Raw genomic sequence first — 115343 nt, 5'->3', positions numbered from 1 at the left:
CGTATGGAAGTGCTTTTTGTTGGCTCCGTTGCCGTCGATCCGATACGGAGTGAACTCTTCCGGTTCCTCTCCGGCGAACATGAGCGCGGCGTTCGGTCGCTGATCAGGTGCCGGCAGACGCGCCTGGACCGTCTCGACCAGTTCATCGCGGATCGAGCGGATCGCCTCGAAGCGTGCCCGTTCCTGGACCACCTCGGCGACTTTCTCGAAGGCTTCGTACAGGGTGTAGTACCGGTAGTCGTGCCAGTCGTCAGTCCGCCGGAAGATGAGGTTGCCGAGAAACGGCGCGACGTTCTCCCGAACTTCCGTGAGATCCGACTGGTCCCATGCGCCGAGCCAATCGGTCAGTGCGTGGGGGTCGATGAGGTGCAGGTCGGCCTCCATCTCGTAGAACGGTTCCTTCGAGACGCCGTCGTTCCAGAGCTGTGTCAGCCCGTCAAGGTCGATTGACACTCCGTCGAGTTCCTCGTAGTGAAGCGTCTTGTACCGGCCCCGGTACCAGATCGACTGCGCCGCGTCGCCGTGCCCGAGCGCGACCAGCATATCGATGTAGTCCGCGGTAAACGGGGCGATGGTCTCGGGAACTGCCTCGAACTCGACGGCACCGACCGGCTCCATGGTCACCGAATACGACGCATCCGAAGTCGCTGTCTCGGTGGTCCCGGTTACGGGGGTTTCGCGATCTCTATCGCCCGAACAGCCGGCGAGGAATCCACCACCGAAGAGTGCGCCGCCACCTTTTACGATGTCTCTCCGAGTCGGTCGCACCGCTTTCTCCAGGTCGCTCATTCGAAATCACCCGTGACGATATCGGCGACCTGCTGGCGGTCGAACAGTTCGGTGTCGGAAGTTACCTCCCCGAAGATATCGGGATAGAGTTGTTGGGCCGCCCGCTCGGTCAAAAAGAGGTTATGGATCGGGCCTTGCCGGAGGTAGCCGCCGCGGTACACGCGTCCGTTCTGTACCGCGGTCAGTTGGCTCCCGACGGTGTGGTCCTGCATGAACTGGAGGACGGTGTCGCGGAACTCGGTCGCCGACTTTCGCTCGTGTCCGCGGACGAGAATGACCTCCGGATCGACCTCCAACAGCGTCTCGTAGTCATACTCCCCGCGGTTAGTCGTACTGAGGTTCTCGATGTCGGTCCCGGCAAGCGCGTCAGTCACGCCGAGATCACGCCACTGCTTCTTGCTCGTTCCGTTGTCGCTGAGTCGATAGGGAGAGAACGACTCCGGTTCGTTCGTGCCCTCGAACGTGAGTAACACTTCCGGGCGCTCTTCGGCCGGCGGGAGCTGACTCTGCAGTTCCGCGATGTAGTCGTCGTGGACCTGTTTGAACGCCTCGTATCGCTCCCGTTCCTGGAAGACTTCTGCGACCTTTTCGAAGGCCTCGTACAGGGTGTAGTACCGGTAGTCGTGCCACTCGTCGGATCGGCGGAAGATCATGTTCCCCACGAACGGGGCGACGTTCGCCGCGATTTCGTCGACATCTGACTGGGACCAGTCGAACCAGTTGATGAGCATCCCCGGATCATAGAGGTGTACGTCGCTGTCCAGTTCGTAAAACTCCTCTTTCGTTCGGACCTCCGGATGTGCATCTACCGTCTCCTGATCGACGGTTACTCCGGGAAGCTCATCGTAGACGTACGTGTAGTAGCGGTCCGCCCCGCCGAGCCCTGTGAGCCCGTCAGCCTGCCCGAGGGCCACACCCATATCGGCGTAACTGCCGCCGTAGGGGAGCCACCGATCCGGGACCGTTTGGAACGTGACCTCGCCGACGGGTTCCATCGTGACGGTGTACGAGGCTTCTTCAGTTGTCGTCGGGGTCCCAGTCGTCTCGTCGGTCTGGGTAGCGGTGGACTCTGTGGCAGCGTCGCCGGTACAGCCGGCGAGTAAACCGCCGCCGATGATTGCGCCGCTGCCCTTGATGTAGTCTCTGCGTGTCGGTCCCTCGGACGTCGTCCTTTCAGTGTCGGCCATTATATCTCTCCCTTGATTACGTCAGCAAGCCGCTGGCGGTCGAACAGCTGTTCCTCCTCGGGGATCTCCGGTAACGGCTCGCCGTCGACGTAGCCCGGCCACTCGCCGAACTGGTCCGGGTACAGTTGCTTTGCGGTCATCTCCGTCTGGAACAGGTTCAGGATCGGACCCTGGCGACGCGCCCCCTGAGCGTATATCTGCCCCTCTTGGACAGCAGTGACCTCTCTGGTCACCTCGTTGTCCTCCAGTTCCGACCGAATATCGTTGAGGTTCTGGGAGCCTGTCATTGGCCCGAGGACGAGCAAAACATCCGGATCAGCTTCGAGCAGCAGCTCGGAGTCGAGCGTGATGTTCCGTCCGTCGTCGCCGTAGCCGTCACCGACGGCGTCGGCTAACGCATCGGTCGCTCCTAGCGGGCGGGTGTGTGCAGCGTAGTAGCCCGGGTGATTCATCTTGTAGCCCCAAATTCGCTCGTCAGATGTCGAAAATAGGACCAGTGCCGCGCTCGGTCGCTCACTCTCCGTGGGGAGGCCCGCTCTGATAGTCTGCATCATCGATTCGCGGACAGCAGTGAGTGCCTCGTACCGTTCGCCTTCCTGAAACACCTGCGCGATTTTTCCGAAGATCTCCCAGAGCGTGTAGTATTCGTACCCATCGGTCCAGCCTGACGGCGGTTCTTGGTGGGTGCCACTGAGTGTGTTCCCGAACCACGGACCGACGTTCGAACGTATCTCCCGGAGGCTACTGTCGTCCCATCCCTCGGCTGTCGCAACTTTCGCCGGGTCCGCAATATGGACATCACTATCGAGTTCATACAGTCTCTCTTTTGTCGGTGGCCAGGAGGAGTACAGCCCCTCCCAATCCACTGAAACGCCGTCGAGACGGTGCAGGAATTTCTGATACAACGACTGATGGTATTCGGGCGCGTGCATCGCGTTGATCGCGTCGCCTCGCCCGAGTGCGACTAGCATGTCTACGTGGTGGCCCAGTATCGTGAACACGTCCTGGGGAACCGCTTCGAACTCGACAGTTCCCATCGGCGACATTATGACCGAGTATCCCTCATCTTCGGTCGTCGGTTCGTCTGTCGGGCGCGACCCGTCTCCCGCGTTCGTTTTGGTCGATGTCGGCTCGGCGTCGGACTGCCCCTCACAACCGGCGAGCAAGCTTCCGCCGACGACTGCCCCGCCATACTTCATGTACTCTCGTCGCGTCGGTGTCTCGTGATTCATGTCATCGCTAGGCATAATTATTAGGCCTGCCTAAAATTATTTAACTGCTTCGGATTTTAGGCGTGCCTGAAAACGTGTATCCGGCGGCGGTTCGACCGGCTATCGGCTAGTGGCGTCCGCACGAAATCAGACCGGACACGTCGTCTCGCGGAAGTAGGTTGGCCTCCTCGGCGCTGTTTGGAGCCACGACAGCGGTTGAGGTAACGTACAAAAGTAAAGTGCCTTTGTTGCGGACACACACGTATGGCTGACGAGGAAATCGACGACGTGGACAGGGCGATTCTGTACGCGCTACAGGAGGATGCCCGGAACATGTCGTCCGGTGATATGGCGGAGCGAACCGATACTTCGGGCAGCACCGTCCGCAAGCGAATCAACCGTCTCGAATCAAGCGGTATAATCAAAGGGTACAGCGCTGACGTCGACTACCAGCAGGCGGGCTATCCACTCCGGATGTTGCTCTACTGCACTGCGGCGATCCCCGAACGAGGCGAGTTGATCCCTGAGATCCTGGAGATAGACGGTGTCGTCTCGGTACAGGAACTCGTCACCGGTGAACAGAACCTTCTCGTGACGGTTGTCGGTGAGTCGGATAGCGATATCACGCCCGTCGCGCAATCGCTTCTCGATTTGGGCCTGACGGTGGCCGACGAAGTACTCGTCCGGAGCCACGAGACGACGCCTTTCGGCAAGTTCGATTCCGGGGACAGAGCTTAACTGACGACGCGTTCCCTGTCTCGTAGATGTGGGCCAATCGACAGTGTGTGCGGGACTATCCAATCGAATAGGCGGGCAGGGTGACCGATACGATTGTGATAACAAACTGGTTCTTTAGCTCAGTCCGCCGAACGATCCGGTAATCTTTCTTCTTCCAACAGCGAAGCAGTTCCGAAGATCGGAGCCACGCACGTGTAAGTGGAAATTCGGTTCTTATATCTCCGGATACAGTCCGTGAGGTTCCGTGTCTAATCTCCAGGCAACGTTCCCACCACAGTTGTCTCTTTCAAAATCATAATGTTCTATAATACACTATTTTAGGAACAAATTGGTAGTATAGAAGGATTTAATAACCAGTCCGTTCGCAATAGAGATGAAGACAACCAGAATTGGTCAATCACTTCCGTGATTGCCGTTCTGGGTCACGAACAACGATGTCAGGACGCAACTCACCGACGACGGTTGGATCACTCCCGGACACGACGGTGGAATCGCCGCTCGTGCCCGTCGCACTCACATGGCTCGTGTGGTCGATGTTTGCCGCGAGCGTCGCTGTGCTTGCCGTCCGACTCCGGACCGGGTTCGGATGGGAGATCCCAGGTGTGATCGCCATCGACGGGCTGACTGTCCTGATGTGGGTGGTCGTCGCCTTCTTCAGCGGTATCGTTCACAGCTACTCGCGCCGCTACATGGCGGGTAGTTCTCTCAAAACGCCCTTTTTCGCCACCGTATTCGGATTCACAGTGGTCGTGATGGGGCTGGTCGCGGCTGACCACTTCGCCCTGTTCGGGGCGCTGTGGCTGGCGATGGGGCTGCTGATGGCCAAACTCATCGGTATCGTCAGTGGCTGGGACCAAGCACAGGCGGCCGCGGGGGTCGCCGGCAAGTACTTCCTCGCCAGCAGCGCGCTCCTCGCCGTCGCGCTAACGGCGCTGTGGTGGGCGACCGATGCGACCACGATATCCGGGATTACGGCGAGTGCCGACACAGTTGCTGGCCCGGTGTGGCTGGTCGCCGCCGGCGCGCTCGTGCTTGCGGCGATGATCCAGTCCGCCTTGATCCCGTTCCACGGCTGGCTCCTCTCTTCGATGACCGCGCCGACGCCCGCCTCGGCGCTGATGCATGCCGGGTTCGTCAACGCGGGCGGCATCCTGCTGACTCGCTTCGCGCCGGTCATCACCGTCGACCCCGCGCTCATGCTTGCAATCGTCGCCGTCGGCGGTGCCAGCGCCATCGGCGGGAAACTCCTGAAGTCGGTCCAGACGGATATCAAGGGGAAACTCGGCTGTTCGACGGTCGGTCAGATGGGCTTCATGATCATGCAGGCCGGCCTCGGCTTCTTCGGGGCCGCGATCACGCATCTCATCCTGCACGGCTTCTACAAGGCCTACCAGTTCCTCAGCGCTGGTGGACAGGTCGAACACACTGCCCCGAGTGAGGGGACGCCGCACACGGTCGGGACGACGACCACCGTCCTCGGTATCGTCGTCACGCTGCTGACCGGCCTCGCCGGCGGCGCACTGTTTGCGGTCCTGACAGGGAAAGGGACGAAGGTCGACAGCGGTCTCCTACTGACCTTCTTTGTGGTATTCACGACGCTGCACGCGGCACGCAGTGCCGTACAACACACCTCGCTTCCGACGGCGGCCCGCTACGGGGCTGTCCCGGTAGTCTTCTTCCCGGCAATCGCTATCTACGGCGCGGTCTATACGGGCGTCTCCGGGCTCATGCCCGTCAGTCCGGCAACGACCGAACTGACCCTGTTGCACGGCATCATCGCCGTCGTCTTCGTCGGCATCTACCTCGGTATCGAGACCGGGGTTCACGAGCGCAGCCAGCGCCTCTACGTGGCGCTGCTGAACGCTGGGCAACCGGCAGCCGACACTGTGCTGACCGCTACGGAGGACTACAATGAGTACTGAACCCACCATTCACGACAGCATCGACACCGCAGCGACCACCGTCGCCTCCTGCTGGCCCATCCACTCGTTCGTGACGGCAAACCCCCTCGCGGGGTTCGAAGACCAGCCATTTAGCGAGGCAGTCACGCAGGCAGCCGACCTGCTTGGCGGCCGTGGCTACCCCAGTGCCGAGACGTTCCGTGCGGCGCTACAGCGTGGTCAGATAGACCCGGAGATTCTCGATGCGGAGCTCTCCGAGCTCGGCTACGAGGACGACCCAGAGGTCCTGCTCGATCACATGGCCAACGCGACCGACGCGACGGACGGTGACTCGGACCCCGCGACGGACCGCGTCGACCAGGTGCTGAGCAAATGGTTGTCGGCGTTCCTCGATGAAGGGAGCGCCCACTGGTCGATGCCGAACCGCGAAGCGGGGTTTTACACCGCCTTCCGCGGAGTGGCCGAGCACGACGGCGAGATCCCCGACGAAGGGATCGTTGCCGACCTACCCGAGACACCGGCTGAGACCATCGAAACGGTACTTGCGCCGTACTCGGAGAGCCAGTGGGTGCCGATTTTCGAGGAGCAACTGGCTGCTCTCCCGGGCTGGACGGGACTCATCAAGCAGCGCGCCGACGACGGGGGGGAATGGCAGTCAACCTACCCGATTTCGCTCGCGGGGTACCTCGCGGCGCGTCTGGCTCTGCTCGATGCCGTCGGTGCTGACATCGCCCCCGCGAACGACAGCATCGACCCGGACCCGGCCGCCGAACTCGCCGGAGCGTTCCTGCGTGCCTGGGAGGCGACCTACCGCGGCGACCTCGTTGCGACCGTCGCCGCAGAGAGTCAGTCGCTCGCCGACAGCGACTCGTCGGGCCGCCCGGACGCCCAGTTGGTCTTCTGTATCGACACCCGCTCGGAGATCATCCGCTGCCACATCGAGGATGCGGGCGACTACGAGACCCATGGGTACGCTGGTTTCTTCGGGATTCCGATGGAGTACCAGGGATACGATGCCGACGTATCTGTCGATGCCTGTCCGCCGATTCTCGACCCGCAGCACCACGTCACCGCCGTGCCGACCGACGACGACACCCGGGAGCGCCATGACCGCTTGTCAGGCATCCGTGAGACGGCCGACGAAATCATCGAGACGCTGGAGGCCAACGCCGCCACGGCCTACGGCTACGTCGAGACTGCCGGGGGCGGGTACGGCCTCGCGCTCGCGGCTCGCACACTCGTCCCCGGGCGCGTGTCTGCCCTGTTCGACGCGGCCGACGACTCGGTCCCTGACGAACACGAGTTCTGTGAGCCGCTCGTCCACCACCAGCACACCTACGCCGGTGATCTGCCGGTGGGGATGACTACCGACGAGAAGGTCGAGTACGCCGCCACGGCGTTCGACCTCATGGGCTGGGAGACGTTCAGCCGCCTCGTCGTCTTCACCGGGCACGCCAGCGAGACGACCAACAACCCCTACGATTCGAGCCTGGACTGTGGTGCCTGTGCCGGCAACCCTGGCGGCCCCAACGCCCGCGTGCTGGCGAAGATCTGTAACGACACCGAAGTCAGGTCCGCGCTCCGCGACCGCGGTTTCGAAATCCCCGACGACACTGTCTTCCTCGCCGCCGAACACAACACGACGACCGACGAGGTGAAACTGTACGACAGCGACGTGCCCGCGAGCCACGCCGACGACCTGGCGCAACTGCGCGCCGACCTCGCCACCGCCCGCGAGGACGCGGCCGCCGAACGTGCCGCATCGATGCGTTCCGACAGCGTGTCGGGGGTCAGCGAGACGGAGCGCCGCGCCGCCGACTGGGCCGAGACCCGCCCCGAATGGGGCTTAGCTGGCAACGCCGGCTTCGTCGTCGGGCCCCGTGAACTGACGAGCGGCGTCCACCTCGACGGCCGCGCGTTCCTCCACTCCTACGACTGGTCGACTGACCCCGACGGCGATGCACTGGCGGCGATACTCACCGGCCCCATGGTCGTCACGCAGTGGATCAACACCCAGTACTACTTCTCGACGGTCGACAACGCCGTCTACGGGAGCGGGTCGAAGGTTACCCACAACCCCGTCGGCAACGTCGGCGTCTATCAGGGCAACGGCGGTGACCTGATGACCGGCCTGCCGCTGCAGTCGCTCATGGCTGCCGACGACGATCCATACCACCAGCCGCTCCGCCTCTCGACGGTCATCCACGCGCCGGTCGACCGCGTCAAGGATGTCCTCGCTGACCATGCGGAACTGGCGGACCTACTCGACAACAACTGGCTCTCGCTGACAGTCGTCGACCCCACGCAGGACCACCGCGCCTTCGAGTACGAGCGCGACCTGGAGTGGTCGCCCGCGTCTGCGGTGTCCGACGCTGAATCAGTGGAACCGGTCGCACCCGCGGCCGCAGACGACTAAGCTGGTCCGAACAGGTGGTATCCGGAATCGCTGTCACGCTAACTCTTTGCAGCTATATAATGAGTTTTCAAAATAGAAACCACTGAGAAAAATCCTGCCTACGTCAAATATATTTAATTAGAGAATTGCACCCCCATATATAGTAATTTAAAGTACTAACAATACAAACTGGAACTTTCGAGTGAATATTTACTGGCATAATCCATATTTCTGATATTATTCTACAGCGTTCCGTTTACGTTCCACGCCAATAGAGAGTTAGCGCGGTGTGAGGCCGACACCGTCTGCGAGCAACTCGTGGGATCGGAGCGCGTCATCGTGATCGCCGACGACGTGCTGGATCATCACTTCGTCGACTTCGACTCGATCAGCCAGTTGGTCGAGAAGGCCGCTGAGCGTGTCCGGGCTGCCGGAGATCGCGCGCGGCCACTCACCGGGGTCCAGCGTGGCAGGCGTCGGTTCGGGAACCGTCCCGAGTTCGTCGATAGCTTCCTCGACCGATGGAGTCGTGCCGACGACCCCCCGCTCCATTCGTTTGAACGACGCTTCGGCCACGGCGCGGAGCCGCGCCGCCGCTTCGTCGGTCTCGCCACAGACCGCGTTCACCGCGACCATTCCCTGTGGCTCGTCGACGCCGCCGGCCAACTCCGAGGATTCGAAGCGGTTCCGGTACTCCTTGAACGAACGGGTGGCCAACCCCGGTCGAATGAACGCGGCGAAACAGTAGCGCAGGCCGAGTTCGCCGGCCAGCGCGGCGCTCGACGGACTCGACCCGAGAACCCACGGCACAGGTGTCTCCGCATCTGAACGGGGAATTTCCAGGTCACTGTACGCGTGTCCGTCCGGGTAGCTGTCGTAGAGGTGCGAAACGACGGCTTCGATTTTTTCGGCGTGGTCTTCGTCGGGGTTTCGGACGCGGCGATCCGTCCCGAGCGCGCGGTCCGCGGCCGGAGACCCGTTTGCCCGTCCAAGCCCCGCGTCTATTCGTCCGGGAGCAAGTCCGTCGAGGGAGCCGAACAGCTCCGCGACTTTGAACGGGCTGTAGTGGTTGAGGAGGACCGCCCCCGATCCGAGCCGGATCGAGTCGGTTTCGGCGGCGAGGTTTCCGAGCAGCACCTCGGGTGTTGTCCCTGCAAGCGTCTCTCCCATCCCGTGGTGTTCCGCCACCCAGAACCGGGAATAGCCCAGTCGCTCGGCCTGTTTGGCCGCATCGACAGTGTTCGCATACGCAGCAGTCGCAGTTCCGTCATCCGGTACCGGAGAGAGATCGACGACAGACAGGTCCATATCCGCTCACAACGGTTGCGGGGTATAACGGTTGGGCTACTAACAGTGCATGGGTATCTCACTCGGGCACGCCACTCTGATAGGTCATCTCACCAAGCATACCTGAAGTATTTCGAAATTTATAGATATTCAAAAATATACTATTAGTAGAACATTATATTTCGCTAAATGGCTGTACAGGTGAGGTGTGCCGTTCGGAGAGTGTTTTCGGGCACGCTGATTCCATAGAAGACCAAATTATCGGTTTCAAACACCTCCAGACCATGCTTTCATGTAGCTAACCGCTTAATGGCTGATTCAGAGTTACGGCAGAAATCGTGTATACACCGAAGCTTACTGAGACTATTCCAACTATAGAATTATATCTGTATATCTGTCATATGGGGACTTCGTGTCGATCTCTGGCTTTCCGTATAGCGACGGTCACGAATCGAGTGATATCATGCCCTTGACGACCGTCGGCTCCATCGCTCGCCGGAAGGCGTCGTCGATGTCTTCGAGTCCGGATTCGAAGTCGATTATCCCTTCGACGTCGACTTCGCCGTCGGCCAACAGGTCGACAGCCGCATCGTAGGTGTTCTTGTACCGGAACGAACCGTGGACATCGACTTCGTTGTCGATGAGTTCCAGCACGTCGATCGGGACCTCCGCTTCGCTGGCGAGTCCGACCAGCACGACCGTGCCGCCCCGACGGACCACGTCAATCGTCGATTGGATCGACGGCTCCGCGCCGGAGGCTTCGACGACGACATCGGCACCGACTCCGTCAGTGTACTCGGCGACCGCCCCGTCGAGATCCGTCTCGGTAACGTTGACAGTCAGGTCCGCTCCACGCTCTTCAGCGAACGCCAGCTTTTCGTCGACCACGTCGGTCATGATTACGTCCGTCGCGCCCGCTGCGCGCGCGGCCTCCAGTACCATCAGCCCGATAGGGCCTGCTCCGGTTATCAGCACCGTATCGCCGGTTCCGACGCTACCACGGCGACAGGCGTGAATCCCGACCGAAAGGGGTTCGCACAGCGCCCCCTCGGCGGTGGAAACGGACTCCGGGAGCGTGTAGGCGAAGTCGGCCGGCCACGAGACGTACTCCGTGAACGCGCCGTCATGCGGCGGCGTCGCCATGAACCGAACCGATTCACAGAGGTGGTAGTCGCCGCGCTTGCAGTGGGCACAGCGCCGGCAGGGAACGCCGGGTTCGAGCGCGACGCGGTCGCCCGGTTCGTGATCAGTAACGTTCTCGCCGACTTCGACGACCTCACCGGCGCTCTCGTGTCCGAGGACGAGCGGGTCTTCGACGACGTAGTCGCCGATACGACCGTGTTCGTAGTAGTGGACGTCGGAGCCACAGATACCCACGTCGCGCACGGCAACGAGTACGTCGTCCGGGCCGGGCGACGGTCTGGGACGATCCTCCAGTTCGAACTCAGTCGGCTCTGTCAAGACAGCGGTTCGCATACCTGTGGGCACGGAACAGAGCCATAAAAATACACAGGGTGGGCCGCCCCTTTCGGTCGCCGTGTCCAGCTACCACTCCGCGACGCTCCCGTCCTCGTGGTGCCAGACCGGATTGTACCAGTTGACCTGAGTCTGTGCCAGTTCGCGGATGAGGCCTTCGTCGATATCGATACCGAGTCCGGGGCCGGTCGGTCGCTTGACGTAGCCGTCCTCGAACTGGAACGTCTCCGGGTCCTCCAGCACCTTGAGCCGCTGGCTCGTCGTCGGATCGTGCAGGTCGAGGTCCTGTTCGTGTAACACGACGTTCTGTGCGCAGAACCCGACCTGCAGGCTCGCCGCGAACGCGATGGGGCCGAGCGGGCAGTGCGGAACGACGGCCACGTCGAACGCTTCCGCCATCGACGCGACCTTGCGCATCTCGCTGATGCCACCGACGTGGGTCACGTCGGGCTGGATAATCGACACCGCGTCATCGACGAGGAGTCGCTTGAAGTCATAGCGCGAGTAGAACCGTTCGCCAGTCGCTATCGGGACAGTCGTCCGCTCGGCGATACTGGCAAACGAGTCGTCGTGTTCGGGGAGCAACGGCTGGTCGATGAACATCAGATCGAACTGTTCGAGGCGCTCGACGAGATCGGCGGCCATCGGTTTCGAGACGCGGCCGTGGAAGTCGACACCGACGAGGGCGTCGTCACCGACTGCGTCACGGATCGCCGCGACACGCTCAACCGCATGCTCGACGGCATTCGGCGTCTCAATCGGCCGAAACTCCCTGGCGAAGTTGAACTTGAACGCTCTGTAGCCGCGTTCCCGGTCCTCTCGTGCGGCGACAGCCACGTCTTCGGGATCATCGCCACCGAGCCACTGGTAGACGAGCAGCTTATCGCGGACGTGCCCGCCGAGGAGTTCGTGGACCGGTGCGCCGTAATGTCGCCCTTTGATGTCCCAGAGCGCGTGATCGATGCCCGCGAGCGCGCTCATGAGTATCGGCCCGCCCCGGAAGTAACCGCTCTGATAGAGCTTTCGCCAGTGGTACTCGGTTCGGAGCGGGTCGGCCCCGAGGAGGTACGCCTCGATGAGTTCGGTAACTGCAGCCCGAACCGTCTCCAGCCGACCCTGAACAATCGGCTCGCCCCACCCGACGATCCCCTCGTCAGTTTCCAGCTTCAGGAGCAACCACCGCGGCGGCACGGCGAACAGTTCGAAGTCGGTGATTTGCATGGCTATGTTATCTGCGAGGGAGTACTTGTAATGACTGGCTCCGACTACTGGACCACAGGAGACCGTGACAGAGAGAGGCGTACATTTATGCTGGAGGCTACCGGAGCACCAAGCGTACGCATGAGTGTACTTGACAGTTTCTCCCTCGACGGAGAGACAGCTATCGTCACCGGTGCGGCACAGGGCCTCGGCAAACAGATGGCGACCGGCCTCACCGAGATGGGGGCCGACGTGGCTATCGCGGACGTGAACATCGACAAGGCCTCCCAGACGGCTGAGGAACTCGACGGCGAGACGGACGTCATCGCAACGGAGGTCGACGTGACAGACGAGGCCTCGGTGGAGGCGATGGTCGAGGACGTGACCGACCGCCTGGGGCCGATTGACGTGCTCGTCAACAACGCCGGTATCGTCGAGAACTCCCCGGCGGAGGAGACGAGCATCGAATCCTGGCGGCGTGTGGTGTCGGTCAACCTCGACGGCGTCTTCCTCTGTGCCAAGCACGTCGGCCAACAGATGCTCGACCGGGGCGAGGGACGCATCGTCAACATCTCCTCGATGTCGGGGTTCGACGTGAACGTCCCGCAGAAACAGGCCAGCTACAACACGACGAAAGCCGGTGTCAGGATGTTGACCCAGTCCCTGGCTGTGGAATGGGGCGACCGGGGCGTCCGCGTCAACGCCATAGCACCCGGCTACATGCGAACCGAACTCGTCGACGAGGTGCTCGAAGAGAACCCCGATATGGAGGAGACGTGGGTGGAGAACACGCCGATGGGGCGGCTCGGCCGACCAGAAGAGCTGAAAGAACTCGTCGTCTACCTCGCGTCGGACGCGTCGTCGTACATGACGGGGTCGACCGTCGTGATGGACGGCGGCTACACCTCGCGGTGAGCGTCAGTCCGCGGACGACGAATCGTCGGTCAGTGCAGCCAGTCGGTCTTTTGTGTCGGCCCACTCGCCACCAGCCTGTGGCTCGTACGTCGCCGTCTCGAAGGCCGATTCAACTAATTCCCGTCCGCTCTCGATATCCGGGATTGTGCCGGCGGCGACGGCCTGCGTGAGGACGTTGCCGACAGCCGTCGCCTCGACTGGGCCAGTCGATACCGGGCGGTCGGTGGCGTCGGCCAGTAGCTGACAGAACAGTTCGTTTCTCACACCGCCGCCACCAAGCACGATACGCGCCGGAGGCTCCTCGACGACTGCCGCGAGCGCGTCGAGTTCCAGCGCCGTTTTCGCCGCCAGGCTGTCGAGGAGACAGCGGACGATGCCGCCCTGCCCCGTCGGGACGGGCTGGTCCGTTCGGCGGCAGTAGGCCCGGATCTGCTCGGGCATCGGCTCGTCGATGCCGAACGTCTCGGCGTCCGTATCGACGAGTGTGGCCCGCGACGGGGCCTCTTCGGCGGCCGACAGCAGCGTCTCGTACTCGACCGATTCACCCGCCTCGCGCCACGCTTCGCGGCATTCTTCGAGCATGAAGAAGCCGTTGATGTTCTTCAGGAGCCGGACGGTCCCGTCGACACCGAGTTCGTTCGAGACCGCTTGCTCGAAGGCGTCGTCTGTCCGCACTGGTGTATCGCGCTCGACGCCGAGAACGAACCACGACCCGGTGTTGAGGAACGCAGCGTCCTCGACCAGCGGGAGCCCGGCGACAGCCGCCGCCGTGTCGTGGCTCGCCGGCGTCACTATTTCCGGCGGCGAAGACAGCCCCGAGACGGCGGTCTCGTCGACGGTCCCAAGACGCTGGCCGGCTTCGGACAGGTCCGGGAGGAGATCCGTCGGGACCGATAGCTCGTCGAGCAGGTCGGTGGCCCACGCTCGACGCTCCGGGTCCACCATCTGCGTCGTCGAGGCTATCGTTATCTCGCCTGCAGGCTGTCCCCCTATCCGTGCAGAGAGCAGCTGTGGCATCATGAGCAAGCCGTCGCTCGCTTTGAGAAGGTCGGGCTCGCGCTCGGCGATGGTGTGGAGCTGCCACAGCGTGTTCGGCGTGTTCCAGTTCGTGATGCCGGTCGCGTCGAACAGCCGCCGCTTTCCGACGGCCTCGAACACCCGCTCGCGTGTGGCCGTCGAGTCGGGGTCGCGGTAGGAGACTGGATCCCGGAGCAGTTCGCCGTCGGCCATGAGCCCGAAATCAAGCCCCCACGTGTCGATACCGACCGTATCGAGGCGGTCTGCGTTGTCGTCGGCCGCACGGATGCCGTCCCCGATGTGGTCAACTAGCGCGTCGACGTCCCAGACGTACCGACCGTCCCGTTCGACGGGTCGATTGTCGAACCGATGTACTTCCCGGACGGTGAACGAGGTCTCGGTCACTTCGCCGAGAAACACCGTTCCGCCGCTCGCACCGATGTCGATAGCGACGTGGTTCATCGGTCAATCGGGAGAGTCACTGCCCGTAGCTGTCGAGCTTGTCGGCCAGCCGGTCGATCTCCTCGTCCGGGAGGATCTCCGGCTCGCCGATAGCCCGGGCCTGGTGGTGGATGCGGGCACAGTACTCGACCATCAGCGCGACCGTGTAGGCGTCGTCAAGCGTTTCGTCGGCCGTCAGTACGCCGTGGTTGCGCAACAGCGTGGCGTTGAACGACTCGCCCAGCGCGTCGACGGCGGCCTCGCCGAGCTTCTCGGTCGCGTGCGTTTCGTATTCGGCGACTGGGACCTCCGTCCCGGTGAACGAGAGGAGGTAGTGGGAGGCGGGAATCGCCTCCCCGAGCGAGGCGAACGTCGTGGCGTATGGCGAGTGGGTGTGGACGACGCCGCCGACCGCGGGTCGTTCGCGGTAGACCGCCAGATGCATCGGCAGTTCCGTCGACGGTTCGACGTCGCCCTCGACGACAGTGCCGTCCATCCGTGCAACGGGAACGTCTTCGGGTTCGATTTCCCCGTAGGGGATTCCCGACGGGCTGATCGCGATGTGATTCTCGTCGAGTCGGGCACTGAGGTTTCCGCCAGTCCCGGTGGTCAGATCGTCTTCGAGCAGGCTCCGGCCGTACTCGCAGATAGCGGTACGCGTCTCGTAGTGTGCGATGTCTTGGTCTGTCATGTGTCGTGTGTAGATAACGGTCGGTCGTAGCGGGTGAGAGGACGACGGGTATCGCCGTCACTCGGCGGGCTTTATTTGTTCTTCGAGCGCCATCTCTGCATCGTCGCCGAGTTGGCGCTGGTGGATCGTCTCGCCGCTGGCGGGGTCGAACAGGTGTACGTCCCGGTCCGGAATCTCGACGTAGACGTGCTGGCCCTCGCTGATGGGGCGCTGGCCGTCCGTCTCGACGATGAAGGTCTGCTCGTGGCTCTGTGACCGCGCCCGCAGGTAGACGTAAGAGATGCTCCCCATCGGTTCGACGACGTCGACAACAGCCTCGAACTCGTGGCCCGAGTTCGCCCGGTCGTGGAGCGTCATGTCCTCCGGTCGGATCCCGAGGACGAGATCGTTGCGGCTCCCGACTGCAGACTGCATCCGCTCAGTCAGGTCGAAATCGAAGCCGTCCGCTCGGAGCGTTCCGCCCTCGACAGCCCCTTCGAAGAAGTTCATCGACGGCGAGCCGAGGAAGCCGGCGACGAACTGGTTGGCCGGCCGGTAGAAGCACTCCAGCGGCGTCCCGACCTGCTGAAGTTCCCCGTAGTTGAGAACGACGAGCCGGTCGCCCATCGTCATCGCTTCCGTCTGATCGTGAGTGACGTACAGCGTCGTCACGTCGAGGTCGTTCTGGAGCCGGTTGATCTCGGTGCGCATCTCCGCCCGGAGCTTCGCGTCCAGGTTCGACAGCGGCTCGTCCATCAGGAACACGTTCGGGTCCCGGACGATGGCTCGACCGAGCGCAACACGCTGTTGCTGCCCGCCGGAGAGTTCACCGGGCTTGTCGTCCAACAGCATATCGATGTCCATCATCTCCGCGGCGGACGTAACGGCTTCCTCGATCTCTTCGGAAGACATGTCCGTGGACATCTTCAGGCCGAAGGACATGTTCTCCTCGACGGTCATGTTGGGGTACAGCGCGTAGTTCTGGAACACCATCGCGATGTCCCGAGCGCGCGGGCCGAGCTGATTGACGACGTCCTCGCCGATGCGGATATCGCCTTCCGTCTGGGTTTCGAGTCCCGCGACGATGCGCATGAGCGTCGATTTCCCGCTCCCGGACGGCCCGACGAAGACGATGAACTCGCCGTCGCGGATGTCCAGGGAGACGTCGTCGACCGCAACGATCGATTCCTCGTCGTCTCCGAACCGTTTCGTGACGTCGTCGATTGTGATCTTTGCCATTATTCTGCCTCCGATGTGCAGCTAATTGAAACTGCCGCCGCAGGGGTGTGGTTTGCGAGCGATTCCTGTCGTCGAGTGGTCGTCGTGCTCATTCTTTGATCACCACACCGAAGCTGAGTCCGGCGGCGAGATACTTGTTGACCGCGATGAGGAAGACCACGACCGGGACGATCATCGCCGTCGAGGCGGCCGCCAGCATCCCCCACTCGATGGAGCGCGAGCCGATGAACGAGTAGACGAACAGCGTCACCGGCACGGCCTCGAAGCTCGTCAGCACGAGCCCGAACAGCAGCTCTATCCACGCGAAGATGAAACTGATAATGGCCACTGAGAAGATGCCCGGCTTGGCCGCCGGCAGGACCACTTTCCGGATGCCCTGGAACTGGGTCGCGCCATCGACGCGGGCCGCCTCCTCCAAGGTCTCGGGAATCCCGTCGAAGAACGCCTTCATCACCCAGACCACGAGCGAGAGGTTGATACTCACGTACATCAGGATCATCCCGATCCGCGTGTCGAACAGATTGAGCTCCCGGAAGATGATGAAGAACGGCAGCACGACGGCGATGGGCGGAAGCATCCGTGAGGAGAGAATCCACACGAGGACGTCCCGCTCCATGGGGATGTCGTACCGCGAAAGCACGTACGCAGCCGGTACGCCGATCAACAGCACGAGCACGACCGACGCCGACACCATAAACAGGCTGTTGGCGAACGCCCCGACGAACCCGGAGTCCTGGATCAGCTGGATGTAGTTGTAGACGGTCGGCAGGAAGATCCAGTCCGGCGGCAGCGAGTTCGCCGTTCCGGGTGGTTTCAGCGACATCGAAGCGAGCCAGTATAGTGGGAACAGCACGATGAACGACCACGTCAGCAGGATGGTGTGGCGAACCACCGTGACGAGGGTTTCGCGCGTGTCCTTGTCGAGTCGCTGTGTGGCGGTCGCGGAATCGCCATCCGTCGTCGCCATCAGTCCCACACCCCCTCGAAGCCGATCTTTGCGATGACGATGTTCGCGATAGCGATGACAAAGACGAGATAGGCGACAGCGATCGCCGCCGCCACCCCGATCTGGTTGTTGATGAACATCTGCTCGTAAATGTTGATACTCACCAACTGGGTCGCTGTCCCGGGACCGCCGCCCGTGAGCCCGTACACAACGCCGAACGTGCGGAACAGGTCGATCATCCGAATGAGCGTCGCGACGAACACGACCGGCTTCATGTAGGGAATGATGACGTGGACGTAGCGCCGCCACATCGGCGCACCATCGACCCGCGAGGCCTCGATAAGCGTCTTCGGCACCGACGAGAGCCCGGCGTAGAAGATGATGAACATGAACGGCGTCCAGTTCCACGTATCCAGCAGAATCACCGTCAACAGCGGGAACTCAGAGAGGAAGTTCGGCGCTGCGAACGGCGTTCCGGTGTTTATCATGTACGGGATGATACCGATCTCGGTGTTCAGCATGATCCGACCGATGGTCGCAAGCGAGACCGGCGCGACGGCCATCGGAATGATGAACAACACCCGATAGAACGACTTTGCCCGGTCGGAGCCCACGCCGGCGACGAGTGCGGCAAGGATGAATCCGAGGGCCGTTTCGAGAGCCAGTGCGCTGGCGACGACAGTGATCGTGATGACGAAGGAGTGGATCGCGCCGCCACGGGTAAACGCCGTCTGGAAGTTGCGCAGTCCGACGAACTCAGCGTCGAAGACGTTCAGCGTCGGCTCCGCGATCAGGCTAAGATACAGGTCGTAGGCACCGGGGAAGAAGGTGATCATCACCATCACCGCCACCATCGGTGCCATGAACCAGTACGGGAGATAGTCGTTCCACAGGTCCCGGAGCCTGGCGAAGGTCGATTTGGGTGCCGTTTCCGTTTGCGTTGGTGTACTCATTGGTGAGATGTGTTGTGGCTCAGGTATGGCTCAGGTTTAACTGCTGTAGATATCTTCGGCCGTCGTTGCCGCCTGTGTCATCGCTTCCGAGGCGGACTTCTGCCCGGTGATGGCGCGCTGCAGTTCCTCGGAGTACTGCTGGCCCCACTCGGGGTACTTGCGGTCGAACGGGTCCGGCGCTGCCGCCTGTAGGGATTCGAGCGTGACCTGTGCGAAGTTCTCGCCGACGCGCGAGCGGAACTCGTCGTTCTCCCAGACGGACTGGCGCACCGAGAACGCGGCGTCGCCCTCGACGTGCATCCAGGTGTTGGTCGGCTGTGAGGACGCCCAGACCATGAACAGGAACGCCTGCTCGGAGTTCTGTGCGTTCTTGGACGTGGAGATCTGCCAGTTGAACGCGTTGGGCGAGAACTGGCCGTCTTCCGGACTCGGCACCTTCGCGATACCGACGGTATCCGCGACCGAGGAGTCAGAGCCGGTGAGTCCGGGCCAGAACAGGTTCGCGTCGGAGACGATGTGGCCGGCGCGGCCCTCCTGCATCGTCGAGAGCACGTCCGACCAGGTCTGGGACGAGGCCCCTTCCGGACCGTAGTCCTGTAGCAGGCTGACGTACCACTCGGCCGCGTCGATGACGCCGTCGGAATCGAGTCCGGAATCGTCCGGGAAGCTGTCCCATAGTTCGGCACCGTTCTGTCGCAGGAACGTGTTCAGGATGTAGATGTTCATCCCGTACCCCTTGTCGCCACGGCCGACAGTACCGACGACATCGGACTCGTTCTCGTGGATGGTCTGGGCGTTTTCGCGGAACTGTTCCAGCGTTTCCGCGACCTCCAGCCCGTGTTTCTCGTAGAGGTCCTTGCGGTAGAACTGCGTCTGGACCTCCACAGTAATCGGCATTCCGGTCCAGGTGTCGCTGTACCCGCCACCGTGGGCCTGCCACCGCGACGCCTCGAAGAGATCGTCAGTGTTGTACCAGTCTTCGTCGAAGAGGCTGTCGTCGTCGAAGAACGGATCGAGCGGCTGGATCCAGCCCTCTTCGCGGAACTGATTGACGACCTGATCCATGTAGAAAACGTCGAACTGCCCGGCACCGGTGCTGACATCCGTCTGGCGCTTGGTCCGGAACTGCTGTTCGGGCAGGACGTTCCAGACGACCTCGATCCCGGTCAGCTCTTCGAAGACCGGGACCGCGGGCTTGATCGCGTCGACCCACGGGTGCTGGACGGCACCGATGTTGATCGACGAACCTTCGAACTGCCGCCAGTCGATATCGGCGTCTTCGTACTCGCTCAGCGGAATCGCGAGGTCACCGTCGTTTCCGTCGGTATTGGTTCCGCCGTCACTGCCGTCACTGCCACCTGAGCCGTCACCGCCGCTTCCGTCTGAGCCATCGCCGCCTCGTGTACAGCCAGCGAGACCGCCGAGTAGTCCCACACCTGTCGCTTTCAGAAACTTCCGCCTGTTGGAGTCTGTCATGCCAGTTTGCCTCGTCACTACCGAATTACCGATGCATAATAAAGGTAATCATCTGTAACGTAGAATATACATCGTGCTCCGCGGAGAACCGCGGAGAGCAACGATGAGAAGGCCAACAAGCCCCTTTTCAGCCAACTACGGGAGGCCGTGGCAAGATTTTAATACGCGGTCCGAAAACACGGATAGTACGGATCGCTGCCGAGTCCGCTGTCTATCCAACCGAATCGGACGACGGTGTCGGTGACAGCGGGCAACGGGCACAACCCACTCATGACCCGAGCCACACCAACTCACGACCGAGGTACTGTTGCAGTGACGACCGCAATCCGACCCAGGGAGGACGACTGATGCGCGCCAGTACGCTGATCGATGTCGGCGAAATCACCGTCGAAGAGCGTGATCGACCAGTCCCGGCAGACGACGAGGTTCTCGTGGAGGTCGGTGCCTGCAGCGTCTGCATGACCGACTATCACATGTACCACGGCACCTTCGCCGCCGAAACACCGCTTGTCCTGGGCCACGAAGGGGCCGGGACAGTCGCGGAAGTCGGGTCGGCTGTCGACAACTTCACCGTCGGTGACCGCGTCGCGATCAACCCCACGGTGCCCTGTAACGCCTGTTCGTACTGCAAGAAGGGAGACACGCACCTCTGTGAGAACAACACGAGTATCGGCGGTGCCGGTGACACCATCCTCGACGGGGCCTTCGCCGAGTACGTCCGCGTCCCGGCGATCAACGTCGAGGACATCGGCGGGATGTCCTTCGAACGGGCTGCGCTCGCCGAACCGCTGGCCTGCTGTGTCCACGGCGTCGAAGAGGCCGATATCAAACCGGGCGATAGTGTCGGCATCATCGGCGCTGGCCCGATCGGCCTGCTACTCCTGCAGGCGTTCCGCAACGCGGGCGCTGCCCCGATTGTCGTCTCTGAACTCGATGACGAACGGCGAGCACTGGCTGCCGACCTCGGCGCGGATGCCGTCATCGACCCCAACGAGGAAGACCCAGAGAAAGCGATTCCCGAAGCGGCCGGGGGTCCAGTCGACGTCGGCGCTGAAGCCATCGGGCTCGTCCCGACAATCGAGCAGGCCAACGCCGTGACCGCACCTGGTGGGTCGACGCTCATTTTCGGCGTTCCTGACCAGGATTCGACAATGGAGATCAGTCCGTTCGACGTCTTTTTCGACGAGGTCGACTACCGCGGGTCGTTCTCGCTGACGACCGAGGACTTCGAGCGAGCGATCACGCTGCTCCGACACGACCGCATCGACGCCGAGACGCTCATCACGGAACGAATCGGGCTTGATGACCTCCCGACAGCGTTCGACCGGATGGGTAACGCTGAGGGGCTGAAGAAAGTAGTCATCCCAGGGAACGCCGAGTAAGCGGGTACGACCGCCTCGATACCGACTCCGGAAACGCGGTCGTCGTAGCGCTGGACCACGGCAGCGGTATGGGAGCAATAGACGGATTCGAGGACCCACAGGCCACGCTCGATGCGATGCTTGCAGGCGACCCCGACGGCGTGCCCTTCGGTCCGTACTTCGCCGGGCAATTCGCCGATACGTTCGCCACGGCGTCGACAGACATCCTACCTCCCCGCTTCGAGACTGGCGCGGAGTCTGTCGCAAACGCCTGCCGGATCGGGTGGGTGCTCTGGGCCGATACTCTCAAAGCACCGTACACCGGTGACCGCGATTCGTTCGGGCCCATTGTCCGGAACGGTCCGGTTCCGGTACTGATTCTCGGTGGTCCGTCGTCGGAGTCTGTCCAAGCGATGCTCAACGACGTTGTCGGTGCGATAACCGCCGGAGCCCGTGGTATCGTGCTGGGGCGGAGCGTCTGGCAGATCGACGATCCAGCCGCTGTCGGGTCTGCACGCCGTCGGGTCGTCCACGATTCCGACGCGCCTGAAGCGGTCTGGTCGGCCTGAAACGGGTGTTTTCTACACGTTGGCGAAATAGCTTCGAGCGTAGCAGCCACGTTCTTGAGAGAAGAACGTATAAATTTCGACGATCAGACACCGGAGCAATCCAGTTTAATCTAATAAATGATGTAGGAATTCGAGTGTTACAAGTTCACATGGTCGTATCTGTTCTGCTGTAGTGAACAGACTTTTTACCCGGTGGGTCGAAACGGAGTACAATGACTGACGAACCACAGTATGCGGTTGAAGCGACCCAGACCTCGGTAGCGATTCTAGAAGCGCTTGTCGACGCGACCGGGCCTGTCGGCGTCACAGAACTTGCGGATATCGTCGAGGTTTCCAAGAGCGTCGCCCACAACCACCTCTCGACGCTGCGTGCGGCCGGATACGTTGTCAAGCGCGCAGAGAAATACGAGGCGTCGCTCCGCCCACTGGCCCTCGGTGAGCGGACGCGCGAGGGCCTCAGTTTCTATCAGGCGGCGAAACAGCAACTGGAGAATCTCGCGGCGGCAACGGGGGAAACAGCGACGCTGTTCGTTCTCGAAGAAACGGCCGGTGTTCCGGTGTCGATCTCCGAACCCGAAGACGGCTGGTCAGTCCCGTTCCACGCAGGCGAACGGTTGCCACTCCACGTCAACGCCATGGGAAAGGCACTGCTGTCGTCGCTCCCGAGTGATCGCGTCGAATCGATTCTCAACGAAACGGAGCTCGTTGCACCCACCGACGCGACCATCGTCGATCCAGACGAGCTCACCGAGGAACTGCGCCGAATCCGCGACGACGGTGTCGCGTTCTGCAGAGGAGAACAGTATGAAGGGATAATCGGCGTTGCCGCCCCGCTCCCCGATGTCAATGGTGATCGGGTCGCTGCGCTGGGGGTTTGTGGCCCTGTTGACCGATTGAACGGCCGATATCTCAGGGAAGACATCACCGGGCAAGTCCTCAGCACGACGAAATCCATCCAGGTCAACCTCACGGCGAATTGAAATGAGTGGCCGTCAAAACGGAAATAGATAACAGATGTACTTCTGTTATCTAAAACGGTTTCCCGAGGATCTCGGCTGGTGCAGGAACTGGCGGTGGTCACCTGCTCTTGAACCGACGGTCCCAATGCGAAGAACGGTAGTCGGCAGTGGTATGCGGGCCGCTCGTGGGTCAGTCGGATTAGTAGAACTGGGCGTGTGAGAGAAGCACCGGCGGTTTACCGTGGATCAGCGATAGCAGACACAAAGAATTCGACCGCAAGTGCGAACGATCAGGTAGCGAACGTCGCCGACTAAGTCGTCTGTATTGACCGTGGCAGCACAGTCTCACAGGACGACGTTTCATTCGTGGTCTCCGGGGCCTGTTCGGTCGGCGAACACAGTCGACACCGATTTCCACGGGACCGTGCCAGTGTCGGTTTCATAGCTGCGACAACGAAGGGGAAAAAGGAGACGGATTCTCAGACCTACCTGCAGCGGCCGTGAGATATTTCTGAGTCCCACTCTCAGTATGGACCTCAGGTGTTGAAATAAAACGACCGCATCTATCTAATTATAGAAATAACTCTAAAGCAATAGGTGTGGAGGTATTATAGGGAAATAAACTCCTATTTTATCGAAATAATGAGTGCTTCTACTCTAGAATGATCGTAAAATAACTATTCTGGAAACAATAACCGCGAAATTGGTTGTAGAATGTGGTGAATTGCGAGAAATAAATCCAAATAAGAAGATACGTAGCCAAGTGAGCCTTCTCGTCCGTGTCGGCGCTACCCCCAGCAGCGATCAACACGGCGCCGACACCCAGCGGATACAGGGAGTGACCGAAACCGACGACGCGATCTGACCCTCCTCAACGCTGGGTAGCAACGAGCCGATGTGTTTTATCAGACCCTCCCGTACGATGGGTATGCGCGAACTCGCCTTCGCCCTCGAATACGAGCCGGGTTCTAACAGGGTGGCCGACGCTCTGGCTGAGCATCCCGAGGCCCGCGTGCGCTCGCTCTCGCTGCATGCCACCGCTGACCGTCTCTGGCGGGTCGACCACGCCACCGGAACCCCCGATGCGCTCGACGCCATAGCGGACGCCTTTCTCTCTAACGACTACTACACTAACTGTCTCACCACCGAGGATTGCGGTGCCACCCAGACCACTCGCGTCCTCGACCGTACCGACGACACGCTTGTCCTCTACTCCGACTGGGAGCGGACGCCCGCCTGTGCCTCGGTTCCCCACATCGCTCACGATCACCTCGGCGAGGGCGTGCTGTTCGAGACGCGTCACGAGAGCCGTCACTACACGTGGCGGCTCATCCACTCCGGCGAGGGTGACGTGGCCGCGTTCTTCGACGCCCTCGCGGCGGCCGTCGGGGCAAGCGCCCGGATGGAGATACTGCGAACTGCGAACACGACGGCGTCGATGACTGAATCCGACGGGACACGGGATGACCTGTCGCCGGAGCAAGAGGCCGCGCTCCGGGCCGCCGTCGAGCACGGCTATTACGAATCGCCCCGAGAGATCGATGTCGGCGACCTGGCCGAGCATCTCGATGTCCCACGGTCGACGCTCACCTACAGACTGCGTCGGGCGGAGGAATACCTAGCGAAACAACACGTCACAGGCGAGCGAGTGACAGAAGAGCCGTCGGCGTCACGCTAACACTCGATTTGGAATATTCCAACCAAGGCTTATCGAACTACCACCCCTATTACCGGTAATGACAGAGAATCCGGATGCAGCAGGGCAGGCTGGTGAGCAGGGACGGAGGCTGACTGCACGCCTTGCAGTTCCCGAGATGGATTGCCCCTCCTGCGCCCAGAAGGTCGACAAGAGCCTCCAGCGCGTCGACGGCGTTGTCGACACGACGCTCCAGCCGACCACCGGTACGGCCACCGTCACGTACGACCCTGATAGCAGCAGCGAGTCCGACGTGGTCACGGCGATCGAGGCCGCTGGCTACGAGGTCGTCGGAGGTTCGGACTCCGACGGCGATGGGAGCACAGAACCGGGCGAAGGTGCCGACATCGCCCCGCCCTCAGAAGTCTGGACGAGTCCCCGCGCGATGAAAACGTGGGTCGGCGCGGCGCTGGTCACGCTCGGCCTCCTCTTCGAGTTTCTCCTGACGGCACAGAACGTCGCGGTGGCGAGCGTGCTCGGTTATCCGCTGAGCGTCGCCGACGTGCTGTTTTTGGGGGCAGTCGCTGCCAGCGGCGTCCCCGTCGTCCGCAGCGGCTACTACTCCGCGAAGAACCGGAGTCTGGATATCGACCTGCTGATGGGGACGGCCATCATCGCCGCGACCGGTATCGGCTACTTCGTCGAGGCCGCGACGCTTGCCGTCCTGTTCAGCATCGCCGAGTTGCTCGAAGACTACGCCATGGACAGGGCACGGGACTCCCTACGTGAGCTGATGGAGCTGTCACCCGACGAGGCCACCGTCGTGCGCGACGGCGAGGAAGTGACAGTACCAGCCGACGAAGTGGCAGTCGGCGAGACCGTGGTAGTTCGCCCCGGCGACAAGATCCCGCTCGACGGCACGGTCGTCGAGGGCGAGAGCGCGGTCGACCAGTCACCGATCACCGGCGAGAGCGTCCCCGTCGACAAGACCAGCGGCGACGAAGTGTACGCCGGCGCAATCAACGAGGAGGGGTACCTCGAAGTGGCGGTCACGTCGACGGCGGGCGACTCGACGCTCTCGCGCATCATCGAGATGGTGCAGGGCGCGCAGGCGAAAAAGACCGACACCGAACAGTTCGTCGACCGGTTCTCGGGCTACTACACGCCGGTCGTCGTCGTGCTGGCGATCCTGACCGCCGCCATTCCGCCACTGATCATCGCCGACCCCGTGACGGTGGCCGTGGCCGGGTACGGCGTCAGCTTCGCCGGCGACTGGCAGACGTGGTTCATCCGCGGGCTCACGCTGCTGGTGATCGCGTGCCCCTGTGCCTTCGTCATCTCGACGCCCGTCTCAGTGGTCTCGGGCATCACCAGCGCCGCGAAAAACGGCGTTCTCATCAAGGGCGGCAACTATCTCGAGGCGATGGGCGAGGTCGACGCCGTCGCCGTCGACAAGACGGGCACGCTCACGAAGGGGGAACTCGCCGTCACAGACGTCGTTCCTGCCGGCGACACCGACGCGGCGACGCTCCTCAGTCACGCTGCTGGACTGGAGCGCCGCAGCGAGCATCCGATCGCCGCGGCAATTCTCGCTCGCGCTGACGAAGCGGGTGTGGACGAGCTGCCCGGTCTGACGGGCTTCGAGAGCCTCACCGGGAAGGGCATCCGCGGGGAGATCGACGGCGAGACGTACTACGCTGGCAAGCCAGCGCTCTTCGAGGAGTTGGGCTTTGACCTCTCTCGGGCTCGTCACGAGACAGACGGTGTCCCCGGGAGCGGCGCGAGCGGGGGCTCGGCAGACCGTCGGTCTGACGGTGGCGTCGTGCCCGAAGAGACAGCTGTGTCCGACGCCGGGGCGTTCGCCGAGGACGCGCTTGCTGCGCTGGAGCGGGAGGGCAAGACGGTCGTCATCGTCGGCACGGACTCTGAACTGTTGGGCGCCATCGCCATCGCCGACGAGGTACGCCCAGCCTCGAAGCGGGCTGTCCAGCGCTTGCAGGAACTCGGTGTCGAACGGGTCGTGATGCTGACCGGCGACAACGAGGGCACCGCCCGCGCTATCGCCGAGGCAGTCGGTGTCGACGAGTACCGCGCCGAACTCCTGCCGGACGAGAAAGTCGGCGCGGTCGAGGCGTTGCAGGCTGAGTACGGTCAAGTCGCGATGGTCGGCGATGGGATCAACGACGCGCCCGCGCTCGCCACCGCGGAGGTCGGCATCGCGATGGGTGCTGCCGGCACCGACACCGCGCTGGAGACGGCTGACATCGCACTGATGGGCGACGACATCGGAAAGCTCCCCTACCTGTACGAGCTGTCACACACCGCTAACGGCGTGATCCGGCAGAACATCTGGGTGAGTCTCGGCGTGAAGTTCCTGCTGGCACTGGGCGTCCCACTGGGACTGGTGAGCGTCGCGCTCGCGGTCGTGGTCGGCGACATGGGGATGAGCCTCGGCGTTACCGGAAACGCGATGCGACTGTCGCGGATCCGGCCCGACCGGTCTTTCGACGCCTGACGTCCCGCCAGCCTGTTTCCCACGTCCACGGGCCGTACGGCAGAATCTCAACCACTCAAACCCCTCGCTGGCAACCGTTTCAAGGCTTTCAGACGCGTTCTCTCAGAAGCGACGCGCCTTCAGTAGCGTAACGTATCACAGTGCGAGAACAGTGATTCCGGCGACGGCGACGGCACCAAGAGCGACAGTCACTCGCCGGCCCAGTTTGACCGTCCCCAGTAACAATGCGAGTCCGGCCTTCGTGAGCGTATTCGCGATAGCGCCGATGACGATGCCGGTGGTCGCCACTTCGGGAGCGATGTCACCGTCCGCTTCGAGTGCACTCAGCGTAAGCGTGATCGCGTCGACATCAGCGAGCCCCGAGAGAAACGCAGTCGCATAGATCCCCGTGTCGCCGAACCAGGTATTCGCGGACTGGGACACCAAAAGCACGGTTGCGAAAACAGCGCCGAAAAACAGTGCCGGTCGAAGACGAAACGGGTTCCTGAGTTCAGTCTCGACCGCTGACTCCGTAGTCGATTGCCAGTAGACGATGCCAGCGATAAGCACACCGACACCAGTCATTACCCCGAGCGGGACGACGACGCGAGGGAGTAATGCCGGATTGACGACGGCGACCTCGACGAGTGCACGCGGAAACATGACGATCGACGCGACGACAATCGAGAACGATCCGATCTTGTAGAGTTCGGGTGTCTCGCTGATTCGCTCGGCCATCGAAACCGTCGTTGCGGTCGAAGAGACGAACCCGCCGAGGATTCCTGTGAGGGCGATTCCCCGTTTGGCTCCGACCACGCGGCTCAAGATGTAGGCAACGAAGCTCAGCCCGGTGACAAAACCGACCATCAGCCAGATGAATTGTGGATTGAGGCCGTACAGGGCATCGAGTTCACGATCGGGCAGGATCGGCAGCACGACCAGCACGACGAGGATGAATTTGAGAGAGGCACGGCGCTCACGTTCGTCGATCTGGTCGACGAAACCGTGGATCGTTGGTTTGGCCGACAGGAGGACAGTCACAATTCCGCCCAGAATGATCGCAAAGATCGTCCCGCGCTCGGAGGCCGCTGCCAACGCACCGAGGATGACAGTGAGTACTGCAGCGGTCACCGTCGTGAGCCCGATATCCCCTTCGGTCAGAACTTTCCCAACATACGCGACGGTGAGAGGGACTGCAAGCGCGAGGACTATGACGGGTAAGAGGGCAGGAAGGACGCCTGGACGGTTGCGCCGATGAGGGCAAACAGCGGAAACGTCCGACTGCCCGCGAACGTTCCCCCAGATTTCGCCTGTTCCCGTTCCAGTCCGATGAGAGCGCCAATACCGAAGGCAACGAGGAGGCGAAGGAGGAGCGAGTCGATAATCTCGACCATTCTGTAGGGTTCAGCCCTCCGAATTGTCAAACTTCGGGTGTGAGAGCCGGCATCGGTCGTAAGGCATCGCTTCGAGTGTCGACTGATCGAGTTCGTCGCCGCGCTCCTGTTCAACGATGTGTCGTGGATACCCTCCCGCGTTTTCGGGAACTTCGTCCTAGAGAGTTCCGAAAGCGTCAGCATAGATCCGTGGCACGATATCGGGGCGTGTCGAAAGAACCCGCTCGATTTTGATGAAGGCCGGTCCGAGTTCGAGCATCGAATCTCGGCTCTGTTGCCAGAGACTCATTGTCACTTATTCCGGGAGATAAAAATCGGATTTCGATTGTCTGTGCGGGGACGTGTTCCTGAGTTTGGCGATCTTGGCGGGGCTCCGGTTTCGAACGATGACGACATCGTAGGCGTCGTCCGAAGCAACCGATCCTCCAACACTACTGATACTTGTGACGAGATGTCCGGCGTTCTCGCTTCCGATGAATACCATCGAGGCGTCCTCTCTCTGGGCCATCTTGCGGATGGCTTTCGATACAGATCCGGATGGTGCGTACCGATCCACGACTTTGTGTCGGAAATCCGAGCTTGGACACAGGTCCGCCACTTGTTCGTGCAGTGTAGTGACAACTGTCTTTAGATCGAATTCTTCGTTGGGTCCGATCCAGCCGTGTTCCCGAGCGTACTTGGTATTCCCTTTCCGGATGACACTGACGGCCAACACGTCCTCTTCGAAGACGGTGCCGAACTCCGTCGCACGGACGAGTGCTGCCTCGGCCAATTCGGAGCCGTCGAAGGGGACAACAAGTGTCATACGATATCTCGTAGATCAGAAGACAAGTAATACCCACTTCGTTCCTATACCGTGAGAAACCGGGACCGCCCCAAACTCGTGTCCGATTACTCACACACGACTGATTCGTACTATCTCTATTCAGTCTAAACCCTGTGGCTGGCACGGTTCTTGCTAGTTTTGGGACACTATACACCGGTATGAGAACAGTAACCGGTATTTATTCCGCTCGGGGTGAATGAGTGAGTATGAGTAACGCGTCGCTTGGGCAACGACACGAGTTCCGGAGCCTCTTCAATCAACTCGATGGCGTTGCGCTATGGACGGCCACCGGACCCGCCGAATTCGACTATATCAGTGCGGGCTTCGAGGATATCTGGGGAATTCCTCCCGAAGAAGTCAAAGATGACGTCACTCGGTTACTCGATACCATCCACCCCGAAGACCGGGACCGTGTGCGAAAGAATATCCGATCTTCAGATCAGGGACTCACCGATCACACGTATGAGGGCCGCGTCGTACGACCGGATGGGTCGATTCGCTGGGTACTCACGCGGCAGGTGCTTCTTCGAGATGATGACGGCGAGGTCGCAGAAGTCGTCGGGATCTGTACAGATATCACGGAACAAAAGCGTCGCGAGCAGGAACTCGAACTCCTGAACCGGATCATCCGCCACGATATTCGAAACGATATGATGGTCGTACTGGGCTGGGCGGAGATGCTCGAAACCCACGTCGATACTGAAGGGGAGGAGTACCTACAGAAAATTCTCTCAAGCGGTGAACACGTCGTTGAACTGACTGAGATAGCCCGCGATTACGTGGAAACGGTTGTTTCAAACGAGGATCTAACCGTGGAGCCGGTGTCGCTCTGTTCGGTTATCGAGACGGAGTTGTCGCTGCGCGAGGAATCGTTCCCCGCGGCAGTGTTCCGTCTGGATCGCCCGCTCCCAGAGGTCGAAGTCGCGGGTAATAGCATGCTCAGTTCGGTCTTTCGGAATCTGCTGAACAACGCCGTCCAACACAACGATGCGGAGACCCCGATTGTCGAGGTGACCTGTGAGGTCCACGACGACGATGTCGAGGTTCGGATTGCCGATAACGGACCGGGGATTCCGGACAATGAGAAAGAGGTCGTGTTTGGAAAAGGGGAGCGCGGACTCGGTAGCTCAGGGACGGGGATCGGGCTCTATCTCGTTCAGACGCTGGTCGCCCAGTATGGCGGCGATATCTGGGTCGAAGACAATGAGCCGACGGGAACCGTTTTTGTCGTCAAGCTGCCACGCGCAGACTGATTGGACGCCGATTTCATCGACGGACGAAAACACTAGTACCATGTCGATCTCGCCGTAGGCCTACCAGTTACCATCCCCTCCCGACGGTACATCGTGGATACTCAGTCATCGCAAAGCCAATAAAATAACATAAAACATCACAATGGTTTTTTGTACCAACTACATACCGTTTGGTTGGGTTCTGGTCCCCGCTCAATCTCCCCTGGAATCCGATCAAGTTCATCGATTGGCCCGGGTCCAGAACCCGTCGTCGTGGATGATGACTCCGAGTGGTGGGTTGCACGCGACTCCCACACCTACCCCCCGGCAGCCCACCATTCCTTGGTGTCAGCACCCGTGCTGCGTTCTGACGCTGGTTATTGAAACGGATACTTATGTTCCGTCTTACAGGGGAGTGGACCAGCCATCAGATGGGGAGTGATAACTTTGTCAGTGTGTGACTTACTGCCATAAGAGCTATTCATCAAGAGTGCATTATGACTAAACGGGTTCTGGTCCCCACGACGGGCCACTCAGCTTTGTCCCGTTCGTTTCACTCCATGCCTTGGGTCCAGACCCTCGTGCCTCTGACTAGTGGATTGCGGGTGGCACGTCAGTGCCCATCGCCACCCGATGTCCGCTTTTCAGCGGGAGCACAAAAACCGGGTCGTGAAGTGTTGCCGCAGGAGGAACGTTGGATAGGAAAGCTGTAGCCTGCGGCTGATCTGGTCACGGGCCGAGTATCGACACGTCACAGCAGTGGTAGCCTCGTCAGGGATGGCTAACAGAGAGTGTATTGTGAGACATGTAATATCCAGGCCCCATTTGGTGTAGAACGGGAATATGTTCGCGATATTCATTAACGTAAATAGCTGTATTAGGGCCTAATTTTGCCGATAATCGGGAATACTGTTTTCAGATACTGGTAATCGTCCAAGTTATATAATAGACCGTCAGCGAGAGTACGAACCAGAATGCAACTGGACACACTTGTTTTGGTGACAATCAAAACAGTGATTCTTGTTTGTGGAACCGTGCTGACGTGGCTCACGTACAAGGCCTACCGCCGAAAGAAAGCGTCGTACCTACGAGCGCTCTGTATGGGAATTGGGTTCATCACGGCCGGAACCCTACTCGCGGGAAGTGCTCATCAGCTCCTCTCGCTTTCTGTTGTCGAAAGTACGATCATTCAGAGCAGTTTCACCGCCGTCGGATTCGTCATGCTCTTGTACTCACTGTACTCCTGATGAGAGTACGGACCAGGAACTCTATTCCCGGTGTGGAGTCCAGTAGACGCAGACCCAGCAGACACAAGCGGCTGACCGATCCGGCTTGTCGGAGTGATTGACGGAGCACGGGGACGAGGTCGCCACGACCGGCGGATGGAGTCTCCGTTCTTCATTCAATATCAAGCGGCCGACCACACGACGGACACCTCTCATCGACAATCGTCACCGGAGTGTCGCAGTCCGGACAGTACTCCCGGTAACAAGCCCGATCACCCACACACAACCGTTCGGTCGACGGGAGCAAAATATCTTTGGCGACCTCCACGGATCGAATACAGTCACTGCTCATCTCGATAGAACTCAAAAGCAGTCGGGAGTCACTACAGACCCCGGCGAGACACGGCGTGTCCACCGTGGCCTTATAGACACACCCGACAGTGGGGTGGTTGGAAATCCGTTCCGCGATCAAGCGGTTCGGGTACGAAAGGGGGACCGGAAACTCGCCATAGTCTTGACTCAGCGACTATTTGGAGACGGACACTCCTTCCTATACCTATTTTCGCCGAATATCTTCGTACCGTGTCTCACCAATTGAGAACCTGTGGTATTGTTCATTTAGCAAAAGCCGTGGGTACCTACCATGCAGAAACGCGCTGTCCAACGGAGTGATCGTCGGTGAAACTGTCACGGCGGGACTTTCTGACCGCGGCTGGCGCGGGGACGGTCGGTGCACTCGCCGAAGGTGCTTGGGGCGCGACACAGTCCACAGAACCGATAACGAGCGTGGATAACCCGCTCAAGTCCTACCCCAACCGGGACTGGGAACAGGTGTACCACGACATCTACGCGTACGACGAGGTGGACTGGACGGTGTGTCACCCCAACTGTACGCAGTCGTGTGCACTGAACTTCTACATGAAAAACGGCGTCCCGATACGGGCCGAGCAGGTGTACCACAACGAGGAGCCTTCAGTCGGCCCGTCGGGCTACGAGGACGCCGGCGTCAGCCAGCACTGGAACCCCCGTGGGTGTATGAAGGGGCTGTCGCTACACCGCCGGACGTTCGAGCCATCCCGGATCAAGTACCCGATGGTCCGGAAGGGGTGGGACCCCGAGGACCCTAACCCGGAGGGCCGCGGCGAAGACGAGTTCGAGCGGGTCTCCTGGGACGAAGCCATCGACCTCATCGCAGAGAAGATGGCCAGTCTGGAGGACAACAAGCGGTTCCACATCTTCAACGCCATCAAGGCCGACGGGCTGTTCACCCGCCACGGCTCGGGCCGCCGACTCGCATCTATCTTCGGCGGTTGCGAATGGACCGAGTACGACTGGTACGCCGACCTGCCGCCGGGCCACGTCATCACGACGGGGTATCAGACCTCCGACGCCGACGCCGCCGCCTGGCGGAAGGCCGACTACACAATCATCCAGGGGAAGAACCTCATCCACAACAAACTCGCGGACAACCACTTCCTGCAGGAGACCCGCGAGCGCGGCGGGAAGATGGTCGGCGTCTACCCGGACTACTCGCCGACGGTCCAGAAGTGCGACCGGTGGCTCCCGATTCGCCCCGGCAGCGACCCGGCGTTCGCGCTCGGCATCGCCCACGTCATCATCAACGAGGACCTGTACGACCCCGAGTTCATGCGGAAGTTCACGAGCCTCCCGCTGTTGATCCGGGAGGACACGGGCAAGTACCTCCGCGCCCACGAGGTGTTCGAGGACCACGAGGAACCTCCGGAAGACATCGAGGAGCAACACGAACACAACGACTGGGGCGATTTCGTCGTGCTGGGCGAGGACGGCCAGCCGGTAGCGATGACCCGCGAAGAAATTGGCGAGGAGATGCCGACCACGCCACAGTTAGACGTCGACACCGATATCGAACTGACCGACGGGTCGACAGTCACCGTCCAGAGCGACTTCGCCCGCCAGCGTGACAACATCATCGAGAACTACGACCCGGAGACGGTCGAGGAGATCACCACGATTCCGGCGGACAAGCTGGCCCAGACGGCGCGGGAGTTCGCCGACGCCGAGAAGGGCCAGTGGTTCACCGGCGAGGGCATCAACCACTGGTTCCACTCCAACGACGCGCTCCAACGGGCCGTGTTCCTCGTCCAGGCGATGCTGGGCAACATCGGCGACGCCGGCCAGGGGTACTACAACTACTCCGGCCAGTACAAGATCGAACTGCTGGACGGCTACCCCCACTACGTCAACCCCGACGGCAATTCCGCCCACGGGATGTATCCGGGCTACGCCTTCGCCTTCTTCGGCGGTGAGAAACTCGACCCGCACGACGTCCGTGGGGACTTCGACCGCGAGATGGACCTCGTTGCCCAGGGCGACGCCGAGGAGCCGGTAATCCCCGAAGGGGGCAAGACGTTCACGATGTCCAAGCCGTCGATCCTGTGGACGATGAACTGCAACCTCCTGAACCAGACCAAACATCAGGAGCACGTCATCGAGAACTTCGTCAAACACCCCGAGACGGAAAACGACCTGTTCATCGTCTCGGACATGCACATGACCTACTCCGCCCGGCACGCCGACATCGTGCTTCCGGTGCCGTCGTGGCTGGAGTGTGAGTATCCCGACATCACCATCGGACCGGAGAACCCCTTCGTCCAGATGGACCACGGCGTGATGGACCCCATCTACGACACCAAGCAGGACGGGGAGGCCGTCGCGATGGTCGCCGAGAAACTCGACGAGAAGATCCCGCCCGAAGAGCGAAACGTCGACTCCTACCGGGCGTACTTCGAGGAGTTCCTGGACGAGGATGGCGACGTAACGAACTACATCCAGGAGACGTTCGACCGCGGAATGACCACCCAAAGCATCGATGTGGAGGACCTGGAAGACGGCCCGGAACGGCTGGATCTGAAGACGTACCCGCGGATTCCGTTCTACTCGCAGGTCCACGAGGACCGGCCGTTCTACACGAAGACCGGTCGGATGGAGTTCCACAAGGAGGAGGACCGCTTCATCGAACTCGACCGGGACGACATCGACCACGTCGAGAGCGTCGAGGGGACCCCCTACGGCGTGAACAAGAAGTGGGACGAGGCCAAGGACGAGGAGAACCCCCTCTATCATGACGAGGGCAACCAGTTCTACTACAACACCCCACACCCGAAGTACCGGACCCACTCCTCGTGGGGGATGACCGACTGGAACCTCATCTGGGCCTCGCGTGACTTCGGCAGCGTCAGCGGCGACCCTGAGGGGACCGACCGGCTGGTCGACGACTTCTCGTTCCCCACTGGTGACGGCGAATCCGAAGACGTCGCGCCGCTCGGTGAGGCCTTCGTCGAGATGCACCCCAGCGACGCGGAGAACATCGACGTGGAGAACGGGGACTACGTCCGTATCACCGGCAAGCGCGGCGACCTCGTCGTCAGGGCGATGGTCAGCGAACGCCAGCGCCCGCGGTCGGCCGGCGACATGGGGCAGTTGACGCTGTGGCACGGCTGGTGGCCCCAGCACTTCCCGGACGACGAGGCCGACGAGGACGGCATCAAGGGGTACAACACGATCACCAACATCTGGCTCGACCCGCTGCAGGAGACCGACGACCTCGTCCACAAGGCGGTGTTCGGCGATCCGAACATCTCCGACATCGTCGACGAGGACATCGCCTGGCACGGCGCGGAACTGGAACACGGCTACGAGGAGACGGTGTGGGCCCCGACGGGGACCAACCGGGACGACCTCGTGGACGTCGAGAAGTACGAAGAAGCGGACTGGTGGCCCGGCGACGCCCGCCGGGACGACCTCGTCGAGGATTACATCGGCGGGTCCCTGCAGCCAAGCGGCAGTAGCGGAGCGAAGACGTCCGGAGGTGACGACTGATGGCACAAACGTACAACCCACAACTCGGCCGTGAGCACAGCTACCCCTACGAACATCGCGAGGAGGAGCGGGACTACCACTGGGGGATGGTCATCAACACGAACCGGTGTATCAACTGCAACACCTGCTCGTTTGCCTGCAAGTCCACCTGGACCAGCGGCGAGGGCGAGGAGTACATGTGGTGGATGAACGTCGAGACCGAGCCCTACGGCGGCTACCCGATGGGCTGGGACATGCGGCTGCTCGACGATTTAGAGGCCGACCAGACTATCTTCGACGCCGCCGAGAACGGCGAGCAGGTCCGCGGGTACATCGCCGAGAAACAAGCGTGGGAATACCCCGCGCTGGGCGACGACCAGGTCCACGGGGAGTACCCCGAGGGCGAAGTCGTCGAATCCGACCTCGAAAACGACGAGTACCACGACATCTGGCAGTTCTACCTCCCGCGGCTCTGTAACCACTGCAAGAACCCCGCCTGCCTGGCGGCCTGTCCACGGAAGGCCATCTACAAGCGCGAGGAGGACGGCATCGTGCTGCTGGACCAGGAGCGCTGTCGGGGCTACCGTCGCTGTGTGAAGGCCTGTCCGTACCACAAGCCGATGTACAACCCCGAAACCGGCGTCACCGAAAAACCGGTCGGCTGCTACCCCCGCATCGAGGAGGGGAACGTCCCGCGGTGTGTCTCCTCCTGCATCGGGAAGACGCGGCTCCACGGCAACATCAACCGCGGGCCGGACGCCGGACCGGCGGGGGGCAAATCCTCCGCCGCGTCTGGTCGCTCGCCAATCAACTACCTCGTCCACTCCGACGAGAAGGTGGCACTGCCGCTGTACCCGCAATTCGGGACCCAGCCGCAGGTGTTCTACATGCCGCCGTACCACGTCCCGCCGGAGTTCCTGACCCAAATGTTCACGCCAAATACCGAGGTCAAGGAAAACGAGTGGCCCGGCGACACCTACGAGGAGTCGGTCCGCATCGTGCAGGAGCGGGCCCGCAACCCCAGCCACGAGGTCCTCGGGATTCTCCAGCTGTTCGGCGCGACGACGCGGCTCATCGAGACCTACAACGTCAAGGAGAACCGCGTGAAGGGGTGGGACCGCAACGGCGAGAAGGTCGTCGACGTGCCAATCGAAGAGCCCATGGAGGTCCGCGAGGGCGAACAGTGGACCAACCAGCCCTGAGGTGCGTACAATGAAGAACACGCCACAACACCACACGCGACGCGCCGCACTGTACGGGTTCGCCGCGACGGTCTTCCAGTACCCCGACGAAGCCGTCGTCGGCGATCTGATTGACGAGGAGGTACAGGACGCTGTCCGGCAGGCCGGGGCCGCCCTTGACCTCGAAACTGAGGTCGACGCGCTGCTGAGCGCGCTGGAGGGCGTCGACCGCGACTCGCTCGAACCAGCGTACAATCGGCTGTTCGGCCTCCCGAGCGACGAAGGAACCTATCCAGTCGTCCCCTACGAGGCCCACTACACCACCGGCGACGAGGTCAATGAGAGCCAGCGCCGCATCGCTACGGTCGTCGGCTTGCTGGAGGAGTTCGGCCTCGAAATCAGCGACGAGTTCGACGAGCGCCACGATCACGTCACCGTCGAACTGGAACTGCTGCAGGTGCTTGCCGCACAGCGGGCGGTCGCTCTCGACGACGGCGACGACGAGACGGCCGTTCGCCTCGCACGAGCGGGCGCGACGGTACTGGACGAGCATCTCGGCGACTTCGTTCCCGCATTCGCTCATCGGGTCCGGACAACCGTCGACGGCGGGGGCACGTCCGACCGTGACGTGCCCGAAACGTGCGCCGTCTACGCCGCCGCCGCGGACCTAGCGGCGGCGCTCGTCGAGTTCGACGAAGCGAGCCATCCCGATCCGGTGTCGCCCGGGACGGGGGTGAGAGCCGATGGTTGACCTGGACTACGAGGCGGCCCGGCGGGCGACGACGGCGACGGCGCTCGTCATGGCGCTCCTGGTCGCCGGCCAGATGGCCGTCGCGGCGGCGGTCACCGGTGGCCAGCAGCCGATGGTCGCGACGGACCAGGTGCCACAGACCGCCGAGAGCGACCGCTGGTCCGAGGCCCCGTCCCGGACTGTGTCGCTGTCGAAACAGCAGATGGCCGTCCCCTACGGCGGCGGCAGCATCGACGAGATGGAGGTGCAGGCGCTCACTAACGAGACCCACATCGCCTTCCGACTGACCTGGGAGGACCCGACGAAGGACACGAACATCCGGTCGCCGGAGAACTACAGCGACGCCGCGGCCGTGATGCTGAGCAGCGGCGAGAAGCCGCCGATAACGATGGGTGCGGACGGCGACCCGGTCAACATCTGGTATTGGCGGTCCCAGTGGCAGTACGGGAACGACCAGGAGGCCGAGTGGAGCGGGGACATGTACGCCTATCCCCACCCGGATGGGGAGACCAAACCGGGCATGGCCGCTGGAAACCCCCTCTCACAGAGCCAATATGAAAACTATGGCCAGAACTACTACGCGGCGGGGTATGGGTCGCTGAGCAACGCCCCACAGCAGAACGTCGACGCGCAGGCCACGCGCAACGGCGACGAGTGGTCCGTCGTCTTCGTTCGCGATCACACCGGCGAAGGACAACACGACGCGACCTTCTCACAGAACGAGACGATGTATCTGGCCTTCGCCGTCTGGAACGGAAGTGCAGACGAGGTCAACGGCAAGAAATCGCTGACGATGCAGTACAGCACGCTGGACACCACATCCGGGGAACTCACGGCACCCGAGAGCGGCGGCAGCGGGGACGGTTCGAGTTCAGGGAGCGCCGCAGGGGGCGATTCCAGTGGCGGCGACGGTGGTTCGGGCGGTAGCAGCAACCCGCTGTTCACCTCAATCGGAACGCTCGTCGCGGCGACGGTCGCCGGCTGGACGATCCTCTACTGGAGGCTGGCGCGATGAGCTACGAGAACTGGAGTGCGCGCGGTCGGACGCCGGGCGAGACGGAGGCGGCGGTCCGAGACGCGCTGGACGCTCGGCGGGTGCGGATCCGGCAGGACGCCGCCATCGCACTGGTCGATGCGGCTGAGTCCGGTCTCGACAGACCGACGATTGACGCGCTCGGAGAGCGCGCGCTGGAAGACGACGACCCCGAAGTACGGCAGTTTGCCGTGGAGGCCCTCGGTGTCGCCGGGGCCGAGCCCGCCGTTGTCCGGCAGGCGCTCGACGACCCAGAGCCGTGGGTCCGAGCCGAAGCCGTCGTCGCCCTTTCGCGGGTCGGCGGCGACGCCGACCAGCTGAAAGGTGCGCTTGACGACGACAGCGGCTGGGTGCGACGGAACGCGGTCATCGCGCTGGGCAAGCGCGGCGACGCCGACCAGCCGCTACTCATCGACTGTATCAAGACTGACCCCCATCCAGCCGTCCGCGAGTACGCCGCGCAGTTCCTCGGCGGCGTCGCGGCGGACGTATCGGAGGCCGAACGGATCCTGGCCGCGATGCTGGCCCGGGAGCCCAACGCCTTCGCCCGGGCGAAAGCCGCCGAGAGCCTTGGCGACCTCGGGACCGACCGGGCCGAGCAGGCCCTTGAAGCTCACGGCGTGACCGACCAGAGCGAGGACGTGGCCCGCGCGGCCAAGCAGGCGCTCGCGAGCGCCCGTGGGACCGACCCCGAGGAACTAGATGTCGAGATCGGGCCGCCGTCGGCTCCCGGTAGCGGGCCGGATACGCCCGCCGAACAGTCCGTCGACGGCTACGACCCTGCCGGCTCCTTTGGCTCTACCGGGGCCGGGAGCGGGTCGCCAGCCCCCGGCGGCGCGCCCGGGTTCGACCCCCGACGCGACCTGAACACCGACCCGGAGGACAGGACCTGACGATGCCATACGAACTCGACTCGACCGGCACGGCAGCGGCACAGGACGAGAAGGAGTCAGAAAGCGACGATGGCGGCGGTCTTGAGTCGTCGCTGGGCATGACCATCCCGGAGGACCACGTCGGCGCGTTCGTCGCTGAGGCGCTGGAAGACCCCGAGCGAGCGACGAACTGGGACGACGTCGTCGACACGATGGTCGCACCCGCCGCACGGGACGCCTGGGCGGCGCTGAGCCCGGTCGAGCAGGCGACCGAAGTGCTCTCGAAGGCAGCCGAGTTCGACCGGCGGGCCATCGAGCACTTCGAGGCGGTCCCGCTGGACGGGGACCGGGGCGAGGCTGAGACGGACATCGACGAGGGGCTGCGGTGTCGGCGCAACGCCGACACGTTCCGGGACGGCGTCGCCGCCGCGTACGGCGACGGGCGGCTCGACGACGACGGACTCGTCGCGGCACTGGAGTCTGCCGAGTTCGACACGGAGGTCATCGCACAGCGGGAAGACCTGTTAGAGCGCATCGACAGCGTGTTCGAGGTCGAGTACAGTCCCTACGGCGGCACACTGATGGATGACGACGACGGCCCCGAGCCGGAGACCGAACACGGGGAGACGTGGTAACATGTCCGAAAAGAACTCCGAACCCACGGAAGACGCTGTCAGGGAAGCGCTTCGAACTGTGTCCGCTCCCGACGGCGACGAAAACGTGGTCGCCGCGGGCCTGGTAGATTCCGTCGCAGTCTCCGGCGGGGCTGTCACGGTTGACCCGACGCTGTCCGAGATGGACCCCGCTGCGGCCGACACGCTCGCCGACCGGATGCGCGCGGCGGTGCTAGAGTGTGGCGGTGTCGAGGAGGTCCGACTGGAATCGGATATCGCAGAGCCGGACCACGGTACTGTCGTGCCCGGCGTGGACCGCATCATCGCCGTCGCCAGCGCGAAAGGCGGCGTCGGCAAGACCACTGTGGCGACTCAGTTGGCGCGAGGACTGGCCGCAGCCGGCGAGCGGGTCGGCCTGTTCGACGCCGACGTGTACGGCCCGAACACGCCGGAACTGCTCGACATCGAGGGGCCGCTCGGTTCGACTGCCGACGGTCGGGCGGAGCCGGTCGAGGTCGATGGCCTGCAGGTCGTCAGCGTCGGGCTGATCGCCAACGACGAACCGATGGCCTGGCGCGGCGCGATGGCCCACGAGGCCGTCGAGGAACTGCTGACCGACGCCGCCTGGGACGTCGACACGCTCGTGCTTGACCTGCCGCCGGGGACCGGCGACATCGTGCTGACGACGCTGCAGTCGTTCCCCGTCGACGGGGCGGTGTTCGTGACGACGCCGTTCCCGACTGCCGCCAGCGATACGGAGCGCTCGACGGCGCTGTTCCGCGAGGAGGGGGTCCCGGTGCTCGGTGCCGTCGTCAACATGGCCGGGTTCACCTGTCCCACGTGCGGGGACGACCACGCCCCCTTTGGCAGCGATCCCGAACTCAGTACGGAAGTGCTCGCGGAGCTCCCTATCGACGAATCGCTTCGCTCGACCGAGGGAGATGTCCCGGCAGCCTTCCGTGAGTTGGGCGACGACGTGCGCGAAGCCCTGGCGGACCGGGCAACTGTCGCCGTCCCGGACACGGCGCTCGATCTCCGCGGCGTCCCTGACCGGGCCCGCATCGAGCAGGTCCGCGCCGAGTTCGATGCGCTCGCCCCCGGGGAGTCGCTCCACCTCGTGACTGATACCCGCCCAGGCGACGTCAGCGGAGCCCTCGAAGATCTCGCATCGGCACCGCCACGAGTTGCTATAGAACAGAAAGGCCCCGGCGTGTGGGCGCTCCAGATATCCAGAGCCGATCCCGACCCGACCGAAGACGTGACCTGCTAAGGGACGGTCCAATCCCGCACCGGAGTCGATATGTTGGATCGCTTGTGCTGTTGAGTTCCGAGGGCTGAGCCATCAAACGGATCCAGTCACGCTATCGGAGCGGTTCCGGCCCCACAGCCAACCGCTCGCAGGCGGCATCCGACCGGAGCTAGTCAGGATTGACTGGCGACTCACGCCTCGATTTGGACACCGACAATTTCGAAGCGAGCGCCGCCGGCGTCGCTACTGGTCACCCGTATCTGCCAGTCGTGGGCTGCGACGATTTCGCTCACGATCGCCAGTCCCAGCCCCGTTCCCTCGGTTGCTGTCGAGTAGCCCGATTCGAGGACTTTCTTGCGGTCCTGTACCGGGATACCCGCCCCGTTATCAGCGATAAAGAACCCGACTTTGTCGTCGAGGGTCCCCACCCTGATCTCCACGTCAGCGCCGCCGTGTTCGATCGCGTTCCGGAAGAGATTCTCGAGGAGTTGCTGGAGCCGTGTCGTATCGGCCATAAACGTCCCGTCGCTGTCGATAATGAGGGTCGCTGTGTCCGATTCAACGACTGCCCAGGCTTCCTGGGCAACGGCGGAGAGGGTGACGCGCTCACGCTCGGCTATCGGCTGGCCTTGCCGGGCAAGCGCGAGCACGTCTTCGATGAGCCCTTCCATCCGGTCGAGGGCGCGGGCTGTCGCGGCAAGGTGTTCGTTGTCGTCTTCCTCCCGGAGGTAGCCAACGCGTCCCTGTGCGACGTTGAGCGGGTTTCGCAGGTCGTGTGACACCATACTCGCGAACTGTTCCAGTCGTTCGTTTTGGCGCTCCAACTCACGGCGGTACTCCTCGCGTTCGGTCACGTCGGTGAACGCAACCGACGTTCCCAGGCGGCTCTGATCGGTCGTGAACGGCCTGATGCCGAGGTGGTAATACTTGAGCCCGCCAGCCATTTCGAGTTCGAAGATGGTGTTCTCCTCACTGCCAGTAATATACTCGGCGAGTTCGGGGACCACTGTCCCGATATCCTCGTTCACCTCAAGCTCCGGAAACAGCTCTTTGGCCTTCGTGTTAAAATCGCGAATCCGGTACTCGTCGTCCAACACAAGGACTGGATCGTCCTGCTGTCCGGTTAGCTGGACGGTCTGGAAATCGTCGATGAATACGAAGAGCACGCCAATGGCGAACGCGGCCACGCCCAGTGGTTCGTACGTGATATTGAGTATCGTCGGACTGACGACTGCGAGCGCATCGAGGACAATCGGGAGCCCGGTGAGCCCGATCAACCCGAGCAGGGACGTGGTGTCGTGGCCCACCTGCCGGAACAGCTCAAAAAGCATGAAGTAGCCGACGACGGCGAGCGCGTAGGCGAGCCCCATGGCGAGCCAGTGCAGTTCTTGAGAGAGGATAGATATATGTGGAAACGGGGTGACCAGCACCTCCGGTTGGAAGTATCGCTGGTGAAGCGGGTTCGTGACCTTCACGAGCGAGATGATGAGGAAGATCGCGACAGCGGCCCGTCGGATCGAGGTGGATTTGTGGAGATTGCGCCCAGTGTACGCCGAGCAGAAATACAGCCACGGTCCGACGGTGCTGAGCCCGATGAGCAGGCCAATGTGGTAGAACACGAGCTTGAGTTCGACAGACGGAGCGAGGAGGAATCCGAGGTGGGCGACCGACCATCCTCCGCTTGTGACGAGCAGAGCGACCAGTCCCCGCCGGGTGCCGCCGTTGGTGATCGCACGGGCACGGGGGAGACTCGCGAAACAGGCGAGTGCCGCAATCCCGAACAGAAGAACGTAGGCTACAAAGACTGGATTGAGAGTCGGTGAAAGATCGGACACTATACTACTCCAGTATGGGGGGCTAAGCGAGATTAAAACTGTTGTTGCAGCCGGTAAGTGGTAGTGTGAGTGACAGTGGGACCGGTCTGTAGCTCGGAAACCGGATCTGGCTGCCCCTGTAACTTGGTTCGCGCTTCGCCGCCGATCGCGGGCAATCAGACGCTTCGCGTCCGATGACAACCGGGGCTTGCTGGCTCACACACCGTCAGAAGCTAAACTAAACACGGGTCGCCGGGCCCCAAGAGCCGGTAGTACGTGCTTTGTTCGGCTGTCACTGTGGCGATCTCGGCCGGTGTGTACTTCTCACCATGTTGATTGTAATTAGTTCAGATACTCGCTACCCGGGGTGGCGATATTTTTCACAGACGTACAGCCGACAGTATCAGCCCCCTCGCAGCCGCCGAATCCCGACGCTGCCCATCGCGAGTCCGATGAGGAGAAAGGGACTTATCTTGACGTAGTCGAAAATCTGTGATGACGACCCCGTTGTCGTCACTTCGTATATTGTACCCTCGCTCTGTACGTAGTAGTAGCCAACGTCGTCAGTGTACCGCCATTCCGGTGCCCGGTTTTCGGCGCCATAGACGGTGTGACTACCGTCGGTAGCCAAGGCGTCTCGAAATGCTGACTTTGCTTCCGGTGAGAGTTCTGCAACGGGCGTTACGGTCTTGGTATCCGGGACCTCGTCAACTTCGACGGTCCGTTCGATCGTATGTATGGACTCGACCTCACCAGGATGGGGGACAAGAACAAATCCGAGGACTATGATCGTGAGGCCGGCAATAACGAGGGCACCGCCAGCAGGCTGTCGATTGTTTGGGGAGGGCATCGATAGATGCTGACAAGCGTCGGTAAAAATATGTTATCCTCTGCCCTCAAGCCCTTTTATCGATACAGGCTACCAATAAGTCCTCGGATGTGATGTGCTTTTTATTGAGTTGCGGGCGTTTGATTAGGCGATCGGAGACGTTCCTGAATCGATCTGTCGATTGACTGTGATCACGAACCATGTTTCTGGATGGGATTGCCACACACGTTAGTGTGAATCTGTGGTTCCGGCTGGTGAGATCATTACATACTACCACCAAACATGTTTTGAGTGTGTGTGATTGACAGACCAGTATGGTGTGCGAGTGATGAGCGCATCCGAGGAATCGATCTCCGTCCTATACGTCGATGATGATCCGCAACTGGCAGCGTTAGTTGCGACGTATCTCGAACACGAAGACGAGCGATTCACGATTGAGACGGCGGCGAGCGCAGCCCACGGGCTGGATCGACTCGCCACTGCTGATTTCGACTGCATCGTGTCCGACTTCGATATGCCAGAACAGAACGGGATCGACTTTCTCAAAAGCGTGCGTGACGACTATCCCGACCTTCCGTTTATTCTGTTTACTGGGAAGGGGTCCGAAGAAGTCGCATCCGAAGCGATCGCTGCCGGAGTAACAGACTACCTCCAAAAACAGTCCGGTACCGAGCAGTACGAGCTACTGGCCAACCGAATCGATAGCGCAGTGGTCGAGCACAAAACCCGCACGTTCCAGGACGTAGCAAAACACGACCCGCTGCAACTCCTCGAACGTATTTCCGACGGGTTTCTGGCACTGGATACCGACTGGCGTTTCACCTACGTAAATCAACATGCACAAGAGATCTTTGACACACCAGCCAGCGAACTACTCGGCGAAAAGATATGGGACCTGTTTCCCGAAGCTAAGGAGACCGCTTTCTACGAGCACTACCATCGAGCACTCGCTGAGGGTGAGCCACGAACGCTCGAAGAGTACTTCGAACCGTGGGATCGCTGGTATAGAGAGCACATCTACCCGTCCGAAGATGGGCTCTCAGTACTCTCTTTGGACATCACAGAACACAAAAAACAGGAACGGCGACTCCAGCGACTCACCGAACAGTACGAGACAATCCTCAAGAACACGCAAGAGGCGATCTTTCTGCTTGACGTCGAGGACGGTGACACCTTCCGTATCTCTCAACTGAACCCCTCAGAAGAGGCCCTACTCGAACAGCCACCGGCGGATGTGACGGGGAAAACGGTCTACGATCTGTATGATACCGAAACTGCCGATAAAGCGACTGCAGCGTATCAGCGATGTCTCGAAGCGGGTGAACCGATCACGAGCGTCGAAACGTACCGACTAGACGGAACGGACCGAACCTTCGAGACGAATCTCGCACCGATTTTCTCCGATGGGGAGGTCACCCAGATCGTGGGCGTTTCCAGAGAAATCACCGAGGCTATCGAACGCGAAGAGTCACTTCGGCGGTTCCAAACGGTCGTCGACCAGGCCGGCACCGCAGTGTATATTACTGATCCGGACGGCGTGATTCAGTACGTCAACCGGGCGTTCGAAGAGTTGACCGGCTACTCCAGCAGTGAAGCAATAGGCGAAACGCCCACGATTCTCAACGCCGACGAACACGATGAAACATACTTCCAGGAGCTGTGGGAAACGGTTCGCAGTGGAGAGGTGTGGGAGGAAGTCATTACCGATCAACGCCAATCCGGAGAGAAATACAAGGCGGTTCAGACGATTGCCCCGATCACCGACGACCACGAAACCATTACCGGGTATGTTGCCATGCAAAACGAAATCACGGACCGGCTACTTGACCGGCAGCGGTTGAGCGTTCTGAATCGTATTCTCCGACACAATATTCGAAACGATTTGAGTGTGATTCAAGGGCAAGTGGAGTTCGTCATGGACGCAGTTGCGGACGAAGCAGCGCAAAGCGCGCTCCAGACGGTGCTCGATCGCTGCGAGCGATTGCTCAGAGAGACTGAGAAGGCCCGGGAGTTACAGCAGCTACTCGACCGAGAGCAGCACGAAAAGCAAGCAATCGGGACCGTCATTACAGCACTCCGGGAAGAGGCGGCCCGGATGCCCGGTGGCAGCGTCGAACTGAACTGTGAAATCGATACTGACAGGACGGTATTAGCGGTCGTCGAAAGAGCGCTCATCGAGCTTCTCCAAAACGCTATCGAACACGTGGACGACGAGCAACCCGTCAAAGTAGAGATCAAGAGCCACTCGGAGAATCAACTCGAAATAGCGATCTCCGATCGGGGCCCCGGATTGCCCGAAATGGAACAGCGCGTCCTCGATGGTGAAATCGAAGAGCCACTCAATCACAGCCAGGGTCTGGGACTCTGGTCCGCCTACTGGCTCATACAGATCGCCGGGGGGTCAATCAGCTTTGAAGAGAACGAACAAACCGGCTCCACGATTACTGTACGGGTTCCGCTGGGCGAAACCGAAGTCTAATTTCCAAACGGAGATCGATCAATTACTCGACCTGTATTGGACTTCTGGAACCAAAGCGCCAAAAACTAACCCAAACAGTTCAAGCATAGTATATCTAGGCACAAGCCACAATACTTTAATATTTTATTTATCTTATCGAGTTCACGATGGGTTATTTAATATCTTTTTATACCATGTTCGGCCATATAATCCTCGATAACAACATCGACCCCGACATTATGGCGATTTACGATCATCAATACGCAGTTCAGTACTCTCTATGGACTTGCGTGTCACTCGGCGCGGCGTCACCAGGCCGTCGATAGCTGAGAGCAGCGTATCTATCGGCAATCATATTACCAGTTACCAGCGGATTGAGCAGAACATTATTGCCACGGGGGACAGTGAGACGGTATATGGGTCGTGACTCGAAGTACCAGTCGGTCCAGTGGTTACAGGGGGAGATCAACGATATCCTGGAGTTCTACTATCCACAGTGTATCGATGAAGAGGTAGGTGGGTACATCGCACAAATCGACGAGGAGACAGGCGAGGTGTACGACCGCTCCTCGAAACACCTGGTTGCCACCTCGAGATTTGTCGTCAATCACTGTGTTGGGTCAACCCTGCACGGACCAGACTGGTGTCGGTCCGCGGCCGAACACGGTCTTCGGTTCCTCCAAACGCATCAACGCGATACCACCCGTGGTGGGTATCACTGGCTCCTCGAAGAGAAGACCCCGTACGACTCAAAACGCATCTGCTACGGCCACGCGTTCGCGTTTCTGGCGCTTGCCCGTGCCGTCGAGGCTGGGATTCCCGACGTTGCGGACGACCTCCAGCAACTGTCTCAGTTGCTGATCGACCGCTTCTGGGAGCCGGAGCACGGACTCTGCAAGAGCGAATACGATCCGGACTGGACTGCGGCCGCGGATTATCGCGGCCAGAATGCGAATATGCACATGTGTGAGGCGATGATAGCCGCGTACGAGGCAACCGATGAAACGCGATATCTCGAAAAAGCCACGACGATTGCCGAGTCTCTCGCAGTTGACCTGGCGAAAGAAACGGACGGGCTTATCTGGGAACACTACACGCGTGATTGGGAGCATGACTTCGACTACAACCGAGACGATCCGAGACACACGTTCCGCCCGTGGGGATATCAACCGGGCCACCAGATCGAGTGGGCCAAGCTGCTGGCAGTCCTCGCCAGACACACCGACGAGGAGTGGCTCGTTCCCAGAGCGGAAGAACTGTTCGGGGCAGCTATCTCCTACGGCTGGGACGACTCCGCTGGCGGCTTCTACTACTCCTTCGATCTGAATAAGGAACCGCTAGTCACAGAGAAGTATTCCTGGGAGGTGGCTGAAGCAATCGGGGCCGCAGCAGCCCTCTACGACCTAACCGGAGAGACGGAGTATCGAAGGTGGTACAACGAATTCTGGGAGTACGCCGACACCCACCTCATCAATCAGGACTCACGAAACTGGTACACCAAAGTAACGGAGGCGAACGACCCGGTTCCGACGCAATCAGGCGTCGCTGTGGAGCCCGGCTACCATCCCATCGGTGCCTGCCTCGAAGGGATCCGTTCGTATTCCTGACTTTCCTCCCGCCGAGCGTGTTACAAACCCAGAACTGCAGTTCGAGCCACTCACGTTTCGGGTTGTCGCCCCGTTCCCGACAGCACCCGCTGGTCTGGCCGGCCGAGCCATCGGCCCAGGGGCAAAATCCAAGATGTATGCTACCATGTCATCCACATGGTCCGGGACCGTGTTTGGGTAACGTTCGCGGTCGCTGGGCTTCTTCTGGGTCTCGGCGGATGTCAGGCCGTGTTCGGACAAAGCGAACCACCGCGGACACAGACTGTGACGCCGGCACCCATTCCCGGAGCCGAGACGCCAGCGAGCGTGGGCGCGACTGAGACACCGACAGCACCGCCAAACGGCCGCGCACTCGGTGGTGCATGGCCGGGCCAGTGGAGCGAGTTCGAACCCGAGATGTCGGCGGCCCTGTATCGGGGCGTGGAGCCGACATGTGAGCGGCCGCCGGCGCTGGTAGTTCGCCTACAACTCGGTGCGATACTCACCGACAACGGCTCTCAGCGCGGGGTCGAAACGACGTGGCGGTTCCTCGCACCCGCCGCGCGTCAGAGCTACGGCTCTGTCGAGAACTTCACCGAGACGTTCGGAACGCGGTACCGACCGCTCTTGGAAGCGAAGTCGGTCACACGGAGACCCTTGCAGCGAAACGGGAGTGTCGCAGTCCAGCCCCTCCGGGCCCACAGCAGCGGGTCGGGGACGACGTATCGCTGGCGTGTCGAGCGCCAGTCGCTATCGTCTGGTGAGGGGTGCTGGCTGACAACGGGGATAGTCGAAACGTCATCCGGAGATGGCTGAGTCTGTGGAAGGACCCAGAGACGGCTCCTGAAGCGCACTGCGGATACCGTTAAGTCACTGGCTGTGAATCTCTAGCTATGCCTGGAGAGCGACACGCAGACCGGATAGTGGTCGTCACCGGTGCGGCAAGTGGTATCGGGCGTGGCATCGCACGGCGGTTCGGCATGGAGAGCGCAAGCGTGGTCGTCGCGGACGTTCAGCGGGAGCCGAAACAGGGAGCCCGGTACGACAGCGACGTCACGACCCCGACCGACATCGTTATCGCCGAGGAGACGCCCGGCGAGGCCACGTACGTCGAGACCGACGTGGGCAACCCCGACAGCGTCGCCGCGATGGTCGACGCGGCAGTCGACACGTACGGCGGTATCGACGTCCTCGTCAACAACGCCGGTATCCAGATCGTCGGGGATTCGCAGTCGACGACCATCGAGGAGTGGCAGCGGTCTATCGAGATCGATCTCAGCGGGGCGTTCTACTGCGCCAAGTTTGCGGTCCCACACCTCGTGGAACGCCAGGGGCAGATCATCAACATCGGCTCTGTGCGGGGGTTCGAAGGCGGCGGTGGCCCGCCGTACGCGGCGGCGAAAGGCGGCGTCGTCAACATGACCCGGGACCTCGCGATGGAACTGGGCGAGGACGGCGTTCGGGTCAACTGCATCAACCCCGGCTACATCGAGACGCCGCTGCAGGACATCAACACCGACGAGGACGTCGCCAAGGCGGAGGAACACACGCTCTTGCCCCGGTTCGGGAAACCCGAAGACGTCGGCGACGCCGCCGTGTTCCTGGCCAGCGACGAGGCGTCGTTCATCACCGGCGCGAACCTGGCCGTCGACGGCGGCTGGCTCGCACACAGCGGGCTGTGAACCCCAAACAGTTATTCTCGTTCCGCTGTCAGTAGGCGTATGCAGTTCGACTGGATGGTCCAGTGCTACGCGGGCGCTGGCGTTCACCGGGACACACCGATGCTCGACAGCCTCGACCGGGAGACGGTCCTCCAGGGCGTAGACACGGCCGTCGACACCGGGCTTGAGGGGTTGTGGGCCCCCGACCACTTCATGCTCGGGCCGAAAGCCGAGGAGTTCGAGGTCTGGACGCTGCTGAGCGCGCTCGCCGAGCGGACGGACGATGTCGACCTCGGGCCGCTGGTCGGCTCGATTACGTACCGGAACCCCGCCTTACTGGCGAAGATGGCGACGACGGTCGATATCCTCTCGTCGGGGCGGCTCCGGCTCGGGCTCGGGGCCGGCTGGCACGAGGAGGAACACCGCGCTTACGGCTTCGACTTCCCCAACGTAAATACCAGAATAGAAATGCTCGACGAGGGGATTCAGGTCGTCAAGTCGATGTTCACCGAAGAGAATCCGACCTTCTCGGGGGACCACTACACCATCGACGGAGCGCTGAACGAGCCGAAACCGGTCAGCCAGCCCCACCCACCGATTGTCGTGGGCGGCGCGGGGCCGAAGATGCTCCGCCTCGCCGCCCGACACGCCGACGAGTGGAACGTCGAAATCAGCGGTCGGGCTCGCGGCCGCTCCATCGAATTCAAGGCCCGGAAATTCGACGAGTACCTCGAAAACGAGGGCCGAGACCCCGAAGAGGTCGCACGGTCCTGGCTCGCCCATGTGCTCGTCCGAGAAGACGAAGCTGCCGTCGAGTCGGCCGTCGAGGACATCTTCCCGCTCCCGTGGGGCGAGGAGTCGGATATGGACGACGAGCTCAGTAACGCCGCCGAGGCTCGGGAGAAGGGCGACATGCTTATCGGGACGCCCGCACAGGTCGCTGAACAGATCGAGGGCATCCGCGACCTCGGGTTCGAGAAGCTCCAGCTGCTGTTTCTGGACTTCCCCGACCACCGTGGGATGGAGCTGTTCGGCGACGAGGTTGCCCCGGAGTTCAGGTAACAGCCCTGGAACTCAGTCAGCAGGATGGAAAACAGTTTTACAGAGCCGTTCGAATATCTCGGGTGATGGATTACCGACAGCTCGGCAGCACGGGGACTCGTGTCTCCGAACTCTGCCTCGGCACGTGGCGCTTCGGCAAGGAGACGAACGGCGTGGTCGAGACCGGCCGGGAGGAGGCCCACGAACTGCTCGATGCGGCCTGGGACCGTGGCGTCAACTTCATCGATACCGCGAACGTCTACGGCTCCCCGCACGGCACCAGCGAGGAGTACATCGGCGAATGGCTCGACGACTACGACCGCGAGGACTTCGTCATCGCCTCGAAAGTGTACTTCCCCTTCGACGGCTGGGGCGAGCCCGGCCCTAACGACTCGGGGCTGGGCCGCAAACACATCCGCGCACAGATCGAGGGGACGCTGGACCGGCTCGGCACAGATTACCTCGACCTGTACTACATCCACCGGTGGGACGAGGACAGCGACATCGAGGAGACGTTGCAGACGCTGAACGACCTCGTGCGCGAGGGAAAGGTCCACAACCTCGGGGCCTCGACGATGGCGGCCTGGCAACTGACGAAAGCGCTCTGGACGAGCGACGTCGAAGGCCTCGAACGGTTCGACGTCACGCAGCCGCTCCACCACGCCGGTTACTACGAGGACGTGAAGGAGTATCTCGACGTGTGTGCCGACCAGGACATCGCAGTCTGCCCGTACTCTCCGCTGGCCGGGGGGTTCCTCACGGGCAAGTACGAACGCGCCGACCCGGACGACCCGGAAGCCGTCGAGGCTCCAGATGGGTCCCGGGGGAGCTTCGACGACTTCTTCGACGACTACTACCTCTCCGAACGGGGCTGGCATGTCCTCGACGAGATTCGGACCGTCGCCACGGAGGCCGACGCGACACCCGCACAGGTCGCACTACGCTGGCTGATGGACTGGGACGAATTCACCTGCGTCCCTATCGTCGGGGCCCGAACGGTCGATCAGCTCGACGAGAACGTCGCCGCGACTGACGTCGCCCTCTCGGACACGCAGTGGGACCGCATCATGGACGCACGGTACGACCCCGACGGGAACCTCTGGGGTCACTGACGACAGCGCCGCGACTTTCGTCGTCTCACTCGGCGTTGGGCTCGAAGTGCCAGACCCGCTCCATGAACGGGATGCCCGCTTCGGGGTCAGCGTCTGCATCGACGCCCGACTGCTTGAACTGGCCGGTGTAGCGCTCCCACTCGGCGACGGCCTCGTCGCCGTCGACAGCGTCGAGGTAGTCATCCAGGTCCGCACACTCCAGAATGCAGACCGCGACGTCCTCGCGGACGTACAGTTCGAACGCCTCGACGCCGCCCCGCTCCATCGCGTCGGTCACACCTTTGGGGACGTCGTCGTGGGCCGCGACGTAGGCCTCGCGCTGTTCGGGGTCGAGTCGCTGGACGTAGACGGCACGCTCGGTGTCTGCCATACTCGTGTCCACTCATGGCGGATAAATCAGCGTTACGGGGGCGGCAGCGGTGGGTATTAGTGACATCCCTCCGAGTGGACGAGTATGGTTTCGCCCGCACTGGTGTTGCCACACGAACCTGACGAACGCTGGCATCTCGCACGGCAACTGGGCGTCGACGACGCCGTCATCCACCCGCTGGAGGTCGGCGACGGTCGCACGCAGTGGACCTACGATGACCTGCAGGGCCTCTCGAACTGGCTGTCCGAGGTCGGACTGAATTTCTCCGTCCTGGAGGGGTCGGTCCCCATCTCGGACCGGATCCGCCTCGGCCACGCGGGGCGGGACGAGGACATCGAGGTGTTCAAGCAGTTCCTCCGGAACTGTGGTGAGGTGGGCATCCCGGTGGTCTGTTACGACTGGATGGCGGGCGTCCGCTGGGCGCGGACGGGGGCCCACGTCGAGGCCCGCGGCGGCTCCTACGTCACCGAGTTCGACGTCGCTGAGACCCGCGGCGGGCCCGAGACGCTCCCGGACGCGACACACGAGGCTCTCTGGGAGGGGTTGGAGTACTTCCTACAGGAGGTCGTCCCCGTCGCAGAGGAGGCGGGTGTAAAACTCGGCCTTCACCCCGACGACCCGCCACGGGCCTCGTTGCGGGACATCCCCCGCATCGCCACGAGCGTCGAGAACTACGACCGCGTGCTAGACGCCTACGACAGCGAATACAACGGGATCACGTTCTGTCAGGGCAACTTCGCCGCGATGGGTGCGGACATCCCCGCGACAATCGAGCGCTTCGGCGACCGAATCAACTTCGTTCACTTCCGCGACGTCGAAGGTGACGCCGACCGGTTCGTCGAGACGTGGCACGACGACGGCCCGACGGATATGCTTGCAGCGATGCGGGCCTACGAGCGCCACGTCGACGATGACGTGGTGATGCGACCCGACCACGTCCCGACGATGGCCGGCGAGGACAACTCTAACCCGGGCTACCACACGAACGGGCGGCTGTTCGCTATCGGCTACATGCGCGGGCTGCGGGAACAGGCCCTGTCAGATGGCTGACCGCGGTCAGGTGTCGACGGCGGACCGGAACCCCGGCCGACCAGTTACGCAGAGATCCACCCGACAGCGACACCCCGTTCCCCGCTAATCGTCGAGGCGACCGCTCGATAGCGTCCCGGTCGTCATCAGCTCGTTCAGTTCCTCTATGTCGGTCTCCTCGGGCTGTTTGATGTCCACGAGTCGGCCCTGGAACAGGACACCGATACGGTCGGCGTGTTGCAATACCGATTCGATGTTGTGACTGACGATGACGATGGTGATGCCCTGGGCAGCCAGTGTGTCGATGGTGTCCTGGACGAGCCGAGTGGCGTCGACCGACAGCGCGCTCGTAGGTTCGTCCAGAATGATGACGTCCGGGTCGAACGCGAGTGCCCGGCCGATGGCGACGAGCTGTCGCTGGCCGCCCGAGAGGAACTCCACCTCCGTCTTGATGTCCAAATCCCGACCGAGTTGGTCCATCATGATCTGTTCGGCCCGCTCGTAGGTCTCGCTCCAATCGATGATCCGGAACGGACCGAACCCGGTCCGCGGGAACTGGCCCATGAAGATGTTGGTCGCGATGTCGAGGTCGTCCATCAGTGCGAGGTCCTGATACACCGTCTCGATGCCGTTGTTGCGCGCCTCGGACGGATTGGTGAAGTTCACCGGCTGGCCGTCCTTGTATATTTGCCCCTTCGTGGGTTTATGGACGCCGCTGAGCATGTTCATCAGCGTCGATTTGCCTGCCCCGTTGTCGCCGACGAGCGCGAACACCTCCGAGGGCTGGATGTCGAGCGACACGTCTTCGACGGCGACGATACGACCGAATTGCTTGGTGACGTTTTCGGTTTGGAGTTTCGGCGTCCCGGCCGCATCAGCATCGTCACTTTCTGCGTGGCGCTGTTCCGTCGCACTCCCGTCTTCGACACTCATACCGCACCACTCGCGAGGATGCGACTGCGGATCTTGCTCTGAGTGCTGTACAGCAGAATGGCTACAAGCAGGACGATACCGTTTATCATCTGAATCTGTGTCGCTTCGATAACCGGACTGTTGTTCAGCGCCGACTGGATGACCTGGATGAGGATGACGCCACCGAGCGCGCCGGTTATCTTCCCGCGGCCGCCGAAGAGACTGATACCGCCGATGACCGCGCCGGCGAAGGCCTGGAACACGAGCCCCTCCCCTATTAGCGGCGGGACGACGCCGACAAACCCGGTCAGCATCAGTCCAGCAATCGCCGACAGTACACCGCTGATGGTGTAAATGAGGATGATGAGCCGGTCGGTATCGATGCCGACTTCGCGGGCGGAGTGCTCCGAACTCCCGAGCGCGTAGACGGCCTGTCCGAAGGAGGTATACCGCAATACGAGTCCGGCGACTAGGAACGCCACCAGCATCAGCCCGATGGCGAACTCGGGTGTCCCGCCGACCCTTGTGTACATGAGCGGGAGACCCGTGACCGGCTGTGTCTGCATCGCCGTCTTCGCGCCCTCGAAGATGATGAGGAACGCCAGCGTCTGCAGGAACGGGTTCAATCCGACCTTCGCGATCATCACGCCGTTGGTGAGACCGATGACCGACCCGACCAGCAGGATGATGCCGAAGCCGATCCACGGGTTCGTTGTCACCGACCAGCAACTCGGGCAAGTGCCGAGGAGCATCCCGGTGAACATCGCCGAGAACCCGGCGATGGAGCCGATCGAGAGGTCGAAGTGTCCCGACAGGAGACACAGGCTCTCCGCCAGGACGAGCAGCCCGATGGGGACGGCCCCCCACAGGATCAACCGGGCCGACCTGAACGTCTGGGGCACGAAGGCGAGCACCCCAAGCAGAACGATGGCCAGTATCGGCCAGATCATGTTGTCTAACAGCGTCAACATCACGTCGTCCCGGTCCCCGAAGGTCCGGCCGATGAGTCCTTGTTCCGTTGCCATCAGCGTTAGCCCCAGACGTTACCCCAGAGGAACGGCTGGTCGTAGTTCTCCTGCGTGATGACGACGCTGTTGGTCCGGAACCACGGGTGGCCGTTTTGCTCGCGCATGATTCCGGGCTCCCAGATCGGCTCCGTCCACAGTTCGACGCCCTTGTGCTGACCGGGTTCGATGCTCAACTGGTCCGCGGTGACTTCCGACCCAACCTCTGGAATGACGCTCTCGTCCATCCCGCTCTCGACGTACTCCCGCATGTAATACATCGCGATGGGGTTGTAGAAGTAGTTCGGCTGGTCGACTGCCGCGTCAATCGTCCCATCGCCGACAAGGGGATTCACCTCGGGACTGCCGTCCATCTGGGTCAGACAGATGTGGCCCTCTTCCCCTCGCGAGGCCAGCATATCGAGGTTGCGAAGCGCCCCCACGACGCCAAGCCCCATCGAGAGGTTCCCGGAGTAGATGCCGTCGACGCGACCGTTGGCCTGAATCCACTCCTGGGTCGTGGACTGGGCAACGTCCCGGGCGTACTCGCCGTTGAGTGTCTGCACGACCTCGACGCGGTCTTGCTCGGCCATCACGTCGAGGAACCCCTGCGAGCGCTGGTTGGCCGACTGGTTCCCTTGGACGCCGCGGACGTTCAGCACGCGCCACGTATCTTTATCGGGGTATTGCTCTTCGAGGGCGTTGAGCATCTGCTCGGCCGAACTCGCGCCGCCGTCGTAGTTACTGAACCCGACGTACAGGGGAATCTCCGAGCTGGAAGTGTCGGCGTTCGTCGCGAACACCGGTGTGCCGCCTTCGATAGCCTGATTGATGGCCCCCTCTGCTGCGCCGGTCTGCCAGACGCCGACGAGGATGGCGTCGTGGTCGCTGTTTGCGAACTCCCGGATGTCCGAGACCTGCTTCTGTGCGCTCTGTTGGTTCGGTCGGACGTCGAGTTCGATACCCTGGTCTTCGGCATAGAACTCAGCCGCCTCGATGTAGGCTGTGATCCAGGAGCCGCCACGGACGTATGCGGTCATCCCGATTTTGTCGAGGGAGTTCCTGCCCCCGTCACCGCCGCCATCCCCAGTGGAACCGCCGTCACCACCGCCGTCCCCAGTAGACTCGCCGTCGTCACCGCCTCCATCACCGCCACCACTGTCACCGCCATCACCGCCGCCTCCGCCGTCTCCACCACACCCCGCAAGTGAGACGGTTGTGATTGCTGCCCCAGTCGCTTTCAGGAACTTGCGCCTGTCACTACCACGCATACCGTACAGATTTGACCCGTTAGTACATAAAGATTATCAACAATAGAGTATGAAGAACTGGCCGGGATCCGGACATTGCGTCGTCTGCGCGGCAGACGGCGTGACGAGGACAGTGCTGACCAGAACGGATATGTTCCAAGGGCCGACGTCGACAGGGCTATCGTAGCGCCCGTCCGGACGGCTGTTCCGCCCTGGTGAACAGAGCTATGTGGGTAGGGGGCCTGTTACGAGTATGGTACCAGCGGAGAACACCATCACCGCGACCCGGACGTCGCTACGGATCGTCGAGGCTCTGAAACGGTTGGATGGAGCGGGGACGACAGCGGTGGCCAACGACCTCGGCATCGCCAAGAGTACAGTCCACAATCACTTGCAAACGCTGGAAGACGAGGGGTATATCACGAGCGAAGGCAGCGCCTACCGTGTCGGACTGCGGTTCCTCGAACTGGGGGAGTACAAGCGAAACCGGATGGACATCTACGAGAAGGCCCGACCGGAGGTTGCCTCGCTGGCCGAGAAGACGGGCGAGATGGCCAACGCAGCCGTCGAAGAACATGGTGAGGGAGTCTACATCACCCGGGCCGAGGGGACAGAGGCCGTCTCGGTCGACACGTACGCGGGCAAGCGGGTGAATCTCCACTGTACCGCGCTCGGGAAGACGATCCTCGCCGAACTGCCAGACAGGCGTGTCGACGAGATTATTGACACACACGGGCTCCCCGCTCGAACTGAGAACACTATCACAGACCGGGCAGAGTTGAAAGCGGAACTCGCCGACATTCGGGAACGAGGCCACGCGTACGACCGCGAAGAGCGGCTTCCGGGACTCCGCTGCGTTGCCGCCCCAGTCACCTCGGAAAACGGGGACCCCGTGGCGGCGCTCAGCGTCTCCGGGCCGACAAGCCGTATCAAAGGCGATCTTTTCCGCGAAAAGATCCCCGAAATGCTCCAGTCGGCGGTTAACGTCGTTGAAATCAACCTGGTATACTCGTGAACGCTCGGACAGATGTTCGCTATACGCGTAGGTTTGTTCCGCTCTACTGAACATTCATGGTAACACACCTCACAACCCGGATACCCGATGCGTCTAACAAAAGTACGCCTGTTACGATCACGCCGGCTGGCGTTCTCTCTTGCCGTCGGTCGGTTCACCTGTGCGGAACAGATCCCCGCTCGATGCGTTCAGACTCACGCACGCAGTTGTGATACTGTGGCTACAGACATGTTCTAAAAGCGGACCTGGAGCGGTAAGCCAATCGTCATGATATCTCAGTCACTCGATTACGAGATAGTGGGGAGGCAGTCTCAGCTTTTCAATTCGTAATCGGGAACCTACCCACCAGTCTGAGAGGTGTCGCCCCTATCAGGTACCGAAATTAAAAAGCAAATCAGCTGGACAGACTCGGAGATGATTAATTACGGTAGCTCTTAGAAGTTTCTGCAGCAGGATGGCGAGCGCCGCGTACAACGCTTGTGGTGACCGCCTAGGTACATTCGCGCTGGCTGCCCGTCAGGCGAGAGAGCTCGATTGAGTGCGGATAGGCGAACTCCACCGTCTCGATGTGATCGATAGGAACCACAGTTACACCTCATGAATCCGATCGAACGTCCGGTGGGCCAGATACGAGTAATCGCGGGCCGACAGGAACGGCACCGCCTCGACCCACGAGAGGCAGTCTTCGTACTCCGCCCAGTCGTCCATCCACGGGTAGTCGGACCCGAGCATCAGGCGGTCGGTACCGAACCAGTTCGCGAGGTTGCGGACGTATTCCCACAGATCCTCGTAGGGCCAGTATTTCTCGCTGGATCGGGGAAGTGAACTCACCTTGACCGCGACGTTGTCGTGGTCGGCCAGTGCCTCGAAGTCCGTCCAGGGAGCCGCGTCCGGACCTGTCGTCTCGTCCGGGTAGGCCATGTGATCGACGACTAGCTGTACGTCCGGGTAGCGCTCGGCGAGTGTCGCGATCATCGAAAGCTGTTCGGCCTTGGGGAAGACGAACACGGCGGCCTCCTGCTCGGCGGCCTCGGCCCAGACCGGTGCCAGTTCGTCGTCGAGGATCCAGTCGGCAGTCCGGTTTAGTTCCGTCGAGTGCTCCTCGTATTCGAGACAAGCGTGCATCCGGACGCCGAGCATCCGGTCGTGGCCGACGACTCGGCGGAAGGCCGTCCGTACCTCGTCGGGATCGCCGTAGAAGTCCATCAGTCCGACTCCCCACAGTCGGTCCGGATACGCCTCGATGGACCGCATCGTGTACTCGTTCGCTCGGATGCCGCGGCCGTACATGGGCGTCGTCACAATCACCGCCTCCGCCACACTGGCGGCATCCATGTCCCCAACGAGGTCGTGGGCGGTGTAGGCTCCCTCCCAGCCGGGCGGGAGAACTGTTTCGGACCAAGGTAGTTCCGCAGTGTTTGGGCCCCACGTGTGAGTATGGGTATCGACAAAGCGCATCGTCACGCCGGATTGTCGGCACCGCTGGTCCGGGTGCTGTCGCCCACGTTGGAGTGCGCGCGAGCGCTCGCGAGCCACAGCACCGCGCCGGCGAGGTAATCGGACTGGTCAGGGCAGCACTGCGGCCGCCGCTTGCCTCGGGTCTGCAGTGGCTCGGCAGTTCGCTCTGTGTCGCTCTCCAGCTTTTGCTCTGTCTCGTGGCGGGTCTGGGTCGCCTGGACCGCATCCGTCAAGCCGGCGGTGATCCGGGTGTCGTGTTCGGGTCTGGCAGCGATGGCTTGGTCAACCCCTTCCGGTGAACCGGTGACCACGGCAGTCTCGCTGCTGAAGTCGTACTGCGTGTGACCGAGCATATCACACCCGACTACTCACTACGGTGAAATGAAACCAACGGTGAACTGTCTAGAGGGCAAAGGTCGTCGCATTCGCGTCAACCACGTGTAAAAGGCCCTACGTTTATTTCCCGTGGTGTCACATAGTCGGCTATGGGGTCACAAATAACCAGCATCGAGTCCATCGATTTCAATTACCTGAACACTCAGCCGCCGACGTACGAGGGGAGCTACTTCGACATGCCAGCTACAACCGACGACGATGGAGCGGTCGAAGTGACCGAGGGGGCGAGCCTTGGCATCGATTTCGACTGGGCGTGCATCGAAGCGAACGATACCGCCAGCGTCCACATCTACGACTGATATGACCTATCGAGCCGGCATCATCGGGACTGGTGGTATCGCTGGGATGGGTATCCTCGGGATGCACGACGAGGAGGACATCGGTCGAAAAAAGGTCAGGGCCAGCCACGCCGGGGGCTACAGCGCAACCGAAGGCGTCGAACTGGTAGCCGTCGCCGATGTGAACGAGACGAAACTCGAACGGTTCGGCGCTGCCTGGGAGATTCCACCCGACCGGCAGTACATCGGTCATGAGTCGATGCTGGCGGCAGAAGACCTCGACCTCGTTTCCGTCTGTACGCCGTCGTACCTCCACGCCGACCATGTCGTCGACGCCGCCGAGTCGGCGGCCGAGCCCGGACTGATCTGGTGTGAAAAGCCCATCGCCTCGTCCGTCAGCGATGCCGAGGAGATGGTCGCCGTCTGCGACGAGACGGACACGGAGCTGCTGGTCAACCACTCCTTTCGGTTCACGACGAAACTCCAGCAACTCAGAGACCTCATCCAGAGCGAGGACCTCTTGGGTGACGTCCACGCTGTCGCCACGCAGTTCCGGATGGAGCTATTGCGGAACTCTACCCACCTGCTGGATACGCTGGTGTACCTGCTGGATGCCCGAGCAGAGCGAGTTTCGGGCTACGTAACCGGCGAGAACGAGGCAGTCGACTCACTCGAAGCCGGGGAGCACGTCGATGACGCCGGCGGTGGCGGGTTCGTGGTCATGGACGACGGGAGTTTCGTCACTATCGACTGCACTATTCCCCGAGAGGCCTCCTCAATGACGCTCCAGTTCGTCGGCAGCGAGGGGAAGCTCTATCTCAACAACGACGATGGGGAGTGGCGGTACTGGCGGCTTGAGGACGGGACCCACATCGAGGACGACCTGCCAGGGATCGACGGTGCGTGGACGTGGAACGAGGACTACCGCGACGCCTTCGCCAACGCCGCCGCTGACGCGGTAGCCGTCCTCGACAGTTCCATCGAGAACCCATCGACGGGTGCGGAGGCAACTCGTTCGCTTGAGATTATCGTTGGCTTCTACGTCTCTCACTACACCGGCGGCCAGGTGTCGGTCCCGCTGGCCCGGCCGCTGCGAGACGTGACCATCACGTCGTGGTGATCTGAATCGGGTGGCCGTGGTGTCAGCAAGTCACCTCACGATTTTGCCGTTTATTTTCTAAAACATATTCGAAGTGGTCTTTTTACAATTATATGTACCAGTTTAGTCACCATATACGACCGTATACCCGTATATATCAGCTATTTTGAGGTAAAATCGAGGATATAGATGCAAACTCGTCGATAGATTCAGTAACGATGTCAACTGATAGCTGGTTCGCACAATCTGATCTCCGGGACATACAACCAAAACTGACTGCCCGTTCACAAAGGGGTGCCACAGCCCGGACACAATGGCGGGCCGGATTCGGGAAGTGAAAGGCCACAGTGTGGGCATCCGCCGTCGGCATCTGGCGACCGAATTTCGGCAGCGATGTCAGTGGTGTGTCCGCGAATGGCGTCTATCGTAGCGATGTCCGTCGGAGCATCACCGCTCGCCGCATCACGGTGCTGGGACAACGCGAACTCGGCTCGGTCCACGACGAAGGTATCGTCCGCGGTGAGCGCTTCGAGTTGTGCCGTCGGAAGCGATATCTCGGGATCAGTGCCGGCGAGCAGACCCAAAGCTTCGGCCGCTCGACCACGGACGTACTGGCTCTCGTCTTCGAGACAGGTGACGAGTTGCTCTTTAGCGTCTGTAAGCTGTTTGGGACGCGCACAGCCGATAACGACGATGGCGGTGCACAAGTGATAGCGGACCAGTTCGCTATCGGCCTGAAGGTGGTCGGCGAGCGAGTCGACCTGGTAGCGGAGTCTGGCGGGGTCACCGAGGGCCACGTGGGCCAGTGCCTTCGCCAACTTCTCCGTTACTTCGGGTTCGTCGAACGCGAGGCCGATACGCAGGTCTGCGACGACCTCCGGCGAGGCGACGGCGTCGGGATGCTCGACAGCGACGTAACCCAGTGCCTCTGCACATCTGGCTCGAACGTAGTAGAACTCCGATTCGTCGGCCAGTCGCGCGGCGAGTTCCGGGATGACCGAGACCACGCTGTCCGGTGCGCCCTCGCTGACAGCGACGAACAGTTTCGCCGTCGTGAGCCGCGTCGGCCGCTCGTGCGCTTCTAAAAACTCGGTCAGCGGTGTCAGCACGCCGTCGAACAACTCCGGGTGATCGTCGGCAGTCGCTTTGAGCGACCGCAAACACGCCTGTTGGTCAGTTGGGTCAGCCGTAGAGAGCTGTTCAAGCGCTGTCAGTGCATCAGCGGTCCGTCCTTGTTCAAGCAACGTCGCGATCTCTGTATCTGGAGTCGCACTGGGTCGGTCGTCCATCGGTCCGTTGTCAGAGCTTCTCGGAGAACCCACAAAACCTCTTGCCTCCCGGGGATTGAGCCACAAGATAGCTGTTGATTTCAAATAAAAGAGGTATCCGGCATTAGCTGTGCCTTGCTTGAATTGGAGTTATAACATACTTCTTCGATAGCAGCTTTGCATATTATAGTATCAAATACTCGAAGGTGTAGTGGCTTGTGAGGTTTTTAGATTATCTTAGGGCTATTCTTCGACAACGTGATTCGTTAGCGTTCCGATTCCCTCGATCTCTATGTCGACGGAGTCACCCGGTTCGAGTAGCTCCGGCGGGTCGCGGAAGATGCCGACACCGCCCGGTGTCCCTGTCGAGATCACGTCACCGGGACGGAGCGTGGTGATCCCGCTGATGTACTCGACGACTTCCGGCACGTCGAAGATGAACTCCTCCGTGTTCGAAGACTGCTTGGTCTCGCCGTTCACGCGACAGGCCACGTCCAGATTAGACGGATCAAGTTCGCTGTCGGGCACGAGCGTCGGTCCCATCGGGGCAAACGTGTCGTAGCTCTTCCCGCGGAAGAACTGCTCGTCCTCGAACTGCGCGTCCCTGCCGCTCACGTCGTTGATCGCGGTGTAGCCCGCGACGTAATCGCGTGCGTCGGCCGCTGAGACGTCCTTCGCCGTCCGGCCGATGACGACACCGAGTTCGACCTCGTAGTCGACTTCGTCGATGGCGGCAGGATGGACAATGGGGTCGCCGGGGTTCGTGACTGCGGTGCCGGCCTTGCCGAACAGGAGCGGCCGTTCTGGGACCTCTTCGTCCTGTTCCTCGGCGTGGTCGTGGTAATTCAGCCCGACACAGACGATCTTCCCGGGCTGTGGAACGGGCGCGAGTAGTTTCACGTCGTCGACTGGAATTGCTCGGTCCGCTGCCGCGTCGACGGCGTCTTCCACGACCCGAAGGAAGCCGGGGTCGGTCAGCTGTTGATACGTGACCTCTTCTCTGAGTCCGTTTAGTGGTACGATCTCGTCGTCGTGACGGATGCCCCATTGCGGAGTCCCATCAGTGGTGTAACGGGCGAACTGCATCACCGGACACTGCAGTGGCCGGGTACCTAACTGTTGTGCTTGGGCGTCACGAGTAGGTGAGGTTCACCTCGATGACGTTCGCGCTGCGGAGTATCTGTTCCGGGATCTCATCGGAGAACCGGTCCCCTTGCATTCGGCTCTTCGGGCCGGAGACGCTGACCGCGGCGATTGCGCGGTCGTCCTGATCGGTGATCGGTGCGGCGAGGCACCGCATCCCCTTGACCCGCTCTTCGTCGTCGTACGCGTACCCGCGTTCCCGCACCTGGTCGAGCGTCTCGAACAGTTCTTCTCTGTCCGTGATAGTCCGCTCCGTGACCTCCGGCAGGCCGTGCCTGTCGAGATACGACTCGACTTCCGAACGCGGACGGAACGCCATGATCGTTTTCCCGAGGGCAGTCGTCTGCAGCGGGACGCGCATCCCGGCATGGGTATCGAGCTGGACGGCGTCAGGCCCGCGGGCCTTGTACAGAAACACCCCGAGGCCGTGTTCTTCGATCATCAAGTTCGAGTGTTCGCCGGTCTTTTCGGCCAGCTCGTCGACTTCAGGCTGGGCGATCTCGAACACTTTCTTGCGCGACCGGGCCTGGTTCCCCAACTGGAGGAAGCGAGTGCTGACGTGATACTGGGTATCTTCCTTGACGAGGTATTCCTCTTGCTCGAGTGTCTGGAGGTGATCGTGGACGGTACTGGTCGGCTTGTCGACCGCCCGGGCGATCTCAGAGACGCCGGCGCCGTTTCGCTCCCGCAGTACCTCGACGATTTCGAGGGAAATCTTTGCCGCCTTGACTGGTACGGTGGTGCTCATATGCTGTACGATGTGTGTGCTCTGGAATAAACCTTTCCGGTATTATCGGATGTGGCGGGGCGAACTGGAACATCGCACCCCACTACCGGATACGAGGCTGAAAAATTGAACGGCCGCAAAAGGATCCGAACCCGACGTTCAGGATTACTGGAACTGCGGCATGACTTCGTCGGCGAACAGTTCCATCCCGCTCGTATCGGGGAAATCGATGAACCAGCACTGGAACTTGGTGACGCCGGCGTCGATCCGGCGTTCGATGGCCGCAGCACACTCTTCGGGCGTTCCCATGATGAAGTATTCGCGGGCGTCGGCCTCAGTTTCAATCGGTGCCTGGTCCTGGTACTCCTCCTCGAACTGAATGGGCGTCATCAGGTCGACGAGCCGGTCGAACTTCTCCTCGTCCCGCGTGCAGATGACGTGACCGTCCCAGGAGTACTCGATCTCATCGGGGTCGCGGCCGACAGTCTCACAGTGATCTTCGATAACCCCCGTTTTGTGTTCCAGCGTCTCGACATCGCCGTTGAACACGTCCGTGTTCCACACGTCGGCGTGTTTGGCAACGAGTTTGAGCGTCACCTGTTCGCCCTGGCCGCCGACGAGAATCTCCGGATGCGGGTCCTGGACGGGCGTGGGCGCACACGGTGCGTCCGTGATCTGGTAGTGGTCGCCGTCGAAGCTCGCGCCGTCGCTGCCGGCGTCCCACATCCGCTTTATCAGGCGTATCGATTCGTCGAGTCGCATCAACCGCTCGAACCCGTCGCGGTACTCCCAGTCGTAGGCCTCGTACTCCGGTTCGTGCCAGCCGGCTCCGAGGCCGAGTTCGAGCCGCCCGTCGGAGATGACATCCAGGGTCGCAGCCATCTTCGCGACCAGCGCCGGGTTCCGGTAGTCGTTACACAGCACGAGCGAGCCGATGTTGATGTCCTCGGTGAACCCGGCCATCGCCGACAGCAGCGTCCAGCACTCGTACTCGGCGCGGTCGCGACCGAGCATCAGATGGTCGGGAGCCCAAGCGGCGTCGAATCCCAACTCTTCGGCCGTCTCGATACCCGCCTTCGTCGTCTCCCAGTCCAGCGCCTCGTACTCGGGCGTATCGCGGTGCACGGGCTCGTCGTCACCGGCATCGGGCGCGCCGGCGAAGACGGGAACGTTGTATTCGAAGGTGATATCCTCGCTCATGATTCACTCCACGGCGAAGTGTTCGAGCGCGTCGCGGTTCAGTTGCGTGCTGATGCCGGGCTCGTCGGGCAGCGCAATGGAGCCGTTCTCCGGCGAGGGCGGGTTCTCGAAGATGGCGTCGGCGTAGGTCGAGTCCTGCTCCGCCTGCTGTTCCTGGAACCACTCGGGCGTCGGGAAGTACTCCGCCATCGGCATGTTCGTGTGCCCCGCGATGGCGTGTAGCGTCGGGTTCGTCCCGGCGTGGGGGATCACCGGCACGTCGTGGACTTCCGCCATGTCCGCGACCTTCCGCAGCTCCGTGATACCGCCGACGCGGCCCACGTCGGGCTGGAGGATGTCGACGGCCTCGCGTTCGAGCAGGTCCTCGTGGCCCCAGCGCGTGAACTCGTGTTCGCCGCCGGAGATGGGCATCGGTGCGGCCTCACGGACCTCGGCGTAGCCGTCGATGTCGTCGGCGATGACTGGCTCTTCGACCCACGCCATGTCGTATTTCGCCAGGCGCTGGGTCATCTTCTTCGCGTACTTGACCGACCACCCCATGTACGCGTCACCGGCGATATCGATCTCGTGGCCGACTGCGTCCCGAACGGTCTTGACGATCTCTTCGTTTTTCTCCATGCCGGAACGACCCTCTTCTGGGCCGTGGAGGAAACGAAGCTTCATGGCGTCGAAGCCCGCCTCGGCGTACTGAACCGCCTCGCGCTCTAGTTTCTCCATATCGACGGGGTGGAGGTTCGACGCGTAGGCGGGGATCTCGTCTTTCGTGGGGCCGCCGAGCAGTTCGTACACTGGCTTTCCGACCTCCTTCCCGGCGATGTCCCAAAGCGCCTGGTCGACGGCGCTGATCGCCATGACGGCCACGCCCTTCCGCCCGAAGGGAAGCGTCGCGCGGTACATCTGCTCCCAGAGGTGTTCGCGTCGCATCGGGTCCTCGCCGAGGAGGATCTTCGAGAGCGTCTCCTCGACGACAGTGGCGATGGCACCAGTGCCCCAGTTGCCGACGCCGACGCCGGTGATGCCCGCATCAGTTTCGACCTCGACGACGACGTCGCCGACCGGCCCCATCCACTTCCGTCGTGCCTGTGGGTTCTCGCCGTCGGTGTTGCGGTACTCGTCGTACTTCGACATGATCGTGACCAGCGGGAATTCGATGAACTCCCCCCAGGACTCGTTGCTGACTTTCGTCGCTGAAATGTCTGTGATCTCCATAGGTCAGGCGCGTACGTAGACGTGTTTCCGGCAGCAGTAAAACCTTTTCTGTAACCGTCTCACGCCGTCTCCAGCCCGTATCGGAGTCTCGCCAGTAGTCGACCGCGGTCACGCGTGGGCGAAGCGCTCAGTCCCCGAACTGGAACACCGGTTTACACGTTTCGGAGGCGAGGAACGCCTCGAACGCCGCCGCCGGGTCGTCCATACTGTAGGACGTGTCCAGTATTTTGTCGACGGCGATTTCGCCCCGCTCCAGCAGCCGAAGCGCCTGTTCGAAGTTCGTCCACGTCGAGCCATAGGAGGTGTTGACGTCGACCTCACCGCGGACCACCGAGGTGAGCGTGACTTCGCTCGTGTCGTTCGGAATGCCAACCATGACGACCTGTCCGCCCTTCCGGACGTGGTCGACTGCGGTACCGATACCGGAGTGGTGGCCGGTCGAGTCGAACACGACGTCGAACCCGATACCGTCCGTCCGGGCTTCGGCCTGGGCTTCGAGATCCTCGGACTGGGCGTTCACCGTTGCGATACCGAGGTCGTCGAGCAGCGGGAGCCGATAGGTCGCGTCCTGGTCGAGCCCGGAGACGACGACGTTCGCGCCGAGGGAATCGGCGACAGCGGCGACCAGAACCCCGATAGGACCGGGGCCCTCGACCAGGACGTTGTCGCCCGGTGTCGTCACCGACTGTTCGAGCACTGCCCGCGTCGCGATGCTTATCGGCTCCGTGACGGCCGCCTGGCGCAACGGAACGTCCTCGGGGACGGCGTGGAGGTGCTCCGGCGCGACTGTGACGTACTCCGCGTAGGCGCCGTCGCGGTGCATCCCCGTAATTGAGAAGTTCTGGCAGACGTTGGGCTGGCCGTTCTTGCACTGAAAGCAGTGCCCGCAGTCGTGTATCGGTTCTTCGATGACGTTGTCACCCGCCGTGAATCCTTCGACAGCGTCGCCGACGTCGACGACTTCGCCGGAGTACTCGTGGCCCATGATCCGCGGGATCGGGATCCACTCGTACCCGCCGTCGTACTTGTAGGCGTGTGCGTCGCTCCCACAGAGGCCTGCTGTGTGGACCTTGACGAGGACCTCGTCGGCGTCTATTGTCGGTTTCTCTCTGTCCTGTGTCTCGACTTCTCGTGGACCGGTTTGAACGATTGCTTTCATGCTTGTAGTGGTGTCGCTGGATCGGCTCGCTACGCTTCGACGCTATCGGTCGCGGTCCCGTCCTCCGCTCGCTCGGTGACGAGACGCCCTTTCAGTAGTGACTCCGTGGTCGGGTCGAACAGATAGACGTGTTCCGGGGCGATGGTCAGTTCCATCCGGTCTTCGGGTTCGAGGTCGTGGAAGCGGCCGACCTTCGCAGTTATGTCACCGAGCTCTGACGTTCCGTGGACGATGGCTTCGGTTCCGACCGGTTCGACCACCCGAACTTTGGTCTCGAAATCAGGGCCGTCTGTCGCCCGAGTCCGCACCTGATAGAGGTCCTGTGGACGGAAGCCGACGAGAACCTCGTCGGTGTCTATCTCCGTATCGACGAGTCGCTTCGGGATGTCGAAGGACGCGGCGTCCATCTCGATGCGGTACGAGTCCCCCCGTTCACTGAGTGCGCCCTCGAACAGGTTCATGTCGGGGCTCCCGACAAACTGCGCGACGAAGAGGTTCGCGGGCTCGTTGAACACCTGATCGGGCGACCCGAGCTGTTGAAGCTCCCCGTCGTTGAGGATCGCGATCTTGTCCGCGATGGTCATCGCCTCCTCCTGGTTGTGCGTGACGTAGGCCGACGTGATGCCGACCTCCGACTGGAGTTCGTCGATCTCCGTCCGCATCGTCTTTCGGAGTTTCGCGTCGAGGTTCGCCAGCGGCTCGTCGAAGAGGAACAGTCGCGGTTCCCGGATAATCGCCCGCCCGAGCGCGACACGCTGCTTCTGGCCGCCCGAGAGCTGTGCCGGTTTGTTGTTCAGCAGCTCTTCGATTTCGAGCATCTCCGCGACCTCGGTCACGCGGTTGTCGATCTCCGCGTCGGTCATGTCGTTGTTCTCCCGGCGGAGTCCGAACCCGAGGTTCTCACGGACCGTCATATGCGGGTACAGGGCGAAATCTTGGAACACCATCGCGACGTCGCGGTTGCGCGCTTTGACGTCGTTTACCACGGTCCCGTCGAACCGGACTTCCCCTTCCGTCGGGTCTTCGAGTCCGCCGATCATCCGAAGCGTCGTCGTCTTGCCGCACCCGCTGGGGCCGAGCAAGACGAGGAAGTCACCGTCGGGTACGTCGATGTCCAGGTCGTTGACCGCGACGACTCCGTCCTTCTCCGGGTCTCCGAACACTTTTTTGACACTATCAAGTTCGAGGTGTGTCATTGGGGGAAGGTACCAGCTAACTCATCATAAAGGTAGCGCCCTGTCAGGAAGCGAAGGGGGTTACCCCTTGATGGCGCCGCCGGTGAGTCCCTGCACGAAGTACCGCTGGATGTAGGCCAATCCGGCCAGCACCGGAATCGAGACGATAATCGACGCCGCGGCGACGACGTTCCACTGGGTGTTGAACCCCTGAACGAACGTGAGTAGCCCGGGGGGAACGGTGAACTTCGAGTTGTCGAGCAGCGTGAGCGCGAACACGAGTTCGTTCCACGCCAGCAGGAACGCGAAGATGAACGAGGCGATGAGCGAGTTCCGCGCCATCGGAACGAGCACGTACCAGAACGTCTCGAAGGGCGTACACTGGTCGATCTGTGAGGCCTCGATGATCGAGTCCGGGAAGTCGTCAAAAAAGCCCTTCATCAGCCAGACGACGAACGGCGCGGTCATCGCGCCGTAGATGAGGATGAGCGCGAGATGCGTGTTGAACAGTCCGAGCGTGGAGATGAGTTCCCACTCGGGAACCATAATGGCAGTTCCGGGGAACATCAGCGAGGCGAGCAGGAGCGACATCAGCAAGTTCTTGCCCCGGAACTCCCGCCGCGAGAGCACGTACGATGCCCCGGTGCCGAGAACGACAGCGATGAGCCCCGCACCGACGGCGACCTTCAGACTGTTGACGACGAGTCCGAGCAGATTGATGTCGATGGCTGAGGTGACGGTAACCCCGAGCAAGTCGTTCACCAGCCCTGCGTAGCCGCCGGCCTGAATCGACGACTCGATGACGAGCCGGAACCCCTCAAGTGACGGGTTCACCGGGAACACAGTCGGCGGAATCTGCTGAATCTCTGACGTTGTCTTGAACGCCGTGACGACCATCCAGTACAGCGGGAACAGGACGAACACGCCGATGACGAGCGTCAGCAGCCCGATAGCAGTCTTCCTGACGTAGCCGCCTGCTTTCGAATCGTAGAGCCAGGACTGGTTCTTTCGGTACTCCGCCGTCGGGTCTGGGTTGTCTGTCGCCATTACATTTCACCTCTGACTTTGTCGTAGAACTTGATGTAGTAGTAGGAGAACACGAGCAACACGACGAACAGCAATACTGACAGGGCCGACGCGAATCCGACTTCGAAGTCGATGAACGCGGCTCGGTATATCATCACCGGCAACGTGCTGCTGGAGACGCCCGGGCCGCCCTTGGTCATCACCCAGACCATCGAGAAGTTCCGGACGTTGTAGATAAGCATCAGGAGGAAGCCGATGGCGAGGTTGTACTTCATCATCGGGATGGTGATGTAGCGGAACTGCTCCCACGGCGTCGCCCCGTCCATTCGTGCGGCCTCGTAGAGGTGCTCGTCGATGCCCTGCAACGAGGTGAGCGTCAGCAGGGCGAACAGCGGTGCGAGCCGCCAGATCATCCCGATAATCGGCGGCCACAGCGAGTACTCGTTGGCTCCGAGCATGACGATGTACTCGTCGATGACGCCCAACTGGACGAGGAGTTCGTTGACGATCCCTTGGGAGCCGCCGAACATGAACTGCCAGATGGACGCACCGACGACCCGCGGGAGTACCCACGGGATCAGGACGATAGCGCTGGCGACGCTCGTGTAGGGCAGTTTCTCGTCGAGGAGCCACCCCATCAGGAAGCCGAGAACGATAGCGGCCAGGCTACCGACGGTCACCCAGACGAACGTGTTCCAGAGCACCTGGTGGATGTCCGGGTCCGTCCAGATCTCGACGTAGTTCGCGAGCCCGACGAACTCGGCTTCGCTGGGCGCGAGAAGACTCTTCGTGAAGAAGCTCGAATAGATGGCCTGTGCGATGGGATAGAGGATGAACAGCCCGACAAGCGCCATCACGGGCAAAATCGGGAGATACACCCGCACACTCTCGGGGATGTATCTGGTCGCGCTGCGGTACGACGACTGGGCTTGGTCTACGTAACTCATAGATATGGGGCGCTTCCTCCGAATATCGTATTCTCTAGCACTGCTATGGTCTCTCAGGCGATCTGTTCGTCGACGACTTCCTGCACCTGGGAATTGGCGTCACTACAGGCCTCCTCGGCGGTCGCGTTCCCGAGGACGACCGGCTGGATGACCTGCGTGTTGATGATGCTCTGTATCGAGGCGATGCCGGAGAACGAGGGGAACCGCGAGGTCCGCGTGAACAGGTCGTCGTTCTCGTACAGCGTGACGAGGTCGCCGAACTGGCTCATGAACAGGTCGCTTGGCTCCTCAAAGGCGCTTTCGAGCGTCGGCACACGGCCGCGGATGCCCACGTCGGATTCCGCGGCGTAGGTCCAGGGCGCGAGTTGCTCGGGCTGGTTCCACCAGCCGGTGTAGTCGAAGGCCGCCTGTCGTTCCGCGTCACTCTCGGTGCCGTTACCCAGCATGAACCCCTGTGCGTTCTGCAACAGGAGGTCCTGTGGCTGGAAATCGCCCGATGGGTTCTCCGGCAGCGGGGCGCGTGTGACGGTGTGGCCTTCACCGTCGAGCCACTCCTGTGGCGCACCGGTCGTCTGGTACACCGCGTTCGCGTGCGAGTACGTGATGAAGATGCCCGACTCGCCCTCCCGGAGGAGGCGACCGGCGTCGATGTGGTTGTTCTCCGCCATCGAGTCCGGGAACAGGCCTGCCTCCGCGATGTCCTGGTAGAGCTTCACCGCGTCAACGAACCCGGGCTGGTCGACCGTCGCCTCCATCGATTCGGGATCGAAGTAACGACCGCCGTTCGCGTACACGAACCCGATGAAGTAGCCGGTCGTCAGGCCGAAGTCGGTTCCGGGTGCGGTGATGGCCGCCGAGACGTCGTCGATCTCCTGCATCTCCTCGCCGAGCTGTATCAGTTCGGGCCAGTTCCGTGGCGGCTGGTCGAAGCTCGTCTGTTCGAGGTAGTCCGTTCGGATGTCGATAAACGGTCCGAGGTCGGCGTACCCGCCGGGAAGCCCCCACTGGCGCTCGCCCTCGGTGTCGCCCAGCCCCTCGTAGACCACCGTGTCGATGTTGGCCTGGATGAAGTGGCTGTTTATCTCTTCGAGTTGGTCCTGGAACCCCTCCTGATCGAGGGGCTGAATGGCCTGTGCGCCGACGTAGTCGGGGATCTGCTGGCACTGGCCGGCCATCACGTCCGGTAGATTGTTGTTAGCCGCGGCAGAGGCGATGATCTGGTATTTCTGGCCCCACTCCTGGTGCTGGTAGCTCACGTTGTGCTCGCCGTAGCTGTCGTAATGCCCGCTGATATACTCCCGTTCGGCCGGGATACCACCGAACAGCCAGAAGTCGAGGTCCTGTGTGCCGGAGCCGCCATCGCCGCCGTCACTGCTGCCGTCACCACCGTCACCGCCGTCGCCACCGCTACACCCTGCAAGCCCGGCGGCCAGTGCGGTTCCGAGGCCGGTCAGATACTGTCGCCTGTCCAGTCCGCTCGCTGAGTTACGGTCAACCATGATCCACTAGTACCGAAAGGGCAGTCCTATATAATAAATGTACCGGGATTGTGAACTATCTGTGAACCGATCCCCCCACAATAGTGGGCTGGGTTCGGGCGTCGCGACGGAGCCACCAGTATTCGACCTAGACACAGACCAAAACTAAATGGCAGTGTGGGTTTTCGATTCGAGTACAGATGGCAAGCAAACGCGCGTCGTTCGAGGGCGCTCTCGAGGCGTTAGGTGTGACAGTCTCCAGGGCTACCGAGTCCGAACTCGAAACCGCTGTAGCCGAAGCGATCACCGAGCCTGCGGTCGGGGTGGCACTCGACGAGCAGTTCGAGAGCGAGGCGTTTTCGCTCACAGAGACGCCAGTGACAGTTGACCCGACGCCGGTCGCGCTCCGCGAGGCTACCACCGGCGTCACCAGCGCCGCCCTCGGCGTGGGCGATTACGGCTCGCTCGTGCTGACGATGACCGAACAGGCCAGCGAACTCGTGAGTCTGTTCGTCGAGCACCACGTCGCCATCCTTCATGAGGCGAACATCCAGCCCGACATGGACGCGGCAGTGGCAGAACTGGACGAGCAGTTCAACGAAACTGGCGGGAGCGCGATCATCGCGACTGGACCGAGCGCGACGGCCGATATGGGCGCGCTCGTCAGAGGAGCCCACGGCCCGGAATCGGTCCACGTTATCGTCGTCGAGGAGGTGGCCTGACGATGGCGACCGCCGACGAACTACGCGAACTGATGCGGACCGAGGGAGCGGCAATCGCGGAGAACACGCAGGGGTTCAATGCGGGGCGCTACGACTCCGTTGCGGATCTGGAAGACTACGAAGAGCTCAAACAAGCCGCACGCAGTATCAAAGAGGACGCTATCGCCGACCTCCCGAACCTCCTCGACCAGCTAACCGAAACCGTCGAAGCGAACGGCGGGACAGTGTACATCGCTGACGACGCCGCCGACGCGAACGACTACATCCGCGACGTGGTCGACGAGCGAGCGGCCGACCGGGTCGTCAAGAGCAAGTCGATGACCAGCGAGGAGATCGAGGTCAACGAGGCGCTCGAAGCGGACGGCGTGGACGTGGTCGAGACGGATCTGGGTGAGTGGGTGTTGCAGGTCGCTGACGAAGCCCCCTCCCACATCGTCGCCCCGGCCATTCACAAGTCCCGCGAGAGCATCGCTGAGCTGTTCAACGAGCAGTTCGACCCCGACGAGTCGCTGGAAACCGCTGAGGAACTGACCCGCTTTGCCCGCGAGAAACTGGGCGAGCAGATCATCGACGCGGAAGTCGGCATCACCGGGGCGAACTTCGTCACGGCCGACACCGGGACGATGGCCCTGGTCACCAGCGAGGGCAACGCCCGCAAGACGGTGGCGGCGACGGACACGCACGTCGCCGTGGCCGGCGTCGAGAAGGTCATCCCGACGGTCGCGGACCTCCACCCCTTTATCGAACTCATCGGTCGGTCGGGGACGGGACAGGACATCACGTCGTACGTCTCGCTGCTGACGCCGCCGGTCGATACGCCGGTCGTCGATTTCACCGACGACGAAACGCCGCTATCGGCGTTCGATGCCGACCGCGATTTCCACCTCGTGCTCATCGACAACGGCCGGCTGGAGATGCGAGAGGACGAACACCTCCGGGAGACGCTGTACTGCATCCGGTGTTCCGCCTGCTCGAACTCCTGTGCGAACTTCCAGAGCGTCGGCGGCCACGCCTTCGGCGGGGAGACGTATTCGGGTGGCATCGCGACCGGCTGGGAGTCCGGGATTGAAGGGCTGGACGTGGCCGCGGAGTTCAACGACCTCTGTACCGGGTGTACCCGCTGCGTGAACGCCTGCCCGGTCGGCATCGACATCCCCTGGATAAACACCGTCGTCCGGGACCGCATCAACCGCGATAAGGACGCTCCCGGAGAGTGGCTCGTCGACGGGCTCACGCCCGACGAGGAGGACGAGGGTGCGCCCCTGCAGAAGCGTTTTTTCGGCAACTTCGAAACCGTCGCGAAACTCGGCAGCGCCACCGCACCGGTGTCGAACTGGCTAGCCGACACGACCGTCGCCCGGCAGGCGATGTCTCGCATCCTGGGTATCGACCCGCGACGGGACCTCCCGACGTTCGAGCGGGAGACGCTCGTCGACTGGGCCGCTGCTCGTGATTCACAGGTGGACGACCCCGAGCGCCGGGCGGTGCTTTACCCGGACCTGTACACGAATCACGTGCAGGTCGACCGCGGCAAAGCCGCCGTAAAGGTGCTCGAATCGCTGGGCGTCGACGTCGTGGTTCCGCCGGCCCCGTCCAGCGGCCGCGCGCCGCTGTCCCAGGGGATGGTAGCGACGGCGACTGACCACGCCGAACGGGTCTCGGAGGCGCTCGAATCCCACATCGACGACGGCCGAGACGTGGTCGTCATCGAGCCGAGCGACCACGCGATGTTCACGCGCGAGTACGAACGGCTCCTCGACGAGTCAGCGTTCACCGATATCGGACAGAACAGCTACGAAGTGTTCGAATACGTCTTCGGGCGACTCGACAACGGGGCGTCCGTCGACTCGTTGTCGACCGTCGAAGGCGGCGAGATCGCGTATCACAGCCACTGTCAGCAGCGGACGCTCGGGCTCGAAGCCCACACTGTCGCCGTCCTCGAAGACTGTGGCTACGACGTGGTCACGTCCGACGTGGAGTGCTGTGGCATGGCCGGGAGCTTCGGGTACAAGTCAGACTACTACGAGCTGAGCATGGACGTGGGCGACCGGCTCCGGACGCAACTGCGCGAGGACGGCGTCCAGGACCGGCCCGTGGTCGCCAGCGGGACCTCCTGTCTCGAACAGATCGACGCCCTGCTGGAACGACAGCCGCGCCATCCCATCGAGCTACTGGCGACGTAAGCCGTCGGTTTCACTCGATTCTCACGTGTTGACGAAACGCTCGGTCAGTTATCCACTGCCGATCCTGTTTTGAGATCGAATCCACTTCCCGGAGCCAGTTTCGCGCCTCGGCGTAGCTCGCCACATCACTGACGTTCGGGTAGTCCGAGCCCCAGATGACCCGCTCCCGTCCGAACGTGTCCAGGAACCAGCGGACGTGGTCGTGCATGTCCGCGTAGGGGAACGCCGAATCGGACATGTGAGGGATCTCCGACACCTTCACCGCGACCGTCTCGTGTTCGGCGAGGTCGGCAAACTGTGCGAACGTCCCGGTATCTGTCGGCGTCTCCGGGTCCGCATGCGCGAAATGATCGAACAGATACGTCAGTTCCGGGTACGCCTCCACCAGTTCGAGCGCCTGATCGAGTTGGCTGTGGTCACAGAGTATCTGGACTGTCGCGTCCAGTTCGAGGGCTGTCTCCCAGAATTCAGTCTCCTCGACGGCGTCACGGAGCCACGAGACAGTCGGATCGAACGTCTCCCACATCCGGTCGTACGGACAGGCAGCGCCGAGCCGGAACCCGAGAACGCCGTCGGTCTGCATGCACTCCCGCAGCTGTGTCGCCGCGTCGTCGGCGAATGGATCGAGCATCACGATACCGTGGAGGCGGTCGTGTTCGGCCGCAACCCGACGTGTGTACCAGTTGTCCGTCCAATCACAGATCGGGTACCCGACGACGACGGCGTCGTCAACGCCGTTCCGGTCCATATCCGCCAGGAGCCGGTCAGCCGTATATACAGTGTGTACGTCGAACGTATCGACGAGGTCCAGTATCGGCCCGTTTACCCACGGATGGTCAGGAGTCGCTGCCCCCCACGCGTGCGTATGGGTATCGAACATACTCGCTGTGTCGTCGGTGACGAACCTAAGTCTTACCCGCGGAAGAACTATCAACGGGGCTGTCCAACGCGGAGGTATGGCGCGAATAGCGTTTCACCTTCGGATCAAAGACGGCAAGCGCGAGGCATACCGCGAAAAACACGAAGACGTGCCTGATGCGCTCGAATCAGCGTATCTCGATTCAGGAGCCGGGATCGAAACGTACAGCGTCTTCGAGAAAGACGGCCACGTGTTCGGGTTCATGGAAGTCGAGGACCCGGAGAAAATCAAGGCGGTCATGGCCGACAGCGAGGCACAGGCAGAGTGGGCGCAGGTGATGGACCCGATTATCATAGACACAGACGACCAGTGGATGGACGAAGTGTATCGGATGGTGTGACTGTCAGGCGAGCCGTTGATCCTGCCTCATCAGTATCAGATAGAGTGGACACATCTACCGCTATCCGAATGTATCCTAATCGGTAAATTTGGAATGTGACTACACCACACGCCCGCTTCCGGCAATGTCGGAGGGTCAAGCGCAAAACGATTTACTGCTATTCAACACCGACCCCGATCTGGCCGCTATTAGCTGGTGAGAGTTAGATTTCAGCGTGCCTTATATTAATATATCAGATATTTCTGATACGGTTTCTCCAGTGATACGGATCCTCGGGATATCTTCCGGTAGTATCGGAAACAGAGCGTCCATTCGTCAGGAAACCGGCAATCAGGCCACTGAGAGCGACAGTAGTTAGTTGGTCATCTGTAACGCGACAGTCGACAATCCTCGGGTCCTGAATACAGCGATAGCCTGATTGACTAGCCTAACCCCGGTCACTGCGGTGACACACGGCGTCCCCGCTTCATTGCGTTGGGTCCAGTGTCCAATCGAAATATTCCGGTAATATCGGACTCTGTGGATCGGTCAGAGCCTTTGGCGACTGACAGGCCCAGCTATTCCACCATATATAACACCTGTACAACTGTGATTTGAGCGGGGTATCCGACTCCAACACATTGATCGACCATCTCCACATCAGCGATGTGCCCACAGATCTCCCCTGACTTGAAGCAGTCGTACATTGGTTTGACCGGGTCACGCCCTATTTCTAACGGCTGTACATTTGTTACCCGGTTTAGATCCGATCTCGTGTCCTGTCTCTGCTTCAGTATATTACGCCATGGTTGTATCTATACTGAATGCTATCCCATATCCTGGAACATATGCGGATATATCCCGGATAGCATAGCATAATGAGTGGAGATAAAGGGAGATAGGTCTATGCATTGAGTCAAGCTGAAGTATTGTGTGGTATTTCTGGAGTGAACTATAGTAGTACTGGATTTTGCTGAACGACCTGTTCACGTGTACGTGATATTCAGTTCGATGACGTTGGCAGCGCTTTTGAGTTTCGCTGGCAGTTCTTCCCTGAACCGCTCGTCTTGGAATCGGCTCGTCGGGCCGGAGACGCTTATCGCTCCCTCGACAGTGTCGTTGTTGTTGACAATCGGCACCGCCACACAGCGGAGTCCTTCCACACGGGCCTCGTCGTCGAAAGCGATCTCGTCTTCCCGAACCTGATCGAGATGCGCAAACAATTCCTCCCGGTCCGTGATCGTGTTCTCCGTCGTCGCGGGCATCCCGTGGGTGTCGAGGATCTCGTTCACGCGCTCGCGGGAGAGGTGGGCGAGAATGGCGTTCCCGAGTCCAGTATTGTGGAGATACACTCGCTGTCCGGTGTAGGAATCCGTTTTGACCGCATCCGCACCGTGTGTCCGGTAGAGGTACACCCCCTTCCCCTTCTGTTCGACCATGAGATTCGCCAGTTCCCCGGTTTCCTCTGCTAATGCCGCCACCTCGTCTTTCGCGATGTCGTATATCCGTTCATGATGTCGCGCGTGGCCGCCGAGATCGAGCAATCGAAGTCCGACTTTGTACCGCCCGCCTTCTTTCACGACGTACCCGTCCGCCTCAAGCGTCGTGAGATAGTTGTGGATACTGCTTTTCGAAAGATCGAACGCCTGCGTTAGCTCCGCCAACGTCGCTTCGTTGCGATCCTTTAGTTCCTCTAAGATGTCGAACGTCGTCTGCGCAGTCTTGACAGCATTGGAGTTCTGTTGGTCACCCATAGACGGTACCAAGATGGCAACATGTATAAATCTATTCCAGCTTACCCAAACCTAGATTCAGTAATACTGGACCGGGAGGCCCGGGAGCAACACAATAAAATGTCGATGGACCGGTTTCCGGGACTCCTCAAAGGATGCGCACGTTGACGAGTGCGCCTCGTCGGGGAAACGGGTAGTCTGAGGTACTCTCGTAGCGGCTGAAGAGCAAGGAAATCTACGTTAACAATAATTTTATATAGGGAGATTATGTTATGCCGAGTATGGTACGCAACAGCAGTGATACCACGAGCAGCCGAAAAGCCGCCAGTGCACTTTCCCGCCGGCAGTTCGTCGCATCGGTGGGGACGACTGGCGCTGCCCTCGGGCTGGCCGGCTGTTCGGGGACCGGAAACGGGAGTGGAGATGGCAGTAGCGGGGGCGGTGACACACCGACGGCAGCGGATATCGAGTACAACGGCGAGGACGTAACGGTCGAGTACAGCACAGCCCCCCTGTTCGGGAACATCTCGGATCAGCTCGAGCAGGCGGCTTACGACGCTGGATTGCCCGAGAGCATCGACATCGACTTCTCGACCACCGTCTGGGGTGCCGACGACCTGCAGGACCGCTACAACCAGATCCTCTCCGCCGGCCGGTCGACACCGGACTTCATGCTGACGAACTTCGCGTACACGCCGTTCTTTGCCCCCCGCGAGTGGCTGCTCGATCTCTCGGGGGTCCTTAGCGACGAGAAGATGAGCGAACTCGAAAGCGACTACTCTCAGGTGATGGTCGACTCGATGCGCTGGGACGGCGGCCTGTACGGCGTCCCCCAGTTCATCGACATCCCCACCATCCAGTACCGGAAGGACCTCGTGGAAGCGGCCGGTTACGACCCCGAGGGGGAAAACTGGGCGACGGAGCCGCTCACCTGGGACTACTTCGCGGAAGTCACGAAAGCGGCGAAAGAAGAGGCGGGCACCGACCACGGCTACACGACCGCGATGAACCAGCGGAATATCGGGAGCATCAGCGGCTACGAACACCTCGTCACGAACGGGGGCAACTACTTCGGCGACATGTCGAACCAGAACGGACCGATCGGCGACCGCTCCGTGACGATCGACGAGCAGCCGACCATCGATACGCTCCGCCAGCTCCGAACGTTCCTCTACGGGAGCGACGACGAACACGCCATCGAGGGGCTCGACGGCGGCATCACGCCGTCGGACGCCCTCGGCTGGGACACGTCCCCGTCGATGGAGTCGTTCAACGCGGGCGAAGCGGTCATGCACCGGAACTGGTCGTTCGCCATCGCCGACTACGGCAGCGAAGAGAACTTCGGCGAGGACCTGGGGGTCATGCCGTATCCCTACGGCATCTCCGAATCGGAGGCGGATTACGAGGGGGCTGGCGGGACGAACGCCAAACTCGGCGGCTGGCACCTCTCGATCAATCCAAACACCGAGAAGCTGGCTGCGACGGTCGAGGTCATCAAGGCGATGACCTCCGACGAGTTCTATCTTACCATCTTCGAGGCGACCGGCTCGACGCCCCCCAAACCCGGCCTGTTCACCTCAGACCGGGCGCAGGACGTCGAGGTCATGAACCGATATCTCGACACGCTGCAGTTCCAGTCCGAGAACCAGTTCGCACCGCCGATCAACGCCGTCTGGGACCCACAGAAGGAAGCCATCGGGCAGGAGTTCCACGCCTGTCTCAATCAGCAGAAGTCCCCCGAGGAAGCGGTCGCCGCCGCACAGGAACAGGTCGAACAGATCGAGGAACAGGAGTCGTAAGCGTGCCCCGACCGTCGATACCTCGCACAGTAATCTACAAGTCCCCGGGTTACGGGCTGTGCTAGTACACACACTATGAAACAAAAAGTCCAGCAGGCGGTGTCACCGATCTTCCTCAGGATCGAGCAGTTGGACGAGGCCAAATACGGGTTTTTACTCGTCTCACCGGTGTTCCTCGTCCTCTCGGTTCTGGCGTTCTACCCACTGGTCAGGACGTTGTACTTCTCGCTGCAGGACGACGACCTGACAGGAACCCACCCGATCGGTGAGTTCGTCGGTCTCGAAAACTACGTCCAGATACTCAGCGGCGACGCGAACGCGATCCTGTCCGCGCCGTTTTTCGACCTGCAAGCACCGTTTTCGAGCGCGCTCATCGTTACGCTCCTCATCACGGGCGTGAGCGTGGCTCTCGGGACAGCGATGGGACTTGGCATGGCGATCATCCTCAACAAGGAGTTCAAAGGGCGACGGTACGCACGGACCATCGTCATCCTCCCGTGGTCGATCCCGATCGTGATCCAGGGAATGATGTTCTTCCTGCTGTTCCAGCCGTCGCTGAGCCCGTTCGTCGAGCCGCTGGCGAACCTGGGCGTGTTCAGCGGTAATCCGCTGATAAACAGCCAGGACTCGACTATTATCGTCATCCTCATCGACATCTGGCGAAAGATCCCGTTCATCGCGCTCATCATCATGGCCGGGATCGCGAGCATCGACCGCAACCTCTACGACGTGGCCGAAGTCGCAGGCGCGACGAAGTGGCAGCAGTTCCGCATGATCACGCTGCCACAGATCAAGCCGGTGTTGTTCATCGGGATGATCTTCTACACGATCAGTTCGATGAAGATCTACGGCATCGTCGAGGCGTCAGCGGGCTGTAGTACGGTTCCGACGCTGACCTGTCTGGTCGTCCAGACGTTCCGGCAACAGCGCTGGGCGACCGCATCAGCGATCGCCTTCATCACCGCGCTCGTCATCGCAGTGATAATCATGGTGTACGTCGTCCGGTACAGGGAGTCGACAAATGAGTGAACAGGAATACAGCGGCCTGACTGGCCGTATCGTCAAGTACACGATCCACAACTCGGCCGACGTCTACCGGCTGGGCTTCTGGGTCGGCCTCGTATCGTTCATCATGATCACGCTGTTCCCGTTCTACTGGCTGCTGGTCCTGGCAGTGACGCCGGACAACCAGCTCTACCAGATGGGGATCGTCCCTGATAACTTCAACATCGGCGTGTTCGCGACGGTGGTCCAGGAGTACCCGCTGCATCACTACATTTTCAACAGCATCCTCATCGCGACGGTGACCGTCATCGTCTGTATCACGCTGGGGAGCCTCGCTGGCTATGCGTTCGGGCGGGTCGATTTCCCCGGGAAGGGGCCGCTTCTGGTCTTGCTACTGGTCATCTCGTATTTCCCGGGCATCGCGTTCCTGATCCCGCTGTTCGAACTGCTCACCGGGTCCCTGAGCATTCTCGGCACGCCGACGCCGGACCTCTACAACACGCCCTGGGGGATGGTGTTCCCGTTCACCATGCTCAGCCTGCCGATCACGATATTCATCCTGACCACGTTCTACAGCCAGATTCCCGACGGGCTGGAGGACGCCGCCAGGGTCGAGGGGACGACCAGACTCGGCGCGCTGTTCCGGGTCATCATGCCGTTGTCGGCACCCGGCGTCGTGACCGCCGCGATTATCGTGTTTATCGGCGTCTACCGGGAGTTCTTCTTCTCGTTCATCATGACTGACGGCTCGCCGGAAAATTGGGCTGTGTTGGTGTACGGGATACTGAACTTCCAGCAGCAACACACACAGATGTACAACATGATGGCAGCCGCAAGTCTCATCGGGATTATTCCCATCGCGGTGCTCGTCATCATCGCACAAGAACACATTGTCCGCGGGCTGACTGCGGGCGGCCTGAAGGAGTAATACAATGGGAGAAGTCAACCTCACCGACGTTCGCAAAGAGTACGAAGACGTTGTCGCTGTCGAAGGCATGAACCTGACCATCGAGGACGCCGAGTTCGTCACGCTGGTCGGACCATCCGGCTGTGGCAAATCGACCACCCTGGAGACGATCTCCGGCCTGACGACACCGACGAGTGGCACGATAGAAATCGCCGGCCGGAACGTGACGAACAAGCCGCCGAAGGACCGCAACATCGCGATGGTGTTCCAGAACATCGCGCTGTTCCCACACATGACGGTGTACGAAAACATCAGTTTCGGCCTGCGGCTCCGGGACTTCGACCAGGAGGAGATCGACCGCCGGGTCGAGGACGCCGTCGAGATCGTCCAACTGGAAGGGATGCTCGACCGCAGCCCCGACGAACTCTCCGGCGGCCAGCAACAACGCGTCGGCATTGCCCGCGCAATCGTCCGGCAGCCGGACGTGTTCCTGATGGACGAGCCGCTGGCGAACCTCGACGCCAAGCTTAGAGTGGCGATGCGCACGGAGATTCAGCGCCTCCAGAAGGAACTGGGCATTACGTCGGTGTACGTCACCCACGACCAGGAGGAGGCCATGACGATGTCAGATCGCATCGCGATTATTAACGACGGGGAACTCCAGCAGTGCTCCCCGCCGCTTGAGTGTTACAACCGGCCAGTGAATACGTTCGTCGCACAGTTCATCGGAAGCCCGTCGATGAATCTGTTCAACGGGCAGGTCGACGGCAATGACCTCGATGTCAACGATTTCAGCGTCGAGTTCGATGCGACAAACACACCGCTCCAGCAGAGTGACCCGGTCACGGTTGGCATCCGGCCGGAGGACATCTACCTGGCGGCCGATGCCGAAGACATCGCCCATCCGAGTCGCCCGGTTACGGTGTCCGTGGACGTGCTGGAACCGGTCGGTGACCAGACCTACGCCTACCTGCTGTCCGAGGCTGACGGCGAGACCACGGAACTGCTCATGAGCGTCGACCCCGACAAAGACATCAGCGAGGGGGACTCGATCGAGGTCGTGTTCTCCCGTGACGACGTCCACGTCTTCGACGGGAGAACCGGTGAGGCGATCACGCATAGTCTCGTCGACACCGCCGCCGTCGTCGACGAAGTGGCTGTCGAGGGGGAGGCCTGAGATGCCGACAACCGCCGGTATTGCCTACGTCGTCGCGATGACACTCCTGTTCGCGCTCTGGATATACGGCGCTGTGTCGTTGTACTTCGATGTCCGACACCGCTTCCTGCCTAGGGTTGTCAGCTGGCTCCGGGAGCGGCGATCCGAGCGACGCCAACTGGTGTAGCCTTCGGGAGCGTCGGTCAGTCCACCCATCGTCACTGTTTTCGGCCCGTTTTTTCAGGACAGTAACCGGTTTTTATTGCCTGACTGCAGTGGCATGCCTCGGCAACGTATCAGTAGAAATCACAAGAAATATGTACGTTGCTGATGTCCGCTCATACATGAGCGAGTTATCAGCCCTCGGTCTCGGGACCTGGCAGAACACCGACCCGGATATCTGCGCAGAGAGTGTCCGAACGGCCCTGGAGATGGGGTACAAGCACATCGACACCGCACAGTACTACGGTAATGAGGAAGCCGTCGGTGAGGGAATCGCGGGCGCCGACGTCCCGCGTGAAGACGTGTTCGTCGCGTCGAAAGTCCACGCTGAGAAGTTCGGACTGGCTCACGACGAGGTCATCGAAGGACTGGAGGTTACCCTCGACCGGCTGGGCCTCGACTCGCTCGATCTGTTGTACGTCCACTGGCCGGTCGGTAACTACGACGCGGCCGAGACGATGCCGGCGTTCGACGAACTCGTCGACCGCGGGCTGATTAATCACGTCGGCGTCTGTAACTTCAGTACGGAACTGCTCGACGAGGCGATGGACCACCTCGAATCGCCGCTGTTCGCCCACCAGGCGGAAACGCACCCCCTGTTACAGCAGGACGAACTCGTGGCACACGCACAGGAGCACGACTACTACCACGTCGCGTACTCGCCGCTGGCCCGCGGGAACGTCTTCGATATTCCGGAAGTCGAGGCCATCGCTGAGAAACACGACGCTAGCGCGCCACAGGTCAGTCTCGCCTGGCTGCTCACCCGTGAGAACGTCCGCGCCGTACCCAAGGCGACGAGCGAGGCCCACATCAGGGACAACTTCGGCGCGCTGGATCTCGAACTCGACGCGGAAGACATCGAGCGAATCGAGAGCATCGAGCGGACCGAGCGGTACGTCGAACGCGACGGCGCGCCGTGGCTCGAAAAGTGAGGCGGATCGCTGTGTCGTAGTCAGTGAACAGGAACCCGGCGAATCGTTTTCGAATGCGACGGGATAGCAGAAAGTAGCTGTATCATCGCTTCAGGGAGAATCGAGGTCAGCGACGCGGAGATACGTGAAAACGGGTGCTCACCAGGACGTGATTGAGATGTCCCGGAGCGGCTGCGCCAGCGGGATGTCCACCGTCGATCCGGTGTAGTGTGAGAGGTAGAACCCGACGATGATTTCGAGGGACCTGACGGCCTCGGTGCCGGGCGAGTAGTTCTCAGACTCGCCGTTGAGCAGGTCTTGGACGTGTGACGCCGCGGTCGCAAACGACCGCTGGTAGTCGTCTTCCCACGTCCATGCCCCCTCGATGCCGGGCAAGGGCTCCTCGACGTGCTCGCCGTCTTCGAGAGACCAGTAGCGCCACTCGCCGTCGTCGTTGTTCATGTACAGTTTGCCCTCGGTTCCGATGAAGTTCAGCGTCATCGAGGACATGTCTCGCGGGATGGTGCAGTCGACGGTCACGAAGGAGTTGTCGTCCATCACCACGTGCCCGCCACCGCCGGCATCGACGACCTCCTGGGCCGCGTCCAGCGAATCGACGGCCTCGTTCTCGCCCGTGATGTAGCCGCTGACCTCCGAGGCTCTGGTATCGAGGAGGTAGACGAGCGTGTCCAGTACGTGCGTGGAGTTTCGCATCAACTCCATCCGGTACTGCGTGCTCACCGACTTGACATCGCCGAGGAGATTCTGTTCGTTGATGAGGTCGTGGAGGCGCTGGAGTTTGTCCGTGAACCGGAACGAGTGGTTGACGACGAGTTCGGTGTCCGTCTCGTCGCAGACAGTGATCATCTCCTCGGCGGCGTTGACCTGCGAGGCGATGGGTTTCTCACACCAGATGACGTCCGGGTCGGCCGCCGACTGTGCGGCGGCGACCGTGTGTTCGTGGTGGAGGAACGACGGCGTACAGACCGAGACCACGTCGAGGGCTTCCGCCGCGAGCATCGCTTCGTGACCCACGTACTGGCGGTCCGCGGGGATGTCCCACGCGTCGCCGAACGTCGCCAGGTTCTCCTCGTCGACGTCGGCGACGGCGACGAGTTCGATATTCGCGGTGCTCGCGTAGCCGCCGGCGTGGCTCGCCTCGATCTTTTCCGTGCCGATTTCCTCTTCGTCGTGCATGCCGAGGATGCCCATTCCCGCGATACCGCCCGTTCCGATTATGCCTGCTCGATATGTCATGTGTGGTAGTGCCGTTGCTGGGCACAGACGTGGCTCGCACGCCGTCTGCGGCGCTGACGAGACAGTCCGCTACCAGCGACTGGGTCTCTCCGTAGCTAGCACATCAGTAGCGGACCTTATAAATCTTTGAGTGTACCAGCCGGGTTCGACAACAGCGAGGTACCGCGGCACAGATCAACGGAAACGACTATTCGCGGAGCGACGGGGCGATAAGCTGTCCGTTGTCGAACTCAATCGGCGACGGTTCGTCGACGACGCGGAGGTCGTCACGGTCGCGTGCGGCCTCGACCAGCGCCGGTGACGCGTAGAGCTGATGGAGATGCATCGTATCGGCCGCACGGAGCACGCGAACGGTATCAGTGTCAACAACCCCAATCGTCGACAGCGCGGCGACGAGGCCGGCGCGGTCGGTCTCGACCACCGGCGGTAATTTCACCCCGCGAATCGTACTCGCAGTGAGCGCGTTGATCAGCGACGTCTGCGCGTCTAGTTCCGCGACGATGTCCTCGTGGATGACGTCCGCCGACCCGACGCCCATCGCGTTCCCGTGGGTCTTCTCCGTCAGTCCGCGTGTGTAGATGCGTTTGATATCCGGCGTCTCCGGAGCCGGCTCGTTTATCGAGAACGGTCGGCGGCCGATGACATTGGTGTCGAGCCCCTGACCGCTGATCTCCTTGCCTTGACGGTCGAACACGACGAGGTCGAGTTCCTCGAACGGGAGCTTCGGCATCAGTTCGTAGGCGGTCTCTAACAGTTCCTCCTCGCGGTCGAGGAAGCCACTCGGCGGTACGCCCTCTATCAGCGTGGTGTCGTCGTGTTGGTCCTCGACGATTGCGACGCCGCCGACGATGGGCAACTCTTCGAGAAGTTGGCCGGTAATCTCGGGGATCATCCGGCGGAACGACCAGTCGACGGCCCACTTGTGAGCGATCTGTGCGCCGCGTTGCTTGCCCATGCCGATGACGAGCATCTTCGAGAGGCCGCTCTCGACGGGGCCGTCGAAGTCCGTGTGTGGTTTGACGCGGTTGATCGGGATGATAGCGTCGGCCGCCACAGCGTTGTCGTCGGCGACGACGGGCACGTCCCGGTCCGGCGTTCGCCCGACCTCGACGACATCCATCGTCGACCGGATCTCACACCCGATAGCCGACTCGGTCACGCCGAGTTCGTTCAGCATCGTCCGCTGGCCCTCGCCGGTAGCGCCACCGTGGCTTCCCATCGCTGGGAAGACGAACGGCTCGTAGCCAGCATCGGTAAGTGCTTCCACGACGCCGGCGACGATAGTGGGGAGGTTCGCGATACCACGGCTTCCGACCCCGAGCGCGACCTCTCCGCCGTCGGGCACATCGGCAAACGACAGTGACTCGACCGCCCTAGCCGCGTGTGACGCGACGTCCTCCGGCGCTATCGGATCTGTCTCCCAGACCTGTTCGATGACGCCGAGTTCGGGGAGCGGAGGGTCGCCACAGGCGTCGATGATGGTCTCTTCCGGCACGGAGAGTGCGTCCGCCGCGATCTGTTGATCGCTTGCGTCCATACCGGCATATCACCCCGTCCGTTTATAAACGTGACCCCCGGCGCACCTGCGCCGTGCCCGCCGCTTCCATCGAGACTTGCTCGTCCGGTAGCCCCGCCTAAAATTAGTTGTCGTGTACGGGGGGACAGTCGTCACTCGTGCTGGTCTCGGATAACAATCACAGCCACGTCGTTGACGTTCGTCCCGGTCGGTCCAGTTTCGACCGTCGCTCCGACATCCGAGAGGTACGAGCCGGCGTCGTTTGCGAGCAGCGCGTCGCGGGCCCGTTCGCGGTCGTCGACGACGGTCCCATCGGCGATTGCACCGGCGACATCGGAGCTCCCGTCTTCGCCGTCAGTGTCGACGGCCGCGATGACCGCGTCGCCGTCGTGGTCCAGTGCGCCGGAGAGGACGAACTCCTGATTGGGGCCGCCCTGTCCTCCATCCCCAGTTACGGTGACGGTCGTCTCGCCACCGGCAAGGAGGACAGCGGGCGGCTCGACCGGTGTTCCCGTCGCCGTAGCCTCTTCGGCGATAGCGACGAGCGGTTTCGCCACCTCACGGGCTTCGCCGCGCAGGCGAGATGTGAGCACGAGCGGTTCGTACCCGGCCTCCCGTGCGACAGTAGCGGCGGCGTCAAGTGCGGTTCCGTTGTCCCCGATGAGATGGTTCGTGACCCGGTCAAAGACTGAATCTTCGGGAAACGGCGTCTCCGATAGTCTGCCGTCTCGCCCGGCTTCGAGGTGGTCTCGAACGGCTGTCGGTGGCGTGAGGTCGTGTCGTTCGAACACGCCGAGGGCGTCCTCGTACGTGGTATCGTCAGGAACTGAGGGACCGCTACCGATGGTGGAGAGGTCGTTGCCGACCACGTCGCTGATCAGTAACCCGGCGACGGTAGCGGGAGCCCCGCGCCGTGCTATCTGCCCGCCTTTCAGGTCCGAGAGGTGCTTCCGGACCGCGTTGATCTCCGCGATCTGAACGCCGCCGCTGAGTAGCCTGTCGGTCGTCGTCTGGAGGTCATCCAGCGTTAGGTCCCCGGCCGGAGCCGACAAGAGCGCGCTGGCTCCGCCGGTCAGGACGAACAGAACGAGCGTGTCCTCGTCGGCTTCGTCGACTGTTCCGAGAATATCGGCTGTCGCTTCGACGTTCCGAGCCGACGGTAACGGGTGATCCCCGACGGTTGTTCGGACGGTTTCGGTGTCGGTAGCCTGCTTGACAACGATGTGACCGCCGCTGAGCCGGTCTCCGAGGATTGATTCGAGGGCGCGCGTCACGCCGCCCGCGGCTTTCCCGCCGCCGACGATGATAACGTCGGTGTAGTCGGCGAGGTCGTACGTCGTCTCGCCGATTGTCAGCGTCTCGCCGTCGCGGCTGACAGCCGACCTGGTGGCAACATCTGGCCCGGCCGCATCGATGGCGGCCTCGATACAATCGAGCGCCACTTCGTGTCCGGAGCTGGCAGCGAGTGCGGCTCGGTTACGGATCATACTACCGCTTCCACCCGGGTGGGTAAAAATCTGCCTGAGCGCTAGGCGTCAGCGGGCGCTGTCTGCCGCCATCAGATACCAGCCCTGGCCGTATGGCGTCACTGTCAGCGGCGCTTCGGGGCCGCCCGGGGGACCGGCGACGCGACCGACCGCTCCTTCGTCATCGACGACACGCGTCACCGCATCGAGCGCATCATCCGCCACATCGCGGTACTGAGACTCGTCGAGGAGCCCGAGATCGATCCCGCGATTGAAGGCGTAGGCGAACATCAGCGTTCCGGAGGATTCAAGCGGCGTATCCGTATCGTCGACGAGATTGTGCCAGAAGCCGCTTCCGTCCTGTAAGGGGAGCAAGCTCTCGCAGTGGTCTTTGAACTGGTCGATCAGTTCCTCACGTTGGTCGTGGTCTGCCGGCAGGCGGTCGAGGATCTCGACGGCCGCAGCGGCGGCCCAGCCGTTGCCCCGCGCCCAGAACGTCCCCTGGGGGTAGTGGTCCGGCGTCTCGACCCAGATGTGACGAAACAGTCCAGTTCGGGGGTCCCGAAGATGCTCAGCGTGGACCAGGTACTGCCTGACGGCTTGGTCGTGAGCCGCTGGTTCGTCAGCGGCCTCGGCGTAGCGGCTGAAGAACGGGCACATCATATACACCGAGTCGATCCACAGGGACTTGATCCCAGCTACCTCCGGGTCGTGATGGGGGATGCCACCGCTGTCCGTCCGGTCGACTGATTCGAGCCACTCGTACTCTCCGCTCGCTGCGTCCAGGTATCGCTCGTCACCCGTCCGCTCGTAGAAGTCGAGCACGCCGTGGCCGATAGCGGTTGTGTTGTTGGTGTTCATGCATTTCTTCACTGTGAGTTCCCAGCTCGCTTCGTACTCTCGACCGTGACTGAAAACCTCGATAGGATAGCTCGGGCCGTATCCCAACTGGCCATCGTCGTCCTGCGTTGCGACGGCTCTGTCGACGAGATCCCTGGCGGTCTCGACGGACTGTTCGCTCCCCTCTGCCAGGAGGCCGTTGATGGCGACACCGGTGATCCAGGACTTGCCATCGAGTTCGAGTGTTCTGAGATGCGAGGCTGCACGTGTCAGTGGCTGTGTGGCGTTGTCTGACGACATCTGATCGGTATATCAAAGTGCCGGCCGTACTATTAAAAAAGTATGTGTCCAGTCGAAGTGCCGGACAGCACCGTCCGAAACAGGCTGGACTTCAAATGTGGGATCGATTGTGGGGCCGTCCGTTCATACTCCGGGTGGCGGACTGGGATACACCCGGTATGCAATTAAAGTAGGCATATAGTCACGGATTCTGTGAATCTCTGAATGGCCACGTTCTACTGCACATATATATCACAGATATACAATCATACACTCGAAATACGGCTATATATTGTCGGCTTATAGCGTCCATCCGTCAATTCCTACAGGAGTGGCTGTTTGTTGTCGCGGTCAACACCATGCACGCGCTGGTCCGCTCGTACTGCATTCGTTCAGACGCCTTCAGTAGTACACCACGTTTCAGTGTGTACCGTGAGAGTGAGTTCAATGGTTCTGAGTAGGATAAGTGTTAGAAGGCGTCTTACAACGGTATATTTTCAATAGCACGAGATCAGAAAGGGGCCCACTCAAATTGATGAAGTAAATACGTCCTACTTGCCTACCAACAGGACGAAATAAATAGCTTGTCTGTTGCTATTTACGCATATTTTGATGGTATAATTTTGTCAGCTATAGGAGAGGCTCACACTTATTCGGCAGTAAGCGTTGCTATGAGGCCTTCGCGAAGGGATACTGTTGGTTTATACCCGAGCAGTTCGCGTGCGTTTCTGAGATCTGCCTCGCTCTGTTCGATATCGTTCTTGCGCTTGGGAACGTGGTTTATTGCTATATCCGCACCAACGACGTCTCGGACGGTTTTGGCGAGTTCGTTGATCGTGATGCTCTGTCCGGTTCCGACGTTGAACGGACGGCCGACAGTATCAGTCGTAGCTGCGTGGAGGTTCGCACGCACGACATCGTCGACATGGACGAAATCCCGTGTCTGGGTCCCGTCGCCCTCAACTGTTAGTGGGTCGCCAGCCTGAGCTTGCCGGATAAATGTGCCAATTACGCCGGCGTATTCTCCATCTAGCCCACGCGGTCCATAGACATTGAAATATCGCAACGGGACGGTGGGCAAGCCGTACCGCTCGGAATAAAATCGTGCATACTGCTCACCGAGGTGTTTCTCAATCCCGTATGGAGTGGTTGGATCGGTCGGTGCGTCTTCTCTGATTGGGACCGCATCGGGATTGCCGTACACAGCAGCACTTGACGCGAACACTACCCGAGCATCCTGCCGGCGAGCACAGTCAAAAACGGTGACTGTCGCCGATCCATTTAATTCGTGACAGTCGACTGGTTGCTCGATTGACTCTGGGACACTAACCATCGCAGCCTCATGAAAAACTATGTCAACGTCTTCCATGGCAGCGTTGACTGTCGCCGCATCTCGAACGTCTCCCTCTATGATAGTCACGTCCTCCGGGAGGTTTGCTCGCTGCCCGGTCGAAAAGTCGTCAAGCACTCGCACGTGGTTGTCCGCCGCCAGTGCTGACGTTAGATGACTTCCAATGAACCCCCCGCCACCAGTGACCAGAACCTGGCATCCGCTGACATTATCCATAGACATGTCATTCGTATATAGAGTGTCACGTTTTAAGTTATTCGTACACATACCTATCGTCTTCCGAGAGCGTCATCTTCGTATCACAGGCCGTGTATCGAATTAAATCCTGCTGAACAGATACGGGACGTGCCACACTCGTCCAGTCTGTCTTAGACTTTGTTACCTGCTCACTGCAAATAGCACAGGATAGCGTAAGCCCCGGAAAGCTGAGAATAACAATACAGTGACTCGTACACGGCGGAACACAACGGAGTCGACTACCCGGCACAATGATACAAATACGCGTACCGGAGCGTGTGGACGACCATACCGAGTGGCCGCCATCGAGAGCGGTTCCGGAGTGGGACTGAGATGTCGGATAAAATCCAGCAGTCGCCCGCAAATGATGGTATCCGTGAACTTTCGAAGAACCTGCCTGCAGTGGGATTGGTCGCGACCGAATCAAACGCCGAGTGGATCGCGGCTGAGATTCTTCGCATACACTCGCGGGCACACCAGGCAATCGTTACAGCAGCTGCCGACGCTGACCTCCAAGCACTCACCTTTGCCCGCTGGCTCGATGCAGAGGTGATTGTCCCATCCGGGAATCTGGCTGAGATGGATACCCCCCGCGAACGGTTACGACTGTACGCTAGGCAAGCAGGATATCCGGGGCTCGTGTACCACGGCAAAGAGAAGGGGTCAGTCAATATCCAAGCAAGCCGGAAAGCCCTGCGGACTACCGAGGACTTCAGCATCGATGCCCGTCTCGAACCGGTCACCGACCCTGATCCAACGGTTATGGTCGGAATCCCGGCGTACAACGAAGCGGCAACGATTGGGACAGTAGTGAACGCAGCCAAGGAATACGCCGACACCGTTCTGGTAGTCGACGACGGGAGCACTGACGACACTGTCGAAGTCGCAAAAGCGGCCGGCGCGACGGTGTACGAGCACGACCGCAACGTCGGATACGGCGGTGCGCTCAACAGTATTTTTCAGCAGGCTAACCGGGGTGACGCCGACTACTTGGTCGTTCTTGACGCCGACGGGCAGCACGACCCAAGTGATATCCCGGAATTGATCGAACAGCAGCGAGAGTCAGGGGCGGAGATCGTCATCGGTAATCGGTTCGATGAGGCTGCCGAAACCGAGATACCGTTATACAGACACTTTGGTCTGTTCGCGGTCAATCTCATGACTAACCTCAGCCTCGGAACCCTCACGCCGTCCAAACAGATCAGCGACACACAGAGCGGGTTCCGGGCGTATAGTCCAGCGGCGATAAGTTCGCTTGCAGCCGATAACTCGATCGGTGATCGGATGGATGCAAGCACAAATATTCTGTACCACGCACACTCCAACGGCTACCAGATCACAGAGGTTCCGACGACGATAGATTACGACGTGGAAGCTTCGAACAGTATCGGCCCACTTGAGCACGGACTCACCCTCGTTAGAAACATCATTCGGAGGGTTGAGCGAGAACACCCTATCGTGTTGCTCGGTATTCCCGGTGTCTCCTGCATTCTCATCGGGATTGTGTTTACGTACCTCACGATGTTCAACTATCTCCAGACCGGGAGTTTCCCGCTTGGGCACGCTTTGGCCAGCACTTCCTTCGCGATCATTGGCATCCTCGCTTCACTGACTGGAATTGTTCTTCACTCCTTGGGGCTATACCGCCAGTAGGTGACTTTTCGAGTAGTTATCAGCTGCATTAGGTTGTGTATCGCTCCCTATCAGGTCCGGGTTTACCAGGGCGTATAGTCGCTAACTGCCCACAACTTCTGCATAACAAAGGGAAACGTATATGATTCGTAAACCAATGGGGCACGAACCCATACCCGAATTTCGGGAGCAGAGACAGCGCTGTCAATCAAGCAGGAAACCATGGGGGGGATCAGAAACATGAGTATCTGTGTACACGGACTCGGATATATCGGGCTTGCGACAGCATCTCTCTTCGCCAACGCTGGCACCGATGTCATCGGATTCGATGTCAACGAAAAGGTGATCAATCGTCTCAACGAAGGTGAGCCGAAAGTCAGCGAGCCGGAGTTTGAGACGTACATCCAGGATGCGCTGGAGCGCAATTTAACACTGAGCCGTCGCCCGCGACCTGCTGATGTGCATATAATCTGTGTGCCGACACCGTACGACGAAATGAATGACGAGGCAGACCTGACCTATGTAAAAGACGCCGGACGAAACGTGGCTAACGTTCTCAGGGATGACGACACCGTAGTTCTGGAATCGACGGTGCCGCCTGGAACCACAACCGGGATCCTGGCTCCGATCATCTCCCGAGGTGATCTCGACATCGGTGAGGATGTACGTTTGGGGTACACGCCTGAAACAGTGATGCCAGGGAATACACTCACCGAACTCCGGACCAACGATCGAATCATCGGGGGCGTGGACGAAACCTCTGTAGGAGCTATCAAGTCGCTCTACGAGCCACTTACCACCGGGGAGATTCACGTTGCCCCTGACCCGACGACAGCCGAGTTTGTGAAACTGGCGCAAAACGCCGAGCGAAACGTCAGTATCGCCTATGCTAACACGCTCGCGTTACTCGCAGATAATTACGGTATTGACGTACGTTCCGCGATCAGTCTCGCAAACAACCATCCACGGGTCGATATTCTGAGCCCGGGTCCCGGCGTTGGAGGGCACTGTCTACCTGTCGACCCACATTTCTTGAGTGACGACACAGCCGCGACGGAGCTAATCGACATAGCGAATCGAGTCAATGACCGAATGCCAGAGCACGTCATCAGCATACTCGAGGACGCCGTCGACTCGCTCCGAGACACGTCTGTGGCTGTCCTCGGAATCACGTACAAAGGTAACGTCAGCGACACTCGAAATAGCCCTGGGTTGGAGATAGCGAAACTACTCGGTAATGTCTCCACGAAGACACGGCCGGCCATGGATGGTGGCTGGGATGAGGGGTCAGTCACCATCCACGACCCTCGGGCGACGGATCAGAGGCTACAGCTCGTTTCGTTTGAAACTGCGGTTAACGACGCTGATGCGGTGGTATTCGGCGCGGCACACGACGAGTTCGCAGATCTCAACCCTGCAGATATCAGGTCGAAGATGGCGGGCCGAACTGTGGTTGATCCTGTCGATGTAATCGATGTAGAGCAGTGGACTGAACACGGGTTCGATGTTCGGACGATTTAGGCCCGTTCTCCGGTGGCGACGAACTCTCTTGCGATTGGTTGTGCCATCATCGGCGTAGGAAGCCTATAACAAATCCTGTTTGCTACTCACGCAACCGGTATGAGATTGCCCGGATGCCCCTACTATCGGACGTTCGGCCTGCCAAACCAGGTACAACAATGACTGACAGTACTGTTGGATTCGTCCTTGGAACGCGTCCAGAGATCATCAAGTTAGCACCGGTAATCCAGGAATGCCACTGGCGTGGTATCGACACACATATCATCCACACTGGGCAGCACTACTCAGATTCGCTAGATACCGTCTTCTTCCGACAACTCGGTCTATCACCACCGGATACGAACCTCGAAATCGGCTCTGACGACCATGGGGCTCAGACCGGTGCGATGCTCGCTGGCATCGAGGAGGAATTTCAGGAGACCGAACCCACGGTCGTGTGTGTTCAAGGGGATACGAACTCGACGCTCGCAGGTGCTCTCGCGGGCAGTAAAATGGATGTCGACGTGGCCCACGTCGAGGCAGGACTTCGGAGCTTCGATGATGATATGCCCGAAGAGACAAACAGGGTCATCATCGATCACATCTCAGATTACCTCTTTCCACCCACCGCGGAGACGGCGACGCTGCTCCGGGAAGAAGGGATCCCTGAGGATCGCATCACAGTTACGGGAAACACGATTGTCGATGCAGTCGAAACGTACGATAAAGAGGCCGCAAACGAAAGCCGGATTCTGAGTGAACTCGGTATTGCTGCGGGGAAGTTCGACCTTCTGACTGCTCACCGGGCGGAGACAGTTGACGACCGGGACGCATTCGAGCGGATTCTTAGCGGTGTTGCGCGGGCAAGCGCCCGAGCCGAGCGGGAGGTAATTTACCCGATCCATCCCCGAGCGAAGGACCGACTCGAAGCGTTCGGCATCACGGTCCCTGATCGAGTCCGCCTCGTCGAGCCGCTGGGATTCTTTGATTTCCTTCGACTGGAGAGCACTGCAGACGTAGTGTTCACCGATTCGGGCGGGGTTCAGGAAGAAACGAGCATCCTCGGGACGCCATGTGTGACGCTCAGATATGGGACTGAACGCCCCGAGACAGCCTTTGTGGGTGCCAACTGCGTAGCCGGCCGAGAACCGAGTAGCATCGTTGCTGCGGCGACGCAGATGCGGGGAAAGACTGGCGATTGGACGACGCCTTTCGGGGACGGGACAGCCGCCCGTGAGATCGTCGATGCGGTTCCGGAACTCCCTGTCAGGGAACCAGTCACAGCGACCGAGTGACCGGTGTCGATAAGCACTGCCGGCTCGGTCTCGAATAAAAATTTGCGAGAGTAAATCTACCAGTTTCGATTAGATGTTCGCCTACTCACCAGGAAATAGCGTTTCAGTCTCTTTGAAACCAGCGGAAGGCGAATTGAGAATGGGCATTTCTCAGTGACAATTCGCTGAGGGCTGCGACTTTCTCCCGACGTCTTTTTCCGGTCAAATGATTATTTGCGCTCGATGCGGCTCGGTTACATGCACCAGTAGTAACTATCTAATTTTATTACTACGCACACATCTGCCGGTAATGGCACCTGACGCAGATGCGAACATCGGGGTTGAGACACTCCCGATTGATCTTCTGCTGGTCGGATCTCTCGGCCTCTGGCATCTCGCCGCTGCCCAGGGTTACGTCGGACAGTCAGCCGCACAGGCTTTTTTAGGCCTAGGAGCGGTCCTTATTGCACCGGGATACGCTCTGGTGGCCCTGTTGTTCCCAAGCGGTGCCCCTGAGACTGACGGGCTATTCAATGATCGGGCGGGGCGAATCTCTGCCGGCGAACGGCTTGTTCTGGCAATCGGAATCAGTGTCTGCTTGGTCCCTCTCGTTGGACTCGGGTTGGTCCTGCTGTCGCTCGGTGCTAGCACGGGACTATATCAGCTCTCTATCGGAGGAACGACTGTGCTCCTCACGGTCGCCGCGGTGATCCGACGGCTACGAGTGTCGAAAGACGAGCGTTTCAATCCCATACGGTGGGCGAAGACTGCGTGGGCCAGACCGTCCATACTACCGTCAGAGAGGGTACCGATGCTTCACATTTTTCTCGTGCTCGGGCTTCTCGTCTCCGGGACCGGTATCGGGTACGCGGCCCTGTCAGCAGAACGGGGCGAACAGTTCACCGAATTCGCACTTGTAACTGAATCCGCCAGCGGGGACCCCGTTGCATCCGAGTACCCGTCAGAGATCCCGCTCGGCAGTTCACGAACTGTTCAGGTCTCTATCGGGAACCACGAAGGAGAAGAGCAAAATTACACCGTCGTCGTCATCGCACAGAGAATCGAGAACGGCACCGTCCTGGCCACGGCACGCACCGACCGGTTTAGTAGTCGTGTCGCGGCGGGTGAAACGCTTACCCGGACCCACGAGATGTCCCCCACGCTAACCGGTGAAAACATCCGCGTGTCGTATCTGCTGTACCGTAACGAAGCACCGGTCGGGGCGAATCCTCGCCCAGAGAACGCGTATCGGCGTACGCATCTGTGGGTGACCGTCACCAGTGATTGAAAGAGGGGCTAGCTCCGTGTAACAGATGGATGTTGTCCGCGACAATATCCCGTAGTACAATTTAGCATATAAATGAAGCAATGCAAAAGGATGCAACAAACTGCCGTATGCTGGCGGATTTCGTCGTCTCAGGGTAGTGGCCGAACAGGACAGGAGAGTACCAGTACATGCAGTCGAGGACGTTGACAGGGTCACGCATTGTCAGCATTCCCGCTGCTATATCACTGCGACAACCCGCTCAAACAGGAGAGAGAGAGTGACCAGCCAGCCGCCGATCTTGACGATCTGTAGACGACGCCACCATTGCTCGTCCGCCAGCGGCGGGAACAGCTCACTAGTTACGAGCAAACTCAGAAACATCGCGACAAGGTAGATGCGAAGTCTGGCGATGTCCACTGCCCAGAGGGCAAAGAACGAGACACTTCCCAGGATCACGGACGAGATCAGAAACCACTGGAACCGGCTCTGGGCAGGTTCTGGCATCGACATGGATGAGACCCACTCAGTCATCGACATAGAGGTTGGGTGCTTGTGTATATTGGGACCCACCAAATAGTAATTCTCCTAAATACCTGTCGTTGCGATCGATAATACACTAGCTAACTCCCACAGTTCCGGTTGGTTGGGTATGATCTTTCCTGTAGCCTATGGTAACTTCGCTTACAATCATCTTTCGGCAGCAATGCCAGAACTGGTGTATCACGTCTGGTGACGAAATGACGCCGGTAACAATGTTGTACTTAAATATCTCGACGTACAAATTGTAAATTAAAACTAACATGTCGGAGGCAAGGAACATCGATAGTGAGACCCCGCTTGTGAGTGTAGTTATCCCCACATACGGACGCGACAAGCACTTGCCGGCCGCGATTAATAGCGTACGCAATCAACAGTACGAGCGGATCGAGCTTCTCGTCGTTGACGACGGCTCTCCAACACCTGTAGCGACAACATTGGACGAGGAGCTCTTGAACGACGAGCGGATTACGATCATCCGTCACGAAGAAAACAGGGGGGCAAACGTTGCCCGGAACACGGGTATTCAGACTGCAAATGGCGATTATGTCGCCTTTCTCGACGATGATGACCAGTGGGACGAAACAAAGCTCAGGAAGCAGGTCGATGTTTTCAGGGAATCCCCTGCCGAGACAGGGGTCGTCTACACGTGGGTCAAACGGGAGAGCGCGTCCGGAACCACAGTTTCGACTCCGACCGCAGCCGGGGAGGTTATCACTGACCTGTTGACCGGCGCGAACTTCGGACAGTTCTCCTCGGTCTTGGTGGACACTGGGGCGATTGCTGATGCCGGACTGCCCGACGAAAGGTTTCCAGCATGGCAGGACCGGGAATGGTTCTTCAGGCTCGCACAGTCCTGTGAGTTTCAACCAGTCGAGGAGACGCTTACCTATCGCCAGACCGGACGGGGAGATAGCATCACGGCGAACTTCGAACAGAAGCGGGATGTCGCCTATCCGCTTTTTGTCGAGAAACATGGCGGCCTCGCGGCAGAGTACGGCCCGTACTACGAGCGGACATTTCTCGCGTCCATGCGACGCTCGCTCGCACGTTCAGCAATACGTGCCGGACGGTACAATGAGGCTCGTAAGTACTTCCTACTGGCCTTTCTTGCCAATCCACTTTACCGTCCTGTCTACCCCCATCTGCTCCCTTCCCTGGGAGGGAAGCGGACCTACGAGTTGGCTGCGTCCTTGCGCCGGAGGTTGTCCGACACAACACTTGTATAGTAGGACCCGACCAAGTCTGTAGCTGTGTAACGCCTACTCTTACCGGATATCGGTCGCCAAACTGTATTTTCAACAGTTGATGGCCGATTTGTGCGGAATCCATTGAAAAGACTCTTTTGCGTCTGTCGGACCTGTAATCTGTTCGCCAACGAAGCAGGCAAATCAACGCTCATCTCGAACAGACAGTCCACCTGATGTGGTTGTAACAATTAGATCCGCCAGACCCGGTCAGGACAGCACTGGAGAGATATAATTTGTCACGGAACGAATCCAGTGACTAACAAAGAATATACAACGGCACCACGACAACGATGGACGAGCCGACGCTTCCGGACGATGATGGTCTCGTTGTGCCAACAAGGGCCGAGCAAAGTACTTCGGTCGCGACGGAGAGCGGCCGACCACTACTGGCTTTTTTTATTCCGGACCTCTCCGTCGGTGGTGCGGAGCAAGTGGCAATCACAATCGCGAACGGACTAGCGGTACGCGGGTACGACATTGACCTCCTCCTCTCACGGGCTAGCGGCGAGCTCCGGTCGGAACTGTCCGAACAGGTATCTATCGTCGAGCTGCCGCCATCGACGACACCAGTAGTCGGAGTGGCCGCACACCTCCCGTTTCTCGTTTCATACTTACACAAACAGGAACCGGCAGCGTTGTTCCCGCACCTGGAACATCCGAGTATCGTCTGTCTAGCGATAAATAGACTCCTCGACATCGAAACCACCGTTATTCCAACGCAACACTCCGCGTTCGGGCATGAGGTTGAAGCGACACCGAAGGACCGGATCGTCAGACGCATCGTGCCGCGACTCTATCCCGCTTCGGATCGAATCATTAGTGTCTCGGAAGGCGTCGCAGAGAGCATCGTTGACCGGACTCCGGTAAACAGATCGGACGTTTCAGTACTGCACAATCCAGTGGATGTCGAACGGATCCGTGAGCGGGCCACACAACCAGTCGATCACGACTGGGTGGAAAACAATGATCGAGATGTGGTTCTTTTCGTTGGGCGCCACGCCGGTCAGAAGAACCTGGATGGATGGATCCGGGCGTTCGAGCGGGTTGCCGAGGAGAACTCAAACGCACGCGCTATCGTTGCAGGTAAAGGGCCGTGTCGGGAGGAAATACTGGCGGCAGTTGAGCAGCGCGGGTTATCTGACGTAGTGTCGCTCCCCGGATACGTCGATAACCCGTACAGGTACATGGCCCAGGCCGACACCTTCCTCCTCTCCTCGCAATACGAAGGGTTACCCACGGTCCTGATCGAGTGTTTAACCGTCGGGTGTCCGATCGTATCGACGGACTGCCCGAGTGGCCCACGAGAAATCCTTTCCGACGGGACCTATGGAACACTTGTCCCTGTGGGAGACGTGGATGGAATGGCCGACGCAGTCCGTGATACGCTTGCTGACCCCCCTGATCCGGATCGGTTAAGATCCCGCGCCGACGACTTCTCGCCGCAACCAGTGTTTGATGAGTACGAGCGGTTCCTTGAAGAGCACGTTTTCACGGACTGACCAGCCACTACCAGCAGACGCTAATCCAAGATTTCAGCCGCCGGGAGCTCGCCGTCAGAGATGATCGATTCGTGGAGGTCTGCAAGCCGCTGACCATGTGCTTCCCATGTCCAACCCTTCGAGACCAACCGTTCCTTGCCGTTTGCTCCCATTCGTTCTCGCTTTTCAGAATCCTGAATGAGATCGTTCAGGGCACAGGCAAGCGCAGTAGCGTCCTCTTTTGGTATCAGTATGCCTGTCTCGCCGTCCACAACCTGCTCCGGGATACCGGACACAGCGGAGGCAACAACTGCGGTTTCGCTGGCCATCGACTCGTATATCGTGTTCGGTCGGCCTTCTGCGTGGCTCGGTAACATGAAGATATCGGCGGCTGCAAACCATCGTCGGAGTCCCAGCGGAGGGACTTCCCAGAGAACCCGATAATTATCGTGGTGGCTCGTTTTGAGTGCGCCGATAAGCTCTGTACGGAGATCACCGTAATGACCGACGAAAACAAACACTACGTCATCACTACGAATCTCATCCAGCGCCTCACAGATCTCATTGATTCCTTTACGTTCCGTGTACCCGCCACAGAACATAACGAGCGTGATATCTTGACCGATTCCCAGTTCCTGCCGAATCGCCGCTTCGTTATCAGTCGGATACCGCGATGGATTCGCCCCATTCGGGAGCACGGTAGCTTTCGGCGTTTCGGTGATATCGTTGGCAATCCGGGCAAGTGACTTACTCACACAGAAAATCCCGTCGGCGTAACCGAGGGTTTCACTTATTTTTCTCCGACTGATCTGTGAGAAGTCATAGAAGTTGTTCAGAATTTTCCCGCGACCCATTACCGTCAGCGGAATGTCGTTACTCCGGCAGTACGGAACTAACCCGTATCCATCATAATGGATGTGGCCAGCATGGCAAATATCCGGCGTCTCGAAATTCTTTGAAATATATTCAGGGAGCATTTCGGCAAACGACCGCGACGACAGTGTATATTTGAATATCTTTTGAGGTAATAAGTAGAGGAATCTTGGGTAATGGACCTCGTGAGAATTATAATCATGTCGGCTAGGGATCTCACCGAACTCGGAGTAGGGGCCAACAGGAGGTGCCCTCGGACGGGGAGTAACGACATCTACACCGGTTTCTGTCTCACTCAGTGCCCTGATTGATCGAAAATTGAACAGCCCCATATAGGGATTGAAGGGGTCTGGATGGTTCATCGCGCTTACGACCGCACGGTACATGAATATTAGCTGGCAGGGTTTCTCATTAAGTATGCATCTAATACTGACGACCCCGCCCGCTGTCATCTTTCATTGAAACAGCCAATATAAATTATATTTCAAAGGTGTCTGAGCGGAGCGAAAACATGTTGTACCGTATGATTGAGTATCAGTTGATCCACCCGCTGTACCGCGGGTAGAAGATTTATAACTATAGTATTCTCTGCGGAAGTCAGGGCTGTGAAGACGAATATACGCGAGTGGCTACATACCCTAACGGGAGGGCAAGTGGATGGGGGCGAGGAGGGCCTCCGATATTTTTTAGGAGGGGCTTACAACGGTGTGTATTTTTCGCTGACCACTCAGTACCCTTTCGGCACAAATATCTATGACAAGGAGTGGGATCTACTGATCGTACTAGACGCCTGTCGAGTGGATGCCCTGCGAGAAGTCGCATCCGAATTCGAGTTCATCGATAGAGTCGATAGCGTCTGGTCCACGGGGAGTTCTTCCCATGAGTGGCTTTGTAAGACCTTTACTGAAGAACATGCCGATGAGATATCCGAGACAGTGTATATCTCCACGAATCCACACACTCAACCGACATTCGAGGGGGGCAAACGGCCACCACGGAAGTACGTCACGCCGGTAACCTGGGCGGATTGGAACGTGGTCGACGGAGATCAGTTCAAGTTATTAAAACAGCTCTCACGAAACCACCGGTACCAGGACCACTTCGATACAATCCCGCCGAATATCGTCACCGATCATGCGATCTTGACGGGACGGAGGCTCGAACCTGAGCAAATGATCCTCCATTATTATCAGCCTCATCGTCCGCACGTGGCATCCGCATACAGGGAACAGCGAGATATCACCGAGGCTGAGGACCATCCATGGGAGGCTATCGAGCGCGGGGAGATATCCACGCAGGACGCCTGGGAGAATTACCTTGATAACCTTCGACTGGTCCTCGGCTCAATCCGCCGACTGCTCAATAACATAGACGCGGAACGTGTCGCCATCACTGCTGATCACGGTGAACTGTTCGGAGAAGTAAAGCAGTACGGACATCCGGAGGGGATACCTCATCCCGATCTCAAAAAGGTCCCATGGGCGGTTACGTCTGCTACGGATCACAACACGAGCACCCCGAGTGCGAGCATTACAGGGCAAGAAAAGCCCTCGAAATCAGACGTCGAGGATCGGTTAGAGCATCTCGGCTACATATAACGTCACCTTTGTCGATTGTCGGAGGATCGAGGTAACCTGCAGTACTTTTCGGACTGCCCGGTCTGAATGAGATAACATGAACTGGTAAGTACGTAATTCATAAGATGTTGTATCGGACAATCAAATATCTACATAAAGTAACAATTTATAATACCGTAGTCGGGTCGAATTCGGTACAGGATGTTAAGATCGAATTACTTTGAGGAGGGCGCTGTTAATAGGGCGGAAAACCGGCAAGGAGCCTCCATGGCACATCCGGACACGTATGGCCTCTCCGGGCCGAAAACAGCGATTAGGTATTTATTTACCGGATGTGAATCGGTACCCGCGGCCGAATCGATAGGTGATGTACTCGAAAAGAACGGAACCAGCGCTGCGGGGACATTGATAACTGGTGATACCAGGCCGGACAGGTTCCGCGAGTTTAGCTATGGAGGTCTCCAATGACCAGACCAGCATACGTTCCCGACGGTGCCGAGGATATCACCGATCACGGTGTTGCCCCCGACCACAATCCGAGCGACCCAGACCTCTCAACTGCACAGGAAGTCTTGGCCGCGCTTCACAGTGCAATGGATGCCGCTGGGCCGAACGGATCTGTATTCGTTCCCGAAGGAACGTACTACTTCGGTAGTGAGGAGGTATACAGCCTTATAGTGCTGGGTGGGAGTCAGCCGCGTGGTATCTCAGTTTACGGTGCAGGCCCTGATAAATCCACGCTCGCAGTGACGGAACACATGGATCCTGCAGTTATCTCGAACCAGACGGCGTTTATTTACGACGGGGACGCAGACCATGGGAACGTCGAAGTCCGTGGGCTCACCCTAGACGTAAACGCTCCGAACCTGGGTGACCTCAATCAACACAGTGGCGGAGCGGACGGATTCGCTCTCGCCGGTGATTCCCTGTCGTTCTCACTGTATAACGTTCGCATTACTGATACTTATACGAGAGGGATTAGATGTAGACAGTACCTCTCATCAGCGAGGTACTGTACCTTTGATCGGATCGGTATCGAATATCACAAAGACAGCGGGTCGAATACGCACCCGTTTGACTCGCTTCAGACACCGAAAGGTAACACCACTGTCATCGAGAACTGTAAAATAAAGAACTGTCCGGGAAGTGCAGTAAACATTCGATACGGTGACGGAACATATCGAATCCGGAACGTGTACGCAGCCGGAACAGGGAGCCAGTTCCTCAAACTCTCCGCCGGAGAGACGGTCGAACTTCGACGTATCAACCACACGGCCTACACATCGGAACTGGAATCGCTGCTCCCGGACGAACCCAACGATGGGTTCCTCGGTCGGCATTTCATCCAGAGCCTGGGTGACCGCGGAGAGACCAGCGTGACGTTAGATATGGAACACGTATCGACGAAAAACCACACGTCGTACGCGTTCCAGGTGCGTGATACGGTGGGCGGCCCGTCTGATATCACGTGGATCGGCGATCAGATCGCGTTCGCCGGTTCGAACATGTACACTGATAACGAGGTCATCCGTGACCGGCAGGGGGCAGCGTTTAAGAACGTCGACGTTGGCGAGATATCAGTTCACGACACCAATGGGCAGGCGTTCGAAACCGAGGATTCGTACGGTTCGATCACCACCCTCTCAACCGGCAACATCGGTAGCGTCGGAAGTACAGGAGATATCAGTGTCGGGACTCACCTCGCAGGGGGGAGTCCGCTGGATGTCGATGTCCCGAGCGAGGACGAGGTGGGAGTGAAAAGTCAGAGCAGCACCGAGGAAGAGACAACTACGACCGAGACCGTGGAAGCGTCACCGAGCAGCCTCCCCGACTGGACCCCTCAGTGGGACGGCGATTCCACGGATTGGTCGGTCGTTTCAGGCGATTCCAACACCGGCAACGCGTACGTCGAGTTCAGCGCCAGTTCAGATGACTCGCACGCTATGTCCTGGGACGATGTCGGTGAGCACACCGACATTGAGCTACTCGGACTGGTCCGGGTCAGATCGGAAGACAACGGTGACGACGGCTGGGGCCGTTTGATCGGGAGAGGTGGTATCGACGACGCCGGAAACATGCTGGGCTACTCGACGTGGTTCGTTCGAAGCGACGGGAAGATCAAAATCCGAGTCGAGAAGGACTTCAACGGGTCACAGACCACACTCGGCGAAACGACGGCCACTTCCAATCCACTCGATGAGTGGAGCTATCTACGGCTCCGCATCAATGGCTCCTCGGTGAAAGCCAAGAACTGGGGATACGGTACCACCGAGCCCGACACCTGGGACATAGACGTCACTGATGAGGATGTCACCGGCCCAGGGTGGAGCGGGATCGGTTCTTGGTCGAGCGACCCGCAGCTGTATGACTTCTTCAGCGTCGGTACGAACGGTGAACCAGCAAGGCTCGAGGATGCCAGGCCGGAAATCTCGTGGCACCAACCCCTCTCCGATGAGACGCTGGACGGGACGGTCACGCTGCAAATCAGTGCTACCGATGCCGAGGACGCTGCCGGCTCCCCGACAGTAGAGTACCGCGTCGACGGTGACACCTGGTCGACTGCGTCGTACAACTCGGACACGGGGTACTATGAGGACAGCTGGGACACTACAGCGCTGTCAGACGGAAGCCATACGCTCGACGCGAAAGTAATTGACTCAGCGGGTAACACGGATTCGAGTAGCATCACCCTCACTACCGACAATAGTGGCTCCAGCCCGGTTGCCAACGAGCTCTCGGCCACAGAGGTCGAGACTGACACCGCGGACGCGGCCTTTGCGATCGACTGGGAGGTCAGCGATCCGGACGGGGACCTCTCGACCGTCGATCTGGGCCTGTACGACGAAACTGACGACGAGCAGGAAGATACGAAGAGTGTCGATATATCGGGTGATTCGGCGACCGGGACTACTGAACTAACAGCGAGTGGGGACGGTGAAAGCGGGAACGAGTACACCATCGTGCTGACCGCAACCGACAACAGCGGAAACGGCACGTCTGCTACCGCCACAGCGGCCGCAGCGGGGGACAGCCTGAAACCACAGATCGGTCGTTTCAGCGTCTCCGAATCGCAAAAAGGAGACGGCAGAGCCGACATCACCGTCGTGTGGGACGTGTACAGCAATGATAGTGACCTTCGGTCGGTCAATATCGATGTTGCCGACTCGGATACCGTGGTAGAGAATGTCCAGTGGCAAGTCAGCGGAAATACGGCCTCGGACATCGATATGTTCAATATTGGTCAGGTTTCCGGGAGTGACTACAGTATCGCGCTTACGGTGGTCGACAGTAACGGTGAGTCCGTCTCCGCTACTAAATCCGTGAGCGTCTGAGAGACGTACCTGTTGTCACCCTCGCCCTCGGTGGAGTAACACGGAGTGCGCCGTGTCGTGTTTTTCCGTCTTTTATTTTCAGAAGATCAATCAAAACGCTACAGAATTTAAAATCACGTTAGGAGCGTACTAACAATGATATGAACCGTTCTACGGACGCATAGCACAAATGGTGCATGCGCTCTCGATATGGAATAGGCCTGTCTTCACGGACACCAGTTGGTTGAGCAACGCCTTCGGGAAGAATTCATGAGCGCAGACTCCGAGCAAACTGTTTTCAGGTATTTGCGAGTCCCGGAAGCCATTGCAATCGCTGGCGTCGTCTTACTTCTGATAGCAACAGCTTTTGTGTTAACAACCCCTCCGGCCACCGAATACGAAATATCGCTCTATGACTCATATCCTCCCTTCTTCTGGGGCTGTGTCATCGGCTCTCTGTTCGCCGGTTCGCTACTGATATTTAGGAGCGTCGGGAACCCGAATGAACGGTCGTGGGTCTTCGGCACCTTGCTGATGTTAGCTACCGACGCGTTACTGCTATTGATGCCCCTCATACGGGGATATATCATGTACGGTGATGCCGACCCGCTGACGCACCTCGGATACGTACAGGACATCGTCAATACCGGCAACACCGGTGCTAACATCTACCCGCTCGCCCATCTGCTTGTGTTTGCCACTGCCGACGCGACTGGACTGGATACGATGACACTCGCGATGCTGACGCCGGTGTTTTTCTCCGCGGTGTACTTCGGGGGCATGATTTACTTGCTCTTTCAGGTAGCAGATTCTCGAAGGGGGTTCCTCCTAGGTCTTCCCTTCGTCTTGCTACCGATACTCGGCTACAGCCATTTGCTATTTCGCCCATTCGATTTCAGTATTCTACTGGTTCCGGTCGTGCTGTATCTCTTCTTTAAGAGTCAGCGGCATCCCGCTCCTGCAATCAGAGCGGTTCTGGTACTCACACTCCTGAGTATGCTCCTCTATCACCCGCTAACCGCTGTGTTCGTCACCGGGATCTTCATGTTGTACTATATCGCGCGTTACATTCCGAGAGTAAAGACGGTATATCGGAGTCCGACGAGCGCCTTCGGCCTCTCACTTGCGGTGATCGTGAGTTGGTACTCCAACTTCCCCGGAGTTATCCTACGGTTCGACACAATCTATCGTGTCCTCTTTGGATCAGAGAGCAACGATGCACCCGTCCAGGCGTACGCCCAAACCGCACAAGAGGCCACGCCTGCCCTGCTCGACATTATTCGGTTCATCACGTTCAGATTCGGAACTGAACTGATACTGTTTACGCTTGGAGGGGGCTTGTTCGGGATCGCCCTCCTGCTCAGTGTTAAGAAACGATACGCACTGGATACGCGAACCACCGTGATGGGAGCAGTCGTAGGCTTGTTCGGTGCCGTTGGGCTGGTGTTCCTTCTGCTTGATCTGATCGTCACACAGGAGCGTCCCTGGCAGGTGGCCAAGATCGGTGCAGTGCTCCTGCTTGGTCCCTTGTTCCATATCTGTTGGAGGTACCTCAGACAGCGCAACCAGTCGTTAACTCCCCGCAGTTCAAAGCCAGTGCTCACTCTCACGGTGTTGGTGCTCGTCGTGCTGTCCACGCTCACATTGTATCCCTCACCACTGTCAGGGATGACTAACGACCAGGTCACAGCGATGGAAGTTGAGGGCAGCCACTGGCTAACCGAACACGAAACCGGGGACAAGGAGCTCTATCATTTCGACATAGAGTACCGACGGTTCCACCATGCAGAACACGGTGTAAATAAGGGGTTGCCGTTCTGGGAACTGTTTCTGCCACCGCATTTCAATTACACCACCAATCAGTACTTCGGTCAGAACTACGAGAGCGGGAAGTACGTCATGATCAACAGAAAGGGCCGTATCTTCTATCAGGAAACGTTCCCGGATTACCCGCAGAGATGGAAGTACACGCCACAGGACTTCCAGCGCTTTAACCGAGACAGAACAGTTGACCGCCCTTACGACAACGGTGATCTCAGGATCTATCTGGCTAACGGGACCAGAGCGCAAGGAGCGTAGCGAGACGCACCAGAGGATCAGTTACTATTGTCTGAAGGTGTTTTCGTGGCCTTTGTTGAGTTGTTCGGTGTGATAGATGTCCATCAGATCGAACTCCTTCCCGAATCATCTACCAAGGGAAATACCATCGGACGGTACCCCTCACGAATTTCACCCCTGGGTAGCGTATATCTTACCGAAGTTACGCCCGACAGTATAAGCTCGCCTCTATCTGCTACCGAGATTCACAGTTACGTCCTCACCGGCACCAAGTGGACCGACCCCGACTTCGGCTATAGTTGGGACCGTCGGACTGAAGCGTTCCTGGCCCCGGTTGCTCGCGGTGATCGTAACATCCCCTGCGTTCCCGATTCCGTCTGTATTGGAGTAATTGAAAGTATCAATGGTACCGTGGGAATTTTCCAGTTTGAACGCCTTAGCCTCCGAGTTGTGTATTGACAGTCGGGCGATGTCGATATTGGAGAACTTCCCGGACCCATGGTCGCGGATAACCGCATCGTCCCGCGCACGGTTGGTGTTGTAAATCGCAATCATGTCTCCCTTCCATATCACGTTCATCGGGCCGTCCCCGATAGCGTCCTGTGCTTGGAACGCGTAATCGGACATGTCCCTGGAGAGGACGTTTTCCATGATCACGGTCGTCGGGGTAGTCCCCCGGTTCCCGAGGTTATTGATGAAAAATCGGCCGTGGAAATCGGGGCCGATATCTCGCTTATCGACCTTCTGCTCTAGAGAGGCAGTATTCGCTCTGTGGTAGATGTTCTTCAGTTCCACGACCTTGCCTGCGGACATTTTACACAGTCCGGACCCCGTGCCGCTGACGTAGCAGTTGTGCATCCTCGTGACCCCGTCGCCAAATCTGATGTTGACTGCATTCCCAGCGCAGTCGATAAAGCAACTGTTCTCGACGATGAACTCGTCGCCCGCTTGCGGTCGGACAGAGATGTGATGAGAGTTCGACCGCCCGTTAGTTTCGTTATGGCGACCGATTCCGTTATCTTGGAACGTACAGCTTTCGACTGATCGGAGGACAGTACGACCACGAACCCCCGCCAAGTGCCATCCCCGTATCCATGCACGTTTGAGATGGAAGTTGCCGTTTTTAGACATTTGAAGTCCCCAGGAACCACCATTGTTCTCCGCAAGCCCGCTGACGTTCTCGTAGTTACCATCCAGTTTGATATCCGTGATCTCGACTGATCCGTGGTCGTACCCGTCGTACCAGATAAACCCGCTCTGGTTCGGACGGTTTTCGGCAGACGCGTGCCTGGTAATCGCCAGTGACGAACTGCTGGCACCCGCTCCGATGATAGAGATGCCTGGTGGTTCAGCCCCACCGAACTGTACGTACGGACTAAAGCCTGAATCATTACGACCGAAGTAGTACTCGCCTTCCGGAACGAATATCGCTCCGCCCTTGCCGGCAGCCTCCGCGGCTTTGACGATAGCTTCGAGGTTCCGCCTCGCTGCAGCCACACCGGGATCATTCGGATTCGGTTCCGCACCGTAGTCGCTGATACTCTCGGCGTCACGCCGTACATCCGGTTCCTCAGTAGGTCGTTTGGGCGTCGCAGTCGGCTGGGCCGAGGCCCCGGCAGGCCCTTCAGTCCCGTTCTCGTTCGGTGGTTCGTCATCACCTCCATTTAGCCCCGGGAACCAACCGTAGAGCACGCCCGAGATGACGGTCACGATACTTCCGATGAGAGCGATAAGTCTTCGACGGCTGACCACCCCAGAGCCACCTGTCATAATAGAGCTGTGAGTGTTGTAGTGTTCCACAGATGTGGTCGAATGGAGTGATACCATCGATGGAGGAAAGAGATCATTTCTCTCATTTCAGACTTCTATGCTCGGGACATTAGTATAGGCTTCTTACAGAAAAACCGAATAAAGTCCACAGCCCTATGCCTTGCATTCCATCCAGAGCGGATATTACTCACTTCATTCCAAGAGTTACTGACCAATTTCAACGGTCTGTCGTACTGTTCTTCCACGGATGTGACTGACACCCTCAGGAGTCACCGTCCTATCTCGGAAGGTGAGTTGATATCCACTCTAGAGAAGTCCTGATGCAGTCGTCCCAACCAGATCCCGTTCGGTACTCGCTATACGTACTCGCTGAAGTCCGTCATATGAGTGTTGGTTTCTTTACCGATCGAAGTACTCGCACCCAGACTCCCCACGCCAATCGCTGCAGTTATCGCTGCTAATCCGAACTGGAAGAAAGCCCGCCTGTTAAGATGTGCTTTACCCCGTTCGTTTGCGCTCAGAGTGCTGTAGCTTCCCGAATTTCCTGCGTCGTCGTCAGCCGGTTTGTGCTTATCGAACATACACGTGTGTCTGAAGTAGGTATATGCTAATTAGCCGTTCTCACGCAGTATAAACACGTTACGTACGTATTTGTTACCGAATTGTGTGAAGTAGTTTCCGGATGATTTCAGATAACACACCGCCTCAATACGGAAGGGGTCAAATATGATATAGTAATTTAATTATATTTACAGTAGAGTATAATTACTAGACAGGCAGGTGGCGACTTATGCGGTTTCGCCTGTGGAATTGGCTGCGTGCCGGTCGGGAAGACAGTTACTAAAACCCCGAGATATGACATAAGCGAGTACGGAACGTCTGCAAACAGTATTGTATTGAGCTCGACTCGGGATTTCCCTGGCAGTATCAAACGTATACTAATATTCCCGTCAGAAGTACAGGGCAATGGTTCGATGTCGATAAACAGCGATAGGCCAACGAGCGAGGTGGCGACGTCGAGTAGGAATTATCCGGGAGTGGCGTACTTGTCACAAACAGTTCTCCGATGACGACTGACTGCGTCATCATCTCTCAGCGGTATCCCCCTGAGAAAGGGGGTAATGCGTCCAGAATCCACGACACAGCCGTCAATCTCGACGGTGACATCGGCGTGACAGTCCTAGCGCCGTCCCTCTGCTACCCGCCGGGGAACTTCGAAAGGAGTTGGGAGCGCAAGCGGACAGAGCGCGACAGCGGGGTGGTGATCCACCGGCTGTGGACGTGGCAGCCACAGCGGGAAAACCCCTCTCTGCTCCGGCGACTCCCTTACTACCTCCTCTTCGCACTCCATGCAGCGCTTTGGCTAGTCGTAAACTCCCGGCAGTACGACGTCGTCATGACATCTACACCACCGATCACCACTGGATTCCCCGGACTCGTAGCCGTCGCCATAGGGAAACCCTGGGTGATCGATGTGCGCGATCTTTGGATCGAGAACTCGATCGCCCTCGGATACATTGGGGCCAACAGCCTGCTTGTGAAAGCCGGGCGGGCATTCCAAACCCTCGCGTTACGCACCGCTGATCGCATTACGGTAACGACTGAGACGCTCGCTGACGCCGTTGCTGACGCCTATGGCAACCATCTGCGAGAACGGGTCCGGATCGTTCCAAACGGTGTCGACACCGACCGGTTCTCACCGATGTCTGTCACCGACGAGGAAGCCACCCGAATAGTTTACACTGGGAACATCGGAAGTGCGCAGGCGCTCGAACCGTGTATCCGGGCAATGCAACACGTTTCACCCGAAGACGCTGTGCTCCGACTGGTCGGCGATGGGGACGAAGTGTCCCGGCTCAAAGCGGTGACAGAGCGCCTCGATCTCGAAGACCGCGTCGAATTTGTCGGACTGGTGGATAGGGAACAGATCCCCGAGATTCTCAACGGTGCAACGGTCGGACTGGCCCCAATAAAAGACAGCCCAGAGTTGGACTACGCGATACCTACGAAGCTCTATGAGTACCTGGCGTGCTCGCTGCCCGTCGTCGTCACTGGGAGAGGGGAGATCAAACGGTTCGTGACAGATGCAAACGCGGGCATCCACACAGAACCCGACCCGGAACGTATCGCGGCAGCGATCGAGACCTTGCTTGAAAATCCCGATCAGCGGGTAACGATGGGTCAGGCCGGACACCGTCTCGTAACCCAAAAGTACGATCGGCAGGCCATCGCGGGCCGACTTGGCGGAGAACTCCGGATACTGACAACGGGCGAACGGCAGGAACCGTGCCCGACCCCAAGCCCTGACGATGACTGAGCCGCTTCAAGCGCTTCCGACGGCCGCCAGACTGTACGGGCATACGCTCACACGATTGGAACCCGCGCAGGTTCTCGGGATGGCCGAACGGACGACCCGTGACTCCGTGCTCGCGCGACTCCCGATCGATCTCGACGAGCGATACAACGCAGCGATCCCGCAAAGGCTCTCGGTGGCACCCGATCCGATCAAAGAAGACCTCGACTTGCTTCGGGCGGAACTCTCGGAGGCGACCGTCCAGGCGTCCCAGCGGCGGTGCCGCCAAGCAGCCGACGGTGACCTGACGTTTCTCAACAGAACGGTTCAGCTGGATTCCCCAGCCCACCCTGATTGGTTTGACGACCGGTTTGAAGACTATCCGCTTCTCTGGCCGCTGAAACTTTACTCGTTCGAACCCGTTCGATGGCTGACACTGGGATTCAACACCCCGCAGTCGGCACCCAATGGGGTCGTCGAAGTGTTCGATCAATGGGTTCGAGACTGGACCGAGAGCGTCGAAATCGGACGGCCTGGCTACCTTCGAAACGCGTGGACACCGTGGGCGGTATCACTCCGTATTCAAGCACTCGCCCGGTATCTAGCGTGGCGAACTGGTGGCAGCCAGGACAGCGTTTCAGAGGGGCTCACTGCGGCACTTGCGCGAGAGATATATCGGAATTCGCTCTTCCTCGCGAACCACGTCGAGGATGATGTCGGCGGGAATCACCTCGTCGAAAACGGGCTCGCATTGCTCACTGCCGGACTTCTCTTCCCAGAATGTGACAAATCATGGGTTTCACGTGGACTATCGATACTCGGCCGTTCCGGGGCTACACAGTTCCTCTCCGACGGCGGCCATTACGAACGGTCGCCGATGTATCACTCGATTGTGACAACGCGATACGTGACAGCGTGCTCTATGCTGGCAGCCAGTGATTATACAGTCCCGACCTGGCTGACAGCGATGACAAAACAGGCCGTGGCGTATCTCCGATATCTCTGTCCACCAGACGAACGGATTCCGCTGTGTAACGACGCCGTGTTCGGTCAGGCGTTCCCCCTTGCGGACTGCTTAGCGTACGCTGACGCCGTCGGATTCGGACCCGATGGCCGGCCAGTCCGGCCACACAGTCCCACGCGGGGCGAGACAGGCTACTACTGGCTCAACACGGACCACGGGCGACTGCTGGTTGACGGTGGCCCCGTTGGGCCACCCCATCTACCCGGTCATTCCCACAACGACATGCTGAGCGTGCTGCTTTGGGTCAACGAACAGCGCGTGCTTACCGACACTGGTGTGTATGATTATGGCAGCAACGAGCGACGGCAGTACGCCAGAAGCATCGCCGGACACAACACGGTCCAGGTCGGCGATAGGGAGCCGATAGAGATCGGTGGAAAGTATCTGATGGGTGCGCGGACGGAGCCGACGGTACAATACGAAGAGGCGGATCCAACGCTGTTCAAGGGGAAATACGAGACAGCCACACGCGCACCAGCGTCGTACCGGCACGACAGGACAATCCTTGCGGCGGAGAACTGGTGGCTTGTCAGGGACACACTCCAGGGACCCGATACTGAGACGGACCCGAGCGTTTCCCGCCTTCATTTCCATCCGAACATGGCCGTCACAGTCGGTGAAACCGGAACAGTACGAGCGACTCACCGAGCGGCCACCGATGATGACCCACCATTGCTCAGCGTTCACCCGCTGGGCGTCGATGACGTTCGAACGACTACAACCGAATATTTCCCCGAGTTTGGCGTCGCCCGAGAGCGACAAACAGTAGAATTACGGTCCGATCCCGAACCGGGAACCACAGCCTTGGGGTATCTACTCGTCCCAGGGACCACCGATGACGGAGCATCTGGCCTCTCGATCCAGAGTGAGTGATACTCACCAACTGGCAGGGATCGCTAGCCACCGATGCAAGTTCTGTATAGACGACTACAAACGGGAGGTACTCCGCGTTACCCAGTTCCAGTCAGTTCTCAACCCAGTCGCGGAGAGTGAGTATCCAGATCCGGTACAGCCAGGAGGAGATCGCTCGTGTCAGGACGAGAAAACCACGTCAGCTAAACAGACGCTTCAGTCGGGCCACCAGACTCTTCGAGCGGTCACCGCCGCGACGGCGCTGCTGGTTGGCCCCCGTGTCGGGGGATTCGGAACTCTCGACCTCGGAATCGGTGTTCGGTGGGTCGCCGTCGGCAGCCTCGATGGCGTCAGCGATCATCCCTTCGGCGTCGTTAACGGCATCCTTGACGGTGCCTTTGATTAACGGGACGCCGCTGAATCGGTCCTGACTGACCGACGTGTCCGAGGCGATGATGACGGCGTCGGCGGCTCCGATGTCCGCGTCGGAGAGTTCGTTCTCCGCCCCCATCGCGCCCTGGACTTCGACCTTGATGTCGTGGCCTAGTTCTTCCGCGGTCTGTTCGAGGTTCTCGGCTGCCATCTGACTGTGTGCGATACCAGTCGGGCAGGACGTGACTGCGACGAGTTTCATATGTCTAGTGTGGTGTGGACTTCACTGCGCGTTGCTGCGAGTCGGGCGCGGTCCGCGCGCTCGCTCGCGGCGCTGTACTCGGTTTCGCTGATGGCCGTTTTGACTTCCGGAATCGTCACAGCGCTCATGCTGAGTTCGTCCAAGCCGAGCCCGACGAGGAGTTCCGTCAGGTCGGGGTCGCCGGCCATCTCACCGCACATCCCGACCCAGGCGTCTTCGGCGTGGGCCGCCGTGACCGTCCGGTGAATCGCGCGGAGGACGCCCGGGTGTGTGGGGTCGTGCAGGTCGCCGACGCGCTCGTTCTCGCGGTCAGCGGCCATGACGTACTGCGTGAGGTCGTTCGTCCCGATAGAGAGGAAATCGACGCGTTCGGCGAGTTCGTTGGCCATGAATACGGCGCTTGGCGTCTCTATCATAACGCCGACTTCGGGATCGGTAGTCTCGGCCGCACGGCCTTCAACATCGGCCGCTGCCGCGTCCAGCGCGTCGAGAGCCGCGTCAAGTTCCTCAACCGTGGCGACCAGCGGGAACATGATCGCGAGGTCACCGGCCCCGTCTGCAGCAGCGCGCAGGAGCGCCCGGAGTTGCGTGGCGAAAAGGTCCGAATCGGGATCGAGCGAGCGACGGATCCCCCGCTCCCCGAGGAAGGGGTTTTCCTCATCGGGCAGGTCGAGGTATGGGATTCGCTTGTCCCCACCGATATCCAGCGTCCGCACGACGACGCGCCCCTCCGGGAATGTATCGAGAGCGTCGCGGACAGCCTCGTACTGCTCGTCTTCCGAGGGCGGCGTCTCCCGATCCAGAAAGAGGAACTCGGTCCGGTAGAGGCCGACGCCGTCGGCCCCCCGCTCTGCCGCGGGTTCCAGTTCCGCCGGTCGGCCGACGTTGGCCGCAACCTCGACGTATCGGCCGTCAGTGGTTTCGACGGACTCGTCGACGATAGCTACTCCCGACCCGCGGGCAGCGGCCGCTCGCTCGGCATCATCAGGACCAACCAGTACCGTTCCGGTGTCGCCGTCGACCACGATCTCTTCGCCACCCTCGACGGTTTCTAGATCTTCGCCGACACCGACGACGGCTGGCAGAGCCAGCGAACGGGCGAAAATGGCTGCGTGGGACGTCCGGCCGCCAGTGACCGTGGCGAACCCGGCGACGCGCTCCGGATCGAGTTGCGCCGTGTCGCTGGGCGTTAACCGCTCGGCGAGAACGACACTGCCCTCCGGGAGGTCACCGAGATCGACCCGCTCGCCGTCCGTCAGCAACCGGAGGAGTCGATCACGAACGTCGCGGAGGTCGTCCGCGCGCTCGGCCATCCGCCCGTCCATGCCCTCGAACTGCTCGATGTGTTCACCGAACGCGGCGTCGACGGCGTTCGCTGCGGGGAGCCCATCGTCGATCATCGTCTCGACGGCGTCCTCGATGGTCGGGTCTTCGAGGAACTGGATATGCGCGTCGAACACCGCGGCCTC

91 protein-coding genes and 2 pseudogenes (2 of these 93 only partly in view) are annotated in these 115343 nt (G+C 60.2%); 48 read left to right on the top strand and 45 right to left on the bottom strand.

Annotated elements, in window-relative coordinates; genetic code table 11:
• The 3 genes in view from ACY9XZ_RS14920 to ACY9XZ_RS14910 are tightly spaced (each overlapping or abutting the next) and all read right to left on the bottom strand, a layout consistent with a single transcriptional unit that may run on beyond the window.
• Window positions 1-789, bottom strand: partial view of an ABC transporter substrate-binding protein gene (locus ACY9XZ_RS14920; protein WP_463457814.1) — the 5' portion only. Its footprint begins 372 nt before the window's first position; 789 of the gene's 1161 nt are visible here — the first part of the coding sequence; its start codon is at window positions 787-789; its stop codon lies off the left edge, out of view.
• Window positions 786-1976 carry an ABC transporter substrate-binding protein gene (locus ACY9XZ_RS14915; RefSeq protein ID WP_463457813.1) on the bottom strand — a complete coding sequence of 397 codons (1191 nt, stop codon included), beginning with the start codon at window positions 1974-1976 and terminating at the stop codon, window positions 786-788. The genes ACY9XZ_RS14920 and ACY9XZ_RS14915 overlap by 4 nt, the downstream gene beginning before the upstream one ends.
• Window positions 1976-3223, bottom strand: coding sequence for an ABC transporter substrate-binding protein (locus tag ACY9XZ_RS14910; RefSeq protein WP_463457812.1), 1248 nt, complete (start codon window positions 3221-3223; stop codon window positions 1976-1978). The genes ACY9XZ_RS14915 and ACY9XZ_RS14910 overlap by 1 nt, the downstream gene beginning before the upstream one ends.
• A gap of 228 nt (window positions 3224-3451) precedes the next feature.
• On the opposite strand from ACY9XZ_RS14910, the gene ACY9XZ_RS14905 reads away from it, so the two are divergent.
• The 3 genes from ACY9XZ_RS14905 (at window position 3452) to ACY9XZ_RS14895 (ending at window position 8242) form a co-directional block, all read left to right on the top strand.
• On the top strand, window positions 3452-3925 hold the full coding sequence (locus ACY9XZ_RS14905) for an Lrp/AsnC family transcriptional regulator (protein ID WP_463457811.1): 474 nt from the start codon (window positions 3452-3454) through the stop codon (window positions 3923-3925).
• Between the two features lie 434 nt (window positions 3926-4359).
• A complete protein-coding gene (locus ACY9XZ_RS14900; RefSeq protein ID WP_463457810.1) occupies window positions 4360-5847 on the top strand; it encodes a proton-conducting transporter transmembrane domain-containing protein in 1488 nt (495 codons plus the stop codon).
• Complete coding sequence (locus tag ACY9XZ_RS14895) at window positions 5837-8242, top strand: DUF2309 domain-containing protein (protein ID WP_463457809.1); 2406 nt, start codon at window positions 5837-5839, stop codon at window positions 8240-8242. Before ACY9XZ_RS14900 ends, ACY9XZ_RS14895 begins: the two co-directional genes overlap by 11 nt.
• Window positions 8243-8500: 258 nt before the next feature.
• Here ACY9XZ_RS14895 and ACY9XZ_RS14890 read toward each other — a convergent pair whose 3' ends face one another.
• The 3 genes from ACY9XZ_RS14890 to dgoD form a co-directional block, all read right to left on the bottom strand.
• A complete protein-coding gene (locus ACY9XZ_RS14890; RefSeq protein WP_463457808.1) occupies window positions 8501-9529 on the bottom strand; it encodes an LLM class flavin-dependent oxidoreductase in 1029 nt (342 codons plus the stop codon).
• A gap of 423 nt (window positions 9530-9952) precedes the next feature.
• Window positions 9953-10984 carry an NAD(P)-dependent alcohol dehydrogenase gene (locus ACY9XZ_RS14885; RefSeq protein WP_463457807.1) on the bottom strand — a complete coding sequence of 344 codons (1032 nt, stop codon included), beginning with the start codon at window positions 10982-10984 and terminating at the stop codon, window positions 9953-9955.
• 69 nt (window positions 10985-11053) lie between these two features.
• The gene (gene dgoD / locus ACY9XZ_RS14880; RefSeq protein WP_463457806.1) at window positions 11054-12205 is read right to left on the bottom strand and encodes a galactonate dehydratase; all 1152 of its coding nucleotides are present in this window, start codon (window positions 12203-12205) and stop codon (window positions 11054-11056) included.
• A 120-nt stretch (window positions 12206-12325) separates the two neighbouring features.
• On the opposite strand from dgoD, the gene ACY9XZ_RS14875 reads away from it, so the two are divergent.
• On the top strand, window positions 12326-13099 hold the full coding sequence (locus tag ACY9XZ_RS14875) for an SDR family NAD(P)-dependent oxidoreductase (protein ID WP_463457805.1): 774 nt from the start codon (window positions 12326-12328) through the stop codon (window positions 13097-13099).
• Window positions 13100-13102: 3 nt separating this feature from the next.
• On the opposite strand, the gene ACY9XZ_RS14870 is transcribed toward ACY9XZ_RS14875, so the two are convergent.
• The 6 genes from ACY9XZ_RS14870 to ACY9XZ_RS14845 all read right to left on the bottom strand — a co-directional run bounded on the left by ACY9XZ_RS14870 (window position 13103) and on the right by ACY9XZ_RS14845 (window position 19841).
• A complete protein-coding gene (locus tag ACY9XZ_RS14870) occupies window positions 13103-14578 on the bottom strand; it encodes a rhamnulokinase (RefSeq protein ID WP_463457804.1) in 1476 nt (491 codons plus the stop codon).
• 16 nt (window positions 14579-14594) lie between these two features.
• On the bottom strand, window positions 14595-15248 hold the full coding sequence (locus ACY9XZ_RS14865; RefSeq protein WP_463457803.1) for a class II aldolase/adducin family protein: 654 nt from the start codon (window positions 15246-15248) through the stop codon (window positions 14595-14597).
• 57 nt (window positions 15249-15305) lie between these two features.
• Window positions 15306-16466 carry an ABC transporter ATP-binding protein gene (locus tag ACY9XZ_RS14860; protein ID WP_463457802.1) on the bottom strand — a complete coding sequence of 387 codons (1161 nt, stop codon included), beginning with the start codon at window positions 16464-16466 and terminating at the stop codon, window positions 15306-15308.
• An 88-nt stretch (window positions 16467-16554) separates the two neighbouring features.
• On the bottom strand, window positions 16555-17433 hold the full coding sequence (locus tag ACY9XZ_RS14855) for a carbohydrate ABC transporter permease (protein ID WP_463457801.1): 879 nt from the start codon (window positions 17431-17433) through the stop codon (window positions 16555-16557).
• Window positions 17433-18365 carry a carbohydrate ABC transporter permease gene (locus ACY9XZ_RS14850; protein ID WP_463457800.1) on the bottom strand — a complete coding sequence of 311 codons (933 nt, stop codon included), beginning with the start codon at window positions 18363-18365 and terminating at the stop codon, window positions 17433-17435. The genes ACY9XZ_RS14855 and ACY9XZ_RS14850 overlap by 1 nt, the downstream gene beginning before the upstream one ends.
• Window positions 18366-18401: 36 nt before the next feature.
• Window positions 18402-19841: an ABC transporter substrate-binding protein gene (locus ACY9XZ_RS14845; RefSeq protein WP_463457799.1), complete on the bottom strand. Its 1440-nt coding sequence runs from the start codon at window positions 19839-19841 to the stop codon at window positions 18402-18404.
• A 347-nt stretch (window positions 19842-20188) separates the two neighbouring features.
• Here ACY9XZ_RS14845 and ACY9XZ_RS14840 point away from each other — a divergent pair, with 347 nt between their 5' ends.
• The 5 genes from ACY9XZ_RS14840 to ACY9XZ_RS14820 all read left to right on the top strand — a co-directional run bounded on the left by ACY9XZ_RS14840 (window position 20189) and on the right by ACY9XZ_RS14820 (window position 26881).
• Window positions 20189-21223 carry a galactitol-1-phosphate 5-dehydrogenase gene (locus ACY9XZ_RS14840; RefSeq protein ID WP_463457798.1) on the top strand — a complete coding sequence of 345 codons (1035 nt, stop codon included), beginning with the start codon at window positions 20189-20191 and terminating at the stop codon, window positions 21221-21223.
• 68 nt (window positions 21224-21291) lie between these two features.
• Window positions 21292-21771 (top strand): beta/alpha barrel domain-containing protein, encoded by a 480-nt coding sequence (locus tag ACY9XZ_RS14835; protein ID WP_463457797.1) that lies wholly within the window; start codon window positions 21292-21294, stop codon window positions 21769-21771.
• A 212-nt stretch (window positions 21772-21983) separates the two neighbouring features.
• Complete coding sequence (locus tag ACY9XZ_RS14830; RefSeq protein WP_463457796.1) at window positions 21984-22751, top strand: IclR family transcriptional regulator; 768 nt, start codon at window positions 21984-21986, stop codon at window positions 22749-22751.
• A 907-nt stretch (window positions 22752-23658) separates the two neighbouring features.
• On the top strand, window positions 23659-24408 hold the full coding sequence (locus ACY9XZ_RS14825; RefSeq protein ID WP_463457795.1) for a helix-turn-helix domain-containing protein: 750 nt from the start codon (window positions 23659-23661) through the stop codon (window positions 24406-24408).
• A 58-nt stretch (window positions 24409-24466) separates the two neighbouring features.
• Window positions 24467-26881, top strand: a complete 2415-nt coding sequence (locus ACY9XZ_RS14820) for a heavy metal translocating P-type ATPase (RefSeq protein ID WP_463457794.1) — start codon at window positions 24467-24469, stop codon at window positions 26879-26881.
• Window positions 26882-27016: 135 nt separating this feature from the next.
• On the opposite strand, the pseudogene ACY9XZ_RS14815 reads toward ACY9XZ_RS14820, so the two are convergent.
• The 3 genes and pseudogenes from ACY9XZ_RS14815 to ACY9XZ_RS14805 form a co-directional block, all read right to left on the bottom strand.
• Window positions 27017-28254 (bottom strand): annotated as a pseudogene (locus tag ACY9XZ_RS14815) (MgtC/SapB family protein).
• Window positions 28255-28324: 70 nt separating this feature from the next.
• A pseudogene (locus tag ACY9XZ_RS14810) lies at window positions 28325-28519 on the bottom strand (ABC1 kinase family protein); the annotation flags it as partial.
• A 30-nt stretch (window positions 28520-28549) separates the two neighbouring features.
• Window positions 28550-29059 (bottom strand): universal stress protein, encoded by a 510-nt coding sequence (locus tag ACY9XZ_RS14805; protein ID WP_463457793.1) that lies wholly within the window; start codon window positions 29057-29059, stop codon window positions 28550-28552.
• Between the two features lie 227 nt (window positions 29060-29286).
• Here ACY9XZ_RS14805 and ACY9XZ_RS14800 point away from each other — a divergent pair, with 227 nt between their 5' ends.
• From ACY9XZ_RS14800 to ACY9XZ_RS14760, 9 genes are all read left to right on the top strand, one after another.
• Window positions 29287-30333 (top strand): ATP-binding protein, encoded by a 1047-nt coding sequence (locus tag ACY9XZ_RS14800; protein WP_463457792.1) that lies wholly within the window; start codon window positions 29287-29289, stop codon window positions 30331-30333.
• 953 nt (window positions 30334-31286) lie between these two features.
• A complete protein-coding gene (locus ACY9XZ_RS14795; RefSeq protein WP_463457791.1) occupies window positions 31287-31559 on the top strand; it encodes a DUF7521 family protein in 273 nt (90 codons plus the stop codon).
• Between the two features lie 657 nt (window positions 31560-32216).
• Window positions 32217-35399, top strand: coding sequence for a molybdopterin-dependent oxidoreductase (locus tag ACY9XZ_RS14790; RefSeq protein WP_463457790.1), 3183 nt, complete (start codon window positions 32217-32219; stop codon window positions 35397-35399).
• Entirely contained in the window at window positions 35399-36580 is a 1182-nt protein-coding gene (locus ACY9XZ_RS14785; protein ID WP_004594247.1) for a 4Fe-4S dicluster domain-containing protein, read from the top strand. The genes ACY9XZ_RS14790 and ACY9XZ_RS14785 overlap by 1 nt, the downstream gene beginning before the upstream one ends.
• 10 nt (window positions 36581-36590) lie before the next feature.
• The gene (locus tag ACY9XZ_RS14780) at window positions 36591-37310 is read left to right on the top strand and encodes a TorD/DmsD family molecular chaperone (protein ID WP_463457789.1); all 720 of its coding nucleotides are present in this window, start codon (window positions 36591-36593) and stop codon (window positions 37308-37310) included.
• Complete coding sequence (locus ACY9XZ_RS14775; protein ID WP_463457788.1) at window positions 37303-38325, top strand: ethylbenzene dehydrogenase-related protein; 1023 nt, start codon at window positions 37303-37305, stop codon at window positions 38323-38325. The genes ACY9XZ_RS14780 and ACY9XZ_RS14775 overlap by 8 nt, the downstream gene beginning before the upstream one ends.
• Window positions 38322-39236 (top strand): HEAT repeat domain-containing protein, encoded by a 915-nt coding sequence (locus tag ACY9XZ_RS14770; protein ID WP_463457787.1) that lies wholly within the window; start codon window positions 38322-38324, stop codon window positions 39234-39236. The genes ACY9XZ_RS14775 and ACY9XZ_RS14770 overlap by 4 nt, the downstream gene beginning before the upstream one ends.
• A gap of 2 nt (window positions 39237-39238) precedes the next feature.
• The gene (locus ACY9XZ_RS14765; RefSeq protein ID WP_463457786.1) at window positions 39239-39850 is read left to right on the top strand and encodes a hypothetical protein; all 612 of its coding nucleotides are present in this window, start codon (window positions 39239-39241) and stop codon (window positions 39848-39850) included.
• A 1-nt stretch (window position 39851) separates the two neighbouring features.
• The gene (locus ACY9XZ_RS14760) at window positions 39852-41099 is read left to right on the top strand and encodes a P-loop NTPase (RefSeq protein WP_463457785.1); all 1248 of its coding nucleotides are present in this window, start codon (window positions 39852-39854) and stop codon (window positions 41097-41099) included.
• 170 nt (window positions 41100-41269) lie between these two features.
• On the opposite strand, the gene ACY9XZ_RS14755 is transcribed toward ACY9XZ_RS14760, so the two are convergent.
• Entirely contained in the window at window positions 41270-42913 is a 1644-nt protein-coding gene (locus ACY9XZ_RS14755; RefSeq protein WP_463457784.1) for a sensor histidine kinase, read from the bottom strand.
• A gap of 382 nt (window positions 42914-43295) precedes the next feature.
• Window positions 43296-43742, bottom strand: coding sequence for a hypothetical protein (locus tag ACY9XZ_RS14750; RefSeq protein ID WP_463457783.1), 447 nt, complete (start codon window positions 43740-43742; stop codon window positions 43296-43298).
• 307 nt (window positions 43743-44049) lie between these two features.
• Here ACY9XZ_RS14750 and ACY9XZ_RS14745 point away from each other — a divergent pair, with 307 nt between their 5' ends.
• The 6 genes from ACY9XZ_RS14745 to ACY9XZ_RS14720 all read left to right on the top strand — a co-directional run bounded on the left by ACY9XZ_RS14745 (window position 44050) and on the right by ACY9XZ_RS14720 (window position 51579).
• Window positions 44050-46200 (top strand): PAS domain S-box protein, encoded by a 2151-nt coding sequence (locus ACY9XZ_RS14745; RefSeq protein WP_463457782.1) that lies wholly within the window; start codon window positions 44050-44052, stop codon window positions 46198-46200.
• A 395-nt stretch (window positions 46201-46595) separates the two neighbouring features.
• Entirely contained in the window at window positions 46596-47786 is a 1191-nt protein-coding gene (locus tag ACY9XZ_RS14740; protein WP_463457781.1) for an AGE family epimerase/isomerase, read from the top strand.
• Between the two features lie 264 nt (window positions 47787-48050).
• Complete coding sequence (locus ACY9XZ_RS14735; RefSeq protein WP_463457780.1) at window positions 48051-48581, top strand: hypothetical protein; 531 nt, start codon at window positions 48051-48053, stop codon at window positions 48579-48581.
• Window positions 48582-48658: 77 nt separating this feature from the next.
• Window positions 48659-49447: an SDR family NAD(P)-dependent oxidoreductase gene (locus ACY9XZ_RS14730; protein ID WP_463457779.1), complete on the top strand. Its 789-nt coding sequence runs from the start codon at window positions 48659-48661 to the stop codon at window positions 49445-49447.
• Between the two features lie 39 nt (window positions 49448-49486).
• Window positions 49487-50488: an LLM class flavin-dependent oxidoreductase gene (locus ACY9XZ_RS14725; protein WP_463457778.1), complete on the top strand. Its 1002-nt coding sequence runs from the start codon at window positions 49487-49489 to the stop codon at window positions 50486-50488.
• Between the two features lie 65 nt (window positions 50489-50553).
• A complete protein-coding gene (locus ACY9XZ_RS14720; RefSeq protein ID WP_463457777.1) occupies window positions 50554-51579 on the top strand; it encodes an aldo/keto reductase in 1026 nt (341 codons plus the stop codon).
• A 25-nt stretch (window positions 51580-51604) separates the two neighbouring features.
• Here the strand turns inward: ACY9XZ_RS14720 and ACY9XZ_RS14715 are convergent, their stop codons facing one another.
• Entirely contained in the window at window positions 51605-51949 is a 345-nt protein-coding gene (locus ACY9XZ_RS14715; protein WP_463457776.1) for an L-rhamnose mutarotase, read from the bottom strand.
• Window positions 51950-52033: 84 nt separating this feature from the next.
• Here ACY9XZ_RS14715 and ACY9XZ_RS14710 point away from each other — a divergent pair, with 84 nt between their 5' ends.
• The gene (locus ACY9XZ_RS14710) at window positions 52034-52999 is read left to right on the top strand and encodes a mannonate dehydratase (protein WP_463457775.1); all 966 of its coding nucleotides are present in this window, start codon (window positions 52034-52036) and stop codon (window positions 52997-52999) included.
• Between the two features lie 84 nt (window positions 53000-53083).
• Here the strand turns inward: ACY9XZ_RS14710 and ACY9XZ_RS14705 are convergent, their stop codons facing one another.
• Genes ACY9XZ_RS14705 through ACY9XZ_RS14695 form a run of 3 tightly spaced genes read right to left on the bottom strand, consistent with a single transcriptional unit; the run spans window position 53084 to window position 56165 of the window.
• On the bottom strand, window positions 53084-53911 hold the full coding sequence (locus ACY9XZ_RS14705; RefSeq protein WP_463457774.1) for an ATP-binding cassette domain-containing protein: 828 nt from the start codon (window positions 53909-53911) through the stop codon (window positions 53084-53086).
• The gene (locus ACY9XZ_RS14700) at window positions 53908-54915 is read right to left on the bottom strand and encodes an ABC transporter permease (RefSeq protein WP_463457773.1); all 1008 of its coding nucleotides are present in this window, start codon (window positions 54913-54915) and stop codon (window positions 53908-53910) included. The genes ACY9XZ_RS14705 and ACY9XZ_RS14700 overlap by 4 nt, the downstream gene beginning before the upstream one ends.
• 5 nt (window positions 54916-54920) lie before the next feature.
• Window positions 54921-56165 (bottom strand): sugar ABC transporter substrate-binding protein, encoded by a 1245-nt coding sequence (locus ACY9XZ_RS14695; RefSeq protein WP_463457772.1) that lies wholly within the window; start codon window positions 56163-56165, stop codon window positions 54921-54923.
• A 232-nt stretch (window positions 56166-56397) separates the two neighbouring features.
• Between ACY9XZ_RS14695 and ACY9XZ_RS14690 the strand changes: the two genes are divergently transcribed.
• Window positions 56398-57159, top strand: a complete 762-nt coding sequence (locus ACY9XZ_RS14690; protein WP_463457771.1) for an IclR family transcriptional regulator — start codon at window positions 56398-56400, stop codon at window positions 57157-57159.
• A gap of 588 nt (window positions 57160-57747) precedes the next feature.
• On the opposite strand, the gene ACY9XZ_RS14685 is transcribed toward ACY9XZ_RS14690, so the two are convergent.
• Both ACY9XZ_RS14685 and ACY9XZ_RS14680 read right to left on the bottom strand, forming a co-directional pair.
• Window positions 57748-58617, bottom strand: coding sequence for an amidohydrolase family protein (locus ACY9XZ_RS14685; protein ID WP_463457770.1), 870 nt, complete (start codon window positions 58615-58617; stop codon window positions 57748-57750).
• Between the two features lie 2 nt (window positions 58618-58619).
• Complete coding sequence (locus ACY9XZ_RS14680) at window positions 58620-58970, bottom strand: hypothetical protein (RefSeq protein WP_463457769.1); 351 nt, start codon at window positions 58968-58970, stop codon at window positions 58620-58622.
• A gap of 132 nt (window positions 58971-59102) precedes the next feature.
• On the opposite strand from ACY9XZ_RS14680, the gene ACY9XZ_RS14675 reads away from it, so the two are divergent.
• Window positions 59103-59312, top strand: coding sequence for a hypothetical protein (locus ACY9XZ_RS14675; RefSeq protein WP_463457768.1), 210 nt, complete (start codon window positions 59103-59105; stop codon window positions 59310-59312).
• A gap of 1 nt (window position 59313) precedes the next feature.
• Window positions 59314-60411 carry a Gfo/Idh/MocA family protein gene (locus ACY9XZ_RS14670; RefSeq protein ID WP_463457767.1) on the top strand — a complete coding sequence of 366 codons (1098 nt, stop codon included), beginning with the start codon at window positions 59314-59316 and terminating at the stop codon, window positions 60409-60411.
• Between the two features lie 263 nt (window positions 60412-60674).
• Here the strand turns inward: ACY9XZ_RS14670 and ACY9XZ_RS14665 are convergent, their stop codons facing one another.
• From ACY9XZ_RS14665 to ACY9XZ_RS14620, 10 genes are all read right to left on the bottom strand, one after another.
• Window positions 60675-61679, bottom strand: a complete 1005-nt coding sequence (locus ACY9XZ_RS14665; RefSeq protein WP_463457766.1) for a HEAT repeat domain-containing protein — start codon at window positions 61677-61679, stop codon at window positions 60675-60677.
• A 222-nt stretch (window positions 61680-61901) separates the two neighbouring features.
• On the bottom strand, window positions 61902-62744 hold the full coding sequence (gene rhcF, locus ACY9XZ_RS14660; protein ID WP_463457765.1) for a 2,4-diketo-3-deoxy-L-rhamnonate hydrolase: 843 nt from the start codon (window positions 62742-62744) through the stop codon (window positions 61902-61904).
• Between the two features lie 46 nt (window positions 62745-62790).
• Window positions 62791-63549, bottom strand: a complete 759-nt coding sequence (locus ACY9XZ_RS14655) for an IclR family transcriptional regulator (protein WP_463457764.1) — start codon at window positions 63547-63549, stop codon at window positions 62791-62793.
• Between the two features lie 144 nt (window positions 63550-63693).
• A complete protein-coding gene (locus ACY9XZ_RS14650) occupies window positions 63694-64728 on the bottom strand; it encodes an LLM class flavin-dependent oxidoreductase (protein WP_463457763.1) in 1035 nt (344 codons plus the stop codon).
• Between the two features lie 3 nt (window positions 64729-64731).
• Window positions 64732-65937 (bottom strand): L-rhamnonate dehydratase, encoded by a 1206-nt coding sequence (gene rhcD / locus ACY9XZ_RS14645; RefSeq protein WP_463457762.1) that lies wholly within the window; start codon window positions 65935-65937, stop codon window positions 64732-64734.
• A gap of 127 nt (window positions 65938-66064) precedes the next feature.
• A complete protein-coding gene (gene rhcE / locus ACY9XZ_RS14640; protein WP_463457761.1) occupies window positions 66065-67096 on the bottom strand; it encodes a 2-keto-3-deoxy-L-rhamnonate dehydrogenase in 1032 nt (343 codons plus the stop codon).
• Window positions 67097-67125: 29 nt separating this feature from the next.
• Window positions 67126-68292 carry an ABC transporter ATP-binding protein gene (locus ACY9XZ_RS14635; protein WP_463457760.1) on the bottom strand — a complete coding sequence of 389 codons (1167 nt, stop codon included), beginning with the start codon at window positions 68290-68292 and terminating at the stop codon, window positions 67126-67128.
• 60 nt (window positions 68293-68352) lie between these two features.
• Window positions 68353-69318, bottom strand: a complete 966-nt coding sequence (locus ACY9XZ_RS14630; RefSeq protein ID WP_463457759.1) for a carbohydrate ABC transporter permease — start codon at window positions 69316-69318, stop codon at window positions 68353-68355.
• Window positions 69318-70244, bottom strand: a complete 927-nt coding sequence (locus tag ACY9XZ_RS14625; protein WP_463457758.1) for a carbohydrate ABC transporter permease — start codon at window positions 70242-70244, stop codon at window positions 69318-69320. The genes ACY9XZ_RS14630 and ACY9XZ_RS14625 overlap by 1 nt, the downstream gene beginning before the upstream one ends.
• Window positions 70245-70297: 53 nt before the next feature.
• Entirely contained in the window at window positions 70298-71743 is a 1446-nt protein-coding gene (locus tag ACY9XZ_RS14620) for an ABC transporter substrate-binding protein (protein WP_463457757.1), read from the bottom strand.
• A gap of 179 nt (window positions 71744-71922) precedes the next feature.
• Between ACY9XZ_RS14620 and ACY9XZ_RS14615 the strand changes: the two genes are divergently transcribed.
• Window positions 71923-72444, top strand: coding sequence for an LUD domain-containing protein (locus tag ACY9XZ_RS14615; RefSeq protein ID WP_463457756.1), 522 nt, complete (start codon window positions 71923-71925; stop codon window positions 72442-72444).
• A 2-nt stretch (window positions 72445-72446) separates the two neighbouring features.
• Window positions 72447-74627: an LUD domain-containing protein gene (locus tag ACY9XZ_RS14610; RefSeq protein WP_463457755.1), complete on the top strand. Its 2181-nt coding sequence runs from the start codon at window positions 72447-72449 to the stop codon at window positions 74625-74627.
• A gap of 10 nt (window positions 74628-74637) precedes the next feature.
• Here the strand turns inward: ACY9XZ_RS14610 and rhcC are convergent, their stop codons facing one another.
• The gene (rhcC, locus tag ACY9XZ_RS14605) at window positions 74638-75507 is read right to left on the bottom strand and encodes an L-rhamnono-1,4-lactonase (protein ID WP_463457754.1); all 870 of its coding nucleotides are present in this window, start codon (window positions 75505-75507) and stop codon (window positions 74638-74640) included.
• A gap of 76 nt (window positions 75508-75583) precedes the next feature.
• On the opposite strand from rhcC, the gene ACY9XZ_RS14600 reads away from it, so the two are divergent.
• The gene (locus ACY9XZ_RS14600) at window positions 75584-75886 is read left to right on the top strand and encodes an L-rhamnose mutarotase (protein ID WP_463457753.1); all 303 of its coding nucleotides are present in this window, start codon (window positions 75584-75586) and stop codon (window positions 75884-75886) included.
• A gap of 965 nt (window positions 75887-76851) precedes the next feature.
• Here the strand turns inward: ACY9XZ_RS14600 and ACY9XZ_RS14595 are convergent.
• Window positions 76852-77619: an IclR family transcriptional regulator gene (locus ACY9XZ_RS14595; RefSeq protein WP_463457752.1), complete on the bottom strand. Its 768-nt coding sequence runs from the start codon at window positions 77617-77619 to the stop codon at window positions 76852-76854.
• A 260-nt stretch (window positions 77620-77879) separates the two neighbouring features.
• Between ACY9XZ_RS14595 and ACY9XZ_RS14590 the strand changes: the two genes are divergently transcribed.
• The 6 genes from ACY9XZ_RS14590 to ACY9XZ_RS14565 all read left to right on the top strand — a co-directional run bounded on the left by ACY9XZ_RS14590 (window position 77880) and on the right by ACY9XZ_RS14565 (window position 83619).
• Window positions 77880-79397 (top strand): extracellular solute-binding protein, encoded by a 1518-nt coding sequence (locus tag ACY9XZ_RS14590; RefSeq protein WP_463457751.1) that lies wholly within the window; start codon window positions 77880-77882, stop codon window positions 79395-79397.
• A gap of 75 nt (window positions 79398-79472) precedes the next feature.
• A complete protein-coding gene (locus ACY9XZ_RS14585; protein WP_463457750.1) occupies window positions 79473-80426 on the top strand; it encodes a carbohydrate ABC transporter permease in 954 nt (317 codons plus the stop codon).
• Window positions 80419-81330, top strand: a complete 912-nt coding sequence (locus ACY9XZ_RS14580; RefSeq protein WP_463457749.1) for a carbohydrate ABC transporter permease — start codon at window positions 80419-80421, stop codon at window positions 81328-81330. Before ACY9XZ_RS14585 ends, ACY9XZ_RS14580 begins: the two co-directional genes overlap by 8 nt.
• 4 nt (window positions 81331-81334) lie before the next feature.
• Complete coding sequence (locus ACY9XZ_RS14575) at window positions 81335-82486, top strand: ABC transporter ATP-binding protein (protein WP_463457748.1); 1152 nt, start codon at window positions 81335-81337, stop codon at window positions 82484-82486.
• A 1-nt stretch (window position 82487) separates the two neighbouring features.
• Window positions 82488-82652, top strand: coding sequence for a hypothetical protein (locus ACY9XZ_RS14570; RefSeq protein ID WP_463457747.1), 165 nt, complete (start codon window positions 82488-82490; stop codon window positions 82650-82652).
• A 157-nt stretch (window positions 82653-82809) separates the two neighbouring features.
• A complete protein-coding gene (locus ACY9XZ_RS14565; RefSeq protein ID WP_463457746.1) occupies window positions 82810-83619 on the top strand; it encodes an aldo/keto reductase in 810 nt (269 codons plus the stop codon).
• Window positions 83620-83757: 138 nt separating this feature from the next.
• Here ACY9XZ_RS14565 and ACY9XZ_RS14560 read toward each other — a convergent pair whose 3' ends face one another.
• The 5 genes from ACY9XZ_RS14560 to ACY9XZ_RS14540 form a co-directional block, all read right to left on the bottom strand.
• The gene (locus ACY9XZ_RS14560; protein ID WP_463457745.1) at window positions 83758-84855 is read right to left on the bottom strand and encodes a Gfo/Idh/MocA family protein; all 1098 of its coding nucleotides are present in this window, start codon (window positions 84853-84855) and stop codon (window positions 83758-83760) included.
• A gap of 187 nt (window positions 84856-85042) precedes the next feature.
• Window positions 85043-86392 carry a nickel pincer cofactor-dependent isomerase, group 22 gene (locus ACY9XZ_RS14555; RefSeq protein WP_463457744.1) on the bottom strand — a complete coding sequence of 450 codons (1350 nt, stop codon included), beginning with the start codon at window positions 86390-86392 and terminating at the stop codon, window positions 85043-85045.
• Between the two features lie 131 nt (window positions 86393-86523).
• On the bottom strand, window positions 86524-87858 hold the full coding sequence (locus ACY9XZ_RS14550; protein ID WP_463457743.1) for a glycerate kinase type-2 family protein: 1335 nt from the start codon (window positions 87856-87858) through the stop codon (window positions 86524-86526).
• 48 nt (window positions 87859-87906) lie between these two features.
• Window positions 87907-88977 (bottom strand): glycoside hydrolase family 88/105 protein, encoded by a 1071-nt coding sequence (locus ACY9XZ_RS14545; RefSeq protein WP_463457742.1) that lies wholly within the window; start codon window positions 88975-88977, stop codon window positions 87907-87909.
• A gap of 628 nt (window positions 88978-89605) precedes the next feature.
• Entirely contained in the window at window positions 89606-90529 is a 924-nt protein-coding gene (locus tag ACY9XZ_RS14540; protein WP_463457741.1) for an NAD-dependent epimerase/dehydratase family protein, read from the bottom strand.
• A 348-nt stretch (window positions 90530-90877) separates the two neighbouring features.
• Here ACY9XZ_RS14540 and ACY9XZ_RS14535 point away from each other — a divergent pair, with 348 nt between their 5' ends.
• The 4 genes from ACY9XZ_RS14535 (at window position 90878) to ACY9XZ_RS14520 (ending at window position 96238) form a co-directional block, all read left to right on the top strand.
• Window positions 90878-92197 carry a glycosyltransferase family 2 protein gene (locus tag ACY9XZ_RS14535; protein ID WP_463457740.1) on the top strand — a complete coding sequence of 440 codons (1320 nt, stop codon included), beginning with the start codon at window positions 90878-90880 and terminating at the stop codon, window positions 92195-92197.
• Between the two features lie 219 nt (window positions 92198-92416).
• The gene (locus ACY9XZ_RS14530) at window positions 92417-93697 is read left to right on the top strand and encodes a nucleotide sugar dehydrogenase (RefSeq protein WP_463457739.1); all 1281 of its coding nucleotides are present in this window, start codon (window positions 92417-92419) and stop codon (window positions 93695-93697) included.
• A gap of 158 nt (window positions 93698-93855) precedes the next feature.
• Complete coding sequence (gene wecB, locus ACY9XZ_RS14525) at window positions 93856-94971, top strand: non-hydrolyzing UDP-N-acetylglucosamine 2-epimerase (RefSeq protein ID WP_463457738.1); 1116 nt, start codon at window positions 93856-93858, stop codon at window positions 94969-94971.
• Window positions 94972-95260: 289 nt separating this feature from the next.
• The gene (locus ACY9XZ_RS14520) at window positions 95261-96238 is read left to right on the top strand and encodes a DUF1616 domain-containing protein (protein ID WP_463457737.1); all 978 of its coding nucleotides are present in this window, start codon (window positions 95261-95263) and stop codon (window positions 96236-96238) included.
• A gap of 216 nt (window positions 96239-96454) precedes the next feature.
• Here the strand turns inward: ACY9XZ_RS14520 and ACY9XZ_RS14515 are convergent, their stop codons facing one another.
• A complete protein-coding gene (locus ACY9XZ_RS14515; RefSeq protein WP_463457736.1) occupies window positions 96455-96727 on the bottom strand; it encodes a hypothetical protein in 273 nt (90 codons plus the stop codon).
• Between the two features lie 290 nt (window positions 96728-97017).
• Between ACY9XZ_RS14515 and ACY9XZ_RS14510 the strand changes: the two genes are divergently transcribed.
• Together ACY9XZ_RS14510 and ACY9XZ_RS14505 are read left to right on the top strand one after the other, a co-directional pair.
• Window positions 97018-97983 carry a glycosyltransferase family 2 protein gene (locus ACY9XZ_RS14510; protein WP_463457735.1) on the top strand — a complete coding sequence of 322 codons (966 nt, stop codon included), beginning with the start codon at window positions 97018-97020 and terminating at the stop codon, window positions 97981-97983.
• Between the two features lie 311 nt (window positions 97984-98294).
• The gene (locus tag ACY9XZ_RS14505) at window positions 98295-99503 is read left to right on the top strand and encodes a glycosyltransferase (protein WP_463457734.1); all 1209 of its coding nucleotides are present in this window, start codon (window positions 98295-98297) and stop codon (window positions 99501-99503) included.
• 20 nt (window positions 99504-99523) lie between these two features.
• On the opposite strand, the gene ACY9XZ_RS14500 is transcribed toward ACY9XZ_RS14505, so the two are convergent.
• Entirely contained in the window at window positions 99524-100807 is a 1284-nt protein-coding gene (locus ACY9XZ_RS14500) for a glycosyltransferase family 4 protein (protein ID WP_463457733.1), read from the bottom strand.
• Between the two features lie 201 nt (window positions 100808-101008).
• Between ACY9XZ_RS14500 and ACY9XZ_RS14495 the strand changes: the two genes are divergently transcribed.
• The 3 genes from ACY9XZ_RS14495 to ACY9XZ_RS14485 all read left to right on the top strand — a co-directional run bounded on the left by ACY9XZ_RS14495 (window position 101009) and on the right by ACY9XZ_RS14485 (window position 107322).
• Window positions 101009-101953, top strand: a complete 945-nt coding sequence (locus ACY9XZ_RS14495; RefSeq protein ID WP_463457732.1) for an alkaline phosphatase family protein — start codon at window positions 101009-101011, stop codon at window positions 101951-101953.
• A 1172-nt stretch (window positions 101954-103125) separates the two neighbouring features.
• Window positions 103126-105264 carry an Ig-like domain-containing protein gene (locus ACY9XZ_RS14490; RefSeq protein ID WP_463457731.1) on the top strand — a complete coding sequence of 713 codons (2139 nt, stop codon included), beginning with the start codon at window positions 103126-103128 and terminating at the stop codon, window positions 105262-105264.
• A gap of 249 nt (window positions 105265-105513) precedes the next feature.
• Entirely contained in the window at window positions 105514-107322 is a 1809-nt protein-coding gene (locus ACY9XZ_RS14485) for a hypothetical protein (protein WP_463457730.1), read from the top strand.
• 207 nt (window positions 107323-107529) lie between these two features.
• Here the strand turns inward: ACY9XZ_RS14485 and ACY9XZ_RS14480 are convergent, their stop codons facing one another.
• Window positions 107530-109011 (bottom strand): chitin-binding protein, encoded by a 1482-nt coding sequence (locus ACY9XZ_RS14480; RefSeq protein ID WP_463457729.1) that lies wholly within the window; start codon window positions 109009-109011, stop codon window positions 107530-107532.
• A 1126-nt stretch (window positions 109012-110137) separates the two neighbouring features.
• On the opposite strand from ACY9XZ_RS14480, the gene ACY9XZ_RS14475 reads away from it, so the two are divergent.
• Together ACY9XZ_RS14475 and ACY9XZ_RS14470 are read left to right on the top strand one after the other, a co-directional pair.
• The gene (locus ACY9XZ_RS14475) at window positions 110138-111388 is read left to right on the top strand and encodes a glycosyltransferase family 4 protein (RefSeq protein ID WP_463457728.1); all 1251 of its coding nucleotides are present in this window, start codon (window positions 110138-110140) and stop codon (window positions 111386-111388) included.
• Window positions 111381-113261 carry a heparinase II/III family protein gene (locus ACY9XZ_RS14470; RefSeq protein WP_463457727.1) on the top strand — a complete coding sequence of 627 codons (1881 nt, stop codon included), beginning with the start codon at window positions 111381-111383 and terminating at the stop codon, window positions 113259-113261. The genes ACY9XZ_RS14475 and ACY9XZ_RS14470 overlap by 8 nt, the downstream gene beginning before the upstream one ends.
• Before the next feature lie 178 nt (window positions 113262-113439).
• Here the strand turns inward: ACY9XZ_RS14470 and ACY9XZ_RS14465 are convergent, their stop codons facing one another.
• Both ACY9XZ_RS14465 and ptsP read right to left on the bottom strand, forming a co-directional pair.
• Window positions 113440-113874: a PTS fructose transporter subunit IIB gene (locus ACY9XZ_RS14465; protein ID WP_463457726.1), complete on the bottom strand. Its 435-nt coding sequence runs from the start codon at window positions 113872-113874 to the stop codon at window positions 113440-113442.
• On the bottom strand, window positions 113871-115343 hold the 3' portion of the coding sequence (gene ptsP, locus ACY9XZ_RS14460) for a phosphoenolpyruvate--protein phosphotransferase (protein WP_463457725.1). It continues 213 nt past the right edge of the window; only the last 1473 of its 1686 coding nucleotides appear in the window; its start codon lies beyond the right edge, outside the window; its stop codon occupies window positions 113871-113873. Before ptsP ends, ACY9XZ_RS14465 begins: the two co-directional genes overlap by 4 nt.

The sequence above is a fragment of the Haloarcula sp. HT12 genome, assembly GCF_055271655.1.
The sequence above is the reverse complement of the archived record's forward strand: the minus strand, read 5'-3'. Positions and strand labels throughout refer to the sequence as shown.

Coding starts and splice junctions, on each gene's coding strand:
- ACY9XZ_RS14915 (WP_463457813.1), bottom strand. CDS start 1,976: ATGGCCGACACTGAAAGGACGACGTCCGAGGGACCGACACGCAGAGAC.
- ACY9XZ_RS14910 (WP_463457812.1), bottom strand. CDS start 3,223: ATGCCTAGCGATGACATGAATCACGAGACACCGACGCGACGAGAGTAC.
- ACY9XZ_RS14905 (WP_463457811.1), top strand. CDS start 3,452: ATGGCTGACGAGGAAATCGACGACGTGGACAGGGCGATTCTGTACGCG.
- ACY9XZ_RS14900 (WP_463457810.1), top strand. CDS start 4,360: ATGTCAGGACGCAACTCACCGACGACGGTTGGATCACTCCCGGACACG.
- ACY9XZ_RS14895 (WP_463457809.1), top strand. CDS start 5,837: ATGAGTACTGAACCCACCATTCACGACAGCATCGACACCGCAGCGACC.
- ACY9XZ_RS14890 (WP_463457808.1), bottom strand. CDS start 9,529: ATGGACCTGTCTGTCGTCGATCTCTCTCCGGTACCGGATGACGGAACT.
- ACY9XZ_RS14885 (WP_463457807.1), bottom strand. CDS start 10,984: ATGCGAACCGCTGTCTTGACAGAGCCGACTGAGTTCGAACTGGAGGAT.
- dgoD (WP_463457806.1), bottom strand. CDS start 12,205: ATGCAAATCACCGACTTCGAACTGTTCGCCGTGCCGCCGCGGTGGTTG.
- ACY9XZ_RS14875 (WP_463457805.1), top strand. CDS start 12,326: ATGAGTGTACTTGACAGTTTCTCCCTCGACGGAGAGACAGCTATCGTC.
- ACY9XZ_RS14870 (WP_463457804.1), bottom strand. CDS start 14,578: ATGAACCACGTCGCTATCGACATCGGTGCGAGCGGCGGAACGGTGTTT.
- ACY9XZ_RS14865 (WP_463457803.1), bottom strand. CDS start 15,248: ATGACAGACCAAGACATCGCACACTACGAGACGCGTACCGCTATCTGC.
- ACY9XZ_RS14860 (WP_463457802.1), bottom strand. CDS start 16,466: ATGGCAAAGATCACAATCGACGACGTCACGAAACGGTTCGGAGACGAC.
- ACY9XZ_RS14855 (WP_463457801.1), bottom strand. CDS start 17,433: ATGGCGACGACGGATGGCGATTCCGCGACCGCCACACAGCGACTCGAC.
- ACY9XZ_RS14850 (WP_463457800.1), bottom strand. CDS start 18,365: ATGAGTACACCAACGCAAACGGAAACGGCACCCAAATCGACCTTCGCC.
- ACY9XZ_RS14845 (WP_463457799.1), bottom strand. CDS start 19,841: ATGACAGACTCCAACAGGCGGAAGTTTCTGAAAGCGACAGGTGTGGGA.
- ACY9XZ_RS14840 (WP_463457798.1), top strand. CDS start 20,189: ATGCGCGCCAGTACGCTGATCGATGTCGGCGAAATCACCGTCGAAGAG.
- ACY9XZ_RS14835 (WP_463457797.1), top strand. CDS start 21,292: ATGGGAGCAATAGACGGATTCGAGGACCCACAGGCCACGCTCGATGCG.
- ACY9XZ_RS14830 (WP_463457796.1), top strand. CDS start 21,984: ATGACTGACGAACCACAGTATGCGGTTGAAGCGACCCAGACCTCGGTA.
- ACY9XZ_RS14825 (WP_463457795.1), top strand. CDS start 23,659: ATGCGCGAACTCGCCTTCGCCCTCGAATACGAGCCGGGTTCTAACAGG.
- ACY9XZ_RS14820 (WP_463457794.1), top strand. CDS start 24,467: ATGACAGAGAATCCGGATGCAGCAGGGCAGGCTGGTGAGCAGGGACGG.
- ACY9XZ_RS14805 (WP_463457793.1), bottom strand. CDS start 29,059: ATGACACTTGTTGTCCCCTTCGACGGCTCCGAATTGGCCGAGGCAGCA.
- ACY9XZ_RS14800 (WP_463457792.1), top strand. CDS start 29,287: ATGAGTAACGCGTCGCTTGGGCAACGACACGAGTTCCGGAGCCTCTTC.
- ACY9XZ_RS14795 (WP_463457791.1), top strand. CDS start 31,287: ATGCAACTGGACACACTTGTTTTGGTGACAATCAAAACAGTGATTCTT.
- ACY9XZ_RS14785 (WP_004594247.1), top strand. CDS start 35,399: ATGGCACAAACGTACAACCCACAACTCGGCCGTGAGCACAGCTACCCC.
- ACY9XZ_RS14780 (WP_463457789.1), top strand. CDS start 36,591: ATGAAGAACACGCCACAACACCACACGCGACGCGCCGCACTGTACGGG.
- ACY9XZ_RS14775 (WP_463457788.1), top strand. CDS start 37,303: ATGGTTGACCTGGACTACGAGGCGGCCCGGCGGGCGACGACGGCGACG.
- ACY9XZ_RS14770 (WP_463457787.1), top strand. CDS start 38,322: ATGAGCTACGAGAACTGGAGTGCGCGCGGTCGGACGCCGGGCGAGACG.
- ACY9XZ_RS14765 (WP_463457786.1), top strand. CDS start 39,239: ATGCCATACGAACTCGACTCGACCGGCACGGCAGCGGCACAGGACGAG.
- ACY9XZ_RS14760 (WP_463457785.1), top strand. CDS start 39,852: ATGTCCGAAAAGAACTCCGAACCCACGGAAGACGCTGTCAGGGAAGCG.
- ACY9XZ_RS14750 (WP_463457783.1), bottom strand. CDS start 43,742: ATGCCCTCCCCAAACAATCGACAGCCTGCTGGCGGTGCCCTCGTTATT.
- ACY9XZ_RS14745 (WP_463457782.1), top strand. CDS start 44,050: ATGAGCGCATCCGAGGAATCGATCTCCGTCCTATACGTCGATGATGAT.
- ACY9XZ_RS14740 (WP_463457781.1), top strand. CDS start 46,596: ATGGGTCGTGACTCGAAGTACCAGTCGGTCCAGTGGTTACAGGGGGAG.
- ACY9XZ_RS14730 (WP_463457779.1), top strand. CDS start 48,659: ATGCCTGGAGAGCGACACGCAGACCGGATAGTGGTCGTCACCGGTGCG.
- ACY9XZ_RS14725 (WP_463457778.1), top strand. CDS start 49,487: ATGCAGTTCGACTGGATGGTCCAGTGCTACGCGGGCGCTGGCGTTCAC.
- ACY9XZ_RS14720 (WP_463457777.1), top strand. CDS start 50,554: ATGGATTACCGACAGCTCGGCAGCACGGGGACTCGTGTCTCCGAACTC.
- ACY9XZ_RS14715 (WP_463457776.1), bottom strand. CDS start 51,949: ATGGCAGACACCGAGCGTGCCGTCTACGTCCAGCGACTCGACCCCGAA.
- ACY9XZ_RS14710 (WP_463457775.1), top strand. CDS start 52,034: ATGGTTTCGCCCGCACTGGTGTTGCCACACGAACCTGACGAACGCTGG.
- ACY9XZ_RS14705 (WP_463457774.1), bottom strand. CDS start 53,911: ATGAGTGTCGAAGACGGGAGTGCGACGGAACAGCGCCACGCAGAAAGT.
- ACY9XZ_RS14700 (WP_463457773.1), bottom strand. CDS start 54,915: ATGGCAACGGAACAAGGACTCATCGGCCGGACCTTCGGGGACCGGGAC.
- ACY9XZ_RS14695 (WP_463457772.1), bottom strand. CDS start 56,165: ATGCGTGGTAGTGACAGGCGCAAGTTCCTGAAAGCGACTGGGGCAGCA.
- ACY9XZ_RS14690 (WP_463457771.1), top strand. CDS start 56,398: ATGGTACCAGCGGAGAACACCATCACCGCGACCCGGACGTCGCTACGG.
- ACY9XZ_RS14685 (WP_463457770.1), bottom strand. CDS start 58,617: ATGCGCTTTGTCGATACCCATACTCACACGTGGGGCCCAAACACTGCG.
- ACY9XZ_RS14680 (WP_463457769.1), bottom strand. CDS start 58,970: ATGCTCGGTCACACGCAGTACGACTTCAGCAGCGAGACTGCCGTGGTC.
- ACY9XZ_RS14675 (WP_463457768.1), top strand. CDS start 59,103: ATGGGGTCACAAATAACCAGCATCGAGTCCATCGATTTCAATTACCTG.
- ACY9XZ_RS14670 (WP_463457767.1), top strand. CDS start 59,314: ATGACCTATCGAGCCGGCATCATCGGGACTGGTGGTATCGCTGGGATG.
- ACY9XZ_RS14665 (WP_463457766.1), bottom strand. CDS start 61,679: ATGGACGACCGACCCAGTGCGACTCCAGATACAGAGATCGCGACGTTG.
- rhcF (WP_463457765.1), bottom strand. CDS start 62,744: ATGCAGTTCGCCCGTTACACCACTGATGGGACTCCGCAATGGGGCATC.
- ACY9XZ_RS14655 (WP_463457764.1), bottom strand. CDS start 63,549: ATGAGCACCACCGTACCAGTCAAGGCGGCAAAGATTTCCCTCGAAATC.
- ACY9XZ_RS14650 (WP_463457763.1), bottom strand. CDS start 64,728: ATGAGCGAGGATATCACCTTCGAATACAACGTTCCCGTCTTCGCCGGC.
- rhcD (WP_463457762.1), bottom strand. CDS start 65,937: ATGGAGATCACAGACATTTCAGCGACGAAAGTCAGCAACGAGTCCTGG.
- rhcE (WP_463457761.1), bottom strand. CDS start 67,096: ATGAAAGCAATCGTTCAAACCGGTCCACGAGAAGTCGAGACACAGGAC.
- ACY9XZ_RS14635 (WP_463457760.1), bottom strand. CDS start 68,292: ATGACACACCTCGAACTTGATAGTGTCAAAAAAGTGTTCGGAGACCCG.
- ACY9XZ_RS14630 (WP_463457759.1), bottom strand. CDS start 69,318: ATGGCGACAGACAACCCAGACCCGACGGCGGAGTACCGAAAGAACCAG.
- ACY9XZ_RS14625 (WP_463457758.1), bottom strand. CDS start 70,244: ATGAGTTACGTAGACCAAGCCCAGTCGTCGTACCGCAGCGCGACCAGA.
- ACY9XZ_RS14620 (WP_463457757.1), bottom strand. CDS start 71,743: ATGGTTGACCGTAACTCAGCGAGCGGACTGGACAGGCGACAGTATCTG.
- ACY9XZ_RS14615 (WP_463457756.1), top strand. CDS start 71,923: ATGGCAAGCAAACGCGCGTCGTTCGAGGGCGCTCTCGAGGCGTTAGGT.
- ACY9XZ_RS14610 (WP_463457755.1), top strand. CDS start 72,447: ATGGCGACCGCCGACGAACTACGCGAACTGATGCGGACCGAGGGAGCG.
- rhcC (WP_463457754.1), bottom strand. CDS start 75,507: ATGTTCGATACCCATACGCACGCGTGGGGGGCAGCGACTCCTGACCAT.
- ACY9XZ_RS14600 (WP_463457753.1), top strand. CDS start 75,584: ATGGCGCGAATAGCGTTTCACCTTCGGATCAAAGACGGCAAGCGCGAG.
- ACY9XZ_RS14595 (WP_463457752.1), bottom strand. CDS start 77,619: ATGGGTGACCAACAGAACTCCAATGCTGTCAAGACTGCGCAGACGACG.
- ACY9XZ_RS14590 (WP_463457751.1), top strand. CDS start 77,880: ATGGTACGCAACAGCAGTGATACCACGAGCAGCCGAAAAGCCGCCAGT.
- ACY9XZ_RS14585 (WP_463457750.1), top strand. CDS start 79,473: ATGAAACAAAAAGTCCAGCAGGCGGTGTCACCGATCTTCCTCAGGATC.
- ACY9XZ_RS14580 (WP_463457749.1), top strand. CDS start 80,419: ATGAGTGAACAGGAATACAGCGGCCTGACTGGCCGTATCGTCAAGTAC.
- ACY9XZ_RS14575 (WP_463457748.1), top strand. CDS start 81,335: ATGGGAGAAGTCAACCTCACCGACGTTCGCAAAGAGTACGAAGACGTT.
- ACY9XZ_RS14570 (WP_463457747.1), top strand. CDS start 82,488: ATGCCGACAACCGCCGGTATTGCCTACGTCGTCGCGATGACACTCCTG.
- ACY9XZ_RS14565 (WP_463457746.1), top strand. CDS start 82,810: ATGAGCGAGTTATCAGCCCTCGGTCTCGGGACCTGGCAGAACACCGAC.
- ACY9XZ_RS14560 (WP_463457745.1), bottom strand. CDS start 84,855: ATGACATATCGAGCAGGCATAATCGGAACGGGCGGTATCGCGGGAATG.
- ACY9XZ_RS14555 (WP_463457744.1), bottom strand. CDS start 86,392: ATGGACGCAAGCGATCAACAGATCGCGGCGGACGCACTCTCCGTGCCG.
- ACY9XZ_RS14550 (WP_463457743.1), bottom strand. CDS start 87,858: ATGATCCGTAACCGAGCCGCACTCGCTGCCAGCTCCGGACACGAAGTG.
- ACY9XZ_RS14545 (WP_463457742.1), bottom strand. CDS start 88,977: ATGTCGTCAGACAACGCCACACAGCCACTGACACGTGCAGCCTCGCAT.
- ACY9XZ_RS14540 (WP_463457741.1), bottom strand. CDS start 90,529: ATGTCTATGGATAATGTCAGCGGATGCCAGGTTCTGGTCACTGGTGGC.
- ACY9XZ_RS14535 (WP_463457740.1), top strand. CDS start 90,878: ATGTCGGATAAAATCCAGCAGTCGCCCGCAAATGATGGTATCCGTGAA.
- ACY9XZ_RS14530 (WP_463457739.1), top strand. CDS start 92,417: ATGAGTATCTGTGTACACGGACTCGGATATATCGGGCTTGCGACAGCA.
- wecB (WP_463457738.1), top strand. CDS start 93,856: ATGACTGACAGTACTGTTGGATTCGTCCTTGGAACGCGTCCAGAGATC.
- ACY9XZ_RS14520 (WP_463457737.1), top strand. CDS start 95,261: ATGGCACCTGACGCAGATGCGAACATCGGGGTTGAGACACTCCCGATT.
- ACY9XZ_RS14515 (WP_463457736.1), bottom strand. CDS start 96,727: ATGTCGATGCCAGAACCTGCCCAGAGCCGGTTCCAGTGGTTTCTGATC.
- ACY9XZ_RS14510 (WP_463457735.1), top strand. CDS start 97,018: ATGTCGGAGGCAAGGAACATCGATAGTGAGACCCCGCTTGTGAGTGTA.
- ACY9XZ_RS14505 (WP_463457734.1), top strand. CDS start 98,295: ATGGACGAGCCGACGCTTCCGGACGATGATGGTCTCGTTGTGCCAACA.
- ACY9XZ_RS14500 (WP_463457733.1), bottom strand. CDS start 100,807: ATGACAGCGGGCGGGGTCGTCAGTATTAGATGCATACTTAATGAGAAA.
- ACY9XZ_RS14485 (WP_463457730.1), top strand. CDS start 105,514: ATGAGCGCAGACTCCGAGCAAACTGTTTTCAGGTATTTGCGAGTCCCG.
- ACY9XZ_RS14475 (WP_463457728.1), top strand. CDS start 110,138: ATGACGACTGACTGCGTCATCATCTCTCAGCGGTATCCCCCTGAGAAA.
- ACY9XZ_RS14470 (WP_463457727.1), top strand. CDS start 111,381: ATGACTGAGCCGCTTCAAGCGCTTCCGACGGCCGCCAGACTGTACGGG.
- ACY9XZ_RS14465 (WP_463457726.1), bottom strand. CDS start 113,874: ATGAAACTCGTCGCAGTCACGTCCTGCCCGACTGGTATCGCACACAGT.